Source organism: Pantoea sp. MQR6 (genome assembly GCF_022761075.1).
GTDB classification, from domain to species: Bacteria; Pseudomonadota; Gammaproteobacteria; order Enterobacterales; family Enterobacteriaceae; genus Pantoea; species Pantoea phytostimulans.
Genome location: NZ_JAKYXB010000008.1, coordinates 1 through 115343 on the forward strand (window position 1 = coordinate 1; position 115343 = coordinate 115343).

Here is a 115343-nt window from a genome sequence, read left to right on the forward strand (position 1 = left end):
GTAAATACCGGCGCATCAGGCGCTAAATACCGCCGGCTCAGCGGCCGGCAAGCCAGCCGGCGATAAAGTCAGCCACCCGGTCAGGCCGGCTGATGTTCAGAAGGGGGACGTGAAGCGCCGGGCAGCCATCGCCGGCCACGGCAATAACGTGCCCGCCGGTTAAGGCCTCAGCGCTTTCCTCAGTACCCTCCCGCCATAAAACAATTTTAGGCACAGCTTCGTTTTTAAATCCCTCCACCAAAACTAAATCCAGCTTAGAAGTATCCATACGGCTTACTAAATAATTCAAATCGAACTCTTCTGTATCGGCGTTTTCACACATTAAAGCCCAACGTTGTGAGCTGGCGACGATGACTTGATCGGCCCCGGCCTTTCTTAGCACGTAGCTATCTTTGCCTGGCGTATCAATATCCACATCGTGATGGGTATGCTTGATTAAGCCAACACGGATGCCACGCTTTTTAAGCAAAGGAATAACTTTCTGTAGCAGTGTCGTTTTTCCTGTACCGCTCCAGGCGGCTATAGCAAGTATTTTCGCTGTCATATCAGAGTACTTTTAACAGATCCTCGGGCGTGTTTATGTTACGGAAAGCTGACTCATCATCGTTGAGCTGTATTGCATGGCCACCTTGTTCTGTCAAAAACTGCATTAAGCGACGCTGGCCTTGTTGTAAATAAATCTCGAGCGCATCTGCGACACATCGATGTATTAGCGCCAATGTAGGATGATCGCGTTCTCGTGAGCACACCCATACAGCGGGTGCATCACCTTTTTGCTGTAAGAGTTGATGCACATAATCGAGAGGAATTGCTGGCGTATCGCAAGAGCAGAATACCGCCCAGTCACCAGGAATCACGTTCAGCGCACTTAAAATGCCGCCCAATGGGCCTGGATAATCGGTAATAGCATCTTGTATGACTTGGCAGCCACTCAACTGATAACGATCAATGTTACGGTTGGCGCTAATCATGACAATGTCGACTTGCGGCTCAAGCCGCTGAAGAACATGCTGATAAAGCGGTATGCCATTGAGCAGCAATAGTCCTTTGTCCTGACCGCCCATACGGCGGCCTTGACCACCGGCCAAGATGACGCCGGTTAATGCTGACATAATCATGCCCTCGCTTTTAGCTTTCTGTTAATCACGTTGTGAGGATCCTAAGATGAAATGCCATCGACTGAATGAGTTAATTGAATTACTACAACCTGCCTGGCAAAAGGAACCCGATCTCAATCTGATACCATTTTTACAGAAACTCGCACAACAGTCTGGATACAGTGGCCCATTAAGTGAATTAACAGACGACGTATTGATTTACCATCTGAAAATGCGTGACTCCGCTCAAAGCGATGAGATTCCTGGGCTGAAAAAAGATTATGAAGTCGATTTTAAAACGGCATTACTGCGTGCCCGAGGTGTCATTAAAGATGGCGAGTAATGTATCCTTGCTGGCTAACAGCATGAGACTACATAGGTAAAAAATGAGCGAAGCCGCTTTCACATTCCAGACGCTGAATCCCGATGTGATCCTTGATGCGCTATGGGATACAGGGATTCGTGTCGAGTCAGGGCTGACAGCGCTAAATAGTTATGAGAATCGCGTTTATCAGTTTAGCGATGATGACAAACGCCGTTATGTGGCAAAGTTTTACCGTCCACAGCGCTGGAATGCAGAGCAAATTAATGAAGAGCATCAATTCGCTCTGGATTTGTTGGCTGATGAAGTTCCTGTTGCGGCTCCACTGATTCTGAATGAAAAAACGTTGCAGATGCATTCTGGTTTCTTTTTTGCCGTTTTTCCCAGTTTGGGCGGGCGCCAATATGAAACTGATAATGAAGATCAGATGGAATGGGTTGGCCGTTTTTTAGGGCGCATTCACCAAACGGGGCGTAAGGCGCTGTTTGAGCATCGGCCAACGATGGGCCTGGATGAGTATATCCATGAGCCTCGCCAAGTATTAGAACAGAGCAACTTAGTGCCTGCTAAGCTCAAAGCCAGCTTATTACAGGCAGTCGACAAGCTTGGCATCACTCTGCAGCAGCGCTGGCATAATGCATGGCAGCCGCTACGATTACACGGCGATTGCCATCCGGGTAATATTTTATGGCGCGATGGCCCACTGTTTGTCGATTTGGATGATGCCAGAAACGGTCCTGCTGTTCAGGATCTCTGGATGCTGATCAACGGCGATCGTCAGGAGCAGCGAATTCAATGGGATATTTTGCTAGAGGCATACAGTGAATTCAGCGACTTCGATATTAATGAATTGTCACTGATTGAGCCTTTACGCGCGATGCGCATGGTTTATTATTTGGCCTGGGTAGTGCGCCGTTGGCAGGATCCGGCTTTTCCACGCGCCTTTCCATGGATGACAGATGAAGATTTCTGGCGCAGACAGATTTCACTATTTACCGAGCAGGAAAAGTTGTTACAGGAACCTCCTCTACAGCTTACCCCGCAATTTTAATGAAGAAGTCAGGAGAGTTTTTCACGATGAAAAAGATTTGGTTTGCACTGATTGGTTTAGTGCTGGCGTTTAGCGCGTCTGCTGCACAATTTGATGATGGTAAACAGTATGTCAGTCTGCAGAAGCCGGTCGCAGGTGAACCTCAGGTGATGGAGTTTTTCTCTTTTTTCTGCCCACATTGCTACCAATTCGAACGCACTTACCACGTCAGTGATGCCGTGAAAAAGAACCTGCCCGAAAACGTAAAAGTGGTTAAATACCATGTTGATTTCCTGGGCGGCGATTTTGGTCCAGTTGTGACGCAGGCCTGGGCGGTTGCAATGGCATTGGGCGTTGAAAATAAAGTCACCGCACCTATTTTTGATGGCATTCAAAAAAGCCAAACCATCAATGATGCCGCTAGTTTGAAAGAGACTTTCGTTAAAGCGGCGGGTATCTCTTCTAACGAATATGATGCTGCATGGAACAGTTTTGCCGTTAAGGCATTGGTTGCTCAGCAGCAGAAAGCGGCAGCCGATGTTAATTTACAAGGCGTGCCGGCGATTTTCGTTAATGGCAAATACATGGTAAATAATGGCGGTTTGGATACTAGCTCAATGGATAACTTCGTAGCAGATTATGCCAACGTCGTAAAATTCTTGGTTGAGAAAAAGTAATACCTGCAATCTGCCAAAAAAAACGCCAGTTTAGCTGGCGTTTTTTATTTGTATTAAATTTATAAATGCACTACCCAATCTCCAGGGCATAATTTTAATATCCACACAAGGGATCACGTAATTAAAAACCTCGATCGGGTCACTGACTTTCTATAACTCAATGTATTAAAAGATATTACTCAGAAAGATAATTCTTTTGTTATGTAAATAATTAAACGTTATGATTTTTACGCACAAAGTTATCCACAGCATGATCGTTGCGATCCTCGCCTCATTTGCATTAAAAATGACGGTGATTTATCGCCATAATTCAACATTCTCGCCAAGCTGTGGCATCCTTATAGACCAATCCATGGCAACGAAGAATAGACAGACTTATGGCGCAAATAGCAGAAAATCCACTGATTCTGGTTGATGGCTCATCCTATCTTTATCGCGCGTATCACGCGTTTCCGCCGCTGACCAACAGCGCTGGCGAGCCGACTGGTGCCATGTATGGTGTGCTTAACATGCTTAAAAGCCTGTTAACTCAATACAATCCAAGTCATGTTGCTGTGGTCTTTGATGCCAAAGGCAAGACTTTTCGAGATGAACTGTTCGAACACTATAAATCTCATCGCCCACCGATGCCTGATGATCTGCGCGCGCAAATAGAGCCGTTACATGAAATGGTAAAGGCTATGGGTTTGCCTTTACTCGCGGTAAGTGGCGTTGAGGCAGATGACGTAATCGGTACGTTAGCGTTAGAAGCAGAGCAAAAAGGTCGCTCTGTTTTGATCAGTACGGGTGACAAAGATATGGCGCAGCTTGTCACACCCGCTATTACGCTAATCAACACCATGACTAACACGATCCTTGGCCCAGATGAGGTGGAACAAAAATATGGCGTACCACCTTCACTGATTATTGATTTCCTCGCCATGATGGGCGACAGCTCGGATAACATTCCGGGTGTACCGGGCGTGGGTGAAAAAACGGCACAAGCATTGCTGCAAGGCTTGGGCGGTATGCAGTCCATTTATGACAATTTGGATAAAGTTGCTGATTTGTCATTCCGCGGCGCCAAAACCATGGCGACAAAGCTGGAACAGAATCGTGACGTCGCATTCCTGTCTTATCAGCTGGCAACGATCAAAACCAATGTTGAACTGGAGTTGACGTGCGAGCAGCTAACCGTGAGCGAACCAGATGTCGCTGCACTGCAAACGCTGTTTAGCCGTTATGAATTCAAGCGTTGGTTAGCCGACTTACAAGATGGAAAGTGGCTACAAGGTAAAAAAAACAATCAGTCTGCTCAGAAGATCTTACCTGATGAACCGGCTGAGCAGCCGACCGAGACCGTCAGCGTGCTTTCTGCAGATGGCTACGTCACTATCCTTGATCAGCAGACATTTGATAGCTGGATTGAAAAACTGAGAAAAAGCGATGTTTTTGCGTTTGATTTAGAAACCGATTCGCTGGATACATTAAGTGCCAATATCGTCGGTATCAGTTTTGCTGTTGCGCCCGGTGAAGCCGCTTATCTTCCTGTCGCACATGATTACCTTGATGCGCCTGAGCAGCTTGATCGTAAAACGGTGCTGGCACAGCTCAAACCGCTGCTGGAAGACAGCACAGCCTTTAAAGTCGGTCAAAATTTAAAATATGACCGTGGGGTGCTGAAGAATTACGATATTGAGCTTGCAGGCATCAAGTTCGATACCATGCTGGAGTCATATATTCTCAACAGTGTGGTCGGCAAGCATGACATGGATAGCCTTTCTGCACGCTGGCTCAAACATAAAACGGTGACGTTCACAGAGATTGCCGGAAAAGGTAAAAATCAGCTCACATTTAACCAGATAGCGTTAGAACAGGCGGCGCATTATGCTGCTGAAGATGCTGACGTTACGCTGCAGTTGCATTTAAAAATGTGGCCAGAGCTAGAAAAAGAAGCAGGCCCGAAAAAAGTCTTCGAGCAGATTGAAATGCCTTTATTGACGGTAATTTCACGCATTGAGCGAAATGGCGTGTTGATCGATCAAAATATTCTGGCACAGCATTCTAAAGAACTTACCACGCGTTTGGCCGAGCTTGAATTAAAAGCGCACGAGTTGGCCGGTGAGCCGTTTAACCTTTCTTCCACCAAGCAGCTTCAGGTTATTCTGTTTGAAAAGCAGGGTATTAAGCCTACTAAGAAAACGCCTGGCGGTGCGCCATCGACCAGTGAAGAGGTGTTAGCCGAACTCGCATTAGATTATCCGCTGCCAAAAGTCATTTTGGAGCATCGTGGTTTATCTAAATTGAAGTCGACTTATACTGATAAACTGCCAATGATGATAAATCCTCTGAGCGGCCGCGTTCATACCTCTTATCATCAAGCCGTTACCGCAACCGGACGCCTGTCATCTACCGATCCTAATCTGCAAAACATTCCAGTGCGTAATGACGAAGGACGTCGTATTCGTCAGGCTTTTATTGCCGCTAAGGGAAACCGTATCGTTGCGGCTGACTACTCACAGATAGAACTGCGCATTATGGCGCATCTCTCCCAGGATAAAGGCCTGTTAGATGCCTTTGCCCAAGGAGAGGATATTCACCGCGCCACGGCATCAGAGGTGTTTGGTGTTGCGCTGAGCAAGGTAAGCGGTGAGCAGCGTCGCAGCGCAAAGGCGATTAACTTCGGTCTGATTTATGGCATGAGTGCGTTCGGGCTGTCGCGACAGTTGAACATTGGTGCAGGAGAAGCGAAAAGGTATATGGATTTATACTTTGAACGTTATCCAGGTGTGCTGCGTTATATGGAAAATACGCGACAGTTAGCCGCCGAAAAAGGCTATGTCGAAACGCTTGATGGGCGTCGACTGTGGCTGCCGGACATCACATCCAGTAACGCAATACGTCGTAAAGCTGCCGAACGTGCAGCGATTAACGCACCGATGCAAGGTACAGCTGCAGACATCATTAAGCGGGCGATGATTGCCGTAGATGGTTGGCTTGAGCAGCAGGATGACAACGCGGTGAAGATGATCATGCAGGTACACGATGAATTGGTGTTTGAAGTCAACGCAGATGCAATTGAGTCAGCAAGCCAGCAGATCCGTACATTAATGGAAGGCAGTATGAAATTAGATGTGCCGTTGCTGGTGGAAGTCGGCGTTGGTGATAACTGGGATCAGGCCCATTAAATTTGACTTTGGGCCTGTGAAGGCGCTCTTTTACAGGCCCGCTCAGAACTATAAGTAAATTGTTTACTTAATCGGTTCAGCCATACCTCTTTGAGCCTGAAAAAATATGCGTTCACTAACTCTTTAACGACTAAGCATTTTTTCGGTAATTAAACTACATCTAAGAATCATTTTTGTGACGCGCCAGGTAAAAAAACTGTCAAGTTATGAAAACCAGCTACAAAAAATCCTTTGTGGCGCAGAAAAAATCAGGTAAAGTTCGAGGCGTAGGGTACAGAGGTAAGATGTTCTATCTTTCAGACCTTTTACTTCACGTAATCGGATTTGGCTGAATTCTAGCCGCCCCAGTCATTATATGACTGGGGCGTTTTTTATTGGGCTTTGTCTGGAAGCGGCGCCCTGGCCGCTAATCATCTTCTACTTATTCTTCAGAATCACTCTCTGCATCTTCTTCTTCGCGCGCCGGTTCTAATTCATTAAACCAGCTGTCTAACTTGTGGCGTACTTTATCGACATTGATCTTCTTCAATGACGAAAACATCTCAACTTGCACATCGCCCATGAATGCTGCTGAAGCTTCACGAACTGCATTAAGCTGTGCTTTACGCGCGCCTGATGCCAATTTGTCGGCTTTGGTCAGTAATAGCAGTACTTCAATATTGCTTTCAACTGCCCATTGGATCATCTGTTGATCGAGATCTTTTAGCGGGTGACGAATATCCATCAAAATCACCAACCCTTTCAGCGCCTGACGTTTTTGCAGATATTCGCCCAGTGCACGTTGCCATTTCAACTTCATCTGCTCTGGTACTTCGGCATAGCCATAACCCGGTAAATCGACCAGACGTTTGCCTTCGCTCACCTCAAACAGGTTAATTAATTGCGTACGGCCTGGCGTTTTACTGGTGCGCGCCAAACTTTTTTGATTGGTTAACGTGTTGAGTGCGCTAGATTTACCGGCATTAGAGCGTCCAGCAAAGGCCACTTCAATACCGGTGTCAGATGGCAAATGACGGATGTCAGGGGCGCTAAGAATAAAGCGGGTAACGTGATAATTTAGTTCAGGCAAGATGACACTCCAAAAATACGTATTCGGGCAATGGCGCTGATTATACGCGTTATGGCGCGAAAGTGCTCAATGGCATCCTTTTAGGCTTTTTTGTAAGAGATTTGCCATTAAAAGTGGCAGTTATATCCTCTTTTATTTAATTTTTTAAAAAAATAAACCATTAAAATTCATCTATTTAAATAAAAATTATGGGTTTTCCATCGAAACTCAAGACAAGTCTGGCTTGAGGGTTTTACTAATTGGTCTACATTATTGTGCAGTGCATGGCAGCACCCATCAGGATGATGCGCTCAGGAATGTCATGAAGATGAAGAGCGATGGAGTGGAAATGGTCAGGGATTGGGACCGGACAAGGAAAAGGAGATGCTCAGGAGATGAGCTGGCGCGGGAATAACCGGGATGTTGCGAGCCAAAAAGGATTTAAAACATGATTCCTTCTTATGAAGGTGTGAAATAAGGCGACAGCTTAAGCTGTCGCCTTTTTTCTTTGTCTGCTTTCTGCTAGATTTCGCCGCAATTCTATACTGAATAAAAACGCTGAGATAAAACACTATGAAGCAACCTGCACGAGCTGCGAACGGCAAACCTGCCGCCAAGGCCAAACGCAAATCGCGTGAAGAAATAAACATTGAAGCACGTGACCGCAAGCGCGATAAAAAGCATCGCGGTCATGCGTCAGGCAGCCGTGCGAATCCCGAAACCAAGGGCAGCAAAAACGGCGGCTCAGGCACTACAGCTAAAGATCCGCGTATCGGGAGTAAGAAGCCGATCGCGTTAGGCGCTGAAGGTCAAACCGCACCGGCTAAAGTGAAAAAGGCGCCAACCAAACCTGCCGTTGAGAAAGTGCGTCTAACGCCTGAAGAAGAATTGGCGAAGCTGGAAAACGATCCCCGTTTGGATAATCTGCTTGATCGCCTTGAAGGCGGTGAAACCCTCTCTGCTGAAGATCAAGGTTGGTTAGACGCAGCGCTTGATCGTATCGATGAGCTGATGGAGCAGTTAGGCATCGCCATGGATGACGAGGAAGACGAGCAAGCCGAAGAAGATATGTATCGTCTGCTGAAAGGCAACTAAGCTTTTTGACCGGCATGTGTGTTTGCGCATGCCGGGCTTAACAGGTAAACACGAATGTTTTGGCCTGGATCAATTTTCGCGCTGTTACTTACATGTTATCTACTTTGGTTATTGATTAAACTACGACGCCTGTCGCGTCTGAAGCATCGTATAAGTCGGGTTTCATCATCCCGCTCACCTTTCTCCTCTTCTGCATCGCGACCTTCTCTTAGACGACGTCACCGGAAGGAATAAGTATGTCATCGCAGCAGATCGAGTGGGATCAGGCGTTAATTGAAAAGTACAATTACGCCGGTCCACGCTATACCTCGTATCCCACCGCGCTCGAGTTCAGCGAAAACTATGCAGAAGATGATTTCCAACGAGCGGTAGCGCGTTACCCCGATCGCCCTTTATCTCTCTATATCCACATTCCGTTTTGTCATCGCCTCTGTTATTTCTGCGGCTGCAATAAAATTGTGACGCGCCAGTTGCATAAAGCCGATCGCTATTTGGATGTGTTAGAGCAAGAAATTCGCCAACGTTCGCCTTTTTTTCGCCAGCGTCGAGTGACTCAGCTTCACTGGGGCGGCGGCACGCCGACTTTCCTGAATAAAGCGCAAATTACCCGTTTGGTCACCTTGCTGAAGCAGCATTTTGACGTGGCGGCAGACGTGGAAATGTCGATCGAGATTGACCCACGTGAAATCGAATTAGATATGATCGATCACCTGCGTACGCTGGGCTTTAATCGCCTGAGTATGGGCGTACAGGATTTTAATAAAGCCGTTCAGGAGCGCGTTAATCGCGTGCAGGATGAAAATGTCATTTTTGGTTTGATGGAAAGAGCCCGCCAGCAAGGCTTTAGCTCAACCAGCATCGATTTAATTTATGGTTTGCCACTGCAAACGCCAGAAAGCTTCGCCTTTACTTTAAAGCGCGTTACTGAGCTCAATCCCGATCGCCTCAGCGTCTTTAATTATGCGCATATGCCTACGCTATTTGCTGCTCAACGCAAAATCAAAGAGGAGGAGCTGCCTTCGGCCTCGCAGAAGCTTGTTATCCTTCATGAGACCATCGCTACGCTAACGCAGCAGGGTTATCAGTTCATCGGTATGGATCATTTCGCAAAGCCGCAGGATGAGCTTGCAGTGGCTCAGCGTGCAGGCCTGCTTCATCGTAATTTCCAGGGTTATACCACGCAGGGCGATAGCGACTTGCTTGGGCTGGGTGTGTCGGCAATTAGCATGATCGGTGACAGCTATGCGCAAAATCAAAAAGCGCTCAATGTGTGGTATGAAAGCGTGGGCAGCACGGGTAATGGCTTATGGCGAGGTCTAACGTTGAGCCAGGACGACTGTTTACGTCGCGACGTGATAAAAATGCTGATATGCAATTTTTCTTTGGATTTTAAAGCGGTAGAAGCGCAATGGAATATACACTTTAACGACTATTTCGCTGAGGATTTAACGCTATTGAAACCATTGATTGCGGATGGGCTGGTGGAGCATAGCGCGACAGGGCTACAGGTTACGGGAGTGGGGCGTTTACTCATTCGGAATATCTGTATGTGCTTTGATGTTTATCTGCGCCAAAAGGCGCGTCAGCAGCAATTTTCGCGCGTTATCTAAAGTAAACGGCTGAAGCACAAGCAATGCTCCAGCCGTTCATCTCAACACTTATTCCATGCCGAGCTCTTTTAGCTTGCGAGTCAAGGTATTACGTCCCCAGCCCAACAAACGTGCCGCTTCCTGCTTATGGCCCTGCGTATGTCGCAGCGCAGTAGTCAGCAGCGTGCGCTCCATCTCCGGCTGTGCTTCTGACAACAAGTTTTGATGACCGGAACGTAAAGCGCGATCGGCCCACTGTGCCAGCAACGTTGCCCAGCTATCAGGCAGTGATTGCACTGGATTTTCTGGTGTGTTCGATTCAAACAGCTCTGAAGGCAGATCCTGAATCAGTACTTCCTGGCCAGCCGCCATCACCGTTAGCCAGCGACAGGTATTTTCCAACTGGCGTACGTTACCGGACCAGTGAAGGCGCGTTAATGCTGTCTCGGTTTCAGGATGCAAAATTTTCGCTTCGACACCCAGTTCTCGCGCAGCAACCTGCAGGAAATAACGCGCCAGACGAGGAATATCCTCGCGACGCTCGCGCAGCGGTGGCAAATGTACCCGGATGACATTCAGACGGTGGAATAAATCCTCACGGAACTTGCCTTCCTGTACTCGCAGCTCAAGGTTCTGATGCGTAGCAGCAATGATGCGAACATCGACCTTTACAGGCGCATAGCCGCCAACACGATAAAACTGGCCATCAGCTAAAACGCGTAGCAAGCGGGTTTGCACATCTAAAGGCATATCACCGATTTCATCTAAAAATAGTGTGCCGCCGTCGGCCTGCTCGAAACGGCCCTGCCGAATCTGATTCGCTCCAGTAAAGGCGCCTTTTTCATGACCAAACAGCTCGGATTCAATCAAATCCTTGGGAATGGCAGCCATATTCAGGGCAATAAATGGCGATTTTGCCCGTGGGCTATGACGATGCAGCGCGTGCGCCACTAACTCTTTACCGGTACCCGATTCACCATTGATCAGTACGCTGATTGACGAGCGCGACAGGCGGCCAATGATACGGAATACATCCTGCATGGCAGGCGCTTCACCGATAATATCGGTTGTTGGCCCGCTAACTGGCTGATTACGCGGCTGCTGCTGTTCCTGATAATGACTGATAGCACGCTCAACCAGCGCGACCGCTTCATCAATATCGAAAGGTTTCGGCAGGTAATCAAACGCACCTTGCTGGTAAGCACTGACCGCAGCATCTAAATCAGAATGCGCCGTCATGATAATCACGGGCAACATCGGATGACGCTGTTTAATCTGTTTTAGCAGCGCCAGCCCATCCATACCCGGCATGCGAATATCTGACAATAAAACATCTGGGGTTTTAGTCGAAAGTGCATCTAGCACCTCGCTTGCGCTGTCAAAAGTGGCGCAGTTTAAACCGGCTCCAGTGAGCGCGCGTTCAAGCACCCAGCGGATGGAGCTATCGTCATCGACGATCCAGACTATCCCTCGTTGCATAGAAACCTCACTGGCGAATAGGCAAGTAAACCGAGAATTCGGTGTGACCAGGCCAACTGTTAAATTCTATTTTTCCTGAATGCTGATCGATCAAGCTGCGTGCGATTGAAAGGCCTAAACCGGTGCCGCCTTCACGCCCGCTGACCATCGGATAGAACAGCGTATCTTGCAGTTGAGCTGGAATACCCGGGCCGTCATCCTCTATATCGATGCGCGCCACCAGGCGATATCGCGTGCCATGCAGCGTTAACTGAAACGCCGTGCGGGTACGAATAATGATTGTGCCGCCTTCTTCACCCAACGCCTGAAGGGCGTTGCGTACTACGTTCAGCAGAACCTGCTCAATTTGATCCGGGTCATGCGGCAATTCCGGCAAGCTGGGGTCATAATCGCGCACCAGCGAGACGTTGTCAGGCAGCTCCATCGACACCAAATTCACCACGCGCTCAGCGACTTGATGAATACTTTGAGTGATGTGCATGCCAGGCTGCTGCGGCCCTAACAGGCGATCCACCAGGTTTCGCAACCGGTCCGCCTGCTCAATAATAACTTTGGTGTATTCGTTCAGCGACGGATCGGGCAGCGCACGTGATAACAATTGCGCAGCACCGCGTAACCCTCCCAGCGGATTTTTAATTTCATGTGCCAGACCACGAACCAAATCGCGCGCTGCAACCTGCTGGGCGTGCTGTAACTGTTCCTGACTAAGACGACGTTGGTTATCCATCGGCGCCATTTCCATCAGGATAAAACCATCAGGCAAGCGTTGCGCCGTCAGTGACATAATGTGCGCGCGGCCATCCACAACCAGCGTCACTTCACTGTCGGTAAATCCCTGGCCAGCCTCAAGACTTTCACGCATCACCTCAACATTCAGCGAAAAGTAGCCGGTTAATTCAGGTAACGGCGTGCCGAACAATTTACGTGAGCTTTGCGCCAGTAATTGCTGCGCCGCCGGGTTGGCGTAATGAATAACCAAATCGTTATCCACCAACAAAATACTGTTGATTAATGAATTGAGAATCTGCCCTGCATCGGGCAGAGAGCCAGTTGCCATACAGCGTTCCTTTGCACTAAGTGAGTGCATTGTAGTATTTAAGCCGAATTTCAGGCGAATGAACGATGGATTCGCGGAGAAAAAAGCCCATCCGAAGATGGGCTAAAAATTTCCACGGCAACATAAAACCTAAAACTGATTAAACGCTGTAGTAAAGCTCGAACTCTACCGGGTGCGGAGTCATGCGAACGCGGTCGTCTTCAGCTTTACGCAGGGTGATGTAGGCATCGATGGTTTCGTCAGTGAACACGCCGCCACGGGTCAGGAACTCGCGGTCTTCGTTCAGTGCGTTCAGCGCTTCTTCCAGTGAGCCAGCCACTTTTGGAATCTCAGCTTCTTCTTCCGGCGGCAGGTCATACAGGTTTTTGTCCATCGCGTCGCCAGGATGGATCTTGTTGATGATGCCGTCAAGGCCAGCCATCAGCAGAGCAGTAAACGCCAGATATGGGTTTGCCGCTGGATCCGGGAAGCGCGCTTCAATACGACGTGCTTTCGGGCTAGCAACAACTGGGATACGGATTGATGCAGAACGGTTACGCGCGGAGTAAGCCAGCATAACCGGTGCTTCATAACCCGGGACCAAACGCTTGTAAGAGTTGGTAGTCGGGTTAGCTAAGGCGTTGATTGCTTTAGCGTGCTTGATAATACCGCCGATGTAGAACAGCGCCATTTCAGACAGGCCGCCGTACTTGTCGCCAGAGAACAGGTTCTCGCCACCTTTAGACAGTGACATATGGCAGTGCATACCAGAACCGTTGTCGCCAAACATTGGCTTCGGCATGAAGGTCGCAGTTTTACCGTATGCATGTGCAACGTTGTGCACAACATATTTGTAGATCTGAATTTCGTCAGCTTTTTTGGTCATGGTGTTGAAGCGGGTTGCCACTTCGTTCTGACCAGCGGTAGCCACTTCGTGGTGATGCGCTTCTACTACCAGACCCATTTGTTCCATGGTCAGACACATGGCAGAACGGATGTCCTGAGCTGAGTCAACAGGTGGAACGGGGAAGTAGCCGCCTTTCAGACCTGGACGGTGACCTTTGTTGCCGCCTTCGTACTCTTTACCGGTGTTCCAGGCTGCTTCGATATCGTCGATAGCAACGTGTGAGCCGGAAGTAGAAGAACCGAAACGGATGTCATCAAACAGGAAGAATTCTGGTTCTGGTCCGAACAGCACGGTGTCCGCGATGCCAGAAGAGCGCAGGAAATCTTCAGCGCGCTTTGCGATTGAACGTGGATCACGATCGTAGCCCTGCATGGTGCCTGGCTCGAGAATGTCGCAACGGATGATCAGCGTAGAATCTTCGAAGAACGGATCCATTACCGCCGTGGTTGCGTCAGGCATCAGCACCATGTCTGATTCGTTAATGCCTTTCCAGCCACCGATGGAGGAGCCATCGAACATTTTGCCTTCTTCGAAGAAGTCAGCGTTAACCTGGTGAGCAGGGATAGTAACGTGCTGTTCTTTACCTTTAGTATCGGTAAAACGCAGGTCAACAAACTTAACTTCATTCTCGTTCATCATCGAGAGAACGTGTTCAGCGGACATACTCAACTCTCCTGGAAATGGTCATTGTCTACATGGTGAGAGAACTTCGTTGCCTGGAATGCGTCTCTTATTACAACCATTCCTAACCAACTGAATCTCGGCAAGCTCTTCAACCGTTGTCTAACTGTCGTTTTCGCTTGATTAATATAAAGCGAATTCTGTGCCAACTTTCTGTCATCGTGCTAAATAGCGCTATAATGCGCTCTCTTATCTCTCTTGCGCTGCACCAGGATGGATGCCTTGCACCAAGATTGTGCTTTTCACGCAAATATCAGCACCAATTTGGTGCGTCACGCCAACTTAGTGCATTTTCTGCACCGAGAACAGTGCGAATTTCCTTCAATGCAATAAACTTTCAGTGAAAAGTGTGATCATGTTCAGTCTTCCGCTTAATCCGTGTACAATAGCGCGCTATTTCTATTTCTATAAATGCCTGAGGCAAAGCTGTGATCGAAAATTTGCGTAACATCGCCATCATCGCGCACGTTGACCATGGAAAGACCACCCTGGTTGACAAACTGCTGCAACAATCCGGTACCTTCGATGCCCGTACCGAAGCTACTGAGCGCGTGATGGACTCCAATGACCTGGAGAAAGAGCGTGGGATTACCATCCTCGCAAAAAACACCGCCATTAAGTGGAATGACTACCGTATCAACATCGTTGATACCCCAGGACACGCCGACTTCGGTGGTGAAGTTGAGCGCGTCATGTCCATGGTGGATTCGGTGCTGCTGGTTGTAGATGCGATGGATGGCCCTATGCCGCAAACCCGCTTCGTGACCAAAAAAGCGTTCGCGCATGGTCTGAAGCCGATTGTGGTTATCAACAAAATTGACCGTCCTGGCGCACGTCCAGATTGGGTTGTTGATCAGGTATTTGACCTGTTCGTTAACCTTGATGCGACCGACGAACAGCTCGACTTCCCTATCATTTACGCTTCTGCGCTGAATGGTATCGCGGGTCTGGAACACACTGACATGGCGGACGACATGACCCCGCTGTATCAGGCAATTGTTGACCACGTTTCTCCGCCACAGGTTGAAGCTGACGCGCCACTGCAGATGCAGATTTCGCAGTTGGACTACAACAACTATCTGGGCGTTATCGGCATCGGCCGCATCAAGCGCGGTAAAGTTAAGCCGAACCAGCAAGTGACTATCATTGATAGCGAAGGCAAAACCCGTAACGGTAAAGTCGGTAAAGTGCTGGGCCACTTGGGTCTGGAACGTATCGATACTGATATGGCAGAAGCGGGCGACATCATCGCGATCACCGGTCTGGGCGAGCTGAACATCTCTGACACTATTTGCGACACGCAAAATGTTGAAGCGTTGCCAGCCCTGAGCGTTGATGAGCCAACCGTAACCATGTTCTTTAACGTCAACACCTCACCGTTCTGCGGTAAAGAAGGTAAGTACGTGACTTCACGTCAGATCCTTGAGCGTCTGAACAAAGAACTGGTTCACAACGTTGCGCTGCGTGTTGAAGAAACCGAAGATGCTGATGCGTTCCGCGTATCAGGTCGTGGTGAACTTCACCTTTCTGTACTGATTGAAAACATGCGTCGTGAAGGTTTCGAACTGGCGGTATCCCGTCCGAAAGTTATCTTCCGTGAAATCGATGGCCGCAAACAAGAGCCATTCGAAAACGTTACGTTGGATATCGAAGAGAATAACCAAGGCTCAGTAATGCAAGCCATGGGTGAGCGTAAAGGCGATCTGAAAAACATGGATCCGGATGGTAAAGGCCGCGTACGTCTCGACTACGTGATCCCAAGCCGTGGCTTGATTGGCTTCCGTAACGAATTCATGACCATGACTTCCGGTACCGGCCTGCTGTACTCCACCTTCAGCCATTATGACGATATTCGTCAGGGCGAAGTGGGCCAGCGCCAGAACGGCGTGCTGATCTCTAACGGCCAAGGCAAAGCAGTTGCGTTTGCATTGTTCAGCCTGCAGGATCGCGGCAAATTGTTCCTGGGTCACGGTGCAGAAGTATATGAAGGCCAGATCATCGGTATTCACAGCCGTTCTAACGACCTGACTGTTAACTGTCTGACCGGTAAGAAGCTGACCAACATGCGTGCTTCTGGTACTGACGAAGCGACAACTCTGGTTCCGCCAATCAAGATGACTCTTGAGCAGGCGATCGAGTTCATCGATGATGACGAACTGGTAGAAGTGACGCCGCAGTCAGTACGTATCCGTAAACGTCACCTGACTGAGAACGACCGTAAGCGTGCTTCACGCGGTAGCAAAGACGTTTAATCTGTCTGTTACAGTCGTTTAATAATGAGCCCCGCAATGCGGGGCTTTTTTTTGCCTGCCATATTCTGATTTTGGTGTGATTTTAACTTCTCCGGCTAAATGACCCCGCCCGCGTAGCACCAGCCTGTCGCTTTCTTGCGGCAGCTTCCACTTCGTAGCTTTCTCTTCGCTGTTGCCTGTTCAGCCTCGGCTTTTGCCGCTAGAGTGAATAATCCAGGGAATAGAAGGAGGCACCATGCTGTACATATTTGATTTAGGTAATGTGATCATCGATATCGACTTCAACCGCGTATTAGGCGTCTGGAGCGATCTGAGTCGAGTACCGCTGGCATCTTTGCAAAGCCATTTCCATATGGATGAGGAGTTTGAACAACACGAACGCGGCGAAATCAGCGATGAAACATTTGCGGCTGCACTGTGTGAAAAACTGGACATTGCCCTGAGCTATGAGCAGTTTACGGCAGGCTGGCAGGCAGTCTTTGTCGGCGTACGTTCTGATACCTTGGCGTTGATGCATAAACTGCGAGCCGAAGGCCATCGCGTGGTGATTTTGTCTAATACCAATAAGCTGCATTATGCCTTCTGGCCAACGCAATATCCTGAAGTTCAACAAGCAGCAGACAAACTTTACCAGTCGCAGGATCTGGGCATGCGCAAGCCAGAAGCTCGCATCTATCAGCATGTATTGAATACTGAAGGTGTTAGCGCCGATCACGCGGTGTTCTTTGATGACAACGAGCAAAATATTGAAGCGGCACGTGCGTTAGGCATTGAAAGCGTATTAGTCACTGACAACAAAACTGTGCCCAACTGGTTTGCGAGCCAGCACTAAACCATGATGTTGCGAAGATACCGTCCTAAGCTACATGCCTTCTGGTTGTGGCTCAAACTGCTGTGGAAACGCATTAACGACGACAACATGACAACACAGGCAGGTAATCTGGCTTACGTCTCGTTGTTGGCTTTGGTACCGCTGATTGCCGTGGTCTTTGCCTTATTTGCTGCCTTTCCGGTGTTCTCTGACGTCAGCGTGCAGCTGAAAAGCTTTATCTTCAACAACTTTATGCCTGCCGCAGGCAACACGCTGCAACGTTATCTTGAACAATTTGTGGCTAATGTGAATCGCATGACGGCGGTAGGTGCGGTGGGGTTAATTGTTACCGCACTGCTACTGATGCATACGGTTGATGCCGCGCTCAATGACATCTGGCGCAGTGATAAAAAGCGCCCGCTGGTTTACTCATTCGCCGTATATTGGATGATTTTAACGCTGGGGCCGCTGTTGGCCGGGGCCAGCCTGGCGATCAGCTCGTATTTGTTGTCGCTACGCTGGATAAATGCCACAGGCGTGACCAGTTTGATTGATCAGATGCTGCGTATCTTTCCCCTGCTGTTGTCGTGGCTCGCTTTTTGGTTGTTATACAGCATTGTTCCAACCAAACGTGTGCCGCCACGCGATGCGCTAATTGGTGCCTTAATTGCCGGTGCGCTTTTTGAGTTGGGTAAAAAGGGCTTTGCGCTGTATGTTACGATGTTCCCTTCATACCAGTTAATTTATGGCGTGCTAGCCGTCATCCCTATCCTGTTTTTGTGGGTTTACTGGACGTGGTGCATTGTCTTATTAGGTGCTGAAATCACCGCCACGTTGGATGACTATCGCCAGTTAAAACAACAAGAAAGAGAATTAAAACGAGAGGAACCATGATTGCATTGATTCAACGCGTGCAACACGCCAGCGTCAGCGTCGATCACAGCGTGATAGGGGAAATTGGCGCAGGTCTATTGATTCTTCTGGGCGTGGAAAAAGGGGATGAAGAGAAGCATGCGGAGCGTCTCGCAGAACGTGTATTGGGCTATCGCATTTTCAGCGACGAGCAGGGCAAAATGAACCTGAGCGTTAAACAAGCGGGCGGCAGCGTGCTGGTAGTCTCGCAGTTCACGCTAGCGGCTGATACACAAAAAGGCATGCGACCGTCGTTTTCAGGTAGTGCGGAGCCTGTAGAAGCGGAACGCCTTTATCACTATTTCAGCGACTGCTGTCGCAAGCAGGAAGTCATTACAGCAAATGGCCGCTTTGCTGCTGATATGCAAGTCGCGCTGGTGAATGATGGTCCTGTAACGTTTTGGTTGCAGGTGTGAGGTCGTTAGCCGAGCGGCAAGGGAACAGCCACGCAAGCTCCGAACGAGAGAATCACTTTATGTATCATCTTCGCGTGCCACAGACGGCGGAGGAGCTGGATATTTATTATCAGTTCCGCTGGGAAATGTTGCGAAAACCGCTGCGTCAGCCGCAGGGTTCGGAACGAGATGCATGGGATGCGTTAGCGCATCATCAAATGGTAGTAGACGAGCAGGGCAATCCCGTTGCCATCGGCAGGCTGTATATCAATGCTGATAACGAAGCCGCTATTCGCTTTCTGGCTGTTCATCCCTCGGTACAAGGCAAAGGCTTAGGTACGCTGGTAGCGATGACGCTGGAATCGGTTGCCCGCCAGGAAGGTGTAAAGCGTGTTACCTGTAGCGCCCGTGAAGATGCCGTGGCGTTTTTTGCCAAGCTGGGGTATGTCAATCAAGGCGAAATTACTGCGCCGCAAACCACGCCGGTACGTCACTTTTTGATGATCAAACCGGTGGTCACGCTGGATGATATCCTGCATCGCGCCGATTGGTGCGGCCAGCTCCAGCAGGCGTGGTACGAGAATATCCCGCTTAGCGAGAAGATGGGCGTTCGCATTCTGCAATACACCGGACAGAAGTTCATCACGACCATGCCGGAAACTGGTAATCAGAACCCACACCATACTTTATTTGCGGGCAGTTTATTCTCGCTGGCAACGCTGACCGGCTGGGGTTTAATCTGGCTGCTGCTCCGTGAGCGCCATTTGGGCGGCACGATTATCCTCGCGGATGCACATATACGCTACAGTCGGCCTATTAGTGGACGCCCCGGCGCTATCGCCGATCTCGGCTCATTAAGTGGCGATCTCGATCGTCTGGCACGTGGGCGTAAAGCGCGCGTGCAGCTGGAGGTAGAATTATTTGGTGATGATGAGTGTGGCGCGGTATTTGAAGGCGTCTACATTGTGCTGCCCGCCGATCCTGACGGGCCGCTGGAAGAGGGCGGTTCAGGCGCCCGAATCAACTAATTCAAAGGGCCGAATTTCGGCCCTTTGTTATTTTACCTGACCAGCCTGCATGCTCTGCTGCAATTGCTGGTTATCGGTTGTCACCGAAAGATTACCGTTTACGGTGGGGCGTAAAGGTTCATTAGCCTTTAATGCCGCGTTGAGCTGCAACTGCAAATTGCTGTCCCCGGTTAGTGAAAGCGCAGGCCATCCCCAGTTCTGTAAAACGTTTACCGGAACTGCGCGTCCGGTGAGATTAAGCGTTAAAGGACGATCTGCTTGCTGTCCCACGCCAGCGGTGCCTTCTAGCAAACCCTTATTATTAAAGGCGCTCATTTCTGTCACTTGAATCTGCTGATCGTTAGCCGTTAAAGCAATGGAAGGATGACGTAAATCGGTGCGGTTAAACGTGGCTTCAGCGGCATTCAGGTTCACCTTACCAGACCAGAATCCCCATTGATGTTGACGCGCCAGCAGCACATTTTCTCCATTACCGTCCAATGAAGTCATCTGGAAGGGGAAGGCCGGATTAATATCGATGATCAGGTTGCGATTAGAGGTAAAACGCGTCACTAAAATAGAGTCTAGCCAGTCCGGTAATGCAGTCTGCCAGCGCACTCGCCAATTTTCCGGCAAGGTATATTCCAATCCGGCCACAGCCAAATTATCCAGCGTGAGGCGTTTATCACTGCGTGACCAATTGCCGTCAGCTCGTATCACGCCGTTGGCCCAGCGAGAACTAAACTGGTTCAGCGTAATGCCTTGCGGCGAAAAATCGACGTTAACAATGGGATCATTCAACTCAAAACGACCATTGATAAAGTTACCCGCATTCATCGCCAGCGAACCATCCTGACTCTGCCAGTCGTTGCCTTGCCAGTTAAGATTTTTCAGCGTCAGATCGAGATCGGTAACTGCCCAATCCGGGCCTTGTAGACGCGCATCGGTCATATCCAGACGAGTAATCGAAATTGACGGTACGTTTTGGAACGGGCGCAAAAAATCACCCAGATTGCTGGCGGTTTGCAGACGAATATCATTCAGGCGGAGCTGATTAATCTTCCAGTTGCCTTGCGCATCGCGTTCACCGTTACCTGTCATGGAGCCGCGGGCCAAATCAGCGCCAATATTGCTGAACAGCATACGTCCTTGCGTTACGCTACCCTGAATCAGTACGTTGTCGCCGGGTACACCGTTTAACGACATTGTGCCTGCACTCATTTGGAACTGCGCATCGCGGCCAAGCATATCGCTGGCGGTTGGTTTCCACGGTACTATGCCGCCGTTAACCTGTTGAGCGAACAGAGGCAATGCGTTATTCGGGCTATCAACACGCATATTGTTCAACTGCAGGCGATTAGCCTGAACCGGCAGTGCGCTGGTTGGCGTCAGGTTTGCCAGATTAATTTCGCCGTCACGTAATTCAATGCTGCTGAAATGCAGCGGATCGCTGAACTGTACTAACGCTAAACCCAAATCAACACGTTTTGCGACCAATACCGCAGGCTGGCCATCATGACCAAAACTGAAATTATCGAGTGTGATATGAGAAGGGGCAGAGAAATTGTGCTCTATCTTACTCAGGGAGAGATGCCAGTCAGTTTTGTCACTCACCCAACGGCTAAACCAACCTGCACCCCATTGCGTTTGCAGCATGACATAAATAAAGACCAGGCCGAGCAGCAGCAGCAGCACTAAGGTGAGAAAAAACTTTCCTAAAAATTTCATTGCATCCATCCCGAGTTAAATCCGGTCAGAGGTTGTTATGCCTGAAATACCGTTACAGCTCAACCGCCTGGATGTAAATCCGAATAAATAGCAGGCAGGCCGAAGCCTGCCTAAAGAATTACTTTTCTTGAGGGAAGATCAGGTTTAAGACGATAGCGGTGATGCCGCCTGCCGCGATGCCAGAAGAAAGCAGCGTTTTCAACCAGTCAGGCGCAAATTGCAGGATCAGCGGCTGCTGAGAAACACCCAAGCCAACAGCCAGCGACAGCGCAATAATCATGATGGCACGACGATTCAGCGGTTCGCGCGAAACAATGCGCACACCAGACGCCGCGATAGTCCCAAACATGACGATCGTCGCTCCGCCCAGTACAGGTTCTGGAATATGCTGCACAAAACCGCTCACTGCTGGAAACAGGCCAAGGACGATCAGCATCAGGGCGACGACAAATCCTACGTAACGGCTGGCAACACCGGTTAACTGAATCACACCGTTGTTTTGACCAAAGCAGGAGTTCGGGAATGTGTTGAAGAGTGCCGAAACAAAAGAATTCAAACCATTTGCCAGCACGCCGCCTTTAAGACGCTTCATATAAAGCGGGCCGCTTACCGGTTGTTCAGAAACGTCAGATGTCGCAGTAATATCGCCAATCGTCTCCAGTGATGTCACCATAAAAACCAACATCAGCGGAATCAGCAGGTTCCAGTCAAAGCCCAGGCCGTAATAAAGTGGCATCGGGATGGCAACCAGCGGCTGATCGCTGGAAGCAGAGGTTTGTGGCAGCATATCCAACGACCAGGCAAGCAGATAACCCACTGCCATAGCAATCACCAACGAAGCAACGCGTAGATAAGCATTTTTCTGACGATTAAGCAGGATAATCACTAACAGCACAGCGCCTGCCAGCAACAAGTTTTTCGGTGCGCCAAAACTGTGATCGTTCATCGCCGCAAAGCCGCCGCCAATGGAGGTCAAACCCACCTGAATCAGCGAAAGACCGATAATCATCACGACAATGCCAGAGACCAGCGGTGTAATAATGCGACGCGCCAGATGCAATACGCGCGACAGCACCATTTCAGTACAAGATGCTACCATTAACGTGCCGAACAGCGCTGCCATCATAGTTGGCACATCGGCCCCGCCGTTTTTAAGCGCCATTCCACCCATAATCAGCGGCGTCACAAAGTTGAAACTGGTGCCCTGAATCGATAACAGACCAGAGCCCACGGGGCCCCAGGTTTTTATCTGCAGGATTGAAGCTACACCCGAGGCAAAAAGCGACATGCTAATGATGTGCTGCGTATCATGCGCGGGCAGGCCGAGCGCCTGGCAAATCAGCAGTGCAGGTGTAATTACCGCAACGAACATGGCCAGCAGATGCTGACAGGCGGCAAACAGGGTTTGCGGCAGCGGCGGACGATCTTCAAGACGGTAAATGAGTTCACTATGACTGACGGAAGGTTGGCTTTGCTGCGGATTGCTGGACATCTTTTGCTGTTCCCAGAAAAATAGTGTGGCGATTGTAATCATCCGCGAGACAAAAGCAATCGTTTGCCCAATGGTGATAAAAAACGCCGGTTAGACGTTGGTATAACGGACATTTTCCGGTAGCCAGCGTTCAATCAAGGCGCTGGCCTGTTCGGGATAGTGCTGGTGGATGTGGCGTGCGACGCGCTGCACTTCTGGTACCATCGCCTGGTCGCGCAAAAGGTCCGCAACTTTGAATTCAGCATTGCCAGTTTGGCGTGTTCCTAATAACTCGCCAGGCCCACGTATTTCTAAATCGAACTGCGCGATGACAAAGCCATCATTGCTGTCGCGCAGCACCTGCAACCGCTTCTGCGCGGTTTTGCTGAGTGGTGCTTTATAGAGCAATACGCAATGTGACGCGACTGCACCTCGCCCAACGCGCCCGCGCAGCTGATGAAGCTGCGCCAAACCCAGGCGCTCAGGGTTTTCGATAATCATCAGACTGGCATTAGGCACGTCAACGCCAACTTCAATAACGGTGGTGGCTACCAGTAATTGCAGCTCATTAGCCTTGAAGGCCTGCATAACTGCCTGCTTCTCTGCCGGTTTCATGCGACCATGAACCAGCCCAATATTCAAATCAGGCAATGCATTTTTTAAGGCTTCCCAACTCGCTTCCGCCGCTTGCGCTTCCAGCAACTCTGACTCTTCAATTAGCGTACAAACCCAATATGCCTGACGGCCTTCTCGGCAAGCATGCTCAACGCGCGTCATGATTTCATCACGGCGACTATCGGGGATAGCGACTGTGGTGACTGGCGTGCGGCCTGGCGGCAGTTCATCGATAGTCGACGTATCAAGATCGGCATACGCGGTCATCGCGAGAGTGCGGGGAATGGGCGTGGCAGTCATGATTAACTGATGCGGATGGAAACCTTGCTCTTCGCCTTTTTCCCAGAGCGCCAGGCGTTGATGTACACCAAAGCGATGTTGCTCATCAATAATCACCAAGGCCAGGCCGTTGAACTGTACCTGTTCCTGAAACAATGCATGCGTGCCAACCACCATTGCGACATCGCCATTAGCGATAGCATCTTGCTGTGCCTGGCGTGCTTTGCCTTTTTGTTTTCCGGCTAACCAACCCACCTCAATACCCAGCGGCGCAAACCACTGCCGGAAATTGGCCGCGTGCTGCTCAGCCAGCAGTTCAGTCGGCGCCATGAGTGCAACCTGTTTGCCATGCGCAATAACGTTTAGTGCAGACAATGCCGCAACCAGCGTTTTACCAGAACCGACATCACCTTGTACTAAACGCATCATCGGGAAATCGTTGGCTAAATCTTTTTCAATCTCTTGCACTACCCTTTTTTGCGCGTTGGTCGGCGAGAAAGGCAGCGCTGCCAGCAATTGCTCGCTGAGGTTATGACGTGCCGGCATCGGTAAAGCGTAATAGCGCTGTGCGCCAGCGCGAACGGCCAACATGCTGAGATTGTGTGCTAAAAGCTCTTCAAGAATCAGTCGACGTTGAGCCGGATGACGCCCGCTCTCCAGTTCGCTTAATTTTAAATCGGGTGGTGGACGGTGCAATGTGCGCAGTGCATCCGGCAGGCTGATCAGTCCGCCGCTTAATTCTTGCGGAAGTAGCTCAGCAATTGGGCAGCTTTCCAGCAGTGTCAGCGCTTGATCGGTCAGGTTACGTAGAGTCGCCTGGCGAATGCCTTCCGTGGTGGGATAAACCGGCGTTAGCGTCTCTTCCAGCGCCACATTGCTGTGTTCGCCCTGAATACGGTATTCAGGATGGATGATTTCAGCGCCACGCTGGCCGCGTTTGATTTCGCCGTATGCAGTAACGCGACGGCCTGGCGCAAGGCCATTTTTCATCCCAGCGTTAAAGTTGAAGAACCTCAACGTCAGCACGCCGCTGCCATCACTGATTTGGCACACCATCATACGGCGACGACCAAAAGTGATTTCAGAATGCAACACTTCGCCTTCTACCGTGGCCCAAATGCCGGGCAGCAAATCATCAATGGCGTAAAGTTGGGTGCGGTCTTCGTAGCGTAGCGGCAGATGCAGCAGTAAGTCTTGAATGGTGTGCAGGTCAATTTTGGCAAGTTTCGCTGCCTGACTGGCGCCGACGCCGGTCAGGGTACTGAGCGGGATGGCATCCAGCAGGCGGCCTTTCATTTTTTACCTTTGGCTTGCATGGTGGCCCACCAATCAGCATCGGCTTCCACTTCGCCTTGCGTATTGATGTGCGGATAGGGCAAGCCTTTTTGATTAGCCACGCGGGCCAGCACCGGATAACCACCTTCAAACAGCAAACGTTGCTGCTCTGCTTCATCCAGCAAGCTGTAGTCGCGTTGATAAAGGCCAGCGTTTTGACGTTGACGCTGTGCTTCATAAAGGATCAGTGCGGAGGCAACCGAAACGTTCAATGACTGCACCATGCCAACCATAGGAATAATAATGTCCTGATCGGCCAGCGCGAGCGCTTCTTCGGTGATGCCGGTTTTTTCCTGACCCATCAGAATACAGGTGGGTTTGGTGTAATCAATTTCACGAAAGTCTACGGCGCTGTCAGAAAGATGCGTCGCAAGGACCTGCATTTTTTGGTCTTTCAGGTGCTTTACCGCTTCGCGAATGTTGCGATGTGTGACCACTTTGACCCAGCTATTACTGCCTGCCGAAGCGGAAACTTGAGTTCGCATACGTTGACTTGGCCAAACGGCGTGGACTTCATGAATGCCGACGGCATCAGCGGTACGAATCACCGCAGAGACGTTATGCGGCTTGTGCACCTGTTCCATGCAGACGGTAAGATCGTGCTGGCGCAAGGCCAGCATCTCTTGAATACGCGCAAATCTTTGATCGTTCATGGACTAATTACGATTACGATGAACTTTGATCACGTCTGGCATCACGCGGATTTTACGCATGATATTGGCCAGATGGACGCGATCGCGCGCGGTCAGGCGGATAAAGGCGCTGTAAACGCGGCCATCGCGCTCTTCCGTGTTCAAGCTCTGAATATTAGAACCGGCGGTATTAATCGCTGCCGTCAAATTTGCCAGCGCACCCTGATGATTGAACATGTCGACTTTAATCTCGGCTACAAATTCTTGTTCGGTGACTTTGTCCCACTCCACCGGCATGAATTTTTCTGGTTCTTTCTGATAACCGCGAATGTTTCGACACGATTCATGGTGCACGACCAAGCCTTTACCTGGACTTACGTGAGCGACAATCGGATCGCCTGGAATCGGTCGGCAGCATTTTGCAAAGGTGATCAACACGCCATCGGCGCCTTTGATCGGCAACTTGCCACGCTTACTGCTTCCCGATTGCGTAGAACCCGTTTGCGTCAGGTTTTTTGCCACCACTACGCTCATTGCATTGCCGAGACCAATTTCTGCCAGTAGATCATCAAGCGCCGTCAGCTTCATTCGGTCAAGCTCTTGCTTGATGCTCGCAGGCGGCACTTCTGCCAGCTTGCGGCTACCGCCTAGCGCGTGACTAAGCAAGCGACGGCCCAGATTAACGGAGTCTTCACGTTTGAGGTTCTTCAGCAACTGGCGAATCTTGGCGCGCGCTTTCGAGCTAACGACAAAATTAAGCCAGGCAGCGTTCGGGCGAGCGCCTGGTGCGGTAATAATTTCGACGGTTTGACCGCTAGCCAGCGGTTGCGACAGCGGATAAGGCTGGCGATCAACGCGTGCGCCAACACAGGCATGACCGATATCGGTATGCACCGCATAGGCAAAATCCACAGGCGTCGAGTCAGTCGGTAATTCGACAATGCGACCTTCAGGCGTAAACACATAGATCTCATCTGGAAAGAGATCGGATTTCACGCTTTCGATAAATTCAAAGGAACTGCCCGCGCTTTGTTGCAACTCCAGCAAGCTTTGCAGCCAACGCTGAGCGCGTATTTGCGCGGTGGTGCCACTTTCACCCGCCTGTTTGTAAGCCCAGTGCGCGGCGACCCCCATTTCTGCCATCTGATCCATATCTTCAGTACGAATCTGAACCTCCACCGGAACGCCGTGCGGGCCGATCATGGAGGTATGCAGCGATTGATAGCCGTTGGCCTTGGGGATGGCGATGTAATCTTTGACGCGACCAGGACGCGGCTTATATAAGCTGTGCATCTGACCGAGTACGCGATAACAGGTATCCAAATCTTTCACGATGACGCGAAAGGCATAGATATCCATGATCGAGTGAAAACGCTGCTCTTTCAGCGTCATTTTGCGGTAGATCGAGTAGAGATGCTTTTCTCGACCGCTGACGCGGCAGGGAATACCGGCTTCTTGCAGTCGGCCATCAATCTCAGAAAGAATCTTCTGGATCATCTCTTTACGGTTACCGCGCGCCGCTTTTACCACCTCTTTAATCACCCGATAACGATTAGGATACAAGGCTTCAAAGCCCAGCTCTTCCAGTTCAGTTTTAAGGTGATGAATACCTAAGCGGTGGGCCAGCGGGCTGTAGATCTCTAACGTTTCCAACGCGATGCGGCGACGTTTATCCGGACGCAAAGCGCCCAGCGTGCGCATGTTGTGGGTGCGGTCAGCCAGCTTGATGAGAATGACGCGGATGTCTTGCACCATCGCCATTATCATCTTGCGGAAGTTCTCTGCCTGCGCCTCTTTTTTGTCGCGGAACTTCAGCTTATCCAGCTTTGAAACGCCTTCCACCAGCTCAGCAACACTTTTGCCGAACAGCTGTTCCATATCCTGATAAGTCGCAGGCGTGTCTTCAATGACATCATGCAGTAGCGCGGCCATGAGTGTTTCATGGTCGAGCTTCATTTCTGCCAGAATACAGGCTACAGCGACAGGATGGGTGATGTAAGGCTCGCCGCTGGAGCGAGTCTGTCCCTCGTGAGCATCACGTGCAACAAGGTAAGCTTGCTGGAGGCGCTTGATATGCTCCTCTGGCAAGTATTTTTCAATCAGTTGATTGAGGCTTTCAAACAGATACAAGGTTGACCTGCAGGTTGCTGTTAACGACGACCTTCAGCGATAGCGGTAACAGCTTGTAATTCAGCGGCTTCCTGCTCTTGCTGCTCCTGACGATCACGCACATCTAAAATCTGATTGGTGACCAAACCTTCTTCGATTTCGCGCAATGCGATAACGGTAGGTTTATCGTTCTCTTCTGGAACCAGCGGATCTTTGCCGCCTACCTGCATCTGACGTGCACGACGTGCAGCGACCAACACCAGGTCAAAACGATTACCAACTTTTTCTACTGCGTCCTGAACGGTTACGCGTGCCATAGGTGTGCTACTCCACAGATGAAGAAATGACTGGGCATCATACTGAAACTGTATTCAGACTGCCAATAATTTGCTGATTAAAGCATCATGACGCGCCTTCTGGCGTGCCATACGTAAACGCTCTGCGCGAATAATGGTTTTAAGATCGGAAAGCGCCAGATCAAAATCATCATTCACAATTAAATAATCGTACTCGGCGTAATGGCTCATTTCGGCCACTGCCTGCGCCATGCGACGTGTAATCACCTCTTCGCTGTCTTGGCCACGGCCCCGCAAGCGGCGATTCAGTTCGTCTTTCGACGGCGGTAAAACGAAGATGCTGCGTGCGCTGGGCATTTTGGCACGAATTTGCTGCGCGCCTTGCCAGTCAATATCAAGAAATACGTCAACGCCGGTAGCGAGGACTTGCTCAATCGCTTTACGCGAAGTGCCATAATAGTTGTCAAAAACCTTTGCATGCTCAAGGAAAGCGTCTTCGGCGATCATTTTCTCAAATTCTTCTTTTTGAACGAAGAAATAATGTTCGCCATGCGTTTCGCCCGGGCGTACGCCGCGGGTGGTATGCGAAACAGACACCTGCGTATCGTACAGCGGCTGTGTCTTTAAAAGTGCCTGAATCAGGCTGGATTTACCTGCGCCGCTTGGGGCGGAAACTATATAGAGCGTGCCTTGAGCCATGATTTTCTTGAATTGAATAATAGCGGAGTCGATTTTCTGCAGAGTATACACAGCTTGCCGTCGACACGCAGCGTTTGCGCAGCGGTGACGGGTAAACTTTTGCGTATCGTCGCGCATAACACTGCGTTCTATATGTAACGCAAAGTGAAATTCTGCGTAATCTCTCCCAAGGAATAAGCGTCCAACTGGTTGAAGTGAATGTAAAAGTGTTGAATGACAAAAAACGTCAGGAGACAAAAGATGAAACGGATTTTCACATTGGCTTTGATGCTCATCACTACAGCATTTTCACTCTCTGCTGCCCAATTTGATAAGCAATCCGCACAATGTCCAGCCTGGACGCCTGCTCGCGCTCAAAATGAAATGAGTCAACTTCAACAGCAATTACAGAAGTGGGATGATGCCTATTACCGAGAAGGTGTGAGTCCAGTGACTGATAATGATTACGACAGTTTGCTACAGCGCTTATCGCAATGGCAGCGCTGTTTTGAATCTTCTGCGGCTGACTATCAGTCGCAATTACCTTCTGGTGGTTCAACCTTTCATCCTGTCGCCCATACTGGCGTCAAAAAACTACGTGACAAGCTGGCAGTCGGATACTGGATGCAAAACCGCGACGATCTTTGGGTCCAGCCTAAAGTCGATGGTGTAGCGGTATCTTTAGTCTATCGGCATGGCAAATTGGTTTCGCTTATCAGTCGTGGAGATGGATTACGCGGTGAAGAGTGGTTGGCTAAAGCGGCGATGATTCCTGCCATTCCGCTGTCTATTGAAAGTGAGCTCGAAGAAGTAATTTTACAGGGCGAGCTCTTTTTGAAGATGTCCGATCATCACCAGGCTATTGCGGGAGGTAAAAATGCTCGGGCGCAGGTTGCCGGTGCCATGATGAGTAAAAAAGCGAGCCCCTTACTGACCGAGATAGCCATTTTCATTTGGGGTTGGCCAGATGGACCTTCAGATATGGCCGATCGTTTGCAACAGCTTACGCAATGGGGCTTTGATCTTGCAGCGCAATGGAGCAAAAGCGTTAAGGATGAAGACGATGTCGCTGGCTGGCGTAACCGATGGTTTCACGCGCAACTGCCTTTTGTCACCGATGGCGTGGTTATACATCAGGCTTCTCGGCCTAAAGGGAAAAGCTGGTTGCCCGGTCAAGGCGATTGGGCCGTGGCCTGGAAATATCAGCCGCCAGAGGTGAGCAGTGAAGTGCTTTCGGTCGATTTCTCAATAGGGCGTACCGGAAAGATTGCTGTGGTACTTAATCTACAGCCGGTTCAACTGGATGATAAAACCGTCAGACGTGTGAATGTCGGCTCATTAACCCGTTGGCGAGAATACGATGTGATCGCTGGTGACCAGGTCATCATCAGCCTGGCGGGTCAAGGGATCCCAAGGTTAGAAAGGGTAATCTGGCGTGTGACAGAACGTGATTATCCTCAACAGCCAGATGCCGCAAATTTCACACCGCTGAGTTGTTATCACTTCACACCTGACTGTCAGAAACAGCTAGTGGCAAGACTGAATTGGCTTAGCCAAAAATCTGTGCTGGATATTGCAGGCGTACAACGCAGCACCTGGTTGCGCTTACTGGAAAAACCTGGCATCACGCATCTTTTTTCATGGCTGACATTAACGCCCGAACAGATCACCGCTGCGGCAAGCATTTCACCTGAGCGAGCAGAGCAGATTTGGCACCGCTTTAATCTGACACGAAAGCAACCATTGCGGCGCTGGATTCACGCTTTAGGCATACCTTTGCCGCGCAAAGCCTTGAATGCATTAACGGATAGCGGCTGGGACTCAATATTGCAGCGCAATGTACAAACATGGCAGGCGTTGCCAGGCGTTGGCAATGTATTAGCACAACGGATTGTTAGGATGTTGCAGGATACCGAGCTGCGATCGCTTATCACTTTTTTACAGCATCAAGGCATTCCTGCAACGACATCAATGTTCCGGGTGAGGGTAGTTGAAAATAGGCAGGCCGAGACGGAAGCGCAGCGCCAGTAAACGGGCAAAGAAACCGAACAGCAGCGTAATGATCACCACGGCTTCGTGTGCCAACGGCGTTTTTAACAGCAGTATGTACATCCAGCCAGACGCGAACGCGATACCTGCATATAGCTCTTTCTGGAATACCAAAGGAATGCGATTGCAAAACATATCGCGTAGCACGCCACCAAATACGCCGGTAATCACTGCACTAATCGCGGCGATAATCATTGCATGGCCGGTATCTAATGCTACCTGAGCACCGATGATTGAAAACACCACTAAACCCAAGGCGTCCAACACCAGGAACACTTTTCGCAAGTGGGTCATCAACGGAGCAACCACGGTGGTGACGACGGCAGCAGCGGCAACAATCATAATATATTCGGGGTTTTTAACCCATCCGAGGGGGTAATGACCCAGCAGAATATCGCGTACCGAACCTCCGCCAATCGCAGTGACAGAAGCAATGATTATTACGCCAAACAGATCCATTTTACGCCGTCCTGCAGCAAGCGCGCCGGTCATCGCTTCTGCAGTAATACCAATAATATAGAGAACAGTAAGTAACATAGCAGGCTCCAGAAAGTCGGCAGCAAGGCTACGGTGTTAAGCGCGTAACGGCTACTGAGTTTTTCGCTTATCCAAAAAAGTGAATGAAAGGTTTAAGTGTTAATGGTGAATAATGATATAAAAATCAATGGGATGTATTAAAATATTTAAGCTTCACTTTAGGTAAATTATATGCGCTTTAATAAAGAAAGTTATTTATTGCTGACAAATTAAGCTCGGCTTTTTAGGCGTCGCTTATGAAGAGAACGTTTGTATAACGCTTAACTTTTGGCTCACAGCATAATGACCTTCAGGACGGGAATGAAAAACCGCGCATCCAAGATTCTCTTTTACTCTTCTGATCGGCTGGCAGCTGTAGGTATTCATCATACGCTAGCGGCACTTTTTCCGCAGTGGCAAGCGCACGAAGTCTGGTCTTTTAGCGACATTTTAACGCAGTGCGAACTGCGCCAACCTCGGATGATCGTCTGCATATTTCATGAAAATATGCCGTTGGCAGGTACCTTTAATGTTCTCTTTCAATTACAGCATGCTTTTCCCGCTTTACCTGTATTGGTAATGACGCGCCGCCTCATTCCCGTATTACGGTCAATGAGCTGCTTTTTACCTACCCTGGAAATTATGGATCTGAAAGTTTCTCATTCTGTATTACGCCAGCAGCTGACATATAGAATAAATGGCGGAGAAGAACGCAAAGGGATGAGGGATCGTGCGGAAATTATTTTGCCAGACCGGCAGTTGCGTATTCTGCTGATGATGGCATGGAATTGCAGTATCGAGCACATCGGCAAAGAACTCAGTCTTAATTATAAAACCGTGAGTGCCTACAAACTAAATGCATTAAAAAAACTGAAAATTAATACCAAAAATGATTTGGCAGACCTGTTCATGGTCATTGATGAATTGAGGATGATAGTCAATGCAATCAAAATAAGCGATGCAGATAAATGGCAGGAAGTGAATTTTCAAAAAGAAAAAGCGTGCTGATTAACAGCACGCGAATGCATCGTTTAGATGCCCAGAGCCCACCATACAGACTTGCTTTTATTATACGTTTCTTGCGCGAATTTGAGAAAATGATTTAAAGTTAAAGCGATATTCGGGCTGGAACCATGAGCGGCCGTAATAGCAATACATCAACATACGTATAGATGCCATCGCCAGATAACCCCAAATTGCGCATAATACTGAAGGTGTTAATAATACCGTAAAGAGTGTGACAGCCAGACCCGCTATTACTGAAGACATTTCAGTGAAAGCAATGCAGCTATATTGCTTTTCACGCTGTAATATAGCGCGATATTGCTGGCCTTGCGGGATAATGATAAAGACAACCGACACCATCTCAAGCATAACCGCCAGTTCCGGCTGGTTAAAAATGCGGCTAAGTACGTCGCTGCCGAGGAATAAGAAGGCACAAATCAACACGCCAGTTAGAACATTGCCCCAATAAAGTGTCGAAAGATCGTTTATTGAAAGCATGCGATAGCGAATAAGTGAATTAGAAAATCCGCGGTCTGCTAAAGCATCTACAGCTAATAATCCAACTACGGCAATGGCAAGCAGGTTTAGTTCATTCGCCTGCAGAATCTGTGCTAATAAAGAAAGCTGTAATACACCAATGCCAATGATTTTAATTGAAGAGAGAAGAGACCATTTTGCGCTTGTGAGACTTCTTTCATGTATAGCCATAATATGCTCGTTATGGTACATGTACCAGTTCGAAGTTATTCTTCGTGTAACGGCAAGCTGTGATTGCTGTAACACAGTAGGTAGTACAAGAGATCAATGCAATTTTTCTGGTCTAAGTCCTGAAATACCTTGCCAGGCTTGCCATGTTATTATTGATTCAATTAAATGATGTTCAGATAAAAAATAAATGTCCCTGGAGTATTCACGATTCCGTGTAATGGCAGAATCTCCTGCTGTTAGCAAAAAATCCGCCAGATCACGAATGAATCCTGTTGTAGTTGTATATTCTCCAGCCAGAATCCTTCCAGCTATCTCAACAAACTCTTTTTCTGATAACAAAGGATAGGTTGAGCGTTCCATTATTTTTTCCTGGTGTTATTTTTATAGGTGTTGCTGTGTGTAAGGAGATTTATACCGTGTTTTATTTAAATTAACACCATAAGAAAACTCTGATTAAAGCCACTCAGGAAATAATGGTTTCATGCCATTCATGATAGATTTTAATTGCTGTAAAACATTCATTATTGAACGTTGTATAGATTGAAAGCTTCTATGGAAGCGGTTCCATTTTTATGAAGAGATAAAAATGCATGAAATCAAAGGGGATAGCAGCTTATGAGACCATTACTACCAGGATTTTCCCTGGCAATAATGGTTAAGCAAAACTGGTTATAAGTGCAAATGCGGGAGCAAGAGGCTGATGATGTGTTTATGCTTTTTCTAAGAAAAATTTCAAAATATTTTTATAAAAAGCCAGAGATAACTCAAGTTCCAAAAAAACTTAATCCATTGATTTTATTCAGTAAGCAATTTGTTAAGTTGAGCAAGATCTTTCCTAACCCATTCAATATCTTTAGAAAACTTCTCTTCTGACATCAATGGTTGACGATAAACGGTGATCAAGACTTCTGCGCCTTGCTCATTAGCAATTACTCGCATTGGCATATAAATTTCTTTGCCTACGCCATTATTTATCCAATGATCCATCACGCCAAATGGATTATGAGAAGTGAAGCGAATCTTGATTTTTCCTTCCGGACCTTGTGCTCGCCAATGCGTTCCTTCTGGCTCAAGCGTATTGCCGCTTAATCCCGATGCCCACTTGGGAAAAAACTCCGGTTTCCAAATCGTTTCATAAAGATCTAGCCAGTTACGCGCAATAGTCATGCTAAGGGTTTGTGAGGACAGCATGTTACCTCCTGAAGGATCAAAAATTCATTAAAGCATGAGGGTGAAACCGGGAAAACGTTACACAGGCAGAAGTGTGGGGTCGATGAGGTTAAGTTCGTACAAAGGACAGCCTTGCGTGCTGCCCGTTAGTGATCGATCAGATAAAGTTGCCGCGTGCTGACACAGGTTCAACTTGGCCGCGACCATCTGCATGGCGTAAGACAAAGCTGTCAGATTGCGCCATCACTGCGCAACTGTGATTGGGAAAGATACGAAGCAAGCTGCCAACCACAGGGCGAATATCCTGATAAACGATAAAACCATGTTCCTCAGATAACTTGCTGACCTCATAAGTATTACCCATCTCGTCTACCGCTATGCCGAAGCCGCTGGCGTTAGTACCGTGCGGCCCTTTATCAGAGCTCAACATTTTTGAGCCTGCATCTACAATAGCAAAGTGCTCATTCACGGCTACCACACGCGTGATAACGCTAAGGGCTAACTCATCCACGCTACTTAATCCAAGGCGACAGGCAGTGAGATCGAGTAGTGCATAATTTCCAGGGCGGATTTCGTGTGTGCCAGGCACAACATTGGCGGCCAATGCAGTCGGCGTCGAACCCACTGAAACGGGACAAATGTTGAAGCCTGCCTGGTGCAGTTGGGCTTGCAGCGCAAACATCAGTTGCGCTTCTTGTATTGCGATCTTGCTAATAGCCGCTGGATTTCCGGCACCATAAGCATGACCTGCGTGTGAAACCAATCCAGCAAAGCGTAGCCCGTTTTGTCTGAGTGCTTGCGCCAGTTTTATCGCCTCATCGTTATGGGGATTAACCCCAATGCGATGCAAACCCACATCCACTTTGATTGCCACGGCAAGTTCACAATCAGGCTGTTTACGCTGTGCTTCAGCTATCGCCGCGACACCGTGTAGCGCATCAACAATTAAAGTGATTTTCGCTTGATGCTGTGCTGCCTGTTGTAATAACTCCGCGATGCTTTCAGCACGGACTACAGGATAAGCCAGCAGCAGGTCGCGCGCTCCGCCACGTAAAAAACTCATACCTTCACTCGGCTTCGATACCGTAATACCTTGTGCACCTAACTCTTGCTGGCGGCGCGCAATAAACACACTTTTGTGGGTCTTGATGTGAGGGCGTAGCGCCACGCCAGCGTTATCTGCTTTTGCCTGCATGCGCTGAAGATTCTGTTCAAGTCGTTGTGCATCGACTTCGATGAAAGGCGTAAGGCGATCGTCAAAAAGAGGGCGTTGCCAGTTGTCGGCGCTGTTCATATCCATACGAAATTCCTGCATTGGCTTGCTTAAAGCAGACATCATTCATCAATTTTTGTACGAATGCCAGACAGCTTTTGATAGTGCTTTCTGAAAGTCATTACCTGAATTCTTCCTTAATACTCTCCTCATGGAACCTGGCTGAGCTACGTGGAGTATGTGAGCGGGGGAAATTGCTGAGGTTGCCAAGATAAGATCAACTGGATGCGTCGGGAAAACCTGGTTTGAATCGGCTGCTGGACAAACAATCACGCAAAAAAAAGCAGGCTCAAAGCCTGCTTTTTCTATCGAACGTAAAGGTTAGACGTAAAGTGACGCTTCGCCTGGTGGACGCGTTTTAAAACGGCGATGCAGCCAAAGGTATTGCTCTGGTGCACGCAGGATCTGGTTTTCGATGACCTTATTCATATAGGCCGCCGCCGCCGCTTCATCATTATGCGGGTAATTTTCTAACGCAGGTTCGATGATCAAATGATAACCATCATTATTCGGGTTACGAATCAGCATGATAGGCACCATAGCCGGTTTCGCTAAACGCGATAAAACAAATGTGCCGTTGGTGGTTGCTGCTTTTTCCACGGCGAACAAGGGCGCAAAGGTGCTGCCTTTCGGGCCGTAATCCTGATCGGGGGCGAACCACACCGATTCACCCTGTTTTAATGCATGCACCATGCCGCGTAGATCGCGACGGTCAATCATCGCTTTGTTGGAGCGCATGCGACCTTTGGTCTGCACATACTCCATCGCTAGATTGTTGTGTGGACGATACATTGCCATCATCGGCTGGCATAAGCCGCTGATTCGGCCGCCCAGTTCCAGAGACATAAAATGCACACCAATCAGCATGACTCCGCGTTTTTCATTTTGCGCGGAATGCAAATTAGCTAAACCGGATACCTTAAACAGGCGCTTAACCGCGCGGTCGGACCAAAACCAGGCAATACCGGTTTCTGCCAATGCCATGCCCAGCGAAGCAAAGTTACCTGCAATCATACGCTCAGCTTCTTCATCACTGATGTTAGGGAAACAAAGCTCGATATTGCGACGTGTAATGCGTTCACGGCGTTGTAAAAAATGACGTGAGATTTTACCCGCGCCCGCACCGAGGCGGATAAGAATGGGATAGGGAAGTTGGACCAACAGCCAGAGCACGCCCAAGCCAAACCAGGTGACCCAGTAGCGCGGATGCAGCAGCGAGGCGCTAAATTGTCCGGTGATTTTCATTGCTAACCTTTATGGAATAAATGGATGTATCGCACAAAGAGCATTTCCATGAGTTCCCCAGGCGGTACAGCTGTACTGATTTCGACCAGCACTTTATCAAATAGTGCCTTCAAAGAAAGGTAAACTCCAGAATCTACAGGATTGATTGGATTCATGGAGGGCACATAGCTTAACAAATAAAGTGGATGGCATGAGATAAAAGCGATATTTAACAGTGATTTAGTAAGTTCGTTAATTATAAAGGAATCTTGGGCTGATGCGCTAATGAGACCTGTCTGGAAATTATTTCTTATTAATCATTACGCATTACTTACACGGCAGTTTACAGCAATTTATTCACGTTACTAACAAACAAAAACGTTGAGCATAAAGAGGTTTGCCAACCAAATTTAAACCGCCATTGAAATGCCGTAAAAAACAAACAACGCATAAATTTTCATAAAACATTTAGCGGATAAGAAAGCGCATTTAATGGTCAAGTACCTGTTTATCTCGCCTCATTTATTCATTATATCGCATGAGGCGTTTGAAATTTGACCGTTTCGAGGCATTTAAGACAACGCGGGTCGACAAGCGCGATGATTAACAGGAGTACACATAAGTGGGAGTTTAATCTCTTGATCACATGAGATTATTTATTTGCTAAAAATGCCATCGTGGAAAACAAACTGAATACGCTTTATACCAAGCTGATGATTGTTCTAAACCCAAGGCAGACAGAAAAGTGAATGCACCTTAGTCACAAGGCCATTTCATCCGTGTTAACAAAAAAGCCCGCACGGACGGGCTTGGCAACATTCTGCGTCGCTTCTGAATACTGTTACTCGATGTTCTGAATCTGCTCGCGCATCTGTTCAATCAGCACCTTCAGCTCAATCGCGGAGGCGGTGATCTCAGCATTGATTGACTTTGATGCCAGTGTATTCGATTCGCGATTAAACTCCTGCATCATAAAGTCGAGGCGACGGCCAACGGCTTCTTTCTTTTTCAGAATGTTATAGGTTTCTTTAACATGCGCTTCGAGGCGATCCAGCTCTTCTGACACATCAACACGCTGCGCCATCATTACCAGCTCTTGCTCAAGGCGATTGTTTTCCAGCTGCACTTCAGCATCTTCCAGCTTCGCCACCAAACGCTCACGCTGCCATTTAATGACTTCAGGCATTTGTGCGCGGACCTTGATCACTTCCTGCGATACACCTTCCAGACGTTGTTCGATCATCGCTTTCAGTGCAGTACCTTCGCTTTCACGCGCGGCAATGAAATCATCCAGCGCGCCATCCAGCGCTTGCAGCAGCTGAGTGTTAATCGCATCGAGATCCTGCTCTTTCGCCGACATCACGCCAGGCCAACGCAAAATATCCATGGGATTAATCGCGCCTTCATCGCTCTGCATTTTGACCCAATTGCCCGCTTGCACCAGCTGTTTTGCCAGCGCTTCGTTGAGCATCAGTTCACCTTGTGCACTCGGATTCGCATCAAAACGTAGGTTGCACTCAATTTTACCTCGCGTCAGGCGTTGGCGAATGCGTTCGCGGATCACTGGCTCCAGACCACGAAATTGTTCCGGCAAGCGGATATACGTTTCAAGATAGCGTTGGTTTACGGAACGCAGCTCCCAGGCGGCGCTGCCCCATTCGCCTTTTGCATCGCGGCGGGCATAAGCGGTCATACTGCGGATCATAAGCGTTACTCATTTTTCAGAAAGATTGGGTGAAGTATAGCGAGGCAGCGCAGCGCATAACAGGCATAAGCGCAGCAGAATCAGGAATAGGAAAGATTTCCTCTTTAAACCACAGGCACTTATGATTAAGTCTGACTTATTTATTGAGGAACACGCATGGCTCGCGTTATTGCCCTTCCTCTTGCGCTGGCTTTGTTACTGGCAGGCTGCAAGACACCGCCCGCACCACCCACGAAGCCGCAACCGATTTGTGCTGGTGGCGACGTGATGATACAGACCACGCTGTGGTTCGGTCTGAGTAAGCCGCAAGGCGGCACGGTGAGTTCGCTCGATTGGATGAATTTTGTCGATAAAGAGGTCACGCCACGTTTCAAGCAGGGCTTGTCCGTTTATGAGGCGAAAGGTCAATGGCTGGGTGAGAATGGTCAACTGGCACGTGAGAACAGCAAAGCGTTGATGTTAATTCACGGTATCAATGCTGAAAGTAATGCACCGATAGAAGCGTTGCGCAGCGTTTATAAAAAACGTTTTGGTCAGGAATCGGTGATGCGCGTGGATGCGCCGGTTTGCGTCAGCTTTTAAGCGAGAATAGGCGGCTCGCAGGCCGCCGCTTCGTCTTAAATAAACAGTCCCGCAAAGGCAGCTGACAACAGGCTTACCAGCGTTGAGCCATAAACCAGTTTCCAGCCAAAACGTGAAACTACGTTGCCCTGTTGTTCGTTCAGGCCTTTGATTGCCCCGGCAACGATGCCGATGGAGGCAAAGTTGGCAAACGACACCAGGAACACTGACAGAATGCCTAATCCACGTGGACTCATACCTGCAGCCACTTTTTGCAGTTCAATCATGGCGACAAATTCATTGGCGACCAGCTTCGTTGCCATGATGCTACCCGCCTGCAATGCATCTGCCGAGGGAATGCCAACCAGCCAGGCAAATGGATAAAACACATAACCCAGCAACTGCTGGAAGCTATAGCCAAACACCGCCGCAAACAGCGCATTCACAGCCGCAATCAACGCAATAAATCCAATCAGCATGGCCAGAATTATCATCGCCACTTTGAAACCCGCCAGGATGTATTCACCCAGCATTTCAAAAAAGCTCTGATCTTCATGCAGTTTATCCAGTGCAATTTCCTGCTGGTCTTGGTTATTACCCGGATTAATGATGGACAGAATAATGAAGGTGCTAAACATATTAAGCAGCAGAGCTGCGACCACATACTTGGCATCAATCATTGTCATATATGCACCGACAATGGAGAGCGAAACCGTGGACATTGCCGTGGCGGCCATGGTGTAAAGGCGCTTAGGTGGAATATCGCCAAGGATACCTTTATAGGCGATAAAGTTTTCCGATTGGCCCAGAATCAGGGTGCTTACGGCGTTAAACGACTCAAGCTTGCCCATGCCGTTGATCTTTGACAGCAGCGTTCCCACCAGGCGAATCAGCAGCGGCAGAATTCGCCAATGCTGCAAAATACCAATGAGCGCGGAGATAAAGACAATCGGACAAAGCACGCCCAGGAAGATAAACGCTAAACCTTGTTTACTCATGCCGCCAAACACGAACTCAGTACCTTGTGCGGCAAAGCCCAGCAGCGTTTCAAAAAATCCGCCAACCGAGCCGACCAGCGCCAGTCCGCTGGCAGAATGCAGAAAGAACCAACCCAAAGCGGCTTCTATAACAATCAGTTGAATGATAAAGCGTGGGCGAATCTGTTTGCGGTCATGACTGACCAATAGCGCAAGGGCGAAAATCACCACCAGCGCGAGCAGGAAATGAAGAATAGCGGCCATGTTTTTTATATTTGAAAGAGAAAGAGAGGGGCATTTAGCCACAGTCGACGCATAATTTCATCTCGCAAAGCGAGAGGCCGCAGCAAGAGACAGCAGGCATGGAAGTCCGTATAATGCGCAGCCAATCATTAGCAAGCCGGAGATTACCATGCGTCCAGCAGGCCGTAGCGCACAACAGGTGCGTCCCGTCACATTGACCCGCAATTACACCAAACACGCTGAAGGTTCCGTTTTGGTGGAATTCGGTGAAACCAAAGTGCTTTGCACTGCCACGGTGGACGAAGGCGTTCCGCGTTTCCTCAAAGGCCAAGGTCAGGGCTGGGTCACCGCCGAATATGGCATGCTGCCGCGTTCAACGCACAGCCGTATGGCGCGTGAAGCCGCCAAAGGCAAACAAGGTGGTCGTACGCTGGAAATTCAGCGCCTGATTGCTCGCTCACTGCGTGCTGCTGTTGATCTCAAAGCCTTGGGTGAATTTACTATCACCCTCGATTGCGACGTGATTCAAGCTGATGGCGGTACGCGTACTGCCTCTATTACAGGTGCTTGCGTCGCGCTAGCCGATGCATTGAACAAGTTGGTAGCAGCGGGCAAGCTGAAAGCTAATCCGATGAAAGGCATGGTTGCTGCAATTTCTGTCGGCATCGTCAACGGCGAAGCACTGTGCGACCTGGAATATGTTGAAGATTCCGCTGCTGAAACCGACATGAACGTCGTGATGATGGAAGACGGTCGCATGATCGAGGTGCAGGGCACCGCTGAAGGCGAACCGTTCAGTCACGAAGAGTTGCTGGCGCTGCTGGCGCTGGCGCGAGGCGGGATTGAAGAGCTAATTCAGGCGCAGAAGGCCGCACTGGAAAATTGATGTAACAGGCGACCATAGAGTCGCCTTTTCTTTATTTGAGGAGTAAGAGATGAAATCCTGGCAGCGTCAGTTTATTGAATTCGCCTTGAACAAGCAGGTGCTCAAGTTCGGTGAGTTCACTTTAAAGTCTGGGCGCAAAAGCCCCTATTTCTTTAACGCCGGTCTGTTTAACAGCGGACGGGATTTAGCGCTGTTAGGACGCTTTTACGCGCAAGCGTTGGTCGATGGCGGTGTGGATTTTGATCTGCTGTTTGGTCCCGCTTATAAAGGCATCCCAATCGCCACCACCACCGCAGTTGCGTTAGCCGATCATCACGACCGCGACGTTCCTTACTGTTTTAACCGCAAAGAAGCGAAAGATCATGGCGAAGGCGGTTTGCTGGTAGGCAGTCCGCTTGAAGGACGCATCATGCTGGTGGACGACGTTATCACCGCGGGTACGGCAATTCGCGAATCAATGGATATTATCAGCGCGCACAATGCGACGCTGGCAGGCGTATTGATTTCACTGGATCGCCAAGAGCGTGGGCGTGGCGATATTTCAGCGATTCAGGAAGTGGAACGTGACTATAAATGCAAAGTCACCGCCATTATTACGCTGAAAGATTTGATTGCTTATTTGGAAGAGAAGCCAGAAATGGCCGATCACTTAGCGCAGGTACGTGCTTACCAAAAATCTTACGGAATTTAAGCGAAAGGCGGGTGTGATGCCCGCCTTTTTTATTAGATTAACTGTGAGGCGATCAGCGGCCAGCGTGTGTCAAAGTCTGCTGTTGGCCGGAAACGAAACTCAGAACGAACATAACGTGAAAGTAATCCTTCACAAAATGCCAGAAGCTGACTGGCTAAAAGCGTGTCATCAGTTTGAAAACCTTCACCTTCACGCATTTTTCGCTCACGCATCACCTGACGCAACTGTACTTCTATACGCTCAAACAGCTGATTAATACGCCCTTGTAAGCGATCCTGCTCAAACATCAGCGCATGGCCGGTCAAAATACGCGTCAGCCCTGGATTACGCTCACCAAACCCCAGAATCAGTTGCACGATAAGACGCAGACGCGTCATCGTCTCTTTCTCATCCTTGAGGATAAGATTGATGCGGGTAATCAGACTGTCTTCGATAAATTCGATCAGGCTATCGAACATGCGTGTCTTGCTGGGAAAGTGACGATATAAAGCCGCTTCAGAAACGCCTACATTCGCCGCCAGTTTAGCGGTAGTAATTCGCTGACTGCCATCGCCGGATTCCAGCATTTGCGCCAGCGCCTGCAATATCTCTTCGCGACGGTTCCTTTTCGCGACTTTTTTTTCTGCCATGATCTTAAAGACCCCTGAAATTCACCATACACAGGCAACACCTACGCATCTGCCACAAGAGAGCGTCTCATGGCGATGAGAACTAAAATGATTGGCGTAAGTGAAAGTGGGTAGTGCGGGTTACTGGCGGCCTGAATGACCGAAGCCACCTTCACCGCGCAAGCTGGCGTCAAAGTCTTCAACCAGATTGAATTCGGCTTGCACCACTGGCACAAAAACCAGCTGTGCCATGCGATCGCCGGGCTGCAGCGTAAAGCTTTCCTGACCGCGGTTCCATACAGAAACCATTAACTGGCCCTGATAATCGGAATCGATCAGGCCCACCAGATTACCCAGAACGATACCGTGCTTATGGCCCAAACCCGAGCGCGGTAGAATCACTGCAGCCAGGCTTGGATCGGCAATATGAATTGCCAAACCAGTAGGTACCAGCGTGGTCGTGCCTGGCGTAATCTCCAGTGCACCATCCAGGCAGGCGCGTAAATCTAACCCAGCGGAACCCGAGGTCGCGTAAGTTGGCAGTGGGAAATCCTTGCCGACACGCGCATCAAGAATCTTAACGTCTATTTTTTTCATCATAACGGCTGACAATCTCGTCTAATAATTGTTGGCCAAGGAGCGACTTATCGCTGAGCGGTAAGTGTTTTTCTCCTTCCTGCCAAAAAAGGTGAAGCGCATTGGTGTCGCTATCAAATCCTTGTCCGGCTTTCGCAACGTCATTCGCGCAAATTAGGTCCAGATTCTTGCGCACCCGTTTTTGCCGGGCGTATTCTTCCACATTCTGGGTTTCAGCGGCAAATCCAACGACAAAAGGCCGACCTTTCTGTAATGCAGCGACACCCGCGACAATGTCGGGATTCTTTATGAGCTGTAGCGTGACGTTATCATCGCCACCCTGTTTTTTGATTTTCTCAGCCGCAATTTCAGCGGCCCGGTAGTCTGCCACGGCTGCGCTTGCAATGAAAATATGTTGTTGGTCTATCTTGCCCATCACTGCTGATTGCATCTCTAAAGCGGTGGTGACATCAATACGCTTTACCCCAGTTGGCGTGGCCAGATTGACTGGGCCAGCGACCAGCGTGACGTTTGCGCCGCGTTTGGCCGCTGCGGTTGCAATGGAAAAACCCATTTTCCCCGAGCTTTTATTTGTCAGGTAACGCACCGGATCGAGCGCCTCACGGGTTGGGCCGGCCGTAATCATAATGTTGATATGTTGCAGATCGTTGACGGGTGACGCCCACTGCACGGCATGGTCAACAATCTGAAGGGGATCCAGCATGCGACCGGGCCCCACATCACCACAGGCCTGACTGCCGCTGTCCGGGCCCCAAATCAACAGACCACGGGCATGCAATGTTTGCAGATTTTGTTGCGTTACAGCGGCACGATACATTTGTTGATTCATTGCCGGTACTACAGCAATCGGTGCGGCGGTAGCAAGACATGACGTGGTCACCAGATCGTTCGCCATGCCTGCTGTTACGCGAGCAATCAAATCCGCTGTTGCCGGGGCGAGGATAATCAGATCGGCCCATTTGGCCAACTCAATGTGGCCCATTGCGGCTTCGGCTGCCGGATCAAGCAAGTCATCAAATACCGGATAGCCGGAAACAGCTTGCAAGCTGAGTGGAGTAATAAAGGCTTTAGCGCCTTCCGTCATCATTACGCGGACTTCGGCACCGCGATCGCGTAGGCGACGAACCAATTCAGGTGCTTTATACGCGGCGATTCCGCCGCTGACGCCCAAAAGAATTTTTTTACCGGCTAATCCCATCATGCTGTTGGCCTCACTAAACGGTTTGCCGCGTCTGGCGCGACTTAATGCACGAACTTTACCATAAAACCCCTAAATCGCTTTTTCACTCCCTGCCGTTTGCGAGACGCCTCGTAAAACGACGCAGTGCTGATGGCAGCAGACGGTGTGATTCGTCAGGATAGTGAGGACATCAGGGAGAACCACCATGGAAAGTATGGCACCGCGAGAAAAATTACAGCTTTTGGGTGCGGAAACACTGAGCGATGTGGAGCTGCTGGCCATTTTTTTGCGCACCGGCTCAGCAGGCGTTAACGTCATGGTGCTGGCACAGCAGATGTTGCAAGAGTTCGGCTCGCTTTATCACATCATGACAGCAAGCAAAGCGGCTTTCAGTGGCATTAAAGGGGTGGGTGATGCGAAGCTCGCGCAACTGCACGCGATTGCCGAGCTGGCAAAACGTTTCTTTGCCAGCCAACTTGCGCGCGAAAATGCGATGGAAAACCCACAGATAACACGGCATTACTTGCAAAGCCTGTTAGCGCATCAGGAACGTGAGATCTTCATGGCGCTGTTTTTGGATAATCAACACCGTGTGTTACTGGCGCAAAAGATGTTTTCTGGTTCAATAAATAGCGTCGAGGTACATCCACGCGAGATTGTGCGGGAAGCGTTAAAGGTCAATGCAGCGGCATTGATACTGGCGCATAATCACCCTTCTGGCATGTCTGAGCCGAGCAAGGCCGACCGTGAAATTACACATAAAGTGAGCGAAGCCTGTGGTTTACTGAACATTCGTTTGCTCGATCACTTAGTGATTGGCCATGGTGAATATGTCTCATTTGCCGAGCGTGGATGGCTTTAAGTATAAGAAAATAGGGTCCAGATGGTGGCTTTTTACACGATCATTCGGGATCTTTATCTGTTCGGGACTTGAGCACTTGCGCCGAGCGGCGTATACTACGCCACCTTTGAGAATCTCGGGTTTGGCGGTTAGGCCAGCTTAGCGGGTTCCATGGAACTCGCCTGGCGGGCTATGAGCCTGACGAGGCGGCCAAAACCTAATTTTTAAAGCTCGAGCTGATTTGATTTTTGGAGATATTGACATGTCACGAGTCTGCCAGGTAACTGGAAAGCGCCCGGTGAGCGGTAACAACCGTTCCCACGCAATGAACGCGACGAAACGCCGTTTCCTTCCGAACCTGCACTCACACCGTTTTTGGGTTGAGAGCGAGAAGCGCTTCGTTACTCTGCGTGTATCTGTAAAAGGTATGCGTACTATTGATAAAAAGGGCATTGATACGGTTTTGGCCGATCTGCGTGCCCGTGGTGAGAAGTACTAAGAGTACTAAGGAACTGAATCATGGCTAAAGGTATTCGTGAGAAGATCAAGCTGGTTTCCTCTGCTGGTACAGGTCACTTCTATACCACCACGAAGAACAAACGTACTAAACCAGAGAAGTTGGAACTGAAAAAGTTCGATCCGGTTGTACGTCAGCATGTGCTCTACAAAGAAGCTAAAATTAAGTAATTTTAGTGTTCTGCTAAAAACCCGGCTCCGGCCGGGTTTTTTGTTTGTGAAAAACGCTGAGGAGAAGCTATGCCAGAATTACCTGAGGTTGAAACCAGCCGTCGCGGTATCGAACCGCATCTGGTAGGAGAAACTATCCTGCACGCCATTGTGCGTAACACACGTTTGCGCTGGCCTGTTTCTCAAGAAATTCTCGCGCTCAGCGATCAGCCGGTTCTCAGCGTTCAGCGTCGTGCTAAATATTTACTGTTAGAATTGCCGCACGGCTGGATCATTATCCATCTCGGCATGTCTGGCAGTTTGCGGGTGTTACCCGAAGAGTTGCCTGCAGCTAAACATGATCATGTTGACTTGGTTATGAGTAACGGCAAAGTGCTGCGTTACACCGATCCACGGCGTTTTGGTGCCTGGTTGTGGAGCTGCGATTTAGCGGGCAGCAGTGTGCTGTCACACCTTGGCCCAGAGCCGCTCAGTGATATTTTTGATGGTGATTATCTTTTTGGGAAGTCGCGTGGTAAGCGCACGGTGATTAAACAGTGGTTAATGGATAACAAAGTGGTGGTTGGCGTTGGCAACATATACGCCAGTGAGTCCTTGTTTACTGCTGGGATCTTACCCGAGCGACCCGCAATGAGCCTGAGCAAAAAGGAAGCCGAATTACTGGCTAACACGATCAAAGCGGTGCTGCTGCGATCGATTGAGCAGGGCGGTACCACTTTACGTGATTTCTTACAGAGCGACGGCAAACCAGGCTATTTTGCACAGCAATTGCAGGTTTATGGCCGAGCCGGTGAGCCGTGTCGTGCGTGTGGAATGCCGATTATTAGCGGCAAGCACGGGCAGCGCAGTACTTACTGGTGCCCGAACTGCCAACATTAACGCTACGCTAGCTTAGCTTGTAATGCCTGATGTACTGGCGCTGGAAGGAAGGCGGTGACATCGCCGCCGTGGCGCGCCACCTCTTTCACTAGCGAAGAGGAGACAAAGGAGAAGCCCTCAGAGGGCATCAGGAACACGCTTTCCAGCGTAGGCAGCAAATGACGATTCATATGCGCCAGCTGCATTTCATATTCAAAATCCGATACTGCACGTAATCCACGCACCAGGACATTAGCCTGCTGCGCGCGGGCAAAGTTCGCCATTAAATCACTGAAGCCAACCACTTCAACGTTAGGCAGGTGCGCAATCACTTGCTGAGCAAGTTCTACACGCTCATCCAGGTCAAACATCGGCTTTTTACTCGGGCTGGCCGCTATCGCCACCACAAGATGATCAAACATCTGGGCTGCGCGCGTCACAATGTCAAGATGCCCTAATGTAATGGGATCAAAGGTTCCGGGATAAATGGCTTTAGTACTCATATGCGCCCTTTTGCCTTGGCATGACCGAGCGCCCAAAGCGCTGCGTATTTGTTGAATGTATACTGCGCGTTGACCATCGCGAGTATCCAGCCTTGTTTGCCATCGAGAAAACCGGCGCGTAGCAGCAGCGTTTTAATAAATGCGCCCAGCGTATGGCTAAAAATGGAGAACAGCCCGCAACGCTTGCCGCGCTGAAAGCGTTCTTTTGCCCAGGCTTCAGCATAGGCAAGCTGTTTGCGCTGGAAAGCGATTAAGTCACGGCAGGTTAGGTGCTGTAGATCGCCTTTCAATACCTGAACTGGCACGCCTTGGGTATTGAGTGATTCATGCACCAGATTATCGTTATAAGTGAGCGTGCGGGGATAAAGGCGCATTACGCGATCGGGATACCAGCCGCTGTGACGCATAAAACGGCCCAGAAACAGGTTACTACGGCACAGGCTGTAAACAGTGTTGCTGGGCGGCGTCATTAATACTTGCTCAATGGCGTTGCGTAATTCAGGCGTCACGCGCTCATCAGCATCGATCATCAAAATCATTTCGTGGCTGGCGTAACTTTGCGCACGTTGACGCTGTTTGCCGTAGCCTGGCCAGCTGTCAGCGTGAAACACTTCAGCGCCCGCTTCGCGCGCAATTTCAACGCTATTATCGGCACTGCCAGAATCCAGCACGATAATCTCATCGGCCCAGTCAACGGAGGCAAGGCAAGCCGGCAACAGCTCCGCTTCGTTCTTGGCGATCATCACCACCGAAAGACGTTGGCGTGTTGGCATTAATGGGCCCGTGGCGGTAAATGAGGTTCGAGTAACTGTAGCAGACGCTGCAAAGCACCTTGATTTTGATGCAGCACCTCTACGGCATGGCGGCCGTAATAGCGGCGATAATCATCATCCTTCAGTAAATTAGCGACCTCTTTTTCCAGAGAGATCACATCAGTGACGGTGATTAAACCTTGTGCTTCCTGCAATTTGCTGCAGATATCTTTGAAGTTCCAGATATGCGGGCCCATCAGCACAGGAAGAGCATGTGCTGCGGGTTCTAGCGGGTTATGGCCGCCACGTTCTACCAGGCTGCCGCCCACAAATGCCAGATCAGCAATGCCATAAAGCAGCATTAATTCACCCATTGAATCGCCGATGACCACCTGAGTCGAACCGGAAGGAATTTCACCGCTGCTGCGTAAAATAAAGCTGAAACCACGCTTTTGCGTCAGCTCACGTGCATCGTTGAAACGCTCAGGGTGACGTGGCACCAGAATCAATAACAGGTCGGGGAAAGTTTGCAGCAATCGGCGATGAGCATCTAACACGATAGCTTCTTCACCTTCATGGGTGCTGGTGGCGATCCACACTGGACGACGCGGCGCCCATTGCCGACGCAGCGTGACTGCCCGAGCAGCCAGTTCTGGCGTTACTGAAATATCAAATTTTAGGCTGCCGGTAATCGTTAGCTGGGCGCGTTTCAAACCTAGCTCAACGAAACGGTCGCCATCTTCACTGGTCTGGGCCGCAATCAGCGTAATGCTTTGCAGTAACTGACGCATGAAATTGCCCAGTTTGCGATAACCTTTAGCCGAACGCGCTGATAAACGCGCGTTAGCAATCACCAAAGGAATTTGTCGCTTATGCAGAATACGAATGATATTCGGCCATAGCTCAGTTTCCATGATGATAACCAATCTTGGATTTACCGTATCAAGGAAACGATTGATGGAGCCGGGCAGATCGTAAGGGAGATAGACGTGATGCACATCTTTACCAAACGCAGACTGAGCGCGCTCGGAGCCGGTTGGCGTCATTGTGGTGACAGTAATGGGCAGCGTCGGATAACGATGGCGCAAAGCACGCACCAGCGGAACGGCCGCTAACGTTTCTCCAACGGAAACCGAATGCAGCACAATGCCATGTGGTTGAACTTTGCCTACACAATAGCCGTAACGCTCGGCCCAGCGTTTACGGTATGCCGGAGCTTTACGACCGCGCAGCCACAGGCGCAGCCAAATCAGTGGCTGAATAAGATAGAGCAATGCGGTGTAAATGGTCGTCATAGTTACCGTTACGACACGTTGGCGTCAAAAAATACAATAAAGTCAGATTGCGGCATGTTATCAGAAACCACTCGCGCACTCATCTGACTTTGTCAGTTGGTCTTTAACACCTGCTGATAGAGTGATGTTAAGGAGCGAGCCAGCCTTTGTGGCCCATAAGGTTCAATTCTGCGGCGTGCAGCTTCACCCATGCTTGAATCCACTGAAAGTGCAGGAATAGTCTGAATGGCTTCACTTAATGCGTTGATATCCAAAGCATCACAGATGAAGCCTTCTTGACCAGCCGTGATAAATTCTGCTCCACCGCAGCCGGTGCTGGTGATCACCGGTAAGCCGCAAGCCATTGCTTCCAGCACAACATTTGGGAAAGGATCGTAGAGTGTGGGCAGCAGCAGGCCATCGGCAGCGTGATAGAAGGGTTGCACATCCTGTTGTACGCCGACAAAGCGCAGGCGGTCCAGGCAGTTAAAACGATTCGCCAGTTGTTGATAACGCTGCAATTGCTTGTCTTGTCCTACCACAATCAGATAGCGATCGCTCTTTGCCAACGCCTCTATGGCGGCTTTTAAGCCTTTACGCTCAAAACCGGAACCGACATAAATCAGGACTGTAGCGCTGTCTGGCAGCTTGAGATGCTGACGTGTAGCGTGTCGAGTCGCTTCGGTGGCAGGCTGAAAGCGCTCAGCATCAATCGCGTTATGAATAACGTGAATTTTATCGGCATTCAGTGAGAAGCAGCGCAAGATGTCGCGCTTTACCATGTCTGAATTGCAGATAACGGCTTTGAGCGTTGGGGAATTAAACATCTCCGCTTCTGCCTGCAATACGTAGCGATGGTAAGGGCTCAGTTTGGCGCTCAAGCGCTGCATGGGCGACACGATGCGCGCGCGTTGCTCAAGCCAGACGCGATGCACGCCGTCACCGGCACGAAAAATATCACAGCCAGCAATGCGCTCGTGGCTCTGTACGATATCAAACTTCTCTCGTTCCCAGCAGGCTCGAGCTGCTTGAGCAAAACCACGTTCACGTGAAACTCGACCCAGTTTGGCCGGGTTGCAGATGTGCAAATGCCAGTCAGGATTAGGCGTACCTTGCCAGCTACGCGTAATAATGTTCAGGTCCAGCTGCTCGCTGCCCAACGCTTCCAACGCGCGCGATATAAAGCGTTCGGCACCGCCATCGGGACGGTATTTCTGGCGCACAATGGCCAGACGTAACTTACTCATTAAGGTAGCTCCTTGCTGCGGCAACCACATCCTCTACTGGAATGATGGAAAGAAAGCGCTGTTGCGTGTTGGTATCAATCGAGTCTGGCGAAGGTAATGGGCCATAATCACCCGCCCAAATGACGCGATTATGTTCCCCCCAAGGCCGCCAGTGCTGCAGCTTGGTTGGACCAAAAAGCGCAATACAGGGTGTATCAAGTGCAGCCGCCATGTGCATTGGCGCGGAATCAACGCCAATAAACAGCTGCGCGTGATCGATCAGCGCGGCTAGCTGTGGCAATGAGAATTTTCCTGCGAGCGAAACCACATCTGGCGAACGACATAAAGATTGAATGTGTTCAATCATTACTCGTTCTTTTTGATCTGGCGCGGCAGTCAATATCACTTTTCGATTCTGTTTTGCCAGCTGATCGATGGTGGCTGCGACTTTCTCATCTTCCCAGCATTTAAAACCCCAACGGGAAGTGGGCTGCACCACAATGAAGGGCGAATTGATACCGTTTTCGAGCAGCGTTGATAGGACGTATTGTTTGTCGTTTTCGCTGTAATGCATTGAGACGCGAGCACCTTCACGGCTAATGCCGAGCGGCGCAAGCGCGCTCATGTTTTGTTCAACGGTATGCAGCGTGCTGTGATCGGCGGTAGAAACCAACTGATTATGGCAAAATCGCCAAAGAGCATTGTCGCGCTTCTTAAATGCGAAACCGATACGCAGCGGTGCTCGCGATAAACGCGTAATGATTCCTGCACGCCACTGATCGGCCAGGTTGATCACTAAATCATAATGGCAGGCGCGAACATCAGCGATCAGCGCACGTTCATGCGCTAACTTACGCCAGGCACCTTCATTCTTCCATTTGCGGTCAATGATGTGCAGGCGACGAATTGCCGGGTGCGCTTCCAGCATCGGACGCGTTTCTTGATACAGCAATACATCAATATTCGCCTGCGGATAGCGTTGATGAAGCGCATTGATAACAGGCGTCGTCAGCAGCATATCGCCATGATGGCGTAACTTGATAAGCAAAATATTTTGCGGAGAAATGTTTGCCAAAATCGGGCTTGCCATAAACCAGTGTTCTCAAATTGGAATGAACCGATTGTATGGCAAAGCCTTTAGGGGTTAAAGCCAGCCATTCGGGTTATTTGTTACGCCAAACAGAAGCGGCAAACTAAAGCAGCAACTGAAACGCCTGCGCCAGGCCACATACATTTATCAACATACAAAAATGTGTTCCGGTTGAAAAGATATCTACAATGATTGCTCTTCGGGCTTGGGTATCGGGTTTTCGACTTACGTTGTGGCAAGTGCTGAACGCTTTACGGATGATTTGATAGTGAGAAACCGAATAAATTCCCTTTGTGTCGCGATAATGGCAAAGAATTCACTGGCCGCGTGCGCCCAGGCAGGAGTTACAAGCCAGACTTACCCTCAACTTTTTCCGTGATGTCAGGGAAAAGGAACTTAATGAATGAGCCAATACACATAAGGTATTAGCCCTTTCTCGATTCGACTACTGTGGCGCATTATTTTAGTCTCTGATACTCAGTCCTTTCATCCATCAGAACTTTATTTAAAATAAGGGTCAAACGTAGAGATTTTTGCATTTATGTTGCATACCTCCTGACCTTTTTAGAAAGCCATTCATTGCCAATTGGGCCCACTTTTATGAAGAATATATTGCTAATCAGACGTGACAATATCGGTGATATGGTATGTACGACACCGCTAATTGAGGGAATAAAACGTACCTGGCCCGATGTAAAGTTAACTGTTTTAGTCAACAAAGTGGCTCAGGATGTGGCGCTGAATAATCCGTACATTGATGAGTTATATGTCTATAAAAAATCAAAACACCGTGAAAAAGGCGAAAGTGCACTGAAGGTGTATCTACAGAGGCTAAAAATCTTTTTTGCGCTGCGTAAAACAACATTTGATATGACGATTTTAGCCAATCCGGTGCCCTGTAAATACAGTTTGCGCCTGGCTACGATGGCGGGAGCTAAAAAAATAATCGGTGCCGGTACCAATCCCGCCGAGTTAACTATCCCGCTGGCTAAGGAGGATTTCAATGGTGCACATCAGGTAGAACATACCTTTACCTATCTCACCAAATTAGCGCCATCGGCTGTTGCCATCCCGGAAGTGAATGTTTATCTGAGCCCGCAGGAAAAAGGTGAGGCGGAGAAACGGCTGGCGGATAAAATTCCTCAAGATGCGCGCGTGTATGGCATTCACATCAGTAGTCGTAGCGCTAAACGCCGCTGGCCGGTGGAATCTTATGCGCAGATCATTGAGAAAATTTTGCAAGATCCTAAAGCCCATGTGCTGCTGTTTTGGTCGCCGCAGGGTGCATTAGATCCCAACGATGTCGGTGATTCGGCTCGTATGCAATCTTTGTTGCAACAGGTTAATTCACCGCGCGCAATTGCCTATCCAACCTCATCTATTCGTGAATTGATTGCCGGTCTTGATCGCTGTGAACAGGTGCTGTGTAGCGATGGCGGTCAAATGCATATCACCGCCGCGTTACATAAAAGACAGGTAGTCTTTTTTGGTGACACCAACGCGGCAGCCTGGCATCCATGGTCTGGTCAGTATGCCATTTTGCAGTCAGCGTCTGGCGATTGTGCCGATATCAGCGTTGATGAAGCCTGGGCTGCCTGGCAGAAATTGCAGGCAGCCTCATAAGATCAGGCCAACTCGGTATACTGCTGAGTGATTTTTTTGACGTCGTAATGTTCCAAAGAAGATTCATTGATATGCGGCAAATGGTGGTAAATCTCCACCATCTTGTCCGCCAAAGCCTGCGCATCAATTGGCGTCAATAAATCAGCCATGCCCGCTTTAACCAAAATCTCTTCGGGACCACCGGGACAGCGAGTACTGATCACTGGCGTTCCGCACATCAATGATTCCACAATCACATTGCCAAATCCTTCACTGTCCGAGCTCAGAACCATCATGCGGGCATGTTTAATATAAGGAAAAGGGTTTTCCTTGAAGCCTAAGAACAACACGCGATCGGCAATGTTTAACGCTTCAGCCAGGCTTTTGGCTGCCTGAATACGCTCTTCGGTGCCGGTTCCCAGTAAAACCAGTTTGCATGGCAGGCCTGACTTAGCAAATGCGTGGAGAAGGCGATCTTGTCGTTTTTGCGGGTGGATGCGTGCCACGTTGATGATGTAATCGGTACCGGCCAAATCACACGGTTCACTGGCCCGCTGGCGAAGCGTAGCGCTGTCGAAAGGATTGTTAATGACCGCTGTTTTGGCGGGTGTTACGCCCATCACGTCAATCAGATCATCAAGTACCGCCTGGGAAACAGCAGTGATATTTTTGCCCTGATAAATTTTCGCCATCTTGTTTCTTTTCAACGTGTAATTCAGGCCCTTGCGGTGCCCAAGATAAGTTGATGAGAGAACGCCATGAATGCAATACCACAGTCGAGCGGGATCGATAGCTTTACAGCGCGCCACGATGCGATCGGTTTTATGTAGATTGGAGATAATCAGGTCAAACTTACCGTTGGCGGCTTCGTCCTTACTTAGCACCTGGTCCAGCTTTTTGGCTCGACGAGACAGCTCAGTGAGCTTACGCCATGGCGCCTTGCTGTGTTGCGTCACCACTTTATAGGCTACGCCTTCGGGGAGTTTATATGCGCAAACCTCGGCTAAAGAATAGAGGCTGACGTCATGGCCCATCTGCTGCATACACTCGCTTAGGGTCAGTACGACTTTTTCAGCGCCGCCGCCAGGCAAGCCATCAATGATCATCAAAATGCGCATATCACGTCCAAAACTTCGGTAAAATTAAGCGCCAGTTATACCTTTTCGCTGGCGCTGGCGCTATCCCGAAACGACCTTTAGCCTCGCGTTAATCCCAGCTCAGTATGACTTTTCCTGAGCGTCCTGAACGCATTTCATCAAAGCCCTGTTGGAAATCATCAATGTGATAGCGATGCGTAATGATCGGGGTGAGATCGAGTCCTGACTGAATCAGCGCGGCCATTTTGTACCAGGTTTCAAACATCTCGCGGCCATAAATACCCTTGATGAATAATCCTTTGAAAATCACCTGATTCCAGTCGATAGCCATTTCACCGGGCGGAATGCCTAACAGCGCAATGCGTCCGCCGTGGTTCATCACTTCTAACAAACTGCGGAAAGCGGGCGGCGCACCTGACATCTCTAATCCGACGTCAAAACCTTCTGTCATGCCCAGCGAGTGCATCACATCATGGAGATCTTCCTGTGCCACGTTAACTGCTCGCGTTACGCCCATGTTGCGGGCCAGCTCAAGCCGATAATCATTAATATCGGTGATCACCACATTGCGCGCACCCACATGGCGGCAAACGGCTGCGGCCATAATACCAATTGGCCCGGCACCGCTGATCAAAACATCTTCACCAACCAGATCAAAGGAGAGCGCGGTATGCACTGCGTTACCAAAAGGATCAAATATCGCCGCTAATTCGTCAGAGATGTTTTCAGGAATTTTGAAGGCGTTATACGCAGGAATCACCAGATACTCGGCAAAACAGCCCTGGCGGTTTACGCCAACACCGACGGTATTGCGGCATAAATGTGTACGTCCGGCGCGACAATTGCGGCAATGGCCGCAGGTAATATGCCCTTCGCCTGAAACACGATCGCCAATAGTGAAGCCTTTCACTTCCTGACCAATAGCAACGACTTCACCCACATATTCGTGGCCGGTAATCATCGGGACCGGAATGGTTTTCTGTGACCAGTCGTCCCAGTTGTAGATGTGTACATCGGTGCCGCAAATAGCCGTTTTACGAATTTTGATCAGCAGATCGTTATGACCTGGCTCAGGAATCGGCGCATCCGTCACCATCCAAATACCGGGCTCTTTTTTCAGTTTAGCGAGTGCTTTCATCGGCGGTTCCTCTGGCAATGACGCCAAGTTGTTGACCGATGCGGGTAAAAGCGGTCACCGCGCGTTCGAGTTGCTCTTGCGTATGCGCCGCAGAGATCTGGGTGCGAATGCGCGCCTGACCTTTTGGCACCACCGGATAAAAGAAGCCGGTAACGTAAATGCCTTCCTGCTGGAGCAAACGGGCAAATTCCTGCGCCACATTCGCATCACCCAGCATGACTGGAATGATGGCATGATCGGCGCCAGCCAGAGTAAATCCGGCGGCTGTCATCTGTTGACGGAAATAGCGGGCATTATCCCATAAGCGCTGACGCAGGCCATCACCTTCGCTGAGTAACTCCAGCACGCGAAGCGAGGCAGCGACAATGGCGGGTGCCAGGGAATTAGAAAAGAGATAAGGACGAGAGCGCTGGCGCAACCATTCAATCACTTCCGCTTTAGCAGCGGTATAACCGCCCGATGCGCCACCCAGCGCTTTGCCTAAGGTGCCAGTAATAATGTCGACGCGGCCCATGACATCGCAATATTCGTGCGTGCCCCGCCCGGCGTTGCCAACAAATCCCACTGCATGAGAATCATCAACCATCACCAGCGCAGAAAATTCGTCAGCCAGATCGCAAATGGCCTTTAAATTAGCGATGACGCCATCCATTGAGAACACGCCATCGGTGGCAATCAGAATATGACGCGCACCTTTATCGCGTGCTTGCTGTAAACAGGCGCGCAGTTCTTGCATGTCATTGTTAGCGTAGCGATAACGTTGTGCTTTACACAGCCGCACGCCATCAATAATCGAAGCATGGTTTAGCGCATCAGAAATAATGGCATCGTCTGCATCCAGTAAGGTTTCGAACAGGCCGCCGTTAGCATCAAAACAAGATGAATAGAGAATGGCATCTTCCATGCCGAGAAATTCAGCCAGACTTTTTTCCAGCTGCTTGTGGGTATCTTGCGTACCGCAGATGAAGCGCACCGAAGCCATGCCGAAGCCGTGAGAATCCATGCCGTCTTTGGCGGCCTGAATCAGGGCGGGATGATTGGCTAAGCCTAAATAATTATTGGCACAGAAATTTATGACGTGATTGCCGTCCCCAACTTCAATATCGGCTTGTTGGGCAGACGTAATAATGCGTTCTTGTTTAAACAACCCTTCCTGACGCGCCGTATCCAGTTGCTGACGTAATTGTTGATAAAATTGCGCTGGCATCATTGCTCTCCTCAGATGGCGGAAATTTGGCACATCTTACTGAGCAGAGAGTCCAATCGCGATAAATCGCCCAACAGAATGTCAATTTTGCAGCATAGTTCACGCCTCGGCGCGTGAAGTACAAATGGTTACAGAGTCATCTGGCTGTCTGCACCTTGATGAAATGTTATGATAATAGTCATTAGCGTGTGGAACCTCCTGTTTCACCCCATAACTTCGAAGGTATTAACATGATTATCGTAACTGGCGGCGCAGGAATGATTGGCAGCAACATCGTCAAGGCGCTGAACGATCGCGGTCACACCGACATTTTGGTGGTGGATAATCTGAAAGACGGCACCAAATTTGCGAATCTGGTCGATTTGGATATCAGCGATTACATGGACAAAGAAGAGTTTCTGATTAGCCTGATGGCTGGTGATGATCTCGGTCCAATCGAAGCGATATTCCATGAAGGTGCCTGCTCTGCCACCACCGAATGGGATGGCAAATACATGATGGATAATAACTATCAGTATTCGAAAGAGCTGCTGCACTTCTGCCTTGAGCGTGAAATCCCGTTTCTTTATGCCTCATCTGCTGCGACTTACGGCGGACGCAACGAAAACTTTATTGAAGAGCGTCAATATGAGCAGCCACTGAACGTTTATGGCTACTCAAAAATGCTGTTCGATCACTACGTGCGTCAGATTCTGCCAGAAGCTAATTCGCCTGTGTGTGGATTCCGTTATTTCAACGTGTATGGCCCGCGTGAAGGGCACAAAGGCAGCATGGCCAGTGTAGCTTTCCATCTTAATACGCAGATCAGCAACGATGAAAATCCAAAACTGTTTGAAGGCAGCGATGGCTTCAAACGCGATTTCATTCACGTTGATGATGTTGCCGCTGTGAACCTGTGGTGTTGGGAGAATGGCATTTCGGGAATCTATAACTGTGGTACCGGTCGTGCTGAATCTTTCCAGGAAGTGGCTGATGCTGTGCTGAAATTCCATGAAAAAGGTCAGATTGAGTACATTCCGTTCCCGGAAAAACTCAAAGGACGTTATCAGGCCTACACACAAGCCGATCTCACTAATCTGCGCGCGACAGGCTATGACAAACCGTTTAAAACCGTGGCGCAAGGTGTGGCTGAATACATGGTTTGGCTGAACCGTAACGCGTAAAGGAACCTGCACCGGCAATGAAAATTCTGGTTATCGGCCCATCTTGGGTCGGCGATATGATGATGTCGCAAAGTCTCTATCGTACGCTCAAGGCCGAGCATCCTGATGCCGTGATTGACGTGATGGCACCCGCATGGTGCCGTCCGCTGTTGTCACGCATGCCGGAAGTGAATCAGGCGCTGGCGATGCCGCTTGGACATGGCGCGCTGGAAATCGGCGAGCGACGTCGATTGGGAAAGTCGCTGCGCGGTAGCCATTATGATCGTGCCTATGTGCTGCCTAACTCCTTTAAATCTGCGTTGGTGCCGTTCTTTGCAGGAATTAAACGTCGCGTTGGTTGGCGTGGGGAAATGCGTTACGGCCTGCTAAATGATCTGCGTAAACTGGACAAAGCGGCTTTTCCGTTGATGGTCGAACGCTATGTTGCGCTGGGTTATGACACGCCAGTCAGTTCAGCAAAACAGCTGCCGCAGCCTTTGTTGTGGCCGCAGTTGCAGGTTGAAGATCAGGAAAAAATTGAAACGGCAGCGCAGTTTCAGCTTTCTGCCGATCGTCCTATTGTGGGCTTCTGCCCTGGCGCTGAGTTTGGTCCAGCTAAACGTTGGCCGCACTACCATTATGCCGCGTTGGCGCAGCAACTCATCGCTGAAGGCTATCAAGTGGTGCTGTTCGGCTCGGCAAAAGATCGTCCTACCGGTGAAGAGATCATTGCGGCATTACCTGACGAAGCCCGCTCCCATTGCCGTAATTTGTCCGGCGATACGTCGCTGGAGCAAGCAGTGATTCTGCTGGCGCATTGCCGTGCAGTAGTCAGTAATGACTCTGGTTTGATGCACATCGCCGCTGCACTAAACCGGCCATTAGTGGCGTTGTATGGACCGAGTAGCCCAGACTTCACACCACCGCTCGCCAGGCAAGCGCGGGTGATTCGCCTGATTACGGGCTATCACAAAGTACGTAAAGGCGACGCAGAGCAGGGTTATCATCAAAGCATGATCGACATTCAACCAGTTCGCGTTCATCAGGAATTAAATGAGTTATTGAATAGCGAGCAGGAGATGTCATGCACGTCCTGATTGTTAAAACCTCTTCAATGGGCGATGTTCTGCACACATTGCCCGCGCTAACGGATGCGATGCACGCCATTCCTGGCATTCGTTTCGATTGGGCGGTGGAAGAGAACTTTGCTCAGATTCCAGGCTGGCATCCAGCGGTAGATAAAGTGCTGCCGGTGGCAATTCGCCGCTGGCGTAAACACTGGTTTGGGAGTCAACAGCGTGAAGAGCGCGTGTTGTTCAAGCGAGAATTGCAGTCACGTCAGTACGATATTGTGATTGATGCACAAGGGCTGATTAAAAGTGCTGCGCTGGTGACACGCCTGTCAAAAGGTGTGAAACATGGTCAGGATAGTCGCAGCGCGCGTGAACCTTTCGCCAGCTGGTGGTACGACATACGCCATGAAGTGAGTAAGAAGCAGCACGCTGTTGAGCGTACGCGAGAACTTTTTGCTAAAAGTCTTGGTTACGAAAAGCCACAGACGCAGGGCGATTATGCTATTGCCGGTCATTTCTCGACGATCGCGACAGAAGATACCGCTCCTTATTTAATCTTTCTTCATGCCACCACACGTGATAACAAACACTGGCCGGAAGATCACTGGCGTGGATTGATTGAGCTGGTTCAGCCAATGGGTTTACGTGTGAAATTGCCTTGGGGCGCCGAGCATGAACATCAGCGGGCACAGCGTTTGGCGGAAGGATTCGAGTATGTTGAAGTCTTACCGAAGCTATCGCTGGAAGCCGTAGCGCAACAGCTGGCTGGCGCGTGTGCAGTGGTATCCGTTGATACCGGTTTAAGTCATCTTACCGCTGCGCTTGATCGCCCTAATATCACTTTATATGGCCCAACCGATCCGGGGTTAATTGGTGGTTATGGCAAGAATCAATACGTGATTAAAGCGGTTGAGAACGATATGAAAAATATCGACGCTACATCAGTAATGGAAAAGTTAAGGGATTTAATCTGAATGGGATCGCTATTTAAGCAAATTTATCGCTATACCCATTCACGTGAATTCCGCCATAACGAAAATCTTTGGCCTCATATAACCATAACGCGTGCGCCAGAAGGTCATATTGCTTCGATTTCTTATAAGAAAAAAAACATAAACATTGAGGATCTTTCTAAATTGAAAGGAACCCTTAATGTTCCGTTGTCTATTATAGCGACTGGACCCTCTGTTAAGGATTTAACTTTATCAAAACTATCAGGAATGAGTACGCTAGGCGTGAACGGCGCTTACACCCTGATGGGAAGCATCAATTTTGACTATTACGTTATCGTAGATCGCGGGTTTGTAGAAAAAAAACCTGAACTGGTCTCAGCTATATTAGCGAATAAAGAATTGATACTTTTTACTACGGTTTTGTGTCTCAATGAAATGCTTAAGTTTGTAACAGTGGAGAACATATCTTGCCGATTAGCAATTGTAGAAGATATCCGTTATAGGATCTTTGATAAAAGCATTCCTTCAAATAAATGCGCTGATTTTTTTTCAGGATGTGCTGATTTTTTATTTGATAGTAAGAATAAACACATCGGCTACTCAAAAGATATCCGAAAGGGAATAGTCGATGCGGGGACTGTTACCTATTGGGCATTACAGATTGCATTTTATTTAGGAGGAAAGGATATATTTATTGCGGGGTTAGATATGAATAACTTTTCTAAACCAAGATTTTATGAAGATGAGGCTAATAAGTTACCAAGCTTTTTGGCAGGCAATTACGAGACATTGATCTATCCTTCTTTTCTCTATGCAAGTGGAATTATGAAAGATGAGAACTGCAAAGTCTATAATTTGTCATTGAACAGTGCATTAGGTGATGAGGTTTTTAAGAGGATTAGCATCGATGAAGTATGATTTTCGCGCAGATAATATAAGGAGTTTATCTGCTTACTGTTTTATGTTTTTTTTGGCTTTGCTCCCTGTATTCACTGAAGTTGGAAAGGTAAATAACCTCTTTCATGCCTCAATTATATTAATGGCGTTTTTCCTGCTAATAAAGAGTAAAGATAAGCTGGGTTTCTTTACTGATTTTGATAAAGATCTTTTTTTGGGACTCATTCTTATAAGTGTATTTTTGCTTTACTTTAGTCTGAGCAACCTATGGTCTTCTAATCCGGAAAATTTTTTCTCAAGCTTTAAGCACACGCTTTATCTTCTTTTCTTCGTGTCTATGGTTAGTTACGTTGTCAATAACCGTAGTGTTCTCACTCTGCACTACCTGATCTTTTCTGGATGCTTTGTTCTTTTGATTCTGACTTTGTTATTAGTGGATAAAAATACAATACTTACGAACAGACTTGAAAATGGCTTTTCCTTAGCGCCATCTAACGTCATCGATTTAGGTGGTTATTTTGCCATTGGGATAATTAGTTGCCTGATTATCATAAGAGAAACCGGCAAGCATTGGCTATATTTTGCAGCGATTTTATTGTTTATTGGTTTGCTTCTAACGCAGAGCCGTGGTCCATTACTGGCATTATGTGTAGCGATGCTGCTGCTTGTCACAAAATATAAAAATGTTCATTTAAAACATATTATCTATCTGGTTTTATCTTTACTTATCATCTTTTTGTTTATGCAGTTAACGGGATATGGTAGTGAATTTTATTCGCGAATGACAGATTCATATAAGCAAAGCTTCATACGGTTTGGTATTTGGGAAAATGCGTTCACTTTGGCAAAAGAGCACTTTTGGTTTGGCTGGGGTTTTGATAAACAGCTTGAGTTCACTAATAGTGTTGGGCAAAACATCACAACGACCCACAGCGTTTATTTTTCCACCTTTTTAAAGGGAGGGATTATTGGTGTTTTATGCCTTATTTCATTGATTTTATGGGGGTTGTCCCAAGCTTATAAACGCTATCATGAAGCAATGACGCTAGAAGCGGTATTGTACATATTTTCGTTATTATTCTTTTTGACGCAGGGTATGTTTGTCCTTGGTTCGCCAGGGGAGGCGTGGATGCTTTTTTGGCTGCCACTGGCTGTTGTTGCCGCTAAGCGTAAAGCCTAAAAAAGCCTGGCCATGTCATGGCCAGGCTTTTTAGTTATTTAATTAAATCAGATATCTCATGAAAAACCCTATCTGCAGAGATCTTGCTGAGCGGTTGCGATACATTATCTTTATCATAAGATGACATCTGAATTATTTTATGGATGTCCATGTCTTGATAAGGACCAGTATGTTTAGGGTTTGCACTGGCATACAGGCTGACTGTCGGTGTTTTGGCTGTAATAGCGATATGAAGAGGACCGGTATCACCTGTGACTAAAACCTGTAATGATTTAATTAATCGAATCAATTCAAGTAGGTTTGTTTTTCCGATATATGAAGTGACGCGACTATGGAACTCTTTTGGTAAATAACTATAAAGCTCTTTTTCAAGCAATGAATCCTGACGTGCCCCTGTGAGAACTATTTCCGCTTGAGGGTAAGAAGACAGTAGTTTGACTGCTAATTTAGCGAAGCTCTCTACAGGCCAGCAACGCATTCTCTGAGATGCACCCATTTGGAAACCAAAACGTAGCTTATTTTTATCGACAGAGGATTCCATTATTTTAACGGGGAATTCCATGCTGGTATCGTTTATATCACAGCCTAATTTTTCAATTAGATTTAATTTTCTTTGAATGACATGCACGTCTGTGGAAGAAGAGTACAGATCAATCCATTTATTGAAGGCAATAGTGTCTCGCTTGAAATTATCTCTGATAATGTATTTTGTGCCTGAAAATTTCGCGCAAAAAACGTCATAACCTATATAAGAGTGAAGAATAACAGTGAGTTCAGGTTTAAATGACCTCAACTTTTTTATGAGCGCATATGCATTTTTTATTTTGTTATCCCAGATGGCAACTTCATCAAACCACGGGCTATTATTAATCAGCTGACTATTTTTATCGCTTGTGACAAAAATTATCTTTGCTTTGGGGTAACGTTGCTTTATTGCTTTAATCGCGGGAGTGTTAAAAAGAAGGTCGCCCAATGCAGTGGTTGAAAAAATGGCAATTCTGCTGAAATCAATATGATTATCTAATGCAGGCTTTTTTCTATCATCAAATAAATAAGAGTAAAGTGAAATGAAGAAATTTATGAGTCTTATTTTCCATATTTTATTCATTTTCTAAATCATACCCAAATGTGTTGTCATTCTGACTGTGTTGTTACGAAAAAGTTCCAATCTGTATTCATGAAGGCCGCTTTCACGAAAAGATAAAAGGCTTGCGCTAATATTTTAGTATATACAAACGCAATTTACTTTAAGCGATTTATAAGTTCAATAATATAGCTGGTCTTGATGCTGTCGATAATCGTACCCAGAGCACGTGTGGCCGGAACAGGCGCTAGCGGCTGCTTAATTTTGCACAAGCCTGGCGGTTGGAAATGAGGTTGCACGGGCTTGGTGATCGGCGGCTTGTTACCTTGTGAAGGCGTGCCACTGTGCAGTGGTTCATTCAATAACTGGCTTGGGCGAACAAGCGTGATATCTGCAGGTAAGGTGGGTAGCATTTGCTGTAAAACCCGCACCGTATTGGGATGTGGATGGCCTATCGCAATGGCGTAGCCATCACGCTGCGCCAGCTTTACTGCGCGACTAAATTGCTGCCGTATGGCAGTAATATCCTGGCTGTCATCCAGGAAAACACGGCGCTTCAGCACGCGGACCTTGGTGCCTTGCGCGGCCGGTATGGATTGGCTGTTAGCAATCGTCATGCTGTCGAGAAAGTAAAAATTGTAGTGGTTAAGCGTCTGCATCACTTTCTGCATACCAAACAGGCTGGAGGTCATTTTGCTGCCCATATGGTTATTCAGCCCCACCGCATAAGGCACGTTATTCACCGCGTTGCGAATGATTCGCTCAATTTCGGTGCTGCTCATCTCTGGTGTTAACGTATCTTTTTCCAGTGGCTGCTTACTCAGCGGTGCCATCGGCAGGTGAATCAAAACTTCATGACCACTTTGGTGCGCTTTCGTTGCCATGTCGCGCGCATGCGGCGCGTTAGGCAGCACCGCTACTGAAATCTCGGGCGGCATCTGCAACACTTTTTTCTCTTCGGCAGGACGATAGCCAAAGTCATCAATGACAATGGCAAGTTTGCCTGCGTGAGCGACGCAGCTAAGCAATAAACCGCTCACAATAGCGGGGAGTTTTCGGAGTTGAAGCAAAACTTATTTTCCTAACCACGGGAGTGGGTTGACGGCCTTTCCTTGACGTCGGATTTCAAAATAGAGCGATGGCGTGCCGCGGCCGCCGCTGGTGCCCACTAAAGCGACAGGCTGTCCTGCCTTCACTTGAGCACCCACACTCACAAGCGCACTCTGGTTGTAGCCATAAAGACTCATATCGCCTTTACCATGCTCAATGACCACCACAAGCCCATAACCTTGCAGCCAGTCAGCCATCAAAACACGGCCATCAGCGATGGCTTTGACTTCCGTTCCTTCCGGTGCGTCGATAACCAGCCCTTTCCAGCGCAGTTCACCTTGCAGTTGCTCACCGAAGCGGTGTTCTACGCGGCCACGAACAGGCCACAATGCTTGTCCACCGGCACGCCCTAAACCGCCGGTGCGCGCCATCAGCTCGCGTTCGCTCTGTGTGGGTTGGTAGTTGGAACCTTTCGATTTAGCCTGCGCCTGACGCTGGCGCACTTTCTCTGCCTCACGCGCTTCTCGTGCCGCTCGTTCACGAGCTTCACGTTCAGCTTTGGCGATTTTGTCTTGCAGACGGCTTTCGTTCTGGCGCATTTCAACCAAGTCAGCTTGATCTTTCTCCAGCGAATTTTCCAGCGCGCTCAAGGTTTTCTTACGCGCAGTACTCGCTTGTTGAAGTTTATCTTGTTGACCCTGCTGCTGTGCGAGCAGTGACTTTTGCTGTTGCTGCTTTTGCTGTAGCGCATTGCGTTGCTGATCCAGATCCTGACGGGTCTTTTGCAGCTCCTCAATGCTCTGTTGGCGGGCATCGTTGAGATAGCCAAAATAAGCCAAAATGCGCTCGTTGCGTTGGCTCTCTTCTCCACTTAGCAGGAGTTGCACGCCATTATGCTGGCCTTGTCGAAAGGCGGCATCCAGCTGTTGAGATAACAGCGTTTCTTGCTGCTGTTGTTGCTTTTCCAGACGCGTAATTGAGGCGGCGAGTTGAGTGATTTCGTTATTCAAAGCAGAGAGGCTATTGCGTGTTTCACGCAGTTGACGACTGGCCTGAGCAATCACCTTTTCCTGGCTTTGTAACTGATCGAGCAACTTACTGCGCTGCACTTTTTGCGCTTTGACGATTTTTTCTTTTTCAGCAATATTTTGCTGAATAGATTGCAGTTGCGATTTATTATCGTCAGCACTTTGTGCGGTAACGGGCAACAACAGCGCGCCCGCGCAAAGCAGGCTGAAGGAGAGGGTGGACAAGTGTGTTAACAACGGCAGGTTATCTCCGTTGTGACGGGTCCTTGTGTGTAAAACGGTTGTTTTTCCCTTCATAGGCCAATGATTATTCCACGATGAACAGCCGCTTACCAGTGCGCCGGACCAGCATTTGCTTTTCCAAACATGTCTGTTTTAGACCAAACCCGGCATAAGCGTTACGTCATTTTTGCCATTCGGCGTTTTTTTTTGGAAAATGATGCACAAATATTAACTCTGACCGCTTAGCGTCTGTACATGCGAAGTGGCGCAGGTATACTCAGAACCCTTGTTTTAGCTTATTAGCCCGGTCTGGAGTCGTTACCCCTCATGCAAGAAATTATGCAGTTTGCAAGCAATCACCCCATCCTGAGTCTGGCATGGGTCGTTTTACTCGTTCTGGTGATTGTGACTACCGTTAAAGGAATGTTCTCTAAGGTAAAAACTATCAGCCGCGGTGAAGCAACCCGCCTGATTAACAAAGAGGACGCGGTAGTTGTAGACGTGCGTTCGCGCGATGATTATCGCAGGGGACACATTTCAGGCGCAGTGAACGTGGCAGCGGCTGAGCTCAAAAAAGGCAATTTAGGTGAACTAGAAAAGCATAAAGCGCAACCCATAATTGTGGTGTGTGCGACAGGACAAAGTGCTGCTGATTCTGCTGCACACCTGAGTGCTGCGGGTTTTACGCAGGTTACTGTATTGAAAGATGGCGTAAGCGGCTGGAGCGGCGAAAATCTGCCGTTAGTACGCGGTAAATAAACTTACTGAGGTGCACACCATGGCGAACATCGAGATTTACACCAAAACAACCTGTCCTTACTGCCACCGGGCAAAGGCGCTGTTAAGTCAAAAAGGCGTAACGTACCAGGAGATTCCCATTGATGGGGACATGGCGAAACGTGAAGAGATGATCAAACGCAGCGGCCGCACCACCGTTCCTCAGATTTTTATTGATGCGCAGCACATTGGCGGCTGCGACGACCTTATCGCGCTCGATTTCCGCGAAGGTTTAGATCCGTTACTGCAGGCGTAGTTTACGCTGAACATTCTAACTCACAGGACTTAGTTACATGTCAGAACACAACACCAACGAAATGCAATTCCAGATTCAACGCGTTTACACCAAAGATATCTCTTTTGAAGCGCCAAATGCGCCGCAGGTTTTCCAGAAAGAGTGGGAACCGGACGTAAAATTGGATCTGGACACTGCATCTTCACAGCTGGCTGACGAAGTTTATGAAGTGGTGCTGCGTGTGACCGTGACCGCAACCGTAGGTGAAGAAACGGCGTTCCTGTGCGAAGTTCAGCAGGCCGGTATTTTCACTATCAGCGGCATTGATGGGTCACAGATGGCACATTGTCTGGGCGCATACTGCCCGAACATCTTGTTCCCGTATGCCCGTGAATGCATCACCAGCCTGGTTTCACGTGGTACTTTCCCGCAGCTTAACCTGGCGCCGGTTAACTTTGATGCGCTGTTCATGAACTATCTGCAGCAGCAACAAGGTGAAGAAGGCGCTGAACCACATCAGGATGCCTGATGACAAATAACGCTTCGATTAGCGTCATCGGTGCCGGCTCGTACGGCACCGCTTTGGCGATTACCCTGGCCCGCAACGGCCATCCGGTATTGTTGTGGGGACACAACCCTGCGCATCTGGCGCAACTCCAATCTGACCGCTGTAACACCGCTTTCCTGCCCGATGTGCCTTTTCCTGACTTTCTTGCGCTTGAACCCGATCTGGTAAAAACCATTGCTGCCAGTCGCGATCTATTAGTCGTGGTGCCGAGCCATGTTTTTGGCGACGTGCTCACGCAAATCAAACCGCATTTGCGTGATGATTCTCGAATTGTCTGGGCGACCAAAGGTTTGGAGAAGGAAACCGGGCGTTTACTGCAAGATGTAGCACGCGAGATCTTGGGCGATGCGATTCCGCTGGCGGTGATTTCGGGTCCAACATTTGCGAAAGAACTGGCGGCAGGAATGCCTACGGCGATTGCGTTGGCCTCTACCGATGCGCAATTCGCTGAAGATTTGCAGCAAAAGCTGCATTGCGGCAAAAGCTTCCGCGTCTATAACAATCCTGATTTCATTGGCGTCCAGTTGGGCGGCGCAGTGAAAAACGTTATCGCGATTGGTGCAGGTATTTCTGATGGTATCGGCTTTGGTGCCAATGCGCGTACGGCCTTAATCACTCGCGGGTTGGCAGAAATGAGCCGCTTGGGAGCGGCATTGGGCGCTGATCCTACCACCTTTATGGGAATGGCAGGATTAGGTGATCTTGTGCTGACCTGTACCGATAATCAGTCACGTAACCGTCGTTTTGGCATGATGCTGGGGCAAGGCGAGGATGTTGACAGTGCGCAACGCATTATCGGACAAGTTGTAGAAGGATACAGAAACACCAAGGAAGTCAAAGCATTAGCCGCTCGTGTTGGTGTAGAAATGCCGATAACTGAGCAGATTTATCAGGTGCTATATTGCGAAAAACCGGCGCGGGATGCAGCATTGAGTCTGCTGGGGCGTACAAGGAAGGACGAAAACAGCAGCAGCTAAGCAGGGAGCGAAGCGTAATCACCTGTAGCGCCAATTCAGGCGCTTTTTTTATCGGGAGAAAACAGCAATGTCGTCTGATGAGTTAGAACTGGTCTGGAATAATATCAAAGCAGAAGCGCGTGCATTGGCCGATTGTGAGCCCATGCTGGCCAGCTTTTACCATGCGACATTGCTTAAGCATGAGAATCTCGGCAGCGCGCTGAGCTACATGCTGGCAAATAAATTGTCTAACCCCATCATGCCAGCAATTGCTATCCGTGAAATCGTTGAAGAAGCTTATCGCGAAGATCCTTCAATGATTACCTCTGCGGCTTACGATATTCAGGCGGTGCGTCAGCGCGATCCAGCCGTAGACAAATACTCCACGCCGCTGCTCTATCTCAAAGGCTTCCACGCTTTGCAGGCTTATCGCATCGGTCATTGGCTGTGGAAAGAGGGACGACGTGCGCTAGCGGTTTATTTGCAGAATGAAGTTTCAGTCTCATTCGCGGTAGATATCCATCCAGCAGCAAATATTGGCCACGGCATCATGCTCGATCATGCGACCGGTATTGTGATTGGTGAAACGGCAGTGATTGAGAACGATGTGTCGATTCTGCAATCAGTCACGCTTGGGGGAACCGGTAAAACCAGCGGCGATCGCCATCCAAAAATTCGTGAAGGGGTGATGATTGGTGCTGGCGCGAAAATCCTTGGCAATATCGAAATCGGACGTGGCGCAAAAATTGGTGCCGGTTCTGTGGTGTTGCAGCCCGTTCCGCCACATACCACCGCAGCAGGCGTGCCTGCACGCATCGTTGGTAAGCCCGGCAGTGAAAAACCATCAATGGATATGGATCAGCACTTCAATGGCAGTCTGGCGGGCTTCCAGTTTGGCGACGGCATTTAGCCTTTAATCAGCGCGCCAGCATAATCGAGTTGGCGCCACGCTTCGTATACCACCACCGACACTGCGTTCGACAAATTCATGCTGCGGCTTTCTGCCATCATAGGAATGCGGATTTTATGCTGTGCGGGCAGGGCATCCAAAATTCCAGCGGGCAAGCCACGGCTTTCAGGGCCGAAGAGCAAGTAATCTCCCTTCTGATACGCCACAGCGCTGTGTGCAGGCGTTCCTTTGGTCGTTAAGGCAAACAGTCGCTCAGGACTTTCACTGGCTAAAAACGCCTGATAATCGGCGTGCTTCTTGATAGCGGTAAATTCGTGATAGTCGAGTCCGGCACGGCGCAGTCGTTTGTCATCCCAGGTAAAACCCAAGGGTTCAATCAAATGCAACTGGAAGCCTGTGTTTGCACAAAGGCGGATGATATTGCCGGTATTAGGTGGGATTTCTGGTTCAAATAAAACAATGTTTAGCATAAGGCCCCCGATAACGAGGGCCGAAGCATAGCAAATTATTGACGAGCAGAGGAGTAGAGTGGTAACCACATTGTCAGTCGTAAGCCGCCCAGTGGGCTGTCATCAGCTTTTACCCAACCATGATGTTGCTGGATAGCGGTATCAACGATGGCTAAGCCTAAACCGGTTCCACCCGATTCACGGTCGCGTGCTTCATCAGTGCGATAGAACGGACGGAAAATCTGTTCGCGATCTTCTGCGCTCACGCCGGGGCCATCATCATCAACGTGAACAGTAATCCCTGATATATCCACCGAGAAGCTCACGCTGATCTGAGAATTAGAGTAACGCAATGCGTTACGTACGATGTTCTCAAGCGCGCTTTCCAACGCATGTGGATTGCCATAAAGCGGCCATGGGCCAGGCGGATAAGGAATATCTAATTTTTTGCCCATTTGTTCTGCTTCAAATTTGGCATCTTCCAACACGCCATTCCACAGATGATTGGCTTTCATCGCTTCACTGATTAATGCATTTTTGTGCTGAGTACGCGACAGCACCAGTAAGTCGTTAATCATGCCGTCCAAACGCTGAGCTTCCGTTTCTATACGTTGCAACTCTTTACCTTCGCCATGACGGCGGCGCAATAACGCTGTCGCCAGTTGTAGGCGGGTAAGCGGTGTACGTAACTCATGGCTAATATCTGAGAGTAAGCGTTGCTGACCGTTCATCATGCGCTCAAGCGCGCTGATCATTTGGTTGAAGCTGGAGCCCGCTGCCAGAAATTCTTGCGGACCAGATTCCAGTTCCGGATGCTGACGCAAATTGCCACTTGCTACCTCATCTGCTGCGTATTTTAATTTACGCGCCGGACGCGCCAGGCTCCACGCCAGCCACAGCAACAGCGGCGAGCTGATCAGCATAGTGACAATCAATAACAAGAGCGGGCGGTCAAAGAGCAGGTTCACAAAGTCGAGCTGGGAACTGGTCGCAGGACGAATCATATAGAGCTGGTAGTTATCTTCACCATCATGCACGGCGAAGGGTCCCACAAGCTCTACACGACCATACTTCTTCTTCTGCGGATGATCGGCATTATCGGATTGCCCGATAAAATTACGAATCACCTGCATTTCGTTGTGTTGCGCACCAATCACCCGGCCTTCGCTGGTAACCAGCACCAGGCGTTGACCCGGTGGTGCCCATTTCTCTATCGCGCGGAAGAGCCGACGCCACCACATCAAATCATTAGGGGGATCTTGCGATAATTCGACTTCCACATGCTGCTCTATCATCAAGCCTTGCCGCTGTTCACTTTCCATTAGCGAGGTCATCTGACGCGAATCCAGCTTGGGCACCATTAACACCAGCATCAACACCAATGCCAGCGTTAACCAGAAAATGGCGAAGATGCGGGTGGTCAAACTTCCAATCATGATGCCGAAACCATCAGATAGCCGCGTCCCCGTAAAGTTTTAAACCAAGGATGCCCATCGCGGCGCTCAGGCAGTTTGCGACGTAAGTTAGAGATATGCATATCAATGGCACGGTCAAACGGCGTTAAGCGCTTACCCAGCACTTCCTGGCTCAGATGCTCACGTGAAACAACTTGACCAAGATGTTGCGCCAAAAGATAGAGCAGGGTGAACTCTGTGCCGGTGAGATCCAGCGTCACATCATCGAAGCTGGCCTCCTGACGACCCGGATTCAAACGCAGGCAATCTACCTCTAACGTCGGTGAACTGTTGTCATGCTGTTGCTGCTGTTCGCTCCAGTTGGAACGGCGCAGGATGGCACGAATACGCGCAACCAGCTCACGATCGTTAAACGGCTTCGGTAAGTAATCGTCCGCCCCTAATTCCAGGCCCAGCACCCGATCTAACTCGCTGCCGCGTGCGGTCAACATGATCACGGGTGTTTGATATTGCTGACGCAGTTCTTTTAAGGTGTCGATGCCGTTCTTCTTCGGCATCATGACATCGAGCAAAAGTAAATCAATTGAGTTATCGAGCAGGTTCAGCGCTTGTTCACCATCGCTGGCCACGACCACTTCAAACCCTTCCATTTCCAACAGTTCTTTTAAAAGCGAAGTTAATTCGCGGTCATCATCTACCAACAGGATTTTATTCATTTTTGTAGCCCTCCGCAGGCAAAATACCGTGTTCCTACAGCACCAATCCATCGCTTTACGTAGTTTTACACCCCCTGACGGATGTTTGCAGCTTTCGCCGTACACTGGCTCTCGTTGAATCGCAAAACGGAACGAACTGGAGTAAACGATGCGCAAAGTAACCGTCGTTGTCCTTGCCTCAGCGTTGGTTATTTATCACGCCAGCGCAGGAGCAGCAGACACCACGACGATTGACGAGATGCATCACAGCGGATTGACGACAGGCAGTATGACGCAAAATCCGCAAAGCCACATGTTCGATGGCATCGAGTTGACTGAACAACAACGGCAACAGATGCGTGACCTGATGCAACAGGCTCGGCATGAACGTCCGGCGATAAGTATTGATGATGTTGCAGCCATGCATGACTTGGTGACTGCAGATAAGTTTAACGAAGCGGCCATCCGTGAAAAAGCGGAAAAAATCGCCCAAGTTCAGATTGAACAGCAGGTCGAAATGGCACGAGTTCGCAACCAAATGTATCACTTGCTCACACCTGCTCAGCAAGCGACGTTACAGAAGAATTATCAACGTCGGCTTAGCGAAATGCGCGAGTTATCGAATTTGCAGTCAGCGTCATCGCTGCAAGCAGTGAGTAGTACCGGCAGTAACCAGTAACATAGTATCCCTGTTTTCCTTGCCATAGACACCATCCCTGTCTTCCCCGCCATGATGGCGGGGTTTTTTTTGCTTAATTTTTGCCATAACTCTCTTACCTGGCGAAATAACTTACTTAACCCTCCTGATAAGCCGTGCGCAAATTCACCTTATTAACATTGCTTTGGCGGTTCGCTTTTTTGCTGTCTTTTTATATTTCAATAAAGCGTAAAAATTAATACCAACTATTCTCTGAAATTTTAAACCGTTAATAAGTAATGAGTTAGTTGCTATCGCTAACTTTTTTATGTAATAAATACAGTGAGTTAACATTCCCTCGCTGCGCTTGCGGCGCAGTGCTCATCTTCTATACTTAATTCCGTTGCAGCAAGGAAGGCGATATACCCCGGGATAACGGAGAGCATCAACCACATCATGTATTCCAAAATGAATCTATTAACGGAGTAAATTATGGCAGAGCATCGTGGTGGTTCAGGTAATTTCGCAGAGAATCCACAGAAAGCATCTGAAGCTGGCAAAAAAGGCGGTCAGAGCAGCGGTGGCGGCGGCGGTAACTTTAAAAACGATCGCGAAAAAGCCTCCGAGGCAGGGAAAAAAGGCGGCAAAAGCAAATAGTCACGCTCGTCGTTAGACCTGACCTTGCCAAATCTGCACTTTAATTTGGCGCTTATGAAAGTAAGCAATCAGCCCCGACCTCTTCCCTGGCCGGGGCATGTTTTATCCACGTTTTTCAAAGAACCACTTCCTCTTCGTTATCTCAGCCATTTTTATCTGTTTAAGCCGGTTTCATGCGTAGCGGCAGCACGAGTGTTAAACTTGAGCGATTGTCCCAGTTTGGGTACACGCCTTCATTGGCGCGCACATGGAGCCTGATATGCAACCCACCTATGCTCGATTAGTTAAACGCGCAGCATTGTCAGCTACTATTCTTGCGACCATCTTATTGATTGTGAAGATATTTGCATGGTGGTACACCGGTTCTGTAAGCCTGTTGGCTGCCTTGGTCGATTCGCTGGTGGATATTGCTGCATCACTGACTAATTTGCTGGTGGTGCGTTATGCGTTACAACCTGCAGATGCCAATCACACCTTTGGTCACGGCAAAGCGGAATCGCTAGCAGCGCTGGCACAAAGCATGTTTATCTCCGGCTCCGCACTTTTTTTGTTCCTTACTGGCCTGCAACATCTTGCCTCACCCAATGTCATGCGCGCGCCTATCGTCGGTATTGTTGTCACGGTTGTTGCACTGTTCTCAACCTTAACGTTGGTCGCTTTCCAGCGTTGGGTAGTACGTAAAACACGTAGCCAGGCAATTCGCGCCGATATGCTTCATTATCAATCTGATGTGATTATGAATGGCGCAATTCTGGTGGCCTTGGTGTTGAGCAGCTACGGTTTTGTTCGGGCCGATGCACTCTTTGCCTTGGGGATTGGTGTTTTCATCCTTTATAGCGCCTTGCGTATGGCGAATGATGCCGTTCAGGCACTGCTTGATCGTGCTTTACCGGAGGAAGAAAGACAGCAGATTCTGGACATCGCCACACATTGGCCTGGCGTTCAGGGTGTGCACGATTTACGCACGCGCCAATCCGGGCCGACTAAATTTATTCAACTGCATCTGGAGTTGGAAGATCAGCTGCCGTTAGTGCAGGCGCACCGCGTTGCCGATCAAGTTGAAAAAGCCTTACTGAAGGAATTTCCCGGTTCTGACGTAATAATCCATCAGGATCCTTGTTCTGTGGTACCGTTCGAGCGCCAGGATTCTTTCGGGTTTTAACTAAAATAATCAACTTAGTACGAAAGAAAATGACGTGACGCTAACAATGCTGCAAAAATTAGTGAAAACTTGTCTGACCTGAATCAATTCAGCAGCAAGCCTTTGATATACTATCTGCCATCACGTGTCGCGCTTATCGAAAAATTTAGCTTACCGGCGCTCGACAGGCAGGATTAACCCTTAGTTTTGAACAATCCAGAGGTTGTCATGATCAAAAAAATTGGTGTATTAACCAGCGGCGGCGACGCTCCAGGCATGAACGCAGCCATTCGCGGCGTTGTTCGCTCCGCGCTGAGTGAAGGACTGGAAGTTTTTGGTATCTATGACGGCTATTTGGGTTTGTATGAAGATCGGATGATCAATCTTGACCGCTACAGCGTCTCTGACATGATCAACCGTGGCGGCACCTTCTTGGGGTCGGCGCGTTTCCCGGAATTCCGTAACGACGAAGTTCGCCAAATTGCCATCGAAAACATGAAAAAGCGCGGCATTGATGCGTTAGTGGTGATCGGCGGTGACGGTTCTTATATGGGCGCAAAACGCCTGACTGAAATGGGTTTTCCCTGCATCGGTTTGCCAGGCACTATCGATAACGATGTTGCCGGTACCGATTACACGATCGGTTATTTCACCGCGTTGGAAACTGTTGTAGAAGCAATTGACCGCTTACGTGATACCTCTTCGTCGCACCAGCGCATTTCGATTGTAGAAGTCATGGGACGCCATTGCGGCGATCTGACACTTGCGGCTTCTATTGCTGGCGGTTGTGAATTCATCGTATTGCCTGAAATCCCTTACACGCGTGAAGAGTTGGTAGCGGAAATCAAAGCGGGCATCGCGAAAGGTAAGAAACATGCCATTGTTGCGATCACCGAGCACATCTGTGATATCGACGATCTGGCGCGCTTCATTGAAACGGAAACCAAGCGTGAAACGCGCTCCACTGTGCTTGGCCATATTCAACGTGGCGGCGCACCTTGTGCTTATGACCGCATTCTGGCGTCACGTATGGGCGCTTTTTCCATTGAACTGCTGATGCAGGGATATGGTGGCCGTTGCGTGGGCATTCAGAATGAAAAAATGGTGCATCATGACATTATCGATGCCATTGAAAATATGAAGCGCCCCTTCAAACGTGACTGGTTAGATACCGCTAAACAGCTTTACTAACTTTTTCAGGGCGCGCTATAGAGTGCGCCCTGCCATCCTCGCCTTATATTCCCCTAAGTTATATCAGCTGGTTTTTAATTCTTTTAGCTCTGGAATGGTTTATGTCACGCTTATCTCATAACGATATTGGGAGAGTGCGCAATGAACAAGTGGAGTATTGGTTTTACCCTTTTGCTGGCTTCTACCAGCGTATTGGCGAAGGATATTCAGTTATTAAACGTTTCCTACGATCCAACGCGTGAATTGTACGAACAGTACAACAAAGCATTCAGTGCGCACTACAAACAGGAAACGGGTGACAACGTGGTTGTCCGTCAATCGCATGGCGGTTCAGGCAAGCAAGCCACGTCAGTGATCAATGGCATTCGTGCTGATGTCGTCACGCTGGCGCTGCAATCTGATGTGGATGCAATTGCAGAACGTGGCCGCATCGATAAAAACTGGATCAAGCGTCTACCCGATAATTCTGCGCCTTACACGTCCACCATTGTATTTCTGGTGCGTAAAGACAATCCAAAAGGTATTCATGACTGGAACGACCTGATCAAACCGGGCGTTTCTGTTATCACGCCAAACCCGAAAACATCAGGTGGTGCACGCTGGAACTATCTGGCTGCATGGGGTTGGGCATTAGATCACAATAATGGCGATCAGGCTAAAGCGTTAGCGTACGTAAGAGCCTTGTTTAAGAACGTTGAAGTGCAGGATTCAGGTGCGCGTGGCGCCACTAACACCTTCGTAGAACGTGGCATTGGCGATGTGCTGATTGCCTGGGAAAACGAAGCTTATCTGGCGGTAAACAAACTGGGCAAAGATAAGTTTGAGATCGTCACGCCAAGCGAGTCAATTCTGGCAGAACCTACTGTATCGGTCGTCGACAAAGTGGTTGATGAGAAAGATACGCGCAAAGTCGCTGATGAATATTTGAAGTATCTCTATTCCCCAGAAGGCCAGACCATCGCGGCGCAGAATTATTACCGCCCACGCGATGCTGAAGTTGCGAAGAAATTTGCCAGCAGCTTTGCTCCAGTAAAACTTTTCACTATCGACGACAAGTTTGGTGGCTGGACAAAAGCACAGAAAACGCATTTCACTGACGGCGGTACTTATGATCAGGTGATGAAGCCTGAATAACGTCTGTTAGTTCACTTAAACCCCGAAAGCGGAAGTTCTGCGAGTAGGGTTTTTTGTTTTAAGCGTGACATTAACACGCCAGCAGGCGAGGATGCGGACTGGTAAAGAAAAGAGGAAACCTTGCTATGCAGGGAAGCCGTCATGCCTTTAGTCTGATTAAATGTTTGCTCGCGCTAGTGATTACGGCAATACTCATTGCGGCTTTTCACTTCAAGAAAAATTCCGATGCCTTGTGGCAAATCGTCAGCGAAAAGTGTGTACCACAATTGCAGCAAACAGGGCAGCCCAAACCTTGTGAACGCGTTGACCTCGCTCAAGGCTATGCAATGCTGAAAGATCGCAATGGCCCGCTGCAATACTTGCTTATCCCCTTAGCGAAAATTACCGGTATTGAAAGTCCACAACTGCTTAATCCCACCACGCCAAACTATTTTTCTTTCGCCTGGGCTCAACGCCATTTATTAGCACAACGTTATGCCGCACCGATTACTGACAACACCTTATCGTTGGCAATTAACGCTGAATATGGACGCACACAAAACCAGCTGCATATTCATATCTCCTGTTTACGGCCGGATGTGCGACAGCGTCTCAACGCGCTGGCTCCCAGGCTAAACAGCGAATGGCAAACAGAGACGCTACATAGCCATCGCTATTTACTGCGCACGCTGACAACCGCAGAACTGGCGCAGCAGAGCGTTTTTATGCAGTTGGCAGCGGAGGTTCCGAATGCTCGGCATGAAATGGGGAAATATGGCCTGGCGCTGGCGAGCTTAGCAGATGGACGATTGGTGCTGATGGCGATTGAGCGCAACTGGCTATTATTGAACAGTGGTTCGGCGGAAGAGTTGCAGGATCACAGTTGTAAATTATTGCGGCCAATAAAAAAGGCGACGTAGCCGCCGCCTCTCATCGGGTATTACGAGTATTACGCGTTTTTCGCTGCTGCAGCGGCTTTGACGATCACGGTGAAAGCATCGGCTTTCAGTGAAGCGCCGCCAACCAGCGCGCCATCGATGTCTGGCTGAGTAAAGAGTTCGGCCGCATTTTTGTCGTTAACAGAACCGCCGTACTGAATGATCACTTGTTCAGCAATCGCGGCATCTTTCTTCGCGATATGGTCGCGAATGAATTTATGAACGGCCTGTGCCTGTGCTGGTGTGGCAGATTTGCCAGTACCGATAGCCCAAACAGGTTCATAAGCGATAACGGCATCTTTAAAGGCTTCTGCGCCCTGAGTTTCCAGCACGGCGTCGATCTGACGTGCGCAAACTTCTTCGGTTTTACCGGCTTCGTTTTCTGCTTCGGTTTCGCCAATGCACAGAACAGGGATCAAGCCCGCAGCTTTCAGCACTGCATATTTCTTCGCGATGAACTCGTCGCTCTCTTTGTGGTATGTACGACGCTCAGAGTGACCGATGATGATGTATTTCGCGCCGATGTCTTTCAGCATGTCCGCTGAAACTTCACCGGTGAATGCGCCAGACAGATTTACGTCCACGTTCTGAGCACCCAGAGCAATGTGGCTACCGGAGATGGCATGTTTTGCCTGATCGAGGTAAATCGTCGGTGGCGCAATGGCTACACCACAACCTTCAACGCCAGACAGTTCTTTGCGCAGACCTTCGATCAATTCGGCGGTCATCTGCTTGCTACCATTCAACTTCCAGTTACCCATAACCAGTGGATGTCGCATTCTATCCTCCGCATAACGCGTTCATGAAATAGCACTGCCAGCAGGCAGCGTTGTCTGCCAGACAGTATAGAGATCAAATGTGTTGATAGCTTTGCTTTTCGTCATTTTTGCCTGCCCGATCAAGGGTTGGCGAGCGTTAGTTTCACCGGTTCGATGGCGAAGGTGAGCCCTTTATCGCCGCTGTCAGAGACGACAAAGCGCAGCGCGCCCTCGTTGTGGGCAAAGTAGTGTGAACCTTTGCCGTCGCTCAATAATTCTGTCAGTTTTTTACGTCCTTCTTCAGGCGTTAAACCGGGAACAAAAAAGCGCAACATCGCCGTCATATAATCCATGGCTTTGGTTTGTGATGCGTTCTGATCCGGTCCGGGCAGCGGCAACCAGGTAATTTGCAGGGTTTTGATCTTCCCGGTTCCCGGTTCCAGCGCAGTAGAAGCGTACAGTGTTTCACTGATCTTACTGGCGGCGCGCGTCAGATTGCTTTTATCGTCCCGGTTATCAATGGCACGATACTCCAGCAGCGGGAGTTCAGGATTAGTAGTGTTATATTTTTCGCGAAACTGGCCGATAGTCATATCAAAGGTAGGCGCGCCAGATAAAAGATAAGGCGCGGCGGGCATATGTTCAGCCCGATCCAACGGTTGTGGATCGGCGGCAAATGCCGGAACCGTCAGCGCAAGACTCAACAACAGTGCGCCAGGCAAATTCTTCATTTTGTCGACCCTAACCAGTAAACTCAGCCCCAAATTAGACCGGTTTTTATCCGCAAGGTCAAAAAGCACGGCAGATTAAATTTATTTCTGGGTGATAAAGCATGACATTACAACAATGGTGTTTCTCGTATCGTGGACGATTAGGACGGCGTGACTTTTGGATCTGGCAGGCTGTTTGGCTGTTAACCACCACATTGTTATTTGTTCTCGCCGGGAATGATTTACTTGATACGCAGATGGCCGCGTTTGGCGTGGTTTGTCTGCTTTGGCCCGCCAGTGCGGTGCTGGTAAAACGCCTTCACGATCGCAATCGTCCTGGCTATTGGGCATTTCTGGTGATCGTCGCGTGGATGCTGGTGGCGGGGAACTGGAGCATGCTTGATGGCGTACTGCCGTGGCTGGTGGGGCGCGCCATTCCTTTCATCATTTTTGTTGGGCTGTTGCTCGATCTGGGCCTGTTTCGCGGCACCGCCGGTAAAAATCGCTTCGGTGCCGCTGCGCTGCCGGTACGTTATAAGCCTGCCACTTACCAGTAATGTTCGCTGGTCATATGCCCCGGCTTGCGTTTGAGATGCTTACGCATGCCGCGCGTATCTTTCAGCAGTTGCTGCGTATCACGTACCATTTGTGGATTGCCGCACAGCATAACGTGGCTGGTTTCGGCATCCAGCGTTAATCCTACCGCGCGTTCCAGCTCGCCGCTTTCGATAAGCGCGGGTACGCGACCGCTGAGTGAGCCGGCAATCTCTTCGCGGCTTACCACGGTTTGGATATGCAGTTTGCCGTTGTAGGTTTGCTGCAATTGCTGCATCAGGGGGAGAAAACTCAGGTCGGCGGCATAGCGGGCCGCATGCACCAGCACAATATTATCAAAGCGATCGAGCCCTTCGCCCTCCTGCAAAATCGACAGATAAGGTCCAATCGCGGTGCCCGTCGCCAGCATCCATAACGTTTTACATTCCGGCACTTCATCCAACACAAAGAAGCCAGCGGCTTCTTTTGTGATCATAAGCTGATCGCCGGGACGCAGTGCGAACAGGTGCGGACTCAACTTACCTTCCGGCACTGTAACCAGATAGAACTCCAGCAGAGGATCGCTTGGCGCATTGACATAGGAATAAGCGCGCTGCACGCGTTCTCCATCAATTTCCAGCGCCAGCTTGGCAAACTGACCTGCAGTAAAGCGATCAATCGGTGCCTGTACTCGAAGGCTGAACAGCGCATCGGTCCAGTTTTTTACTTCTTTTACTTGCGCATTGACCCACTCGGCCATATTCACTCCTTGGTTGTTTTTCAGGCTGACGAATATCTTCGCTACCTGACGCTGATATTTCTACCCTGTTCCCGGTCAAAGGCTCTAATCGACAAACTGTTGCGCCACCTTTACAAGCTGGTGCATAAACTTGACGCACGCAAGTTTAACGCTTTTGCCTCGCCTCTCGCTTTGTCACACAATCCTGATATTTTGCCCGGCATTAACCTGTATCAGCCTTTTTTACGGCTGCTTTATCCTTAATCTCTAGATAAACCTTTCACACAATAATGATGAATAAATTAGAAAATCGCCGATTACTGGTGATGTTGATTGTATTGGTCGCGGTAGGGCAGATGGCACAAACCATTTATGTTCCGGCGATGGCCAGCATGGCGGAAGCGTTAAACGTGCGCGATGGCACGATGCAACGCGTCATGGCAGCTTATTTAATTACCTACGGCGGATCGCAGCTGATCTACGGCCCGCTGTCTGACAGTGTTGGTCGCCGCCCGGTGATCCTTGTCGGTATGATGATCTTTATGATCGGCGCATTAACCGCCATGTTTGCCCCTTCGCTCAGCGTTCTGGTGCTGGGCAGCGCGATTCAGGGCATGGGAACCGGCGTGGCGGGCGTGATGGCGCGTACCATGCCGCGCGATCTCTATTCAGGTCAGGCGCTGCGCCAGGCAAACAGCCTGCTGAATATGGGCATTTTGGTCAGCCCGCTGTTGGCACCCGTGATCGGCGCCATGTTAACGCAGCTGTTTGGCTGGCATGCCTGTTTCGCCTTTTTACTGTTACTGTGCCTGGCAGTCACCAGCGCGATGGCGCGTTGGTTGCCAGAAACCCGGCCCTACAGCGCCGAAGTGACACCCTTTCTAAAGCGCTATAGCCGCTTGCTGAGCGACACCCACTTCGTGCGCTACATCATTCTGTTGATTGGCGCGCTGGCAGGCATTGCCGTGTTTGAAGCCAGCTGTGGCGTATTGCTGGGCGGTGTATTGGGGCTGAGCAGCTTAACCGTCAGCATCCTGTTTATTCTGCCTATACCTGCGGCTTTCTTTGGTGCGTGGTTTGCCGGGCGTGAACAGCGTTCATGGCACAGCCTGATGTGGTGCGGTGTGAATAGCTGTTTACTGGCGGGCATTCTGATGTGGATTCCGGCTTGGTTTGGCGTGATGAACATCTGGACGCTGCTGGTGCCTGCTGCGCTATTCTTCTTCGGCGCGGGTATGCTGTTCCCGTTGGCGACATCAGGTGCAATGGAACCTTATGCATGGTTGGCGGGCAGCGCAGGCGCATTGATTGGCGGTTTACAGAATTTAGGGGCTGGGCTGGTGGCGTGGCTGTCAGCGTTGATGCCGCAGCGCGATCAGTTCAGCATTGGCATGTTGATGTTTTTCACTGCGCTGGTGATGCTGCTGTGTTGGTTGCCACTCTCGCGTCAGCCGGAGAGCAGCAACCAGCCGGTTACAGGATAAATTGATGCAGCGCCGGATCTTTGCGATCGAGATAGTGAATAGACTGGATGCGGCGAATGGTGCGCGATTTACCGCGAATCAATAAGGTTTCACTGGTGGCGATATTGCCCTGGCGCGTAATGCCCTTAAGCAAATCGCCGCTGGTGATGCCGGTGGCGGCAAAAATGACGTTGTCATTACGCGCCATCGCATCCAGCGTTAGCAGCTTGCCCGCTTCAATCTTCATTTCAGCGCAGCGTTTCAACTCTTGCTCGCCAATCAAACGGTTTTGTTCGTTATCACCTTTGACCTGATGACGGGCTAACAGCCGTCCTTGCATATCACCATCCAAGGCACGAATCACCGCTGCCGACACCACACCTTCAGGCGCGCCGCCGATGCCGTACATCACGTCCACTTCGCTGTCTGGCATGCAGGTTAAAATTGACGCAGCAACATCGCCATCCGGGAAAGTAAACACCCGCACACCAAGTTGTTGTAGCTGCTTAATCACGTCATCGTGGCGCGGCTTGGCCAGAATCGACACGGTTAATTGTTCGAGTGGTTTGTTCATCGCGGCGGCGATGTTGCGTAAATTGGTTTCCAAAGGCAGGTCGAGATTGATATGACCTCGCGCCGCTGGGCCGACAATCAACTTCTCCATGTACATGTCTGGCGCATGCAAAAAGCTGCCCTTGTCGCCAACGGCCAGCACGGCGAGCGCATTGGCTTGGCCCATTGCGGTCATGCGGGTGCCTTCAATCGGATCGACGGCAATATCCACCGCGTCGCCGCTGCCGGTTCCCACTTTTTCTCCGATATAGAGCATCGGTGCTTCGTCGATTTCACCTTCGCCGATCACAATCTGGCCGTCGATATTGATGGTGTTTAACACGTGACGCATTGCGTGGACAGCTGCGCCGTCGGCAGCATTTTTATCGCCGCGTCCTAACCAGCTGTATCCCGCTAAGGCGGCAGCTTCGGTTACGCGGGAAAATTCAATGGCAAGTTCTCGTTTCATGGCATGCACCTGACAAAAAACAGGCGAGCAGTGTAGCACAGCGGGGAGAGGGCGGGAAAAAGGCCCGCGACAAGCGTCGCGGGCTGACAGCATTACTCTTGTTCTTCCCACGCTTGCGCGCGAGCAACGGCTTTTTTCCAACCGGCATAACGGAAGTTACGCTCGGTGGTTTCAAGGCTTGGACGGAATTCACGCTCAATCACTGATTTGGCGCGCACTTCCTCCAGGTCTTTCCAGAAGCCGACGGCCAGACCTGCCAGATAAGCAGAACCCAGCGCAGTCACTTCACGCACTTCTGGACGCTCAACACGCGTGCCGAGAATGTCGGACTGGAACTGCATCAGGAAGTTATTCGAAACAGCGCCACCATCGACACGCAGCGCCTGCAGGCGGGTGTTGGCATCGTTCTGCATCGCTTCCAGCACATCACGCGTTTGGTAAGCGATCGATTCCAGCGTCGCGCGAATGATGTGGTTGGCATTAGCACCACGCGTCAGGCCAAACAATGCGCCGCGTGCATACGGGTCCCAATAAGGTGCACCCAAACCGGTGAAGGCTGGCACCATATAAACGCCATTGCTGTCTTTGACTTTCATTGCAAAGTATTCAGAGTCAGCGGCATCGCTGATCAGCTTCATCTCGTCACGCAGCCACTGAATCGCCGCACCACCAATGAATACTGCACCTTCCAGCGCATAGTTAACTTCGCCACGTGGACCGCAAGCGATGGTCGTCAACAAACCATGCGTTGAGGTCACTGCTTCGGTGCCAGTGTTCATCAGCATGAAGCAGCCGGTGCCGTAAGTATTTTTTGCCATGCCAGGTTGCACGCACAGCTGGCCGTAAAGCGCTGCTTGCTGATCACCTGCAATACCGGCGATTGGAATACGCGTACCGCCTTTACCACCGATGTTGGTCTGGCCGTAAACTTCAGAAGAGGATTTAACCTCTGGCAGCATCTCACGCGGAATATCGAGAATATCCAGCATGCGCTGATCCCACTCCAGCTTATGGATGTTGAACATCATCGTACGTGAGGCGTTGGTGTAATCAGTGATATGCACCCGTCCTTGCGTCATTTTCCATACCAGCCAGGTATCAACCGTACCAAACAGCAGTTCACCGCGTTTCGCACGTTCACGTGAGCCTTCTACATGATCCAGAATCCACTTCACTTTGGTGCCTGAGAAGTAAGGGTTAATCACCAAACCAGTGGTGTGCTGGATATACTCTTCCAGTCCCTCTTTCTTCAGCTTGTGACAATAATCTGCAGTGCGGGGATCTTGCCAAACGATAGCGTTATAAATCGGCTTACCGGTTTCTTTATCCCAGACGATGGCGGTTTCACGCTGGTTAGTGATACCAATTGCCGCGATTTCGTCAGAGCGAATGTCTGCATGTGCCAGCACTTCCACCAGCGTTGAGCTTTGTGAGGCCCAGATATCCATTGGGTCATGCTCAACCCAGCCCGCTTTCGGGTAGATCTGAGTAAATTCGCGCTGAGATACCGCCACAATATTAGAGTCGTGATCCAGAACGACGGCACGAGAACTGGTTGTGCCCTGATCGAGCGCGACAATGTATTTTTTATCGGTGGTAGTAGTCATAAATTCTTTCCTGATGATAAAGGTGAAACTTACGCTTTACGCTGCTGAGCGCGTGCGACCGGTTTTTCTGTTGTTGTGCTGGCAGGTTCTTGTACTGCGCCAGGCAAATGGCGGCCAATCAGAGCGCGATAACCAAAAGCACCCAAACAAGCACCTACAATCGGGCCAAAAATCGGCACGAGGAAATAAGGAATATCACGACCGCCGGTAAAGGCCACGTTACCCCAGCCTGCTAACCAAGCGAAGAGCTTCGGTCCGAAATCACGTGCCGGGTTTAAGGCGAAACCGGTTAATGGACCCATCGCGCCACCAATAATAGCAACCAGAAGGCCAATCAGCAGAGGAGCCAATGGACCGCGTGGCAGGCCGTTACCGTCATCGGTGAGGCCCATGATTACGGCCATCAATACCGCCGTAATCACCATCTCAACCAAAAATGCCTGACCCACGCTGATATGCGGATTTGGGTAGGTTGAGAAAATGCCGGCTAAATCCAGGCTTTCAACTGTGCCGCGCACCATCTGGTGGCTAGATTCATAATCTAAGAACAGGTTGTAGTACAAGCCGTACACCAGCGCTGCTGCGCAGAAAGCGCCAGCGATCTGCGCCACGATGTAGGGCACCACTTTACGCCCTTCAAAATTAGCAAACAGGCAAAGCGCGATAGTGATAGCAGGATTTAGATGCGCACCAGATACGCCAGCAGTGAGATACGCTGCCATGGAAACGCCTAAACCCCAGATGATACAAATTTCCCACTGACCGAACTCGGCACCGGCGAGTTTTAGCGCTGCCACACAGCCTGCACCAAAAAAAATGATTAACCCGGTTCCGATAAACTCGGCAATACACTGACCTTTGAGCGTGTTAGTTGTTTGACTCATAATGTTGTTCCTGAAGCGAGGTTAAATTTTATCAGTTTTTGTTCTCAATCCATGAGTCACCCAGCTCTATTGTAGGGCTGTTGTAAATTTATCGTTAACGAACATAAACGAGAAATAGCGAAATCGATTTTTGTGTGCTGTGTCATAAAAATGCGCGTTTTCGCGTGTTTTTGCTTTCCTTAATCATCATATGCGCGTTCTGGAATGGTGAGCGCGATCGCGCAAAGACGAAACGGCACGATTCTTAGGGTTAAGCTGAAAAGTGTTACAGACTGCGCCGTAAAAGGCAGCGCTGCTGGACTTGCGCGGTGAGGCTACATACAATCGAAACATCGTTGCTGGCTGAAGCATTCTGTGCTTAAGCTGGCATCATCAACGCCTTGCAAGATTTAGGAGAGGTCAGAAAGATGTCATTTGAAGTTTTTGAGAAACTGGAAGCGAAAGTACAGCAGGCGATTGATACCATCACTCTGCTGCAGATGGAAATCGAAGAGCTGAAAGAGCAGAACAACAACCTGCGTAACGATGCGCAGCAAGCTGCTGGCAATCAAGATGCGCTGGTGCGCGAAAATCAGCATCTGAAAGAGGAGCAGCATGTCTGGCAAGAACGCCTGCGCGCGCTGCTGGGAAAAATGGAAGAGGTTTAAACCTCCGCTGATACGTAAAACGGGTGCCGCTGGCACCCGTTTTCGTTTCTGGACTTATTCTATATCCAGCGGATCTTCGGAGAGAATGATACCGGTGTTATCAGCATAGAGATGGTCGCCAGAAAAGAAGGTCACGCCACCAAAATTGACGCGCACATCGCTTTCGCCAACGCCTTCTCCCGCCGCACCTGCTGGAATCGCAGCAATAGCCTGAATGCCAATCTCCAGTTCTTCCAGCTCATCAACCTGGCGAACCGAACCGTAAATCACGATGCCTTCCCACTCGTTTTGCGCCGCTAAACGCGCCAGTTGCGCATCGACTAAGGCGCGACGTACTGAGCCGCCGCCGTCTATCAACAGTACACGACCGCGACCATTTTCTTCCAACAGATCGTAAAGCAAGCCGTTGTCTTCAAAACATTTCACTGTGGTAATCTGACCACCGAATGAGGTGCGCCCACCAAAGTTTGAAAAAAGCGGTTCAACAACATTCACTTCTTCATGGTAGATGTCGCAGAGTTCAGATGTATCGTATTTCATAAGGGTTTCGTCTGTTTGCCACAGGAGCGGTAAGTATATCGCTTTCTACGGATTGTTGGCAAAATCATCACCGGATGAAAAGGGCGATGCATCAGCAGTATGCAGAAAAAAGCCCAACCGGATGGCTGGGCTTTGAATGAGTATTGGACTAAACGCTTTAGAGAATAAAGCGGCTTAAATCTTCGTCCGCGACCAGCTGATCCAAATGCTGACCAACGTATTCGGCATCGATTGTCACTGATTCACCGCTGCGATCGCTGGCGTCATAAGAGACATCTTCCATTAAGCGCTCCAGCACGGTATGTAAACGGCGCGCACCGATGTTCTCGGTGGTTTCGTTAACCTGCCACGCCGCTTCAGCGATGCGACGAATACCGTCGTCGGTGAAGTGAATTGTCACACCTTCTGTGTTCATCAGCGCCTTGTACTGCACGGTGATGGACGCATTGGGTTCAGTCAGAATGCGCTCGAAGTCATTCACCGTCAGCGCCTGCAATTCAACGCGAATTGGTAAACGACCCTGCAATTCTGGAATCAGATCGGACGGGCTGGCAACCTGGAATGCACCTGATGCGATAAACAGGATATGGTCAGTTTTTACCATGCCGTGTTTAGTCGAAACGGTACAACCTTCTACCAGCGGCAGCAGGTCGCGCTGTACGCCTTCACGTGATACGTCTGGGCCGCCGGCATTCTGACCGCCACGCTTACAGATTTTATCGATCTCATCGATAAACACGATGCCGTGTTGCTCAACAGCTTCAATGGCATCCTGCTTTAATTCTTCTGGATTCACCAGCTTAGCGGCTTCTTCTTCCACCAGCAGCTTCATCGCTTCTTTGATCTTCAGCTTGCGTGGCTTCTGCTTCTGACCACCAATGTTCTGGAACATTGACTGCAGCTGGCTGGTCATCTCTTCCATGCCCGGCGGTGCCATGATCTCTACACCGGCTGAGCTGGCCGCGAGATCAATTTCAATCTCTTTATCATCCAACTGGCCTTCACGCAGTTTTTTGCGGAATGACTGACGCGCCGCAGACGGTTCGCTGCTTTGCTCAGACTGGCCCCAGTTATTTTTCGCCGGTGGAATCAGTACGTCGAGAATACGATCTTCCGCCATCTCTTCCGCGCGATATTTGTTCTTTTCAATCGCCTGGCTGCGCACCATTTTGATGGCTGAGTCGGTCAGGTCGCGGATAATTGAATCCACTTCTTTGCCGACATAGCCCACTTCGGTGAACTTAGTGGCTTCTACTTTAATGAACGGCGCATTGGCGAGTTTTGCCAGACGACGTGCGATCTCGGTTTTACCGACACCCGTTGGGCCGATCATCAGAATATTTTTTGGTGTGACTTCATGACGCAGCTCTTCGTCAAGCTGCATACGGCGCCAGCGGTTACGCAGTGCAATAGCCACGGCACGCTTAGCGCTGTCCTGGCCGATGATAAAGCGATTAAGTTCGCTGACAATCTCGCGTGGGGTCATCTCAGACATGGTTAAAATCCTTACGCCTTGGACGGTAATTCTTCGAAATTAACGTTATGGTTAGTATAAATGCAGATATCACCCGCGATATTCAGCGATTTCTCTACGATGTCTCGCGCGCTCAGCTCCGTGTTTTCCAGCATCGCACGGGCCGCAGCTTGAGCGAAAGGACCGCCAGAACCGATTGCGATCAAGTCATTTTCTGGCTGAATCACATCACCGTTACCGCTGATAATCAGCGACGCAGACTCATCCGCGACGGCCAGCAGCGCTTCAAGGCGGCGCAGCATGCGATCGGTGCGCCAGTCTTTCGCCAGCTCAACGGCAGCTTTGACCAAATGGCCTTGGTGCATTTCCAGTTTACGTTCGAAGAGTTCAAACAGGGTGAAGGCATCTGCTGTACCGCCAGCGAAACCGGCGATCACTTTATCGTTGTAAAGACGACGCACTTTTTTAACGTTGCCTTTCATTACGGTATTGCCGAGAGTAGCCTGGCCATCACCGCCAATCACTACCTGGCCGTTGCGTCGTACACTTACTATTGTTGTCACGGGCAGACCCCTTATTGCAGTCGGAAAAAAGCTCCGCGCACAAGGCGCGGAGTATCATGCAAACAGATATGGGGCGGGTTTAGCGGGTTTCAACCCCCGACAGCGAGCGGAATACAGCTTGAGTGTCCAGAACTGCGCAGACGTTTGAGTGTGCTATCCGCGGTTGCCCGATCCTTATAAGGTCCGATAACCACGCGATTCCAACCGCCACCTGTCGTGATACGACTTTCAAAACCTTCAAAGGCTAAGCCAGCACGTACAGATTCAGCCTGATCGGTTCCTTTGAACGAACCACACTGCACCATCCAGCGCTGTGAAGCCGCTTTTTCTGTTGGCTTAGGCTTCGCGGCCTCTTGCGGTTTCGGCTGCGCGGCGGGCTCACGCGTAACAGGAGCTTGTTGTGCCTGACGCTGCACGCTCTCCTGCTGCTGGCGCTGTTGAGCTTGCTGCTGAAGTTGTTGCTGTTGACGCTGCTGTTGCTGCTGAAGTTGTTGCTGTTGGCGCTGCTGTTGCTGCTGAACTTGTTGTTGTTGACGCTGGATTTGCTGTAGCTGCTGCTGATGTTGCAGCGTAACCTGACGCTGTGCTGGCGTTTGCTCATTCCACGGCACTTCGTTCAGCTGGGTAGGTTGCTGGCGCATGTCAGCCTGCATCTGTTCCAGTAGCTGGCGCTGCTCATCCGTCAGTTGCGTTTGCGACTTCACTTCGCCGCCTGAAGACGGCTCAATTGGCGTAGGCATCGTTACCTGACGATTTTCCAGCTCTTTGATGTACTTCCAGCGCTCTTCAGGCTTTGGCGGTAAGCCATTGCCGTTGGCTTTATGATCCGTAATTACCGGCGCGTCTTCTTTCTTGTGATGCGCGAGGAACCATAAACCACCGGCAAAGGTCACCAACACCGCAACCGCCAGTACAATCATCAATTTCGATGCGCCCGATCCGCCTTTGCTGCTTTTCTTGCCACGACTGGGGCTTTTTTTGCGACGCGTCCCTGTTGAACGCCCGCGGCCTACATAATCTTTTTGTGCCACTCTCGTTCTGATACCCTTCAAAAAAATAATGCCAAATGGGCAATTTTGCTGCTTTTACTCTGCCCGGCAAGGAGCCCGCCATGTTACTTAAGGGTAGGTACTTTGACCAGCGATGTTCGCCTTAAGAATCTACTGAAAATGAACGGAGATTGCGCTTATTTTTCACGCTTTTTGCTGGATGCCGTGCTGCCTCGTATGGCTAATTCGGCATCTAGCAAGCGCGAGCCGTTGCTCACCCGCTTACCTTGCAACTCCGCAAGCAGCAACAGCATCGCTTCCCGACCTATTTGGTAACGCGGCTGCGTCACTGTCGTTAGCGGCGGTTCGCAATAGCGTGACAATTCAATATCATCAAATCCCACGACCGAAAGATCTTCAGGAACGCGTAATCCCATGCGTTTTGCCTGATTAATGGCACCGAGCGCCATAATATCGCTGTGACAGAACAGCGCACGAGGTGGCTGCGGCAGCGCCAACAATTGATTCATCGCGGCGACGCCCGCTTCAAAAGTGAAGTCACCACGCACAATATAGGTGGGATCAACCGTGAGTCCGCTGCGACGCATCGCCTGAACATAGCCTTGCAGACGATACTGGCACAGCGGCATGGTTTCAGGTCCGGCGATGCAGGCAATCTGCTTATGGCCGAGCTGCAACAGATGATTTACGGCCTCGAAAGCGGCGGTCAGGTTATCAATATGAACGGTGGGCAGCGACATCTCAGGCGCAAACTCATTGGCCATCACCATCGGCGGTAAGTTGCGTTGTTCTTCGAGGCTGGCATCAAACGGCAACTGTGAACCGAGCAGCACCATCCCGTCGATTTGGCGTGTCACCATCAAATTCATAAAGGTTTTTTCTTGCTGATTTTGATGCGCGCAGTCGCCAATCAGTACCAGATATCCTTCTTGCGCAGCGGTCACTTCTACGCCCCGAATGATCTCACTGAAAAAGGGATCACAGATATCGGGCACAATCACCAAAATGGTTTGTGTTTCACCACGGCGGGCGTTGCGCGTTAAGCCATGTGGCGCATAGCCAACAGCAATGACAGCTTGCTCAACTTTCTGTCGGGTCGCTGCGGAGACTTTTTCCGGGTTCATTAGCGCGCGCGAAACGGTAGCGGTCGAGACACCCGCTTTTTCAGCCACATCTTTCATAGTGGCGGCGGGCTGTTGTTGATTCTGCTCCAACACATGCTCCTGACGCGTTATGCGCGTTCGAATGTTTATTTGGTCTGGCCTGAAAAGCAAGCCGGGCAATATTGTTAACGATTGCCCGGCCAGGTTGTTACTTAATTTGCATAAAAATTGTGACTTATGCGACTTTTTTCGATCTGGCTCGCAGACCTGCGCGGCTTAGCTTTCCGTTGGGTCGATATCCAGCGTCCATTTTACTTTGCGGCCAGCGGGTAAAGTGGAAATCAGCGGCATTGAACTGCTTAGCAACTGCTGTAAACGCTTGCGCGAAGGATGCTGCACTAACAGCTGCCAGCGCCAGCGTCCGCTGCGTTTAGGTTGCAGCGCCGGCAGCGGCCCCATCAACCACGTCGATTTATCATTTAACGGGCTGGCTTCCAGCAAATTTCGCAACTGCTGGAGAAATTCAGCAGCCTGTTGATTGTCATGATCTTCCGCGCGGAACAGCGCATGGCTGGTCCACGGGGGCAGAAATACCGACTGGCGCTCAAGAAGCGTCTGCTGGGCAAAAGCAAAATAGCCTTGATGCAGCAAAATTTGCAGCAGCGGATGCTCTGGATGGTGAGTTTGCAGCAGCACTTCGCCCTGTTTGCCTGCGCGACCGGCACGCCCGGCGACTTGGGTATAAAGCTGAGCAAAGCGTTCGGCGGCACGAAAATCGGCTGAGAACAGCGCACCATCGACATCCAACAGCGAGACCAGTGTGACGTCTGGGAAGTGATGCCCTTTAGCCAGCATTTGTGTGCCGACCAGAATGCGTGCGCCACCTCGATGCACATCGGCAAGATGTTGCTCTAACGCCCCTTTGCGGCTGGTGGTATCACGATCAATACGCGAAATCGCAACGCCCGGGAACAGCGAGCTAAGCTGCTGTTCAAGCTGTTCAGTACCGACACCAACCGGCATCAAATGGGTCGATCCACATTGTGGACATTGATTGGGCAGCGGGCGCTGGCTGTCGCAGTGGTGACAACGCAATTGGCGCTGATGCTGATGCAACGTGTAATAACGGTCGCAGCGCTGGCATTCCGCAATCCAGCCGCAGTCGTGACACAAAAGGGCGGGCGAAAAGCCGCGTCGATTTAAAAAAAGTAAAACCTGATTATTGGCCTGAAGATGCTGGCGCATTTTACCAATCAGCGCAGGCGACAGCCCGCCAATCAGTTGCACGCCTTTTAAATCGATCAACTGCTGCAGTGCAGGTTTGGCATTACCGGCGCGCTTGGTTAAATCAAGCTGACGATATTTACCGTTACGCACGTTGTGCAGCGTTTCCAGCGCGGGCGTCGCGGAACCCATGACAATCGGAATATCTTCTTCATGGGCGCGAAATACCGCTAAATCACGCGCCTGATAACGCCAGCCTTCTTGCTGTTTATAGGAACTGTCGTGCTCTTCATCAATAATGATCACACCCGGCCTGGCCAATGGCGTAAACAGCGCCGAGCGCGTGCCAATCACAATCGCCGTCTCGCCACTGCGTGCGCGCAACCACACTGCCAGACGCTCGCTGTCATTCAGGGCGGAATGCAGGACGTCAATTGGCGCGTCAAAACGCTCACGAAAGCGGGCAATGGTTTGGGGTGTTAAACCGATTTCCGGCACCAGCACCAGCGCCTGCTTGCCGCGTGCCAGTACGTTTTCCAATATGCTGAGATAAACTTCCGTTTTACCGGAGCCGGTAATACCCGCCAATAACCAGGCAGCGTAGTGTTCATCTTCGCCACGTATAGCGCCAACGGCGGTGGCCTGATCGGTATTAAGCCGCAGACGTTCACCTTTAATGGCAAAGCTTTCACGCCAGTCCCGCATTTGCGGCTGGTGCTCATGCAAATCACACAATCCTTTAGCGCGTAAGGCCTGCAACACGGCATCAGTCAGATCGTGTTCACTGACCTGATGACGATAAAGCGGTTTTTGGCGTAAAGACGCCAGCGCCTGCTGCTGTTTTGGCGCACGCTTCAGGCTTTCGGGCGATGTTGCACGACCTTGTTCAGTGAGTTGCCATTGCCACAGCGGCGTCTCCTGTGCAGGCTTGCCCTGACGCAGCAAAACCGGCAGCGCATGGCTTAATACTTCACCGAGCGGAGAATGATAATATCCTGCCGCCCAGTTAAGGATGCGCCATAAGGAAGGCGGGAACAGCGATTCGCTATCCAACACCTCCGCCACTTTTTTCAATTGTGCTTCAGGCAGATCGCTGGTTTCACGCAGCGCGACTACGATGCCAATCATTTTCCGATTGCCAAACGGCACGCTCACCCGCCCACCGATGACGGGCTGCGTACCTTGCGGCGGCAGATAATCAAACAGGCGGGGTAAAGGAACGGGCAGGGCAACCTGAACAACGGGCATAGCAATCTCTTTCCGGTTCAATCATTGAGGGAACGTAGTGTACCAGCTGGGAGATTAGGCGGGTATATCAGGTGATATTTGCAGCAAGTCATAATGTTCTGTATAATATGCCGCCTTCGATGAGAAAGTACTCGTCGGGGTACACCATTAATTGTTCAACAGCGTGTGGTGCTGCGCGGGTTTAAAACCTGGCGCGGAGAGCGACACGGCCTTAAATGAGGTTTCCCATGAAAAAAGGTATTCACCCAAAATACGAAGCAGTTACCATCAACTGTACTTGCGGTAACGTGATCCACACCCGTTCTACGCTGACTCACGAGCTGAACCTGGACGTTTGTGGCCAATGCCACCCGTTCTATACCGGTAAGCAGCGTGAAGTGACCACTGGTGGACGTGTTGACCGCTTTAACAAGCGCTTCAGCGTACCAGGCAGCAAAAAATAAGATTACGGCATTCGAATCTGTTCGATTCGACGGCAAGAAAAAACCCAGCTTCGGCTGGGTTTTTTTATGCGTAACGATTTAGTATTCCCAGGTGTCTGGATTGATACCCATATCGCGCATGATCTTTTTCGCTTCTTCTGGAATTTCATCACTGCGTTCTTTGCGCAAATCCACGTCGTCCGGCAGCGGTTGCCCGGTAAAGGCATGTAAAAAGGCTTCGCACAGCAGTTCACTATTGGTGGCGTGACGCAGGTTATTTACCTGACGACGGGTACGTTCATCCGTCAGAATCTTCAGCACGCTCAACGGGATAGACACTGTAATCTTTTTAACCTGTTCACTCTTTTTACCGTGCTCAGCGTACGGGCTGATATATTCGCCGTTCCATTCAGCCATGGGTTACCTTAATCAATAAAAGTTAAATGTTAGGAAATCAGTGAATTATGCCTGATTTTTTAATGCCTGACCCCTTAATGGCGGGTTTTTCTCCGTTCAACCGGTGTAAATCAATCTTGAACGCCAGGCAATGACGCGTAATTTTAGCGAGTATTGCGATTTTGCTCAATCTATACGCAAAGACATTTAGATGTCCAGATGTATTGACGTCTAATTAAGGAGTGCTATCCTGTTGCCTTCTTATTCCACACTTCAGGAACAGTTAGCACCATGACGCGTAAACAGGCAACCATCGCAGTTCGCAGCGGTTTGAATGATGACGAGCAATATGGCTGCGTTGTCCCCCCGATTCACCTCTCCAGCACTTATAACTTCCTTGATTTTAACGAGCCACGCGCTCACGACTATTCACGCCGTGGAAATCCTACGCGTGATGTAGTGCAGCGCGCGTTAGCCGAACTGGAAGGGGGCGCAGGCGCGGTATTAACCAATACCGGTATGTCAGCGATTCATTTGGTGACAACGGTGTTCCTGAAGCCAGGCGATCTGTTAGTCGCACCACACGATTGTTACGGTGGCAGCTACCGCTTGTTCGATAGCCTGAGCAAACGCGGTGCTTATCGCGTGAAGTTTGTTGATCAAGGCGATAAAGCCGCCTTACAGGCTGCGCTGGATGAAAAACCGAAACTGGTGCTGATAGAAAGCCCGAGCAACCCGCTGCTGCGCGTGGTCGATATTGCTGCTATTTGCGAAGCCGCGCGTGAAGCGGGTGCCCTCAGCGTAGTCGATAACACCTTCCTGAGTCCTGCATTACAAAATCCGTTGGCGTTGGGCGCAGATTTGGTGGTGCATTCCTGTACTAAATACCTGAATGGCCACTCCGATGTGGTGGCGGGCGCGGTGATTGCCAAAGAGCCACAACTGGCAACCGATCTTGCCTGGTGGGCGAACAATATTGGCGTTACCGGCGCTGCTTTTGACAGCTATTTATTATTGCGTGGCCTGCGCACATTATCGCCACGCATTGCTGCGGCACAACGTAATGCACTCGCAATTGTTGATTACCTAAAGCAACAGAAATTAGTGAAAAAGCTGTATCATCCTTCGCTGCCGGAAAACGCCGGGCACGAACATGCGGTACGTCAACAGCGCGGTTTTGGCGCCATGCTAAGTTTTGAAATTGACGGTGACGAAGTATTGCTGCGCCGTTTTCTAAAAGCATTACAGTTGTTTACGCTGGCAGAATCACTTGGCGGCGTAGAAAGTTTAATTTCTCACACCGCGACCATGACGCACGCCGGCATGTCAGCGGAAGCGCGTGCAGCAGCGGGTATTTCCGAAACGCTGCTGCGTGTTTCTGTGGGTATCGAGGATCACGAAGATTTAATCGCCGATTTGGATAATGCATTCCGGATCGCTGCCGAGGGTTAAGCATGACGATTTCAGCAGGCGCGGGAACGCCGAACAGTAAGCAGTTGCACAAATTTGGTGGCAGTAGCCTGGCGGATGCGCGTTGCTATCAGCGTGTAGCCAATATTATGGCGGACTACAGCCAGGCGGGCGACTTGATGGTGGTTTCGGCGGCAGGTTCAACCACCAACCAGTTGATCAGTTGGCTGAAGCTGAGCCAAAGCGATCGGCTGTCGGCGCATCAAGTGCAACAGGCTTTACGACGTTATCAAAGCGAACTGATTAGCGCGCTGCTGCCTGTTGAAATTGCCGCATCCCTTATTACCCGGTTCATTCGTGATTTAGAAAAACTCGCCGGGCTGCTGGATGGCAACATCACCGAAGCGGTCTACGCAGAAGTAGTGGGCCACGGTGAAGTTTGGTCAGCGCGGTTAATGGCGGCGGTGCTGAGTCAGCATGACATTGAAGCCTGCTGGCTGGATGCGCGTGATTTTCTGCGTGCAGAGCGTGCAGCACAACCGCAAGTAGATGAAGGTAAATCGTGGCCGCTGCTGCAATCGTTGCTGGCGCAGCATCCGCATAAGCGCATCGTCGTGACCGGGTTTATCTGTCGTAACGAGGCGGGTGAAACGGTGCTGCTGGGCCGTAACGGCTCCGACTATTCCGCCACCCAAATCGGTGCGCTAGCGGGTGTGGGTCGCGTCACCATCTGGAGCGATGTCGCCGGTGTTTACAGTGCGGATCCTCGTAAAGTTTCTGATGCCTGCTTGCTGCCGCTGTTACGTCTCGATGAAGCCAGCGAATTGGCACGTCTTGCCGCGCCGGTATTGCACACTCGCACCTTGCAGCCCGTTTCCGGTAGCGATATCGACCTGCAATTGCGCTGTAGCTATCAACCCGAACAAGGTTCCACACGTATTGAGCGCGTGCTGGCATCCGGCACGGGTGCTCGTATTGTCACCAGCCATGACGATGTTTGTTTGGTTGAAATTCAACTGCCAGAACAACATGATTTTGCCATTCTGCACAAAGAAATCGATCTGCTGCTGAAGCGTGCACAATTGCGCCCGTTGGCGGTTGGTGTGCATCCCGATCGTCAGCTGTTACAGCTTTGCTATACCTCAGAAGTGGTCAGTAGCGCCTTTATGCTTTTGCAAGATGCCGGTTTACCGGGGCATTTGCAGCTGCGTGATGGCTTAGCATTGGTGGCGTTGGTAGGCGCAGGCGTGACGCGTAACCCGCTGCATACGCATCGCTTCTGGCAGCAACTGAAAGATCAGCCGGTTGAATTCGTCTGGCAATCAGAAGATCACATCAGTGTGGTTGCGGTATTGCGCGTGGGCCCAACCCAACATCTGATCCAAGGCCTGCATCAGTCGCTGTTTAGAGCAGAGAAACGCATCGGCCTGATTTTGTTTGGTAAAGGTAATATCGGTTCACGCTGGCTAGAGTTGTTCGCGCGCGATCAAGAAACGCTTTCTGCGCGTACCGGCTTTGAATTTGTTTTGGCGGGAGTGGCAGACAGCCGCCGCAGCCTGCTGAGTTATGAAGGGCTTGATGCCAGCCGCGCATTGGCTTTCTTTGACGACGAAGCGGAAGAGCGCGATGAAGAGTCCTTATTCTTGTGGATGCGCGCGCACCCGTTTGATGACTTGGTGGTGTTAGATGTCACCGCCAGCATACCGTTGGCGCAGCAGTATCTTGATTTTGCCAGCCACGGTTTTCACGTGATTAGCGCAAACAAAGTGGCAGGTGCATCTGACAGTCAAACTTGGCGTCAAATTCGTGATGCTTTTACCAAAACGGGTCGCCACTGGCTTTACAACGCGACTGTCGGCGCGGGTTTACCGATTAACTATACGGTGCGCGACTTGCGCGACAGCGGCGATACTATTTTATCGATAAGCGGTATCTTCTCTGGCACCCTGTCCTGGCTGTTTCTGCAGTTTGACGGCACGGTTCCGTTTACCGATCTGGTGGATCAGGCCTGGCAGCAAGGTTTAACCGAACCCGATCCACGCGTTGATCTTTCTGGTCAGGACGTGATGCGCAAACTGGTGATTCTGGCGCGCGAAGCGGGGTATAACATCGAACCCGATCAGGTTCGAGTGGAGTCCCTGGTGCCGCGCAACTGTGAAAAAGATTCAATCGACCATTTCTTTGAGAATGGCGAAGAACTGAATGAGCAGATGCTGCAGCGGTTTGAAGCCGCACAGGAGATGGGTTTAGTGCTGCGCTATGTGGCGCGTTTCGACGCGAATGGCAAGGCGCGCGTGGGCGTCGAAGCGGTGCGCCCAGAGCATCCGCTGGCTTCGCTGCTGCCATGTGACAATGTCTTTGCCATCGAAAGTCGCTGGTATCGTGATAATCCGCTGGTGATTCGTGGACCCGGCGCGGGACGCGACGTTACTGCTGGCGCAATTCAGTCTGATATCAACCGCCTTTCTCAACTGCTTTAATCTTTAAGGCAGGCGCATTCGTCGCCTGCCTTCACTTCATGTTGCCGCCTCCAGATGAATTTCACTCATGTTGTTTGAATATTTGTCACCGTTTTAAATCATTTATAAGTTGACGCTTCGCCAGGAATCGTTCATTTTGAGCATCTGGACGTCTAAACGTATGGATGTTCGCAGTCCGATAGTTAACCGAAGTGATCGATGAGGTAGCAGGATGAGTTTCTTTCATGCCAATCAGCGCGAAGCGCTAAATCAAAGCCTGGCAGAGCTGAACGGGCAAATTAATGTCTCTTTTGAATTCTTTCCGCCTCGTACCAGCGAAATGGAAGAGACGCTGTGGAACTCTATCGATCGTCTGAGCAGCTTGAAACCGAAATTCGTTTCGGTAACGTATGGCGCGAATTCGGGCGAACGCGATCGTACTCACAGCATTATTAAAGGCATCAAAGATCGCACCGGCCTGGAAGCGGCCCCGCATCTGACTTGCGTTGATGCTACGCGTGATGAGTTACGCGCTATTGCGCAGGATTACTGGAACAACGGTATTCGTCATATTGTGGCATTGCGCGGTGACCTGCCGCCTGGCGGTGGCAAGCCAGAAATGTATGGCTGCGATCTGGTATCGCTGCTAAAAGAAGTCGGTGATTTCGATATTTCTGTTGCGGCTTACCCGGAAGTGCATCCGGAAGCCAAGAGTGCGCAGGCTGATTTGATCAACCTGAAGCGTAAAATCGATGCGGGTGCGAACCGTGCGATTACGCAATTTTTCTTCGACGTTGAAAGTTATCTGCGCTTCCGCGACCGCTGCGTATCAACCGGTATTGACGTTGAAATCGTACCGGGCATTCTGCCTGTTTCTAACTTCAAGCAGTTACAGCGTTTCGCCACGATGACTAACGTGCGTGTACCGGGATGGATGAGTGCCATGTTTGCGGGTCTGGAGGATGACGCTGAAACGCGCAAAATGGTGGGTGCCAACATCGCCATGGACATGGTGAAGATCTTGTCACGCGAAGGCGTGAAAGATTTCCACTTCTATACGCTGAACCGTGCCGAAATGAGTTATGCGATCTGCCATACCTTGGGTGTGCGTCCAGCCATCGCGGTATAACTTTTCTGTTATAAAAAAGCCGGGCAATAAGATTGCCCGGCTTTTTTGTTTCTTAATCTCAGCAGATTACCTACAAGAGGGAATAGCGAAGAAGGGGAGCGACGAATCGCAATCCCCGTTCCATCATCATTAACCGGTATTGCGCATACCTGCCGCCACACCTGCAATAGTCACCATTAACGCCTGTTCAACGCGAGCATCTGATTCATCACCGCGCGCTTCCTGCGCACGTGAGCGATGTAGCAGTTCAGCTTGCAGGACGTTGAGTGGATCGGTGTAGACGTTACGCAGCGCAATAGATTCGGCAATCCACGGTTGGTCCGCCATCAGATGCGCATCGTTGGCGATGGTCAGCACCGCTTTGATATCAGAATCGAGTTGATCGCGCAGCTGTTTACCCAGCGGCCACAGCGATTTGTCGACCAGACGTTGATCGTAATATTCCGCCAGCCATAAGTCAGCTTTAGAGAACACCATTTCCAACATGCCGAGACGCGTTGAGAAGAAAGGCCAGTCACGGCACATCGCTTCCAGCTGATCTTGATGGCCCGCTTCCATCGCCTGTTGCAGCGCCGCGCCAGCACCCAGCCAGGCGGGTAGCATCAAGCGGTTCTGTGTCCAGGCAAAAATCCATGGAATTGCACGCAGCGACTCGACGCCGCCGGTTGGACGGCGTTTCGCCGGGCGCGAACCCAGCGGCAGCTTGCCCAATTCTTGTTCCGGTGTTGCCGAACGGAAGTACGGGACAAAATCTGGGTTTTCCCGCACGTAACCGCGGTACATGGCGCAAGAGTCAGCAGAGAGCTGATTCATAATGTTACGCCACTCCGTTTTTGGTTCTGGCGGCGGCATCAGGTTCGCTTCCAGAATGGCACCGGTGTAGAGCGAAAGACTGGCGATAGTCACTTCCGGCAAACCGTATTTAAAACGGATCATCTCGCCCTGTTCAGTCACGCGCAGGCCACCTTTCAGGCTGCCCGGCGGCTGTGACAGCAAGGCAGCATGCGCTGGTGCACCACCACGGCCAATCGTGCCGCCGCGTCCGTGGAACAGCGTCAGCGAAATGCCGGCTTTTTCACAGGTTTTGATTAAGGCATCTTGCGCCTGATATTGCGCCCAGCTGGCGGCCATTACGCCGGCATCTTTCGCCGAGTCGGAATAACCAATCATCACCATCTGCTTGCCCTGAATGAAGCCGCGATACCAGTCAATGCTGAGCAGTTGGCTCATGACATCATTGGCGTTATTCAGGTCATCAAGCGTTTCAAACAGCGGTGCAACCGGCATGGCGTAATTGATACCCGCTTCCTTCAACAGAAGATGCACGGCCAGCACGTCAGAGGGCGTTTTCGCCATTGAAATCACGTAAGCAGCAATGGAACCTTGCGGCGCTTCAGCGGCAACGCGGCAGGTTTCCAGCACTTCACGCGTGTCGTCACTTGGCTCCCAGCTTCGTGGCAGCAGCGGACGCTTGGAGTTGAGTTCACGGATCAGGAACGCTTGTTTGTCCGCTTCTGACCAATTTTCATAATCACCAAGGCCGAGGTAGCGCGTAACTTCAGCAATCGCTTCAGTGTGGCGCGTGCTTTCCTGACGCAGATCGATACGTACCAGCGGCACGCCAAAACATTTCACGCGGCGCAGCGTATCCAGCAACTGACCGTTGGCGATAATGCCCATGCCGCATTGCTGTAGCGATTGATAAATGGCGAACAGCGGTTGCCAGAGTTGATCGTTGGAAACCAGCAAATCAGCCGGGCGCGGCAGTCGTTCGCCTTTCAGGCGACGTTCAAGAAAGGATTGCGTCGACATCAGCTGGCTGCGGATGCGCTTCAGAATCATGCGATAGGGCTCAATCGCTTCGGGATCGCCGCACAGGTCGCGCACTTCATCGCTGCATTCTGACATCGACAGTTCGGAAATCAGCACACCAATATCACGCAGGAACAGATCCGCAGCTTTCCAGCGACTTAGCTGCATGGCATGACGCGTAATTGCGGCGGTAACGTTAGGGTTACCATCACGATCGCCACCCATCCACGACGTAAACTGCACCGGCACAAAATCCACCGGAAGTTTGATGCCGAACGCTTCTTCAACCTGTTCATTCAACTCGCGCAGGAAAGCCGGTACGCCTTCCCATAAGCTGTTTTCCACCACCGCAAAGCCCCATTTGGCCTCATCGATAGGCGTTGGGCGATATTTACGAATTTCATCGGTATGCCATGCCTGCGCGACCAGTTGGCGCAGGCGGCGCATGATTTGGTTGCGCTCGTAATCGGAAATGTCGCTGTGATCAAGCTGCTTTAAACAGCTGTTCACTTCCACCAGCTTATGAATCAGCGTGCGGCGCGTAATTTCGGTTGGATGCGCTGTCAGCACCAATTCCAGCGACAGCGATTCAATGGCTTCACGGATAGCGCTTTCGCTAATGTCTTTCTGCTGCTTGAGGCTTTCAAAAGTTTTTTTCAGCAGTTCCGGGTGGTTCGCCCCTTCGCCGCTGTGAGAAATAGTTTGATACTGTTCAGCCACATTGGTGAGGTTAAGGAACTGACTAAACGCACGCGCGACGGGCAGAAGTTCGTCATTAGACAAATTTTGCAGCGTGTTCAGCAGTTCCTTGCGATGAGTGTCATTTCCTGCACGGGATGACTTGGACAGTTTGCGGATGGTTTCCACCCGGTCGAGGATGTTCTCTCCAAGCGCATCCTTAATCGTATCCCCGAGCAGTTTGCCGAGCATACTGACATTACTTCGCATTGCGGAATATTGTTCGTTCATTTGACCCTGACACCCTTATCGTCTTAATAAACTTCTACACCCAGCCGTTTTCAGGCCGCAAAAAAAAGCAGACAACTTTTACTTTTCTCAGTCACAACCTCGTGTCGCTTCTGAGGATTCGCTCAGTTGCTGCCTTTCTGCAATCTGAAATTGTTTGGATAATCACCCAATGGGCATAACATCGTCTTTTATCTAGCCACGTAATGCTTCATTCGTCAATTGACTTAAAGTGAAGCAAACGTGCAGCTAAATGACGGAAATTCATAGAATTTAACTGACAGGAAGCGGGATAAGTTATTCTTATTGCTAAATCCCACAGAATGACGGGGCATTTTGCTGTTAATACAGTGAAATGCCCCATTTGATGTTAATCAGTGACAAAAATGCTGCACGACCTGATTTATCAACTCACGAGTCGGCTTAATAAATGCAGTATCAATAAATTCATCTGGCTGGTGTGCCTGATTAATTGATCCTGGGCCTAAAACCAGGGTTGGGCACAATTGCTGAATAAAAGGCGCTTCGGTGCAGTAGTTCACCACTTCAGTCGGCGTACCCAGCAATTTTTCCACCACTTTCACCAGTTCATGATTGGCAGGGCACTCATATCCGGGAATCGGCGGATGCAGTTCGCCTACCGTAATGCGACCCGGCCAGCGCGCACTTACGGGTGCCAGCGCGTCGTTAAGTAATTCGTCTAAATCACTCAGTGTCAGGCCCGGCAGCGGACGAATATCCATGTGCAGTTCACAGCAGGCACAAATGCGGTTTGCCGCATCACCACCATGAATATGGCCAAAGTTCATGGTTGGATAGGGAATCGCAAATGCGTCATGGTGATAACGCTCTTTCAACGTGTTACGCAGCTGCATTAAATGACCAATGGCATCATGCATCAGCTCAATCGCATTCACGCCGCGAGAAGGATCGCTGGAGTGGCCCGACTGGCCCTGAACACGAATCGCATTGGAAAGATGGCCTTTGTGAGCGCGTACGGGTTTCAGCGAAGTCGGCTCGCCGATGATCGCGCAATCTGGACGCAACTGAGTCGACTCAGAAAAATACTTAGCGCCCGCCATGGTGGTTTCTTCGTCAGCGGTGGCCAGAATGTAGAGCGGTTTGCTTAGAGTGGTCACGTCCACATCACGCAGCGTATCGAGAATGAAAGCAAAAAAGCCTTTCATATCGGCAGTGCCTAAACCGTAGAGCTTGTTGTCATGCTCAGTTAGCGTGAAGGGATCGCGCGTCCAGCGCCCATCGTCGAAGGGGACGGTGTCGGTGTGACCGGCGAGCAGCAGCCCGCCAGCGCCATTTCCGGTGCGGGCCAGCATGTTGAATTTATTGCGCGTGCCGGGTACCGGCTGCACTTCAACGCTGAAGCCGAGGTCACGGAACCAGCCGGCCAACAAATTGATTAAAGTTTCATTACTCTGATCCAGCGCGGCGTCGGTTGCGCTGATTGATGGCGTAGCGATCAACTGGCGGTACAGTTCGATAAAAGGCGGTAATTTTGACTTCACTGTTGACGGTCCTTGAGTTAGGATGTATCAATATTCATGCATTAATAGTGAATAAAAATACATAAACGTCGTCTGCATGTGAACCTAAATTTTCTGCAAACGACATCGTGGGCAACGGGGCAAGGCCGCGACCCGGAACGTGTGACTGTAAAAAGGTATACAGCCTGATGTTGAATACGCTGATCGTTGGTGCCAGTGGTTACGCTGGCGTAGAGCTTGCCACCTTCCTGAATCGCCATCCACATATGAACATAACCGCTTTGGCGGTTTCAGCGCAAAGCCCTGACGCCGGAAAGCGCTTATCTGAACTTCATCCACAGCTAAAAGGTGTGGTTGATCTGCCGCTGCAACCGCTCAGCAGTGCAGCTGAGTGGGCAGATAAAGTCGATGTGGTGTTCCTGGCGACTGCCCACGAAGTTAGCCATGATCTGGCGCCGGAATTTCTTAAGGCCGGCTGCGTGGTATTCGATTTGTCAGGCGCTTTCCGCGTTAACGATGGCAACTTCTATACCCAATATTACGGTTTTACTCATCAGCATGGCGACTGGCTGGATAAAGCAGTTTACGGCCTGGCTGAGTTTCAGCACGAGAAAATTAAAGAAGCGCAGCTGGTCGCCGTGCCGGGTTGTTACCCAACGGCATCTCAGCTGGCGTTGAAACCGCTGTTGGATGCAGGCCTGCTGAATGAGGCGCAATGGCCAGTGATCAACGCGACCAGCGGCGTGAGCGGTGCAGGGCGTAAAGCCAACGTGGGCACCAGCTTTTGCGAAGTGAGTTTGCAGCCTTACGGACTGTTTAATCATCGTCATCGCCCCGAAATCGTGGCGCATCTTGGTACGCCGGTGATTTTTACCCCACATCTCGGCAGTTTCCCGCGTGGAATTTTGGCCACAATTACCTGCCGCCTGAAAGCAGGCGTGAGCCGCGAAGATATCGCGGAAGCGTTCCATAACGCCTATCACGACAAACCGCTGGTGCGGGTTTACGAAGAAGGCGTTCCGGCGTTGAAAGCGGTGGTTGGCCTGCCTTATTGTGATATTGGTTTTGCCGTACAGGGCGAGCATTTAATTGTGGTCGCAGCCGAAGACAATTTGCTGAAAGGTGCTGCGTCGCAGGCGGTGCAATGCATGAACATTCGTTTCGGCTTCCCTGAAACGCAGTCACTGATTTAACGGACGAGTGAATTAACGATGAGCAATCCCTTAATTATCAAGCTTGGCGGCGTGTTGTTGGATAGCGGAGAAGCGCTGGCCCGTTTGTTCGATGCGCTGTTGACTTACCGCACCGCGCATCAGCGCCCGTTGATCATCGTTCACGGTGGCGGTTGCCTGGTGGACGAGCTGATGAAAAAACTCGCGCTGCCGGTAAAGAAAAAAGACGGTTTGCGCGTCACGCCTGCCGATCAAATCGACATCATCACCGGTGCGTTGGCAGGAACCGCCAACAAAACGCTGCTGGCGTGGGCAAAAAAATATGGCATTAATTCTGTGGGCCTCTGTTTGGGTGATGCCGGTTTAGTGAATGTGGCGCAGTTCGATGAAGAGCTAGGACATGTTGGCAATGCCACGCCAGGCAATCCTGCGTTACTCAATACCTTGCTGAATGCGGGATATATGCCCGTTGTCAGTTCAATCGGTATTACCGACAGCGGCGAGCTGATGAACGTCAATGCCGACCAAGCCGCGACCGCGCTGGCTGCAACTATCGGTGCCGATTTAGTCTTGCTATCAGATGTCAGCGGTATTCTGGACGGCAAAGGTCAGCGCATCGAAGAGATGACCGCTGAAAAAGCTGAACAGTTAATTGCCCAAGGCATCATTACTGATGGCATGATTGTTAAAGTGCACGCGGCGCTTGATGCCGCCCGCACGCTGGGCCGCCCAGTGGATATCGCCAGCTGGCGTCACGCTGAGCAACTGCCTACTCTTTTTAACGGCGTGTCGATTGGCACCCGGATTCTCGCTTAACGACTCTGATTCAAGGATTACGAAATGCAAACGCAAGGCATCAAAAAAATCGTTCTGGCTTACTCCGGTGGCCTTGATACTTCAGCCATCATTCCATGGCTGAAAGAGAACTATGGCGGCTGTGAAGTGGTCGCGTTCGTGGCAGATATCGGTCAGGAACGCAGCGATCTGGAAGGCGTTGAAAAGAAAGCGCTACAGTCGGGTGCCTCAGAATGTCACGTTGTTGATCTGCGTGAAGAATTTATCAGTGATTATGTCTATCCCGTGCTGCAAACTGGCGCACTGTACGAAGGCACTTATCTGCTGGGCACCTCAATGGCACGTCCAATCATCGCGAAAGCACAGGTGGAGCTGGCGCTGAAAGTGGGTGCTGATGCGCTGTGCCACGGCGCTACTGGTAAAGGTAATGACCAGGTGCGTTTCGAAACCACCTATACCGCGCTGGCCCCACAGTTGAAAGTGGTTGCGCCATGGCGTGAGTGGGACCTGCGTTCACGTGAAGCGCTGCTGGATTACCTGAAAGAGCGCAACATTCCAACCACCGCGTCACTGGAAAAGATCTACAGTCGTGACGAAAACGCGTGGCACATCTCTACTGAAGGTGGCGTGCTGGAAAGCCCGGCAAACGCACCAAACAAAGATTGCTGGGTATGGACTGTTGATCCACTGGAAGCGCCAGATCAGCCAGAAGAAGTGACCGTGACCGTAGAAAAAGGGCGTGTGGTCGCCGTAAACGGCGAGAAACTGAGCCCGTTCCAGTGCCTGGAAAAACTGAATGTGCTTGGCGCGAAACATGGTGTGGGACGTATCGATATCGTAGAAAACCGCTTGGTGGGCATTAAATCTCGCGGCTGCTACGAAACCCCAGGCGGCACCATTATGGTTAACGCGCTGCGTGCGATTGAGCAGTTGGTTCTGGATCGCGACAGCTTCAAATGGCGTGAACAGCTGGGTCATGAAATGTCTTATGTTGTTTACGATGGTCGCTGGTTCGCACCGCTGCGTAAATCGATTCAAGCCGCAGCCGAATCGCTGGCGGAAGAGGTGAATGGCGAAGTGGTTCTGCAGCTTTACAAAGGCCAGGCGACTGCCACGCAGAAGCGTTCTGCAAACAGCCTCTATTCAGAAGAGTTTGCGACCTTCGGCGAAGACGAAGTGTACGATCACCGTCATGCCGGCGGCTTCATCCGTCTGTTCTCGCTCTCTTCACGCATCCGTGCCCTGAACGAGCAGAAGAAGTAATTCGCAGGCGAGGTCAGCCTCGCCTCACAGCATGACATCAGGGGCGGCATTTATGCCGCCCTTCGTTTAACGATTTGAAGGAGATTTCCACATGGCACTTTGGGGTGGACGGTTTACCCAGGCAGCAGATCAACGTTTCAAACAGTTTAACGACTCGCTGCGCTTCGACTATCGCCTGGCAGAGCAGGACATCATCGGCTCAATCGCCTGGTCCAAAGCGTTGGTGACGGTGAACGTGCTGAGCAGTGACGAACAGCAGCAGCTAGAAGCCGCGCTGAATACGTTGCTGGAGGATGTACGCGCGAATCCTGAGCAGATTTTGCAGAGCGATGCCGAAGACATTCATAGCTGGGTTGAAGGTCAATTGATTGAGAAAGTCGGTGCGCTGGGCAAAAAACTGCACACCGGCCGCAGCCGTAATGATCAGGTCGCAACTGACCTGAAACTGTGGTGCAAAATGCAGGTTGAAGCGCTGCTGAGCGCCACGCGTGAATTACAGCAAGCGCTGGTGGTGACGGCAGAAGCGAATCAAGACGCTGTGATGCCGGGTTATACCCATTTACAGCGTGCTCAGCCGGTAACGTTTGCTCACTGGTGTCTGGCTTATGTAGAAATGCTGGCACGCGATGAAAGCCGTTTGCAGGATACGCTGAAGCGTCTGGACGTTAGCCCGCTGGGCTGTGGCGCGTTGGCGGGTACCGCGTATGAAATTGATCGTCAGCAGTTGGCGGGTTGGTTAGGTTTTGCCTCCGCGACACGTAACAGCCTGGATACGGTTTCGGATCGCGATCACGTGCTGGAACTCTTATCTGACGCTGCAATTGGTATGGTGCACTTATCGCGCTTCGCCGAAGACCTGATTTTCTTTAATACCGGTGAAGCTGGCTTCATTGAACTGGCAGACAAAGTTACCTCCGGCTCATCGCTGATGCCACAGAAGAAAAATCCGGATGCGCTGGAATTGATTCGTGGCAAATGTGGCCGCGTGCAGGGCGCTTTAACGGGCATGATGATGACCCTGAAAGGGTTACCGCTGGCGTACAACAAAGACATGCAGGAAGACAAAGAGGGATTGTTTGACGCATTGGATACCTGGATCGACTGCCTGCATATGTCTGTGCTGGTGTTGGACGGTATTCAGATAAAACGCCCACGTTGCCAGGAAGCGGCCGAGCAAGGTTATGCAAACTCCACCGAGCTGGCGGACTATTTAGTGGCTAAAGGCGTGCCGTTCCGTGAGGCGCACCATATCGTCGGTGAAGCCGTTGTTGAGGCGATCAAGCAAGGTGTGGCGTTAGAAGCGTTGTCACTGGCACAGCTGAAGCAGTTCAGTGCGACCATTGAAGAGGATGTTTATCCGATTCTTGCACTGCAATCCTGCCTCGACAAGCGTAATGCGCAAGGTGGCGTTTCACCGCAGCAGGTCGCTCGCGCCATTACGGAAGCAAAGCAGCGTTTAGCGTAAATCGCAGATAAAAAAAAGCGGGCACATAAAATGCCCGCCAACCTCTAGCTTCAGAATTACATCTTTTTTATAGGCACATCATCAGAGGCCAGCACTCCCGGCTGACACAGAGATTTTTTACGCTGAAAGCAGGAACTGCTCCAGATCATCGCTCCCGCCGATGTGGCGACCGCCAATAAACACTTGTGGCACAGTGGCGCGACCAGAAACGGCACGCAGGCTCACGGTGGTAGCATCTTGTCCCAGCACGATTTCTTCATACTGAATACCGCGATCCAGCAGCATCTGCTTGGCTTTAGTACAGAATGGGCAGCCTGGCTTAGTAAATACCGAGACGGATTCCTGCACTTTAAATTCTGGTGCCAGATAACGCAGCATAGTGTCGGCATCTGACACTTCAAACGGGTCGCCTGGCTTGTTTGGCTCAACAAACATCTTTTCAATTACGCCATTTCGTACCAGCATTGAGTAACGCCATGAGCGTGGGCCAAAACCCAGATCGGCTTTCTCAACCAACATATCCATGCCGCGGGTGAACTCGCCATTACCATCAGGAATAAAGGTAATATGTTCAGCACGCTGCTCTGCTTTCCACGCGTTCATCACAAAGGTGTCATTCACTGACACGCACAGGATGCTGTCAACACCATGCTGTGCAAATACGCTATGCAATTCGTTGTAGCGCGGAAGATGGCTGGATGAGCAGGTGGGCGTAAACGCGCCCGGCAGAGAAAACACAATTACAGTTTTGTCTTTGAACAACTCATCGGTGGTGATATCGACCCAGCGATCGCCCTGACGGGTGTGAAAAGTAACGTCTGGGATCGATTTACCTTCCTGACTGGTATACATATTTTCTCCTCGTGAGCGATGGTCTTCAATTTGATGGGTGCATTATTCCCATCGCAGCTTGATAGGGCTAATCGTTCATTGCTATTCTATCTATCGCCACGGGCTATCGTGGTTTGGAGGGTAACAATGAATATTCGTGATTTGGAATACCTGGTTTCGCTTGCTGAGCACCGTCATTTCCGCCGTGCTGCGGATGCATGTCATGTTAGTCAGCCGACGCTAAGCGGACAGATTCGTAAGTTAGAAGATGAACTGGGCGTAATGCTGCTTGAGCGTACCAGCCGTAAGGTCTTATTCACTCAGGCTGGGTTGTTGCTGGTGGATCAGGCTCGTACCGTGCTGCGTGAAGTTAAAGTGCTGAAAGAGATGGCGAGCCAGCAGGGTGAAGCGATGTCAGGTCCATTGCATATTGGACTGATTCCAACCACCGGCCCCTATTTGTTGCCGCAAGTTATTCCTATGCTGCATAAAACGTTTCCAAAGCTAGAAATGTATCTGCATGAAGCGCAAACCCAGCAGCTGTTGGCCCAGCTCGACAGCGGCAAACTTGATTGCGCTATTCTGGCATTGGTGAAAGAGAGCGAAGCCTTTATTGAGGTGCCGCTGTTTGATGAGCCAATGAAGCTGGCAGTGTATCAGGATCATCCGTGGCACGATCGTGATCGCGTTCCGATGTCCGATCTGGCTGGTGAGAAGCTGCTGATGCTGGAAGATGGTCATTGCTTACGCGATCAGGCGATGGGTTTCTGCTTTGAAGCGGGCGCTGATGAAGATACCCATTTCCGTGCGACCAGCCTCGAAACGCTGCGCAATATGGTAGCAGCCGGCAGCGGTATTACGCTGTTACCTGCGCTGGCTGTGCCAAATGAACGTATTCGTGATGGCGTCTGTTATTTGCCTTGTTACAAGCCGGTGCCTCAGCGCACGATTGCGCTGGTATACCGTCCGGGTTCACCTCTGCGCAGCCGTTATGAACAGCTGGCAGAGGCTATTCGCACTCACATGCAAGGCTATTTCGATACCACGTTAAAACAGGCGGTTTAAGCCATTTAACGCGGCGACGCGATAGGCCTCAGCCATGGTGGGGTAGTTGAAGGTGGTATTCACGAAATACTCAATCGTGTTGCCACCGTTTTTCTGCTCCATGATCGCCTGACCAATGTGAATAATCTCGGCGGCACGCTCACCAAAGCAGTGAATGCCGAGAATTTCTTTGGTCTCGCGGTGGAACAAAATCTTTAGGCTTCCCACATTCATGCCAACGATCTGTGCACGCGCCAGATGCTTAAACTGCGCACGACCGACTTCATAAGGCACTTTCATCGCTGTCAGCTGCTGCTCGGTTTTACCCACAGAACTGATTTCAGGAATGGTGTAAATTCCGGTTGGGATATCTTCAATTAAATGCGCTGAGGCTTCTCCTTTGATCAGTGCTTGTGCCGCAATGCGGCCCTGATCGTAAGCAGCAGACGCAAGACTTGGATAACCAATAACGTCACCGACCGCATAAATATGCGGTTGCGCAGTTTGATACATGCTGTTCACTTTCAGCAGACCGCGGCCATCGGCTTCCAGTCCAACGTTTTCCAGCGCCAGCGAATCGGTGTTCCCGGTACGTCCATTCGCGTAAAGCAGGCAATCGGCTTTCACCTTTTTACCTGATTTCAAATGCATGATTACGCCATCGCTTACGCCTTCAATTTTCTCAAACTCTTCGTTGTGACGAATCACCACACCGCTGTTCCAGAAGTGATAAGACAATGAATCTGACATCTCCTGATCCAGAAAGGCCAGCAGACGATCGCGGGTGTTGATCAGATCAACCTTGACGTTAAGTCCCCGAAAAATTGACGCGTATTCGCAGCCAATGACACCGGCACCATAAATAATCACGTGGCCAGGTTCGTGGTGAAGGTTGAGGATAGAATCGGAATCATAAACGCGAGGATGGGTAAAATCGACGTCTGTTGGGTGATAAGGTCGGGAACCGCAGGCAATGACAAATTTTTCTGCGGTCAAACGCTCGCGTGAACCGTCAGGCTGTTCGATTTCAATGGTGTTGGCATCAACAAACTGTGCGTCGCCTTGGTAAAGTTCACAACGATTACGTTCGTAAAAGCCTTGGCGCATGGCCGTTTGCTGGCTGATGACGCTTTCGGTGTGGTTAAGAATATCAGCAAAGGAGGAGCGAAGAAGTCGGGTCTGATCACTGTAGAGCGGGTTTTGGTTGAACTCGATAATGCGACTCACTGCATGACGAAGCGCTTTTGAGGGGATGGTGCCCCAGTGCGTACAACCGCCGCCGATGTTGTGGTAGCGTTCGATCACCGCGATGCGCGCACCTTGCTTCACTAGCCCCATCGCCGCACCTTCACCGCCGGGTCCTGAGCCAATCACAATGGCATCGTAATCGTAAGACTTTTGCATACCAATACGTCCTATTATTTATACATTTTTACAACGGGATTCTAACATCTCGCCGCGCACATCTGAATTCTAACAGCGATTTTCAACGCAGTTTGACAAAGAGTGAGGTTCACAGCCGTTCACAAAGTTTGCGCTCATGTACGCTGAAAATTTTGTTATAGTGCCCATTCAACACCGCAAAAGGCCGATAGAATGGGCGTCAGAGCGCAACAGAAAGAACGTACACGACGTACACTGATTGAAGCAGCCTTCAGTCAGCTCAGCGCCGAACGCAGTTTTACCAGTTTGAGTTTGCGTGAGGTTGCCCGCGAAGCCGGCATTGCGCCGACCTCCTTTTATCGCCACTTTAAAGATGTCGATGAACTCGGTTTAACCATGGTTGATGAGAGCGGATTAATGCTACGTCAGCTGATGCGCCAGGCGCGACAGCGCATTGCCAAAGGCGGCAGCATCATTAAAACCTCGGTCGCCACCTTTATGGAGTTTATCGGGAACAACCCCAATGCATTCCGCCTGTTACTGCGCGAACGTTCTGGCACTTCTGCCGCTTTCCGTGCTGCGGTTGCGCGCGAAATTCAGCATTTTATCGCTGAACTGGCTGATTATCTTGAGGTCGAAAATCGCATGCCGCGCAGCTTTACTGAAGCCCAGGCTGAAGCAATGGTCACCATTGTATTTAGTGCGGGCGCGGAAGCGCTGGATATCGATGCCGATCAGCGCAGCAAGCTGGAAGATCGCCTGGTGCTGCAATTACGCATGATCGCTAAAGGCGCCTATTACTGGTACCGCCGTGAGCAAGAACGTCTGGCGGTCACATTGGATAAAACTGAAGAGTAATCAAACAAGGATAATGCCATGACCCAACAGGTTACCCGCGATAAAGGCACACTGTTATTGGCTTTTATTACCGGTTTAGCGATTAACGGCTCGTTTTCGGTGCTGTTCAGCGCTTTTGTGCCGTTCTCTATATTTCCCATTATTGCGTTGGGTTTAGCGGCGTGGTGTTTGCATCAGCGCTATCTGAACTGCAATATGCCGGATGGCATGCCCGGCTTAGCGGCCGCGTTTTTTCTGTTGGGAATTTTGGTTTACAGCGCATTAGTACGGGCTGAATATCCTGATATGGGATCGAACTTTATCCCGACTATTTTGATGGTCGCGCTGGTGTTCTGGATTGCCACGCGTATCAAGCGGAAGCGCAATCAGTAAAAGTAAAAGCGGGAACCCAGGGGTTCCCGTTTTTTTAGGCTTTGCGCGTGAGCAGCACGCCGCATTCCATATGATGAGTATAGGGAAACTGGTCAAACAGCGCTAAACGCGTAACAACATGGGTTTGCGCCAAAATGTGCAGATTGTCGCTCAGCGTTTGCGGATTACAGGATATATAAAGGATGCGCGGATAAGCCTGCACCATCTTCACTGTTTCATCATCTAATCCGCTGCGCGGCGGATCGACAAAAATTGTCTCGCATTCATAGCTTTTCAGATCGATACCTTCCAGACGATTAAAACTGCGTACACCGTTCATCGCCTGCGTAAATTCTTCCGCCGCCATGCGAATGATCTGCACGTTGTCAATCTGGTTGGCCGCAATATTGAATTGCGCAGAGGCTACAGAGGGTTTAGCAATCTCAGTGGCTAGCACCCGACGGAAATTGCGCGCCAGCGCCAGCGAGAAGTTGCCGTTGCCGCAGTAAAGTTCCAGCAAATCGCCTTGCGATTCTTTTGTGACATCCAGCGCCCATTCCAGCATTTGAATATTCATCGCCGCGTTGGGTTGGGTGAAGCTATTTTCAACCTGACGGTAGATGAGTTCGCGGCCTGCGACCGGCAAGCGCTCATCAACGTAATCGTGGTCGAGGCAAATTTTGGTTTTGGTTGCGCGGCCAATGAGCTGAACATCAATACCTTCTGCACGCAATTGATCGCGGAGTTCGCTTGCCGCCTGCTGCCAGACATCATCCAGCTTGCGATGGTAAAGCAGTGAAATCACGATCTGATGACTCATTGTCGACAGGTAATCGATCTGAAACAGCTTGTGGCGAAGCGTACGATTGTCACGGATCGCGGCGATCATTTTTGGCATGACCAGATTGATTAATTCGCTGGCCGCCGGAAATTGATCGATACGGATACGTTCGCGCGTCTGTTGATCAAAGATGATGTGATAGATGTCATCACCATCGTGCCACAAGCGAAATTCTGCGCGCATGCGATAGTGGCTGACCGGCGAACGGAACACCTCCACTTCGGGCGCAGCAAAAGGCGTCATCATCGTGGTTAAACGGCTGACTTTTTCCGCCAGTTGCGCGTCATATTCTTCAATGGGGAGATGTTCGGGCGTCATGATCAATCCTGGTTAATAGCAAACTTGCCGGGCGATTGTAGGCATTCAATATCTGTTGTCCAGTGTTGTGCTGATAAGATGTTTGGAAGTCTGGACTTCCGTATCGCCACTCCGTAGACTGCGTGCGCCGGCCTCAACCTGAGTTAATAGGGAATCCAGTGGAAATCTGGAGCTGACGCGCAGCGGTAAGGAATGTCGTGGTGATTGCATTTGCAGACACTGTCCTGCGGGATGGGAAGTCTTCATCATTTATGGTTCCCAGCCCGAAGACCTGCCGGTGTGACGTCGCAACTCGTACGATCATCGCGTGCTATTGATTGTATGCCTGCGGCATCCTGCTTGGTCTTTTGGATGCTATTAAAAATGAATAAAACTACAGCATCGCTGTTCGCCTTCAGTGCAACGGCGATTTCTCTCTGGGCGCAAAACGGTTTCGCTCAGGAGAATGATGATACGCAAATTGTGACCGCAAACCGTTTTGCACAGCCGGTATCTTCGGTACTGGCTTCAACCACCGTAGTAACGCGTGAAGAAATTGAGCAGTGGCAATCTAAGAACCTTGTCGAGGTGATGCGTCGCTTGCCGGGCGTAGATATTGCGCAAAGTGGTGGCATTGGGCAAAGCGCTTCTATGTATGTACGCGGTTCTGAAGCTCGTCATACGCTGGTGCTGATTGACGGTGTTCCGATTGCAAAGCCGGGAATTACCGGTGTCTCTGATTTTAATCAGATCCCAATTTCTATTATTCAACGTATTGAGTTTATCCGGGGCCCGCGCTCGGCAGTATATGGTGCCGATGCTATTGGCGGTGTCGTCAACGTTATTACGCAAAACCCAGAAAATCAAAACACCCTTTCAGCTGGCTTGGGGTCTAAGCAATATCAAGAATACAGCGGCAGCGTGAATCAGAACATTACTGATAGCACACGTATCACGGTTGCCGGTTCCTATCAGGGAACAAACGGCTACAACGTTCAACCGGATTCTGGCTATTCTATTGATCGCGATCGCGATGGTTGGCGTAATAAAGCGTTTTGGGCGGGTGTGGAACATCAGTTCAACGACATGTTTTCTGGCTTTGCTCGTGGCTATGGTTATTCGGCAAATTCGGATTACGATGCGAATTATAGTGGCGGCCAGGATGAGCAGCAGATCTATAATCACTCGTTTGACACGGGCCTACGCTTTAATAAAGACGACTTCTCATCGCAACTCTCCGCCAGTTACCAAAAGTACAAAAGCTATAACTATGCCAGCATTGATGGCCGCTACGCCGACTCCAACAGTTTGGATGATATGGAGCAGCGAAATCTTCAGTGGGGTAATACCTTAGCGGTTGGGCATGGAACGGTTAGCGCCGGGCTGGACTGGCAGCAGCAGAAGCTGGTATCGACTGGGCAGCTTTATTCAGGTGCGCCACGTGAGTCGGATAGCTATAAACAAGATAATACCGGTGCTTACGTTACTGCTCAGCAGCAGTTGGGTACGGTAACGCTTGAAGGCTCTGTGCGCGGAGACGACAACGAAGATTATGGCCGTCATGGCACCTGGCAAACTGCAGCCGGATGGGAATTTGTTCCTGGTTATAAAGCCACCCTGTCTTATGGTACAGGCTTCCAGGCGCCTACGCTTGGTCAACTCTACGGGCAAAAACGCTTTGGTATCAGTTCAAACCCAGATTTAGCACCTGAAAAATCGAAGCAATGGGAAGCTGGACTCGAAGGTCTGACAGGCCCAGTTAATTGGCGCATTGCTGCATATCATAATCAGATCAATGACCTGATTGATTATGCCAGCGATCCTGTTACTTATGAGGGCGGTTATTACAATGTAAAAGCTGCGACGCTGAAAGGGATTGAGGCAACAGCAGCTTTTGATACCAGTTTTGTTCACCATCAAATTACGTTGGGCTACCTTGATGCACGTCGTGATTCAGACGGTGAAACACTGGCTCGACGTGCTCGTGAGCAGGCAAAATATCAGTTAGGTGCGACAGTGTATGATTTCGATGTTGATGTCATATACCAATACTTCAGTAAGCGTTATGACAATAACACCAGTGAATACGCAAATGTGCAGCGTCGTCTATCAAGCTACAGCACAGTAGATCTTGCTGTGTCGTATCCGGTCACTTCGCATCTCACCGTTCGTGGTAGAATTGCCAATCTGTTCGATAAAGACTACGAGACAGCGTATGGCTATCAAACTCCAGGACGAGAGTATTACCTCAACGGGAGCTACAGCTTCTAATCTGCGTCCCACCGTGCTGGTATTTGACTCTGGCGTCGGTGGGCTTTCCGTCTATGATGAGGTTCGGCAGCTTTTGCCGGATCTTCATTATCTCTACGCCTTCGACAATGCGGGCTTTCCTTATGGCGAGAAAACCGAAACGTTCATTATTGAACGTGTCGTTGCTATCGTCGAAGCGATCACTCAGCGATATCCTCTTTCTTTAGTGATCATCGCCTGCAATACAGCGAGTACCATCTCTCTACCGGCGTTACGTGAGCGTTTTGCCTTTCCGGTTGTTGGCGTCGTGCCAGCGATTAAACCGGCGGCGCGTTTAACGCGTAATGGTGTGGTGGGCTTACTGGCTACGCGAGCGACAGTACGCCGTCCTTATACACATGAGTTGGTGCAGCAATTTGCGACCTCATGCAAAATCGAAATGTTGGGGTCGGCGGAGCTGGTGGAGTTGGCTGAAGCGAAGCTGCATGGTGATGAAGTATCTTTAGACGAGGTGCGACATATTGTTCAGCCTTGGCTAAGAATGT

Annotated in this window: 109 protein-coding genes and 1 riboswitch (1 of these 110 running past the window's edge); of the genes, 53 read left to right on the forward strand and 56 right to left on the reverse strand. The window is 50.1% G+C overall.

The window, feature by feature from the left end; genetic code table 11:
• Positions 1-37: 37 nt before the first annotated feature.
• Both mobB and mobA read right to left on the reverse strand, forming a co-directional pair.
• Positions 38-544 carry a molybdopterin-guanine dinucleotide biosynthesis protein MobB gene (gene mobB, locus MUG06_RS21245; protein ID WP_243079958.1) on the reverse strand — a complete coding sequence of 169 codons (507 nt, stop codon included), beginning with the start codon at positions 542-544 and terminating at the stop codon, positions 38-40.
• A 1-nt stretch (position 545) separates the two neighbouring features.
• Positions 546-1112 (reverse strand): molybdenum cofactor guanylyltransferase MobA, encoded by a 567-nt coding sequence (gene mobA, locus MUG06_RS21250; protein WP_215848115.1) that lies wholly within the window; start codon positions 1110-1112, stop codon positions 546-548.
• 52 nt (positions 1113-1164) lie between these two features.
• Between mobA and MUG06_RS21255 the strand changes: the two genes are divergently transcribed.
• The 4 genes from MUG06_RS21255 to polA all read left to right on the forward strand — a co-directional run bounded on the left by MUG06_RS21255 (position 1165) and on the right by polA (position 6293).
• Positions 1165-1440: a YihD family protein gene (locus MUG06_RS21255; RefSeq protein WP_215848116.1), complete on the forward strand. Its 276-nt coding sequence runs from the start codon at positions 1165-1167 to the stop codon at positions 1438-1440.
• A gap of 43 nt (positions 1441-1483) precedes the next feature.
• Positions 1484-2470 carry a serine/threonine protein kinase gene (locus MUG06_RS21260; protein WP_243079959.1) on the forward strand — a complete coding sequence of 329 codons (987 nt, stop codon included), beginning with the start codon at positions 1484-1486 and terminating at the stop codon, positions 2468-2470.
• Positions 2471-2496: 26 nt separating this feature from the next.
• Entirely contained in the window at positions 2497-3126 is a 630-nt protein-coding gene (gene dsbA, locus MUG06_RS21265; RefSeq protein ID WP_243079960.1) for a thiol:disulfide interchange protein DsbA, read from the forward strand.
• Between the two features lie 377 nt (positions 3127-3503).
• Positions 3504-6293, forward strand: coding sequence for a DNA polymerase I (gene polA, locus MUG06_RS21270; RefSeq protein WP_243079961.1), 2790 nt, complete (start codon positions 3504-3506; stop codon positions 6291-6293).
• A gap of 421 nt (positions 6294-6714) precedes the next feature.
• Here polA and yihA read toward each other — a convergent pair whose 3' ends face one another.
• A complete protein-coding gene (yihA, locus tag MUG06_RS21275; RefSeq protein WP_215848119.1) occupies positions 6715-7362 on the reverse strand; it encodes a ribosome biogenesis GTP-binding protein YihA/YsxC in 648 nt (215 codons plus the stop codon).
• A gap of 552 nt (positions 7363-7914) precedes the next feature.
• Between yihA and yihI the strand changes: the two genes are divergently transcribed.
• Both yihI and hemN read left to right on the forward strand, forming a co-directional pair.
• Positions 7915-8436, forward strand: a complete 522-nt coding sequence (gene yihI, locus MUG06_RS21280; RefSeq protein ID WP_243079962.1) for a Der GTPase-activating protein YihI — start codon at positions 7915-7917, stop codon at positions 8434-8436.
• A gap of 236 nt (positions 8437-8672) precedes the next feature.
• Complete coding sequence (gene hemN / locus MUG06_RS21285) at positions 8673-10046, forward strand: oxygen-independent coproporphyrinogen III oxidase (protein WP_243079963.1); 1374 nt, start codon at positions 8673-8675, stop codon at positions 10044-10046.
• Between the two features lie 48 nt (positions 10047-10094).
• On the opposite strand, the gene glnG is transcribed toward hemN, so the two are convergent.
• The 3 genes from glnG to glnA all read right to left on the reverse strand — a co-directional run bounded on the left by glnG (position 10095) and on the right by glnA (position 14110).
• The gene (glnG, locus tag MUG06_RS21290) at positions 10095-11504 is read right to left on the reverse strand and encodes a nitrogen regulation protein NR(I) (protein WP_215848121.1); all 1410 of its coding nucleotides are present in this window, start codon (positions 11502-11504) and stop codon (positions 10095-10097) included.
• 7 nt (positions 11505-11511) lie between these two features.
• Positions 11512-12561 (reverse strand): nitrogen regulation protein NR(II), encoded by a 1050-nt coding sequence (glnL, locus tag MUG06_RS21295; protein ID WP_215848122.1) that lies wholly within the window; start codon positions 12559-12561, stop codon positions 11512-11514.
• A gap of 139 nt (positions 12562-12700) precedes the next feature.
• The gene (gene glnA, locus MUG06_RS21300) at positions 12701-14110 is read right to left on the reverse strand and encodes a glutamate--ammonia ligase (RefSeq protein WP_215848123.1); all 1410 of its coding nucleotides are present in this window, start codon (positions 14108-14110) and stop codon (positions 12701-12703) included.
• Between the two features lie 446 nt (positions 14111-14556).
• Between glnA and typA the strand changes: the two genes are divergently transcribed.
• The 5 genes from typA to fabY all read left to right on the forward strand — a co-directional run bounded on the left by typA (position 14557) and on the right by fabY (position 19526).
• Positions 14557-16380 (forward strand): ribosome-dependent GTPase TypA, encoded by a 1824-nt coding sequence (typA, locus tag MUG06_RS21305; protein ID WP_215848124.1) that lies wholly within the window; start codon positions 14557-14559, stop codon positions 16378-16380.
• Between the two features lie 235 nt (positions 16381-16615).
• Positions 16616-17212 (forward strand): glucose-1-phosphatase, encoded by a 597-nt coding sequence (yihX, locus tag MUG06_RS21310; protein WP_243079964.1) that lies wholly within the window; start codon positions 16616-16618, stop codon positions 17210-17212.
• 3 nt (positions 17213-17215) lie between these two features.
• Positions 17216-18085 carry a virulence factor BrkB family protein gene (locus MUG06_RS21315; RefSeq protein WP_215848126.1) on the forward strand — a complete coding sequence of 290 codons (870 nt, stop codon included), beginning with the start codon at positions 17216-17218 and terminating at the stop codon, positions 18083-18085.
• The gene (gene dtd / locus MUG06_RS21320) at positions 18082-18519 is read left to right on the forward strand and encodes a D-aminoacyl-tRNA deacylase (protein ID WP_215848127.1); all 438 of its coding nucleotides are present in this window, start codon (positions 18082-18084) and stop codon (positions 18517-18519) included. Before MUG06_RS21315 ends, dtd begins: the two co-directional genes overlap by 4 nt.
• A gap of 59 nt (positions 18520-18578) precedes the next feature.
• Complete coding sequence (fabY, locus tag MUG06_RS21325) at positions 18579-19526, forward strand: fatty acid biosynthesis protein FabY (RefSeq protein WP_215848128.1); 948 nt, start codon at positions 18579-18581, stop codon at positions 19524-19526.
• Positions 19527-19553: 27 nt separating this feature from the next.
• Here fabY and MUG06_RS21330 read toward each other — a convergent pair whose 3' ends face one another.
• From MUG06_RS21330 to gmk, 7 genes are all read right to left on the reverse strand, one after another.
• Positions 19554-21233 (reverse strand): AsmA family protein, encoded by a 1680-nt coding sequence (locus MUG06_RS21330; RefSeq protein WP_243079965.1) that lies wholly within the window; start codon positions 21231-21233, stop codon positions 19554-19556.
• Positions 21234-21351: 118 nt separating this feature from the next.
• A complete protein-coding gene (locus MUG06_RS21335; RefSeq protein ID WP_243079966.1) occupies positions 21352-22725 on the reverse strand; it encodes an NCS2 family protein in 1374 nt (457 codons plus the stop codon).
• Between the two features lie 90 nt (positions 22726-22815).
• Positions 22816-24894 carry an ATP-dependent DNA helicase RecG gene (gene recG / locus MUG06_RS21340; RefSeq protein WP_215848131.1) on the reverse strand — a complete coding sequence of 693 codons (2079 nt, stop codon included), beginning with the start codon at positions 24892-24894 and terminating at the stop codon, positions 22816-22818.
• Positions 24891-25586 (reverse strand): tRNA (guanosine(18)-2'-O)-methyltransferase TrmH, encoded by a 696-nt coding sequence (gene trmH, locus MUG06_RS21345; protein ID WP_215848132.1) that lies wholly within the window; start codon positions 25584-25586, stop codon positions 24891-24893. Before trmH ends, recG begins: the two co-directional genes overlap by 4 nt.
• A gap of 3 nt (positions 25587-25589) precedes the next feature.
• Positions 25590-27695 (reverse strand): bifunctional GTP diphosphokinase/guanosine-3',5'-bis pyrophosphate 3'-pyrophosphohydrolase, encoded by a 2106-nt coding sequence (gene spoT, locus MUG06_RS21350; RefSeq protein ID WP_243079967.1) that lies wholly within the window; start codon positions 27693-27695, stop codon positions 25590-25592.
• Between the two features lie 20 nt (positions 27696-27715).
• A complete protein-coding gene (gene rpoZ / locus MUG06_RS21355) occupies positions 27716-27991 on the reverse strand; it encodes a DNA-directed RNA polymerase subunit omega (RefSeq protein WP_003851346.1) in 276 nt (91 codons plus the stop codon).
• 54 nt (positions 27992-28045) lie between these two features.
• Positions 28046-28669, reverse strand: coding sequence for a guanylate kinase (gene gmk, locus MUG06_RS21360; protein ID WP_243079968.1), 624 nt, complete (start codon positions 28667-28669; stop codon positions 28046-28048).
• A gap of 267 nt (positions 28670-28936) precedes the next feature.
• On the opposite strand from gmk, the gene ligB reads away from it, so the two are divergent.
• On the forward strand, positions 28937-30679 hold the full coding sequence (ligB, locus tag MUG06_RS21365) for an NAD-dependent DNA ligase LigB (RefSeq protein ID WP_243080017.1): 1743 nt from the start codon (positions 28937-28939) through the stop codon (positions 30677-30679).
• Here the strand turns inward: ligB and MUG06_RS21370 are convergent.
• Entirely contained in the window at positions 30617-31234 is a 618-nt protein-coding gene (locus MUG06_RS21370) for a trimeric intracellular cation channel family protein (protein WP_243079969.1), read from the reverse strand. The two genes, ligB and MUG06_RS21370, sit on opposite strands and share 63 nt — an antisense overlap.
• 300 nt (positions 31235-31534) lie before the next feature.
• Here MUG06_RS21370 and MUG06_RS21375 point away from each other — a divergent pair, with 300 nt between their 5' ends.
• The gene (locus MUG06_RS21375) at positions 31535-32221 is read left to right on the forward strand and encodes a LuxR C-terminal-related transcriptional regulator (protein ID WP_243079970.1); all 687 of its coding nucleotides are present in this window, start codon (positions 31535-31537) and stop codon (positions 32219-32221) included.
• A gap of 60 nt (positions 32222-32281) precedes the next feature.
• Here the strand turns inward: MUG06_RS21375 and MUG06_RS21380 are convergent, their stop codons facing one another.
• The 6 genes from MUG06_RS21380 to MUG06_RS21405 all read right to left on the reverse strand — a co-directional run bounded on the left by MUG06_RS21380 (position 32282) and on the right by MUG06_RS21405 (position 38298).
• Positions 32282-32926 carry an oligosaccharide flippase family protein gene (locus MUG06_RS21380; protein WP_215848136.1) on the reverse strand — a complete coding sequence of 215 codons (645 nt, stop codon included), beginning with the start codon at positions 32924-32926 and terminating at the stop codon, positions 32282-32284.
• A gap of 93 nt (positions 32927-33019) precedes the next feature.
• Complete coding sequence (locus MUG06_RS21385; RefSeq protein WP_215848137.1) at positions 33020-33286, reverse strand: hypothetical protein; 267 nt, start codon at positions 33284-33286, stop codon at positions 33020-33022.
• A 435-nt stretch (positions 33287-33721) separates the two neighbouring features.
• Positions 33722-34117: a polyketide cyclase gene (locus MUG06_RS21390; RefSeq protein ID WP_243079971.1), complete on the reverse strand. Its 396-nt coding sequence runs from the start codon at positions 34115-34117 to the stop codon at positions 33722-33724.
• Positions 34118-34253: 136 nt separating this feature from the next.
• On the reverse strand, positions 34254-35396 hold the full coding sequence (locus MUG06_RS21395) for an alanine racemase (protein WP_243079972.1): 1143 nt from the start codon (positions 35394-35396) through the stop codon (positions 34254-34256).
• A gap of 294 nt (positions 35397-35690) precedes the next feature.
• Positions 35691-36614, reverse strand: a complete 924-nt coding sequence (lpxP, locus tag MUG06_RS21400) for a kdo(2)-lipid IV(A) palmitoleoyltransferase (protein WP_243079973.1) — start codon at positions 36612-36614, stop codon at positions 35691-35693.
• Between the two features lie 820 nt (positions 36615-37434).
• Entirely contained in the window at positions 37435-38298 is an 864-nt protein-coding gene (locus tag MUG06_RS21405; RefSeq protein WP_243079974.1) for a YicC/YloC family endoribonuclease, read from the reverse strand.
• A 156-nt stretch (positions 38299-38454) separates the two neighbouring features.
• Between MUG06_RS21405 and MUG06_RS21410 the strand changes: the two genes are divergently transcribed.
• Entirely contained in the window at positions 38455-38880 is a 426-nt protein-coding gene (locus tag MUG06_RS21410) for a DUF3574 domain-containing protein (RefSeq protein WP_243079975.1), read from the forward strand.
• A gap of 35 nt (positions 38881-38915) precedes the next feature.
• On the opposite strand, the gene MUG06_RS21415 is transcribed toward MUG06_RS21410, so the two are convergent.
• Positions 38916-40100, reverse strand: a complete 1185-nt coding sequence (locus MUG06_RS21415; RefSeq protein WP_243079976.1) for a nucleoside transporter C-terminal domain-containing protein — start codon at positions 40098-40100, stop codon at positions 38916-38918.
• A 148-nt stretch (positions 40101-40248) separates the two neighbouring features.
• Here MUG06_RS21415 and rph point away from each other — a divergent pair, with 148 nt between their 5' ends.
• Together rph and pyrE are read left to right on the forward strand one after the other, a co-directional pair.
• Positions 40249-40965: a ribonuclease PH gene (rph, locus tag MUG06_RS21420; RefSeq protein WP_215848143.1), complete on the forward strand. Its 717-nt coding sequence runs from the start codon at positions 40249-40251 to the stop codon at positions 40963-40965.
• 49 nt (positions 40966-41014) lie between these two features.
• Positions 41015-41656 (forward strand): orotate phosphoribosyltransferase, encoded by a 642-nt coding sequence (gene pyrE / locus MUG06_RS21425; RefSeq protein WP_215848144.1) that lies wholly within the window; start codon positions 41015-41017, stop codon positions 41654-41656.
• 32 nt (positions 41657-41688) lie between these two features.
• Here the strand turns inward: pyrE and slmA are convergent, their stop codons facing one another.
• From slmA to coaBC, 3 genes are all read right to left on the reverse strand, one after another.
• Positions 41689-42285, reverse strand: coding sequence for a nucleoid occlusion factor SlmA (gene slmA / locus MUG06_RS21430; protein ID WP_243079977.1), 597 nt, complete (start codon positions 42283-42285; stop codon positions 41689-41691).
• A 120-nt stretch (positions 42286-42405) separates the two neighbouring features.
• Positions 42406-42864, reverse strand: a complete 459-nt coding sequence (gene dut, locus MUG06_RS21435) for a dUTP diphosphatase (RefSeq protein ID WP_215848146.1) — start codon at positions 42862-42864, stop codon at positions 42406-42408.
• Positions 42842-44062, reverse strand: a complete 1221-nt coding sequence (coaBC, locus tag MUG06_RS21440; RefSeq protein WP_243079978.1) for a bifunctional phosphopantothenoylcysteine decarboxylase/phosphopantothenate--cysteine ligase CoaBC — start codon at positions 44060-44062, stop codon at positions 42842-42844. The genes dut and coaBC overlap by 23 nt, the downstream gene beginning before the upstream one ends.
• A 184-nt stretch (positions 44063-44246) precedes the next feature.
• On the opposite strand from coaBC, the gene radC reads away from it, so the two are divergent.
• From radC to mutM, 4 genes are all read left to right on the forward strand, one after another.
• Complete coding sequence (gene radC, locus MUG06_RS21445) at positions 44247-44903, forward strand: DNA repair protein RadC (RefSeq protein ID WP_243079979.1); 657 nt, start codon at positions 44247-44249, stop codon at positions 44901-44903.
• Between the two features lie 241 nt (positions 44904-45144).
• Positions 45145-45381 carry a 50S ribosomal protein L28 gene (gene rpmB / locus MUG06_RS21450; protein ID WP_215848149.1) on the forward strand — a complete coding sequence of 79 codons (237 nt, stop codon included), beginning with the start codon at positions 45145-45147 and terminating at the stop codon, positions 45379-45381.
• Positions 45382-45401: 20 nt separating this feature from the next.
• Positions 45402-45569, forward strand: a complete 168-nt coding sequence (gene rpmG, locus MUG06_RS21455; protein WP_003024094.1) for a 50S ribosomal protein L33 — start codon at positions 45402-45404, stop codon at positions 45567-45569.
• 69 nt (positions 45570-45638) lie between these two features.
• Positions 45639-46448 (forward strand): bifunctional DNA-formamidopyrimidine glycosylase/DNA-(apurinic or apyrimidinic site) lyase, encoded by an 810-nt coding sequence (mutM, locus tag MUG06_RS21460; protein WP_243079980.1) that lies wholly within the window; start codon positions 45639-45641, stop codon positions 46446-46448.
• Positions 46449-46450: 2 nt separating this feature from the next.
• Here the strand turns inward: mutM and coaD are convergent, their stop codons facing one another.
• From coaD to rfaQ, 5 genes are all read right to left on the reverse strand, one after another.
• Entirely contained in the window at positions 46451-46930 is a 480-nt protein-coding gene (gene coaD, locus MUG06_RS21465) for a pantetheine-phosphate adenylyltransferase (RefSeq protein WP_215848151.1), read from the reverse strand.
• A complete protein-coding gene (locus MUG06_RS21470; RefSeq protein ID WP_243079981.1) occupies positions 46927-47703 on the reverse strand; it encodes a glycosyltransferase family 2 protein in 777 nt (258 codons plus the stop codon). Before MUG06_RS21470 ends, coaD begins: the two co-directional genes overlap by 4 nt.
• Positions 47703-48977 (reverse strand): lipid IV(A) 3-deoxy-D-manno-octulosonic acid transferase, encoded by a 1275-nt coding sequence (waaA, locus tag MUG06_RS21475; protein ID WP_215848153.1) that lies wholly within the window; start codon positions 48975-48977, stop codon positions 47703-47705. The genes MUG06_RS21470 and waaA overlap by 1 nt, the downstream gene beginning before the upstream one ends.
• Positions 48978-49069: 92 nt before the next feature.
• Complete coding sequence (locus MUG06_RS21480) at positions 49070-50203, reverse strand: glycosyltransferase family 4 protein (RefSeq protein ID WP_243079982.1); 1134 nt, start codon at positions 50201-50203, stop codon at positions 49070-49072.
• Entirely contained in the window at positions 50196-51272 is a 1077-nt protein-coding gene (gene rfaQ / locus MUG06_RS21485; RefSeq protein ID WP_243079983.1) for a putative lipopolysaccharide heptosyltransferase III, read from the reverse strand. Before rfaQ ends, MUG06_RS21480 begins: the two co-directional genes overlap by 8 nt.
• Before the next feature lie 600 nt (positions 51273-51872).
• On the opposite strand from rfaQ, the gene MUG06_RS21490 reads away from it, so the two are divergent.
• Positions 51873-52895: a glycosyltransferase family 9 protein gene (locus MUG06_RS21490; RefSeq protein WP_243079984.1), complete on the forward strand. Its 1023-nt coding sequence runs from the start codon at positions 51873-51875 to the stop codon at positions 52893-52895.
• Between the two features lie 2 nt (positions 52896-52897).
• Here the strand turns inward: MUG06_RS21490 and MUG06_RS21495 are convergent, their stop codons facing one another.
• The 3 genes from MUG06_RS21495 to MUG06_RS21505 all read right to left on the reverse strand — a co-directional run bounded on the left by MUG06_RS21495 (position 52898) and on the right by MUG06_RS21505 (position 56316).
• On the reverse strand, positions 52898-53992 hold the full coding sequence (locus MUG06_RS21495) for a glycosyltransferase (protein ID WP_215848155.1): 1095 nt from the start codon (positions 53990-53992) through the stop codon (positions 52898-52900).
• Between the two features lie 88 nt (positions 53993-54080).
• Entirely contained in the window at positions 54081-55109 is a 1029-nt protein-coding gene (tdh, locus tag MUG06_RS21500; RefSeq protein WP_243079985.1) for an L-threonine 3-dehydrogenase, read from the reverse strand.
• Complete coding sequence (locus MUG06_RS21505; protein ID WP_243080018.1) at positions 55093-56316, reverse strand: glycine C-acetyltransferase; 1224 nt, start codon at positions 56314-56316, stop codon at positions 55093-55095. Before MUG06_RS21505 ends, tdh begins: the two co-directional genes overlap by 17 nt.
• 230 nt (positions 56317-56546) lie before the next feature.
• Between MUG06_RS21505 and rfaD the strand changes: the two genes are divergently transcribed.
• From rfaD to MUG06_RS21530, 5 genes are read left to right on the forward strand one after another with little or no spacing between them, the layout of a single operon-like run.
• Positions 56547-57479 carry an ADP-glyceromanno-heptose 6-epimerase gene (rfaD, locus tag MUG06_RS21510; protein WP_243079986.1) on the forward strand — a complete coding sequence of 311 codons (933 nt, stop codon included), beginning with the start codon at positions 56547-56549 and terminating at the stop codon, positions 57477-57479.
• Between the two features lie 17 nt (positions 57480-57496).
• The gene (gene rfaF, locus MUG06_RS21515; protein ID WP_243079987.1) at positions 57497-58555 is read left to right on the forward strand and encodes an ADP-heptose--LPS heptosyltransferase RfaF; all 1059 of its coding nucleotides are present in this window, start codon (positions 57497-57499) and stop codon (positions 58553-58555) included.
• A complete protein-coding gene (gene rfaC / locus MUG06_RS21520; RefSeq protein WP_243079988.1) occupies positions 58543-59505 on the forward strand; it encodes a lipopolysaccharide heptosyltransferase RfaC in 963 nt (320 codons plus the stop codon). Before rfaF ends, rfaC begins: the two co-directional genes overlap by 13 nt.
• A complete protein-coding gene (locus MUG06_RS21525) occupies positions 59506-60402 on the forward strand; it encodes a sugar glycosyltransferase (RefSeq protein WP_243079989.1) in 897 nt (298 codons plus the stop codon).
• The gene (locus MUG06_RS21530) at positions 60392-61561 is read left to right on the forward strand and encodes an O-antigen ligase family protein (RefSeq protein WP_243079990.1); all 1170 of its coding nucleotides are present in this window, start codon (positions 60392-60394) and stop codon (positions 61559-61561) included. The genes MUG06_RS21525 and MUG06_RS21530 overlap by 11 nt, the downstream gene beginning before the upstream one ends.
• Before the next feature lie 34 nt (positions 61562-61595).
• On the opposite strand, the gene MUG06_RS21535 is transcribed toward MUG06_RS21530, so the two are convergent.
• From MUG06_RS21535 to envC, 3 genes are all read right to left on the reverse strand, one after another.
• Positions 61596-62669: a glycosyltransferase family 9 protein gene (locus MUG06_RS21535; RefSeq protein ID WP_243079991.1), complete on the reverse strand. Its 1074-nt coding sequence runs from the start codon at positions 62667-62669 to the stop codon at positions 61596-61598.
• Positions 62670-62803: 134 nt separating this feature from the next.
• On the reverse strand, positions 62804-63715 hold the full coding sequence (locus MUG06_RS21540) for a divergent polysaccharide deacetylase family protein (protein ID WP_243079992.1): 912 nt from the start codon (positions 63713-63715) through the stop codon (positions 62804-62806).
• 3 nt (positions 63716-63718) lie between these two features.
• On the reverse strand, positions 63719-65020 hold the full coding sequence (gene envC / locus MUG06_RS21545; protein WP_243079993.1) for a murein hydrolase activator EnvC: 1302 nt from the start codon (positions 65018-65020) through the stop codon (positions 63719-63721).
• A 252-nt stretch (positions 65021-65272) separates the two neighbouring features.
• Between envC and MUG06_RS21550 the strand changes: the two genes are divergently transcribed.
• The 5 genes from MUG06_RS21550 to cysE all read left to right on the forward strand — a co-directional run bounded on the left by MUG06_RS21550 (position 65273) and on the right by cysE (position 68391).
• Positions 65273-65704 carry a rhodanese-like domain-containing protein gene (locus MUG06_RS21550; protein ID WP_215848163.1) on the forward strand — a complete coding sequence of 144 codons (432 nt, stop codon included), beginning with the start codon at positions 65273-65275 and terminating at the stop codon, positions 65702-65704.
• 19 nt (positions 65705-65723) lie between these two features.
• Positions 65724-65978: a glutaredoxin 3 gene (grxC, locus tag MUG06_RS21555; RefSeq protein WP_215848164.1), complete on the forward strand. Its 255-nt coding sequence runs from the start codon at positions 65724-65726 to the stop codon at positions 65976-65978.
• A 37-nt stretch (positions 65979-66015) separates the two neighbouring features.
• Positions 66016-66486, forward strand: a complete 471-nt coding sequence (gene secB, locus MUG06_RS21560) for a protein-export chaperone SecB (protein ID WP_215848165.1) — start codon at positions 66016-66018, stop codon at positions 66484-66486.
• A complete protein-coding gene (gene gpsA, locus MUG06_RS21565) occupies positions 66486-67502 on the forward strand; it encodes an NAD(P)H-dependent glycerol-3-phosphate dehydrogenase (RefSeq protein ID WP_243079994.1) in 1017 nt (338 codons plus the stop codon). The genes secB and gpsA overlap by 1 nt, the downstream gene beginning before the upstream one ends.
• Positions 67503-67569: 67 nt before the next feature.
• Positions 67570-68391, forward strand: coding sequence for a serine O-acetyltransferase (gene cysE, locus MUG06_RS21570; protein WP_215848167.1), 822 nt, complete (start codon positions 67570-67572; stop codon positions 68389-68391).
• Here cysE and trmL read toward each other — a convergent pair.
• From trmL to cpxR, 3 genes are read right to left on the reverse strand one after another with little or no spacing between them, the layout of a single operon-like run.
• Positions 68388-68861 carry a tRNA (uridine(34)/cytosine(34)/5-carboxymethylaminomethyluridine(34)-2'-O)-methyltransferase TrmL gene (gene trmL, locus MUG06_RS21575; protein ID WP_215848168.1) on the reverse strand — a complete coding sequence of 158 codons (474 nt, stop codon included), beginning with the start codon at positions 68859-68861 and terminating at the stop codon, positions 68388-68390. The two genes, cysE and trmL, sit on opposite strands and share 4 nt — an antisense overlap.
• Positions 68862-68896: 35 nt before the next feature.
• On the reverse strand, positions 68897-70276 hold the full coding sequence (cpxA, locus tag MUG06_RS21580) for an envelope stress sensor histidine kinase CpxA (protein WP_215848169.1): 1380 nt from the start codon (positions 70274-70276) through the stop codon (positions 68897-68899).
• On the reverse strand, positions 70273-70971 hold the full coding sequence (cpxR, locus tag MUG06_RS21585) for an envelope stress response regulator transcription factor CpxR (RefSeq protein WP_243079995.1): 699 nt from the start codon (positions 70969-70971) through the stop codon (positions 70273-70275). Before cpxR ends, cpxA begins: the two co-directional genes overlap by 4 nt.
• A gap of 148 nt (positions 70972-71119) precedes the next feature.
• Here cpxR and cpxP point away from each other — a divergent pair, with 148 nt between their 5' ends.
• The 6 genes from cpxP to MUG06_RS21615 all read left to right on the forward strand — a co-directional run bounded on the left by cpxP (position 71120) and on the right by MUG06_RS21615 (position 76609).
• Entirely contained in the window at positions 71120-71629 is a 510-nt protein-coding gene (cpxP, locus tag MUG06_RS21590) for a cell-envelope stress modulator CpxP (protein ID WP_215848171.1), read from the forward strand.
• Between the two features lie 450 nt (positions 71630-72079).
• On the forward strand, positions 72080-72244 hold the full coding sequence (locus MUG06_RS21595) for a KGG domain-containing protein (protein WP_243079996.1): 165 nt from the start codon (positions 72080-72082) through the stop codon (positions 72242-72244).
• A 259-nt stretch (positions 72245-72503) separates the two neighbouring features.
• The gene (fieF, locus tag MUG06_RS21600) at positions 72504-73406 is read left to right on the forward strand and encodes a CDF family cation-efflux transporter FieF (protein ID WP_243079997.1); all 903 of its coding nucleotides are present in this window, start codon (positions 72504-72506) and stop codon (positions 73404-73406) included.
• A 207-nt stretch (positions 73407-73613) separates the two neighbouring features.
• On the forward strand, positions 73614-74576 hold the full coding sequence (gene pfkA / locus MUG06_RS21605) for a 6-phosphofructokinase (protein ID WP_243079998.1): 963 nt from the start codon (positions 73614-73616) through the stop codon (positions 74574-74576).
• Positions 74577-74717: 141 nt separating this feature from the next.
• On the forward strand, positions 74718-75710 hold the full coding sequence (locus tag MUG06_RS21610) for a sulfate ABC transporter substrate-binding protein (protein ID WP_215848173.1): 993 nt from the start codon (positions 74718-74720) through the stop codon (positions 75708-75710).
• A 125-nt stretch (positions 75711-75835) separates the two neighbouring features.
• Positions 75836-76609, forward strand: a complete 774-nt coding sequence (locus MUG06_RS21615; protein WP_243079999.1) for a CDP-diacylglycerol diphosphatase — start codon at positions 75836-75838, stop codon at positions 76607-76609.
• A 29-nt stretch (positions 76610-76638) separates the two neighbouring features.
• On the opposite strand, the gene tpiA is transcribed toward MUG06_RS21615, so the two are convergent.
• Positions 76639-77406, reverse strand: a complete 768-nt coding sequence (gene tpiA, locus MUG06_RS21620; protein ID WP_215848175.1) for a triose-phosphate isomerase — start codon at positions 77404-77406, stop codon at positions 76639-76641.
• A gap of 119 nt (positions 77407-77525) precedes the next feature.
• On the reverse strand, positions 77526-78116 hold the full coding sequence (locus MUG06_RS21625; protein ID WP_215848176.1) for a YiiQ family protein: 591 nt from the start codon (positions 78114-78116) through the stop codon (positions 77526-77528).
• Between the two features lie 101 nt (positions 78117-78217).
• Between MUG06_RS21625 and MUG06_RS21630 the strand changes: the two genes are divergently transcribed.
• On the forward strand, positions 78218-78652 hold the full coding sequence (locus MUG06_RS21630; RefSeq protein ID WP_215848177.1) for a DUF805 domain-containing protein: 435 nt from the start codon (positions 78218-78220) through the stop codon (positions 78650-78652).
• Here MUG06_RS21630 and fpr read toward each other — a convergent pair.
• Positions 78643-79389 carry a ferredoxin--NADP(+) reductase gene (gene fpr, locus MUG06_RS21635; RefSeq protein WP_243080000.1) on the reverse strand — a complete coding sequence of 249 codons (747 nt, stop codon included), beginning with the start codon at positions 79387-79389 and terminating at the stop codon, positions 78643-78645. The two genes, MUG06_RS21630 and fpr, sit on opposite strands and share 10 nt — an antisense overlap.
• 269 nt (positions 79390-79658) lie before the next feature.
• Between fpr and emrD the strand changes: the two genes are divergently transcribed.
• Positions 79659-80852: a multidrug efflux MFS transporter EmrD gene (emrD, locus tag MUG06_RS21640; RefSeq protein WP_279234075.1), complete on the forward strand. Its 1194-nt coding sequence runs from the start codon at positions 79659-79661 to the stop codon at positions 80850-80852.
• Here the strand turns inward: emrD and glpX are convergent.
• From glpX to MUG06_RS21655, 3 genes are all read right to left on the reverse strand, one after another.
• A complete protein-coding gene (gene glpX / locus MUG06_RS21645; protein ID WP_215848178.1) occupies positions 80842-81852 on the reverse strand; it encodes a class II fructose-bisphosphatase in 1011 nt (336 codons plus the stop codon). The two genes, emrD and glpX, sit on opposite strands and share 11 nt — an antisense overlap.
• Positions 81853-81944: 92 nt before the next feature.
• Complete coding sequence (gene glpK, locus MUG06_RS21650) at positions 81945-83459, reverse strand: glycerol kinase GlpK (RefSeq protein WP_243080001.1); 1515 nt, start codon at positions 83457-83459, stop codon at positions 81945-81947.
• Positions 83460-83488: 29 nt separating this feature from the next.
• Entirely contained in the window at positions 83489-84343 is an 855-nt protein-coding gene (locus MUG06_RS21655) for an MIP/aquaporin family protein (protein WP_243080002.1), read from the reverse strand.
• A 407-nt stretch (positions 84344-84750) separates the two neighbouring features.
• Here MUG06_RS21655 and zapB point away from each other — a divergent pair, with 407 nt between their 5' ends.
• Positions 84751-84990, forward strand: coding sequence for a cell division protein ZapB (gene zapB / locus MUG06_RS21660; RefSeq protein ID WP_193406104.1), 240 nt, complete (start codon positions 84751-84753; stop codon positions 84988-84990).
• Positions 84991-85044: 54 nt separating this feature from the next.
• Here the strand turns inward: zapB and rraA are convergent, their stop codons facing one another.
• The 6 genes from rraA to priA form a co-directional block, all read right to left on the reverse strand.
• Positions 85045-85530: a ribonuclease E activity regulator RraA gene (gene rraA / locus MUG06_RS21665; RefSeq protein WP_215848179.1), complete on the reverse strand. Its 486-nt coding sequence runs from the start codon at positions 85528-85530 to the stop codon at positions 85045-85047.
• Between the two features lie 157 nt (positions 85531-85687).
• Positions 85688-87025: an HslU--HslV peptidase ATPase subunit gene (gene hslU, locus MUG06_RS21670; RefSeq protein WP_215848180.1), complete on the reverse strand. Its 1338-nt coding sequence runs from the start codon at positions 87023-87025 to the stop codon at positions 85688-85690.
• 11 nt (positions 87026-87036) lie between these two features.
• Positions 87037-87567 carry an ATP-dependent protease subunit HslV gene (gene hslV, locus MUG06_RS21675; RefSeq protein ID WP_215848181.1) on the reverse strand — a complete coding sequence of 177 codons (531 nt, stop codon included), beginning with the start codon at positions 87565-87567 and terminating at the stop codon, positions 87037-87039.
• Between the two features lie 89 nt (positions 87568-87656).
• The gene (gene ftsN, locus MUG06_RS21680; RefSeq protein WP_243080003.1) at positions 87657-88598 is read right to left on the reverse strand and encodes a cell division protein FtsN; all 942 of its coding nucleotides are present in this window, start codon (positions 88596-88598) and stop codon (positions 87657-87659) included.
• A gap of 155 nt (positions 88599-88753) precedes the next feature.
• Positions 88754-89791 (reverse strand): DNA-binding transcriptional regulator CytR, encoded by a 1038-nt coding sequence (gene cytR / locus MUG06_RS21685; protein ID WP_243080004.1) that lies wholly within the window; start codon positions 89789-89791, stop codon positions 88754-88756.
• Between the two features lie 165 nt (positions 89792-89956).
• On the reverse strand, positions 89957-92152 hold the full coding sequence (gene priA / locus MUG06_RS21690) for a primosomal protein N' (protein WP_243080005.1): 2196 nt from the start codon (positions 92150-92152) through the stop codon (positions 89957-89959).
• A gap of 227 nt (positions 92153-92379) precedes the next feature.
• Between priA and rpmE the strand changes: the two genes are divergently transcribed.
• The gene (rpmE, locus tag MUG06_RS21695; RefSeq protein WP_215848184.1) at positions 92380-92595 is read left to right on the forward strand and encodes a 50S ribosomal protein L31; all 216 of its coding nucleotides are present in this window, start codon (positions 92380-92382) and stop codon (positions 92593-92595) included.
• Positions 92596-92673: 78 nt separating this feature from the next.
• Here rpmE and metJ read toward each other — a convergent pair whose 3' ends face one another.
• Positions 92674-92991: a met regulon transcriptional regulator MetJ gene (gene metJ / locus MUG06_RS21700; protein WP_215848185.1), complete on the reverse strand. Its 318-nt coding sequence runs from the start codon at positions 92989-92991 to the stop codon at positions 92674-92676.
• A 270-nt stretch (positions 92992-93261) separates the two neighbouring features.
• Here metJ and metB point away from each other — a divergent pair, with 270 nt between their 5' ends.
• The 3 genes from metB (at position 93262) to metF (ending at position 97968) form a co-directional block, all read left to right on the forward strand.
• Entirely contained in the window at positions 93262-94422 is a 1161-nt protein-coding gene (gene metB, locus MUG06_RS21705) for a cystathionine gamma-synthase (protein ID WP_243080006.1), read from the forward strand.
• 2 nt (positions 94423-94424) lie between these two features.
• On the forward strand, positions 94425-96860 hold the full coding sequence (locus tag MUG06_RS21710; RefSeq protein ID WP_243080007.1) for a bifunctional aspartate kinase/homoserine dehydrogenase II: 2436 nt from the start codon (positions 94425-94427) through the stop codon (positions 96858-96860).
• A gap of 211 nt (positions 96861-97071) precedes the next feature.
• Entirely contained in the window at positions 97072-97968 is an 897-nt protein-coding gene (gene metF, locus MUG06_RS21715) for a methylenetetrahydrofolate reductase (protein ID WP_215848187.1), read from the forward strand.
• A gap of 129 nt (positions 97969-98097) precedes the next feature.
• On the opposite strand, the gene ppc is transcribed toward metF, so the two are convergent.
• Positions 98098-100749 (reverse strand): phosphoenolpyruvate carboxylase, encoded by a 2652-nt coding sequence (gene ppc / locus MUG06_RS21720; RefSeq protein ID WP_243080008.1) that lies wholly within the window; start codon positions 100747-100749, stop codon positions 98098-98100.
• Between the two features lie 371 nt (positions 100750-101120).
• Positions 101121-102269, reverse strand: coding sequence for an acetylornithine deacetylase (gene argE, locus MUG06_RS21725; protein ID WP_243080009.1), 1149 nt, complete (start codon positions 102267-102269; stop codon positions 101121-101123).
• Positions 102270-102436: 167 nt separating this feature from the next.
• Between argE and argC the strand changes: the two genes are divergently transcribed.
• From argC to argH, 4 genes are all read left to right on the forward strand, one after another.
• A complete protein-coding gene (gene argC / locus MUG06_RS21730) occupies positions 102437-103441 on the forward strand; it encodes an N-acetyl-gamma-glutamyl-phosphate reductase (RefSeq protein WP_243080010.1) in 1005 nt (334 codons plus the stop codon).
• Between the two features lie 18 nt (positions 103442-103459).
• Entirely contained in the window at positions 103460-104236 is a 777-nt protein-coding gene (gene argB / locus MUG06_RS21735; protein WP_243080011.1) for an acetylglutamate kinase, read from the forward strand.
• 24 nt (positions 104237-104260) lie between these two features.
• Positions 104261-105478 (forward strand): argininosuccinate synthase, encoded by a 1218-nt coding sequence (locus tag MUG06_RS21740; protein ID WP_215848190.1) that lies wholly within the window; start codon positions 104261-104263, stop codon positions 105476-105478.
• A 91-nt stretch (positions 105479-105569) separates the two neighbouring features.
• Positions 105570-106943, forward strand: a complete 1374-nt coding sequence (gene argH, locus MUG06_RS21745) for an argininosuccinate lyase (RefSeq protein ID WP_243080012.1) — start codon at positions 105570-105572, stop codon at positions 106941-106943.
• Between the two features lie 117 nt (positions 106944-107060).
• Here argH and MUG06_RS21750 read toward each other — a convergent pair whose 3' ends face one another.
• Positions 107061-107795 carry a glutathione peroxidase gene (locus tag MUG06_RS21750; protein WP_215848191.1) on the reverse strand — a complete coding sequence of 245 codons (735 nt, stop codon included), beginning with the start codon at positions 107793-107795 and terminating at the stop codon, positions 107061-107063.
• A gap of 126 nt (positions 107796-107921) precedes the next feature.
• On the opposite strand from MUG06_RS21750, the gene oxyR reads away from it, so the two are divergent.
• On the forward strand, positions 107922-108839 hold the full coding sequence (oxyR, locus tag MUG06_RS21755; protein ID WP_215848192.1) for a DNA-binding transcriptional regulator OxyR: 918 nt from the start codon (positions 107922-107924) through the stop codon (positions 108837-108839).
• On the opposite strand, the gene sthA is transcribed toward oxyR, so the two are convergent.
• On the reverse strand, positions 108822-110222 hold the full coding sequence (sthA, locus tag MUG06_RS21760; RefSeq protein ID WP_215848193.1) for a Si-specific NAD(P)(+) transhydrogenase: 1401 nt from the start codon (positions 110220-110222) through the stop codon (positions 108822-108824). The genes oxyR and sthA overlap by 18 nt on opposite strands.
• Positions 110223-110414: 192 nt before the next feature.
• Between sthA and fabR the strand changes: the two genes are divergently transcribed.
• Complete coding sequence (gene fabR, locus MUG06_RS21765; protein ID WP_215848194.1) at positions 110415-111059, forward strand: HTH-type transcriptional repressor FabR; 645 nt, start codon at positions 110415-110417, stop codon at positions 111057-111059.
• 18 nt (positions 111060-111077) lie between these two features.
• A complete protein-coding gene (locus MUG06_RS21770; protein ID WP_243080013.1) occupies positions 111078-111431 on the forward strand; it encodes a YijD family membrane protein in 354 nt (117 codons plus the stop codon).
• A gap of 34 nt (positions 111432-111465) precedes the next feature.
• Here the strand turns inward: MUG06_RS21770 and trmA are convergent, their stop codons facing one another.
• Positions 111466-112569 (reverse strand): tRNA (uridine(54)-C5)-methyltransferase TrmA, encoded by a 1104-nt coding sequence (gene trmA, locus MUG06_RS21775; protein WP_243080014.1) that lies wholly within the window; start codon positions 112567-112569, stop codon positions 111466-111468.
• A gap of 111 nt (positions 112570-112680) precedes the next feature.
• Positions 112681-112863, forward strand: a riboswitch (cobalamin riboswitch).
• A 69-nt stretch (positions 112864-112932) separates the two neighbouring features.
• Between trmA and btuB the strand changes: the two genes are divergently transcribed.
• Together btuB and murI are read left to right on the forward strand one after the other, a co-directional pair.
• Complete coding sequence (gene btuB / locus MUG06_RS21780; RefSeq protein ID WP_243080015.1) at positions 112933-114819, forward strand: TonB-dependent vitamin B12 receptor BtuB; 1887 nt, start codon at positions 112933-112935, stop codon at positions 114817-114819.
• On the forward strand, positions 114764-115343 hold the 5' portion of the coding sequence (gene murI / locus MUG06_RS21785; protein ID WP_243080016.1) for a glutamate racemase. 272 nt of this gene lie beyond the right edge of the window; 580 of the gene's 852 nt are visible here — the first part of the coding sequence; it begins with the start codon at positions 114764-114766; its stop codon lies off the right edge, out of view. Before btuB ends, murI begins: the two co-directional genes overlap by 56 nt.

Excerpts from the sequence above, each read along its gene's own strand:
- mobA (WP_215848115.1), bottom strand. The coding sequence starts at position 1,112 with ATGTCAGCATTAACCGGCGTCATCTTGGCCGGTGGTCAAGGCCGCCGT.
- MUG06_RS21550 (WP_215848163.1), top strand. The coding sequence starts at position 65,273 with ATGCAAGAAATTATGCAGTTTGCAAGCAATCACCCCATCCTGAGTCTG.
- fieF (WP_243079997.1), top strand. The coding sequence starts at position 72,504 with ATGCAACCCACCTATGCTCGATTAGTTAAACGCGCAGCATTGTCAGCT.
- gmk (WP_243079968.1), bottom strand. The coding sequence starts at position 28,669 with ATGGCTCAAGGCACGCTCTATATAGTTTCCGCCCCAAGCGGCGCAGGT.
- waaA (WP_215848153.1), bottom strand. The coding sequence starts at position 48,977 with ATGACGACCATTTACACCGCATTGCTCTATCTTATTCAGCCACTGATT.
- MUG06_RS21375 (WP_243079970.1), top strand. The coding sequence starts at position 31,535 with ATGAAAAACCGCGCATCCAAGATTCTCTTTTACTCTTCTGATCGGCTG.
- MUG06_RS21315 (WP_215848126.1), top strand. The coding sequence starts at position 17,216 with ATGATGTTGCGAAGATACCGTCCTAAGCTACATGCCTTCTGGTTGTGG.
- cpxR (WP_243079995.1), bottom strand. The coding sequence starts at position 70,971 with ATGAATAAAATCCTGTTGGTAGATGATGACCGCGAATTAACTTCGCTT.
- MUG06_RS21395 (WP_243079972.1), bottom strand. The coding sequence starts at position 35,396 with ATGGATATGAACAGCGCCGACAACTGGCAACGCCCTCTTTTTGACGAT.
- coaBC (WP_243079978.1), bottom strand. The coding sequence starts at position 44,062 with ATGATGGGATTAGCCGGTAAAAAAATTCTTTTGGGCGTCAGCGGCGGA.
- cpxP (WP_215848171.1), top strand. The coding sequence starts at position 71,120 with ATGCGCAAAGTAACCGTCGTTGTCCTTGCCTCAGCGTTGGTTATTTAT.
- grxC (WP_215848164.1), top strand. The coding sequence starts at position 65,724 with ATGGCGAACATCGAGATTTACACCAAAACAACCTGTCCTTACTGCCAC.
- glpX (WP_215848178.1), bottom strand. The coding sequence starts at position 81,852 with ATGAAACGAGAACTTGCCATTGAATTTTCCCGCGTAACCGAAGCTGCC.
- MUG06_RS21615 (WP_243079999.1), top strand. The coding sequence starts at position 75,836 with ATGCAGGGAAGCCGTCATGCCTTTAGTCTGATTAAATGTTTGCTCGCG.
- cpxA (WP_215848169.1), bottom strand. The coding sequence starts at position 70,276 with ATGATTGGAAGTTTGACCACCCGCATCTTCGCCATTTTCTGGTTAACG.
- envC (WP_243079993.1), bottom strand. The coding sequence starts at position 65,020 with ATGAAGGGAAAAACAACCGTTTTACACACAAGGACCCGTCACAACGGA.
- rfaQ (WP_243079983.1), bottom strand. The coding sequence starts at position 51,272 with ATGGCAAGCCCGATTTTGGCAAACATTTCTCCGCAAAATATTTTGCTT.
- tdh (WP_243079985.1), bottom strand. The coding sequence starts at position 55,109 with ATGAAAGCACTCGCTAAACTGAAAAAAGAGCCCGGTATTTGGATGGTG.
- tpiA (WP_215848175.1), bottom strand. The coding sequence starts at position 77,406 with ATGCGACATCCACTGGTTATGGGTAACTGGAAGTTGAATGGTAGCAAG.
- MUG06_RS21335 (WP_243079966.1), bottom strand. The coding sequence starts at position 22,725 with ATGTCCAGCAATCCGCAGCAAAGCCAACCTTCCGTCAGTCATAGTGAA.
- MUG06_RS21710 (WP_243080007.1), top strand. The coding sequence starts at position 94,425 with ATGACGATTTCAGCAGGCGCGGGAACGCCGAACAGTAAGCAGTTGCAC.
- MUG06_RS21740 (WP_215848190.1), top strand. The coding sequence starts at position 104,261 with ATGCAAACGCAAGGCATCAAAAAAATCGTTCTGGCTTACTCCGGTGGC.
- MUG06_RS21770 (WP_243080013.1), top strand. The coding sequence starts at position 111,078 with ATGACCCAACAGGTTACCCGCGATAAAGGCACACTGTTATTGGCTTTT.
- mobB (WP_243079958.1), bottom strand. The coding sequence starts at position 544 with ATGACAGCGAAAATACTTGCTATAGCCGCCTGGAGCGGTACAGGAAAA.
- lpxP (WP_243079973.1), bottom strand. The coding sequence starts at position 36,614 with ATGAAAATCACCGGACAATTTAGCGCCTCGCTGCTGCATCCGCGCTAC.
- recG (WP_215848131.1), bottom strand. The coding sequence starts at position 24,894 with ATGAAAGGCCGCCTGCTGGATGCCATCCCGCTCAGTACCCTGACCGGC.
- MUG06_RS21525 (WP_243079989.1), top strand. The coding sequence starts at position 59,506 with ATGGGATCGCTATTTAAGCAAATTTATCGCTATACCCATTCACGTGAA.
- pfkA (WP_243079998.1), top strand. The coding sequence starts at position 73,614 with ATGATCAAAAAAATTGGTGTATTAACCAGCGGCGGCGACGCTCCAGGC.
- MUG06_RS21330 (WP_243079965.1), bottom strand. The coding sequence starts at position 21,233 with ATGAAATTTTTAGGAAAGTTTTTTCTCACCTTAGTGCTGCTGCTGCTG.
- fabY (WP_215848128.1), top strand. The coding sequence starts at position 18,579 with ATGTATCATCTTCGCGTGCCACAGACGGCGGAGGAGCTGGATATTTAT.
- argC (WP_243080010.1), top strand. The coding sequence starts at position 102,437 with ATGTTGAATACGCTGATCGTTGGTGCCAGTGGTTACGCTGGCGTAGAG.
- ppc (WP_243080008.1), bottom strand. The coding sequence starts at position 100,749 with ATGAACGAACAATATTCCGCAATGCGAAGTAATGTCAGTATGCTCGGC.
- MUG06_RS21380 (WP_215848136.1), bottom strand. The coding sequence starts at position 32,926 with ATGGCTATACATGAAAGAAGTCTCACAAGCGCAAAATGGTCTCTTCTC.
- hemN (WP_243079963.1), top strand. The coding sequence starts at position 8,673 with ATGTCATCGCAGCAGATCGAGTGGGATCAGGCGTTAATTGAAAAGTAC.
- MUG06_RS21535 (WP_243079991.1), bottom strand. The coding sequence starts at position 62,669 with ATGAATAAAATATGGAAAATAAGACTCATAAATTTCTTCATTTCACTT.
- ligB (WP_243080017.1), top strand. The coding sequence starts at position 28,937 with ATGCTCATCACTACAGCATTTTCACTCTCTGCTGCCCAATTTGATAAG.
- MUG06_RS21610 (WP_215848173.1), top strand. The coding sequence starts at position 74,718 with ATGAACAAGTGGAGTATTGGTTTTACCCTTTTGCTGGCTTCTACCAGC.
- dtd (WP_215848127.1), top strand. The coding sequence starts at position 18,082 with ATGATTGCATTGATTCAACGCGTGCAACACGCCAGCGTCAGCGTCGAT.
- argH (WP_243080012.1), top strand. The coding sequence starts at position 105,570 with ATGGCACTTTGGGGTGGACGGTTTACCCAGGCAGCAGATCAACGTTTC.
- MUG06_RS21470 (WP_243079981.1), bottom strand. The coding sequence starts at position 47,703 with ATGCCAACACGCCAACGTCTTTCGGTGGTGATGATCGCCAAGAACGAA.
- glnG (WP_215848121.1), bottom strand. The coding sequence starts at position 11,504 with ATGCAACGAGGGATAGTCTGGATCGTCGATGACGATAGCTCCATCCGC.
- MUG06_RS21405 (WP_243079974.1), bottom strand. The coding sequence starts at position 38,298 with ATGATCCGCAGTATGACCGCTTATGCCCGCCGCGATGCAAAAGGCGAA.
- metF (WP_215848187.1), top strand. The coding sequence starts at position 97,072 with ATGAGTTTCTTTCATGCCAATCAGCGCGAAGCGCTAAATCAAAGCCTG.
- hslU (WP_215848180.1), bottom strand. The coding sequence starts at position 87,025 with ATGTCTGAGATGACCCCACGCGAGATTGTCAGCGAACTTAATCGCTTT.
- MUG06_RS21260 (WP_243079959.1), top strand. The coding sequence starts at position 1,484 with ATGAGCGAAGCCGCTTTCACATTCCAGACGCTGAATCCCGATGTGATC.
- rph (WP_215848143.1), top strand. The coding sequence starts at position 40,249 with ATGCGTCCAGCAGGCCGTAGCGCACAACAGGTGCGTCCCGTCACATTG.
- MUG06_RS21370 (WP_243079969.1), bottom strand. The coding sequence starts at position 31,234 with ATGTTACTTACTGTTCTCTATATTATTGGTATTACTGCAGAAGCGATG.
- rpmB (WP_215848149.1), top strand. The coding sequence starts at position 45,145 with ATGTCACGAGTCTGCCAGGTAACTGGAAAGCGCCCGGTGAGCGGTAAC.
- btuB (WP_243080015.1), top strand. The coding sequence starts at position 112,933 with ATGAATAAAACTACAGCATCGCTGTTCGCCTTCAGTGCAACGGCGATT.
- MUG06_RS21625 (WP_215848176.1), bottom strand. The coding sequence starts at position 78,116 with ATGAAGAATTTGCCTGGCGCACTGTTGTTGAGTCTTGCGCTGACGGTT.
- MUG06_RS21750 (WP_215848191.1), bottom strand. The coding sequence starts at position 107,795 with ATGTATACCAGTCAGGAAGGTAAATCGATCCCAGACGTTACTTTTCAC.
- argB (WP_243080011.1), top strand. The coding sequence starts at position 103,460 with ATGAGCAATCCCTTAATTATCAAGCTTGGCGGCGTGTTGTTGGATAGC.
- dut (WP_215848146.1), bottom strand. The coding sequence starts at position 42,864 with ATGATGAAAAAAATAGACGTTAAGATTCTTGATGCGCGTGTCGGCAAG.
- secB (WP_215848165.1), top strand. The coding sequence starts at position 66,016 with ATGTCAGAACACAACACCAACGAAATGCAATTCCAGATTCAACGCGTT.
- MUG06_RS21505 (WP_243080018.1), bottom strand. The coding sequence starts at position 56,316 with ATGCCAGCGCAATTTTATCAACAATTACGTCAGCAACTGGATACGGCG.
- pyrE (WP_215848144.1), top strand. The coding sequence starts at position 41,015 with ATGAAATCCTGGCAGCGTCAGTTTATTGAATTCGCCTTGAACAAGCAG.
- sthA (WP_215848193.1), bottom strand. The coding sequence starts at position 110,222 with ATGCAAAAGTCTTACGATTACGATGCCATTGTGATTGGCTCAGGACCC.
- polA (WP_243079961.1), top strand. The coding sequence starts at position 3,504 with ATGGCGCAAATAGCAGAAAATCCACTGATTCTGGTTGATGGCTCATCC.
- slmA (WP_243079977.1), bottom strand. The coding sequence starts at position 42,285 with ATGGCAGAAAAAAAAGTCGCGAAAAGGAACCGTCGCGAAGAGATATTG.
- MUG06_RS21255 (WP_215848116.1), top strand. The coding sequence starts at position 1,165 with ATGAAATGCCATCGACTGAATGAGTTAATTGAATTACTACAACCTGCC.
- MUG06_RS21480 (WP_243079982.1), bottom strand. The coding sequence starts at position 50,203 with ATGAGTAAGTTACGTCTGGCCATTGTGCGCCAGAAATACCGTCCCGAT.
- rfaF (WP_243079987.1), top strand. The coding sequence starts at position 57,497 with ATGAAAATTCTGGTTATCGGCCCATCTTGGGTCGGCGATATGATGATG.
- cysE (WP_215848167.1), top strand. The coding sequence starts at position 67,570 with ATGTCGTCTGATGAGTTAGAACTGGTCTGGAATAATATCAAAGCAGAA.
- MUG06_RS21390 (WP_243079971.1), bottom strand. The coding sequence starts at position 34,117 with ATGCTGTCCTCACAAACCCTTAGCATGACTATTGCGCGTAACTGGCTA.
- glnL (WP_215848122.1), bottom strand. The coding sequence starts at position 12,561 with ATGGCAACTGGCTCTCTGCCCGATGCAGGGCAGATTCTCAATTCATTA.
- rfaD (WP_243079986.1), top strand. The coding sequence starts at position 56,547 with ATGATTATCGTAACTGGCGGCGCAGGAATGATTGGCAGCAACATCGTC.
- metB (WP_243080006.1), top strand. The coding sequence starts at position 93,262 with ATGACGCGTAAACAGGCAACCATCGCAGTTCGCAGCGGTTTGAATGAT.
- MUG06_RS21495 (WP_215848155.1), bottom strand. The coding sequence starts at position 53,992 with ATGCGCATTTTGATGATCATTGATGGCTTGCCTGGCGGCGGCGCTGAA.
- glpK (WP_243080001.1), bottom strand. The coding sequence starts at position 83,459 with ATGACTACTACCACCGATAAAAAATACATTGTCGCGCTCGATCAGGGC.
- gpsA (WP_243079994.1), top strand. The coding sequence starts at position 66,486 with ATGACAAATAACGCTTCGATTAGCGTCATCGGTGCCGGCTCGTACGGC.
- glnA (WP_215848123.1), bottom strand. The coding sequence starts at position 14,110 with ATGTCCGCTGAACACGTTCTCTCGATGATGAACGAGAATGAAGTTAAG.
- MUG06_RS21530 (WP_243079990.1), top strand. The coding sequence starts at position 60,392 with ATGAAGTATGATTTTCGCGCAGATAATATAAGGAGTTTATCTGCTTAC.
- MUG06_RS21410 (WP_243079975.1), top strand. The coding sequence starts at position 38,455 with ATGGCTCGCGTTATTGCCCTTCCTCTTGCGCTGGCTTTGTTACTGGCA.
- MUG06_RS21655 (WP_243080002.1), bottom strand. The coding sequence starts at position 84,343 with ATGAGTCAAACAACTAACACGCTCAAAGGTCAGTGTATTGCCGAGTTT.
- MUG06_RS21630 (WP_215848177.1), top strand. The coding sequence starts at position 78,218 with ATGACATTACAACAATGGTGTTTCTCGTATCGTGGACGATTAGGACGG.
- coaD (WP_215848151.1), bottom strand. The coding sequence starts at position 46,930 with ATGAGTACTAAAGCCATTTATCCCGGAACCTTTGATCCCATTACATTA.
- rpoZ (WP_003851346.1), bottom strand. The coding sequence starts at position 27,991 with ATGGCACGCGTAACCGTTCAGGACGCAGTAGAAAAAGTTGGTAATCGT.
- yihX (WP_243079964.1), top strand. The coding sequence starts at position 16,616 with ATGCTGTACATATTTGATTTAGGTAATGTGATCATCGATATCGACTTC.
- fpr (WP_243080000.1), bottom strand. The coding sequence starts at position 79,389 with ATGGCCGAGTGGGTCAATGCGCAAGTAAAAGAAGTAAAAAACTGGACC.
- MUG06_RS21385 (WP_215848137.1), bottom strand. The coding sequence starts at position 33,286 with ATGGAACGCTCAACCTATCCTTTGTTATCAGAAAAAGAGTTTGTTGAG.
- emrD (WP_279234075.1), top strand. The coding sequence starts at position 79,659 with ATGATGAATAAATTAGAAAATCGCCGATTACTGGTGATGTTGATTGTA.
- priA (WP_243080005.1), bottom strand. The coding sequence starts at position 92,152 with ATGCCCGTTGTTCAGGTTGCCCTGCCCGTTCCTTTACCCCGCCTGTTT.
- MUG06_RS21595 (WP_243079996.1), top strand. The coding sequence starts at position 72,080 with ATGGCAGAGCATCGTGGTGGTTCAGGTAATTTCGCAGAGAATCCACAG.
- dsbA (WP_243079960.1), top strand. The coding sequence starts at position 2,497 with ATGAAAAAGATTTGGTTTGCACTGATTGGTTTAGTGCTGGCGTTTAGC.
- trmH (WP_215848132.1), bottom strand. The coding sequence starts at position 25,586 with ATGAACGATCAAAGATTTGCGCGTATTCAAGAGATGCTGGCCTTGCGC.
- rpmE (WP_215848184.1), top strand. The coding sequence starts at position 92,380 with ATGAAAAAAGGTATTCACCCAAAATACGAAGCAGTTACCATCAACTGT.
- trmL (WP_215848168.1), bottom strand. The coding sequence starts at position 68,861 with ATGCTAAACATTGTTTTATTTGAACCAGAAATCCCACCTAATACCGGC.
- rfaC (WP_243079988.1), top strand. The coding sequence starts at position 58,543 with ATGCACGTCCTGATTGTTAAAACCTCTTCAATGGGCGATGTTCTGCAC.
- mutM (WP_243079980.1), top strand. The coding sequence starts at position 45,639 with ATGCCAGAATTACCTGAGGTTGAAACCAGCCGTCGCGGTATCGAACCG.
- oxyR (WP_215848192.1), top strand. The coding sequence starts at position 107,922 with ATGAATATTCGTGATTTGGAATACCTGGTTTCGCTTGCTGAGCACCGT.
- yihI (WP_243079962.1), top strand. The coding sequence starts at position 7,915 with ATGAAGCAACCTGCACGAGCTGCGAACGGCAAACCTGCCGCCAAGGCC.
- trmA (WP_243080014.1), bottom strand. The coding sequence starts at position 112,569 with ATGACGCCCGAACATCTCCCCATTGAAGAATATGACGCGCAACTGGCG.
- radC (WP_243079979.1), top strand. The coding sequence starts at position 44,247 with ATGGAAAGTATGGCACCGCGAGAAAAATTACAGCTTTTGGGTGCGGAA.
- MUG06_RS21490 (WP_243079984.1), top strand. The coding sequence starts at position 51,873 with ATGAAGAATATATTGCTAATCAGACGTGACAATATCGGTGATATGGTA.
- rpmG (WP_003024094.1), top strand. The coding sequence starts at position 45,402 with ATGGCTAAAGGTATTCGTGAGAAGATCAAGCTGGTTTCCTCTGCTGGT.
- MUG06_RS21415 (WP_243079976.1), bottom strand. The coding sequence starts at position 40,100 with ATGGCCGCTATTCTTCATTTCCTGCTCGCGCTGGTGGTGATTTTCGCC.
- rraA (WP_215848179.1), bottom strand. The coding sequence starts at position 85,530 with ATGAAATACGATACATCTGAACTCTGCGACATCTACCATGAAGAAGTG.
- zapB (WP_193406104.1), top strand. The coding sequence starts at position 84,751 with ATGTCATTTGAAGTTTTTGAGAAACTGGAAGCGAAAGTACAGCAGGCG.
- metJ (WP_215848185.1), bottom strand. The coding sequence starts at position 92,991 with ATGGCTGAATGGAACGGCGAATATATCAGCCCGTACGCTGAGCACGGT.
- fabR (WP_215848194.1), top strand. The coding sequence starts at position 110,415 with ATGGGCGTCAGAGCGCAACAGAAAGAACGTACACGACGTACACTGATT.